110 protein-coding genes and 3 tRNA genes (2 of these 113 only partly in view) are annotated in these 112,143 nt (G+C 62.5%); 62 read left to right on the forward strand and 51 right to left on the reverse strand.

Annotated elements, in window-relative coordinates:
* From ACGYK2_RS00810 to ACGYK2_RS00825, 4 genes are all read right to left on the reverse strand, one after another.
* On the reverse strand, positions 1-549 hold the beginning of the coding sequence (locus ACGYK2_RS00810) for an NADP-dependent isocitrate dehydrogenase (RefSeq protein WP_271687340.1). 666 nt of this gene lie to the left of the window's left edge; the window shows 549 of its 1,215 coding nt (coding positions 1-549); its start codon is at positions 547-549; its stop codon lies off the left edge, out of view.
* 96 nt (positions 550-645) lie between these two features.
* Complete coding sequence (locus tag ACGYK2_RS00815; protein WP_271687339.1) at positions 646-1,230, reverse strand: HD family hydrolase; 585 nt, start codon at positions 1,228-1,230, stop codon at positions 646-648.
* On the reverse strand, positions 1,227-1,463 hold the full coding sequence (locus ACGYK2_RS00820; protein ID WP_209218794.1) for a hypothetical protein: 237 nt from the start codon (positions 1,461-1,463) through the stop codon (positions 1,227-1,229). The genes ACGYK2_RS00815 and ACGYK2_RS00820 overlap by 4 nt, the downstream gene beginning before the upstream one ends.
* A complete protein-coding gene (locus tag ACGYK2_RS00825; RefSeq protein WP_067262961.1) occupies positions 1,463-2,116 on the reverse strand; it encodes an alpha/beta hydrolase in 654 nt (217 codons plus the stop codon). The genes ACGYK2_RS00820 and ACGYK2_RS00825 overlap by 1 nt, the downstream gene beginning before the upstream one ends.
* Positions 2,117-2,288: 172 nt before the next feature.
* Here ACGYK2_RS00825 and ACGYK2_RS00830 point away from each other — a divergent pair, with 172 nt between their 5' ends.
* From ACGYK2_RS00830 to ACGYK2_RS00885, 12 genes are all read left to right on the forward strand, one after another.
* Positions 2,289-2,750 (forward strand): Rrf2 family transcriptional regulator, encoded by a 462-nt coding sequence (locus tag ACGYK2_RS00830; RefSeq protein WP_067262959.1) that lies wholly within the window; start codon positions 2,289-2,291, stop codon positions 2,748-2,750.
* Between the two features lie 113 nt (positions 2,751-2,863).
* A complete protein-coding gene (locus tag ACGYK2_RS00835; protein ID WP_276154840.1) occupies positions 2,864-3,964 on the forward strand; it encodes a cysteine desulfurase family protein in 1,101 nt (366 codons plus the stop codon).
* Positions 3,965-4,000: 36 nt separating this feature from the next.
* Positions 4,001-5,524, forward strand: coding sequence for a Fe-S cluster assembly protein SufB (gene sufB, locus ACGYK2_RS00840; RefSeq protein WP_209218955.1), 1,524 nt, complete (start codon positions 4,001-4,003; stop codon positions 5,522-5,524).
* On the forward strand, positions 5,524-6,330 hold the full coding sequence (locus ACGYK2_RS00845; RefSeq protein ID WP_271687337.1) for a polysaccharide pyruvyl transferase family protein: 807 nt from the start codon (positions 5,524-5,526) through the stop codon (positions 6,328-6,330). The genes sufB and ACGYK2_RS00845 overlap by 1 nt, the downstream gene beginning before the upstream one ends.
* An 83-nt stretch (positions 6,331-6,413) precedes the next feature.
* Positions 6,414-7,169: a Fe-S cluster assembly ATPase SufC gene (gene sufC / locus ACGYK2_RS00850; RefSeq protein ID WP_067262950.1), complete on the forward strand. Its 756-nt coding sequence runs from the start codon at positions 6,414-6,416 to the stop codon at positions 7,167-7,169.
* Positions 7,169-8,449: a Fe-S cluster assembly protein SufD gene (gene sufD / locus ACGYK2_RS00855; RefSeq protein ID WP_394374182.1), complete on the forward strand. Its 1,281-nt coding sequence runs from the start codon at positions 7,169-7,171 to the stop codon at positions 8,447-8,449. The genes sufC and sufD overlap by 1 nt, the downstream gene beginning before the upstream one ends.
* Positions 8,449-8,931 carry a YIP1 family protein gene (locus ACGYK2_RS00860; RefSeq protein ID WP_271687334.1) on the forward strand — a complete coding sequence of 161 codons (483 nt, stop codon included), beginning with the start codon at positions 8,449-8,451 and terminating at the stop codon, positions 8,929-8,931. Before sufD ends, ACGYK2_RS00860 begins: the two co-directional genes overlap by 1 nt.
* Position 8,932: 1 nt before the next feature.
* Complete coding sequence (locus ACGYK2_RS00865; protein ID WP_271687333.1) at positions 8,933-9,508, forward strand: YIP1 family protein; 576 nt, start codon at positions 8,933-8,935, stop codon at positions 9,506-9,508.
* A 3-nt stretch (positions 9,509-9,511) separates the two neighbouring features.
* On the forward strand, positions 9,512-10,732 hold the full coding sequence (locus ACGYK2_RS00870) for a cysteine desulfurase (RefSeq protein ID WP_271687332.1): 1,221 nt from the start codon (positions 9,512-9,514) through the stop codon (positions 10,730-10,732).
* A 74-nt stretch (positions 10,733-10,806) separates the two neighbouring features.
* A tRNA-Arg gene (locus ACGYK2_RS00875) sits at positions 10,807-10,883 on the forward strand.
* Between the two features lie 197 nt (positions 10,884-11,080).
* Positions 11,081-12,076 carry a zinc-binding alcohol dehydrogenase family protein gene (locus tag ACGYK2_RS00880; RefSeq protein ID WP_394374183.1) on the forward strand — a complete coding sequence of 332 codons (996 nt, stop codon included), beginning with the start codon at positions 11,081-11,083 and terminating at the stop codon, positions 12,074-12,076.
* 51 nt (positions 12,077-12,127) lie between these two features.
* On the forward strand, positions 12,128-12,922 hold the full coding sequence (locus ACGYK2_RS00885; protein ID WP_271687329.1) for an SDR family NAD(P)-dependent oxidoreductase: 795 nt from the start codon (positions 12,128-12,130) through the stop codon (positions 12,920-12,922).
* Between the two features lie 95 nt (positions 12,923-13,017).
* Here the strand turns inward: ACGYK2_RS00885 and ACGYK2_RS00890 are convergent, their stop codons facing one another.
* The 3 genes from ACGYK2_RS00890 to ACGYK2_RS00900 are packed head-to-tail and all read right to left on the reverse strand — an operon-like array spanning position 13,018 to position 15,364.
* Positions 13,018-14,097: a methyltetrahydrofolate cobalamin methyltransferase gene (locus tag ACGYK2_RS00890; RefSeq protein WP_271687328.1), complete on the reverse strand. Its 1,080-nt coding sequence runs from the start codon at positions 14,095-14,097 to the stop codon at positions 13,018-13,020.
* Between the two features lie 10 nt (positions 14,098-14,107).
* Complete coding sequence (locus ACGYK2_RS00895; protein WP_271687327.1) at positions 14,108-15,037, reverse strand: methylenetetrahydrofolate reductase; 930 nt, start codon at positions 15,035-15,037, stop codon at positions 14,108-14,110.
* 30 nt (positions 15,038-15,067) lie between these two features.
* The gene (locus tag ACGYK2_RS00900) at positions 15,068-15,364 is read right to left on the reverse strand and encodes a virulence factor (protein ID WP_168613014.1); all 297 of its coding nucleotides are present in this window, start codon (positions 15,362-15,364) and stop codon (positions 15,068-15,070) included.
* Between the two features lie 292 nt (positions 15,365-15,656).
* Here ACGYK2_RS00900 and ACGYK2_RS00905 point away from each other — a divergent pair, with 292 nt between their 5' ends.
* From ACGYK2_RS00905 to ACGYK2_RS00920, 4 genes are all read left to right on the forward strand, one after another.
* Positions 15,657-16,775, forward strand: coding sequence for a Ppx/GppA phosphatase family protein (locus tag ACGYK2_RS00905; protein WP_067266266.1), 1,119 nt, complete (start codon positions 15,657-15,659; stop codon positions 16,773-16,775).
* Positions 16,775-17,500, forward strand: a complete 726-nt coding sequence (locus ACGYK2_RS00910) for an RlmE family RNA methyltransferase (protein WP_276154325.1) — start codon at positions 16,775-16,777, stop codon at positions 17,498-17,500. Before ACGYK2_RS00905 ends, ACGYK2_RS00910 begins: the two co-directional genes overlap by 1 nt.
* A 94-nt stretch (positions 17,501-17,594) precedes the next feature.
* A complete protein-coding gene (locus ACGYK2_RS00915) occupies positions 17,595-18,152 on the forward strand; it encodes a hypothetical protein (RefSeq protein WP_271687325.1) in 558 nt (185 codons plus the stop codon).
* A gap of 166 nt (positions 18,153-18,318) precedes the next feature.
* Complete coding sequence (locus tag ACGYK2_RS00920) at positions 18,319-19,140, forward strand: bifunctional allantoicase/(S)-ureidoglycine aminohydrolase (protein ID WP_271687323.1); 822 nt, start codon at positions 18,319-18,321, stop codon at positions 19,138-19,140.
* A 380-nt stretch (positions 19,141-19,520) separates the two neighbouring features.
* Here the strand turns inward: ACGYK2_RS00920 and ACGYK2_RS00925 are convergent, their stop codons facing one another.
* From ACGYK2_RS00925 to puuE, 3 genes are read right to left on the reverse strand one after another with little or no spacing between them, the layout of a single operon-like run.
* Positions 19,521-20,957, reverse strand: coding sequence for a nucleobase:cation symporter-2 family protein (locus tag ACGYK2_RS00925; RefSeq protein WP_271687322.1), 1,437 nt, complete (start codon positions 20,955-20,957; stop codon positions 19,521-19,523).
* A gap of 54 nt (positions 20,958-21,011) precedes the next feature.
* Positions 21,012-21,506, reverse strand: a complete 495-nt coding sequence (locus ACGYK2_RS00930) for an ureidoglycolate lyase (protein WP_271687321.1) — start codon at positions 21,504-21,506, stop codon at positions 21,012-21,014.
* Positions 21,503-22,912, reverse strand: a complete 1,410-nt coding sequence (gene puuE / locus ACGYK2_RS00935; protein WP_271687320.1) for an allantoinase PuuE — start codon at positions 22,910-22,912, stop codon at positions 21,503-21,505. Before puuE ends, ACGYK2_RS00930 begins: the two co-directional genes overlap by 4 nt.
* A gap of 139 nt (positions 22,913-23,051) precedes the next feature.
* On the opposite strand from puuE, the gene uraH reads away from it, so the two are divergent.
* The gene (gene uraH, locus ACGYK2_RS00940; RefSeq protein ID WP_271687318.1) at positions 23,052-23,405 is read left to right on the forward strand and encodes a hydroxyisourate hydrolase; all 354 of its coding nucleotides are present in this window, start codon (positions 23,052-23,054) and stop codon (positions 23,403-23,405) included.
* On the opposite strand, the gene ACGYK2_RS00945 is transcribed toward uraH, so the two are convergent.
* Positions 23,402-24,307 (reverse strand): LysR family transcriptional regulator, encoded by a 906-nt coding sequence (locus ACGYK2_RS00945; protein WP_271687317.1) that lies wholly within the window; start codon positions 24,305-24,307, stop codon positions 23,402-23,404. The two genes, uraH and ACGYK2_RS00945, sit on opposite strands and share 4 nt — an antisense overlap.
* Positions 24,308-24,403: 96 nt before the next feature.
* Here ACGYK2_RS00945 and ACGYK2_RS00950 point away from each other — a divergent pair, with 96 nt between their 5' ends.
* Positions 24,404-25,663 (forward strand): urate hydroxylase PuuD, encoded by a 1,260-nt coding sequence (locus tag ACGYK2_RS00950; RefSeq protein WP_168613207.1) that lies wholly within the window; start codon positions 24,404-24,406, stop codon positions 25,661-25,663.
* A gap of 9 nt (positions 25,664-25,672) precedes the next feature.
* On the opposite strand, the gene ACGYK2_RS00955 is transcribed toward ACGYK2_RS00950, so the two are convergent.
* Together ACGYK2_RS00955 and ACGYK2_RS00960 are read right to left on the reverse strand one after the other, a co-directional pair.
* Entirely contained in the window at positions 25,673-26,620 is a 948-nt protein-coding gene (locus tag ACGYK2_RS00955) for an MBL fold metallo-hydrolase (protein ID WP_271687315.1), read from the reverse strand.
* Entirely contained in the window at positions 26,617-27,534 is a 918-nt protein-coding gene (locus tag ACGYK2_RS00960; protein ID WP_271687313.1) for an MBL fold metallo-hydrolase, read from the reverse strand. The genes ACGYK2_RS00955 and ACGYK2_RS00960 overlap by 4 nt, the downstream gene beginning before the upstream one ends.
* A gap of 193 nt (positions 27,535-27,727) precedes the next feature.
* Here ACGYK2_RS00960 and ACGYK2_RS00965 point away from each other — a divergent pair, with 193 nt between their 5' ends.
* The 17 genes from ACGYK2_RS00965 (at position 27,728) to ccoS (ending at position 47,650) form a co-directional block, all read left to right on the forward strand.
* Positions 27,728-28,789 (forward strand): methionine ABC transporter ATP-binding protein, encoded by a 1,062-nt coding sequence (locus tag ACGYK2_RS00965; protein ID WP_271687312.1) that lies wholly within the window; start codon positions 27,728-27,730, stop codon positions 28,787-28,789.
* Complete coding sequence (locus tag ACGYK2_RS00970) at positions 28,779-29,453, forward strand: methionine ABC transporter permease (protein ID WP_271687311.1); 675 nt, start codon at positions 28,779-28,781, stop codon at positions 29,451-29,453. The genes ACGYK2_RS00965 and ACGYK2_RS00970 overlap by 11 nt, the downstream gene beginning before the upstream one ends.
* A 41-nt stretch (positions 29,454-29,494) precedes the next feature.
* Entirely contained in the window at positions 29,495-30,271 is a 777-nt protein-coding gene (locus tag ACGYK2_RS00975; protein ID WP_271687310.1) for a MetQ/NlpA family ABC transporter substrate-binding protein, read from the forward strand.
* Positions 30,272-30,683: 412 nt separating this feature from the next.
* Entirely contained in the window at positions 30,684-31,676 is a 993-nt protein-coding gene (locus ACGYK2_RS00980; RefSeq protein ID WP_168613496.1) for an ABC transporter substrate-binding protein, read from the forward strand.
* Positions 31,677-31,778: 102 nt separating this feature from the next.
* On the forward strand, positions 31,779-32,582 hold the full coding sequence (locus tag ACGYK2_RS00985; protein WP_067266249.1) for a taurine ABC transporter ATP-binding protein: 804 nt from the start codon (positions 31,779-31,781) through the stop codon (positions 32,580-32,582).
* Positions 32,582-33,847, forward strand: coding sequence for an ABC transporter permease (locus tag ACGYK2_RS00990; protein WP_271687307.1), 1,266 nt, complete (start codon positions 32,582-32,584; stop codon positions 33,845-33,847). The genes ACGYK2_RS00985 and ACGYK2_RS00990 overlap by 1 nt, the downstream gene beginning before the upstream one ends.
* Before the next feature lie 91 nt (positions 33,848-33,938).
* Positions 33,939-34,526, forward strand: a complete 588-nt coding sequence (locus ACGYK2_RS00995; protein WP_276154326.1) for a helix-turn-helix domain-containing protein — start codon at positions 33,939-33,941, stop codon at positions 34,524-34,526.
* A gap of 89 nt (positions 34,527-34,615) precedes the next feature.
* Positions 34,616-37,078, forward strand: coding sequence for an FAD-dependent oxidoreductase (locus tag ACGYK2_RS01000; protein ID WP_271687303.1), 2,463 nt, complete (start codon positions 34,616-34,618; stop codon positions 37,076-37,078).
* Position 37,079: 1 nt separating this feature from the next.
* Positions 37,080-39,527: an FAD-dependent oxidoreductase gene (locus ACGYK2_RS01005; RefSeq protein WP_271687302.1), complete on the forward strand. Its 2,448-nt coding sequence runs from the start codon at positions 37,080-37,082 to the stop codon at positions 39,525-39,527.
* 117 nt (positions 39,528-39,644) lie between these two features.
* Entirely contained in the window at positions 39,645-41,255 is a 1,611-nt protein-coding gene (gene ccoN / locus ACGYK2_RS01010) for a cytochrome-c oxidase, cbb3-type subunit I (protein ID WP_271687301.1), read from the forward strand.
* A 5-nt stretch (positions 41,256-41,260) separates the two neighbouring features.
* Complete coding sequence (ccoO, locus tag ACGYK2_RS01015) at positions 41,261-42,097, forward strand: cytochrome-c oxidase, cbb3-type subunit II (RefSeq protein WP_271687300.1); 837 nt, start codon at positions 41,261-41,263, stop codon at positions 42,095-42,097.
* Positions 42,098-42,107: 10 nt separating this feature from the next.
* The gene (locus tag ACGYK2_RS01020) at positions 42,108-42,296 is read left to right on the forward strand and encodes a cbb3-type cytochrome c oxidase subunit 3 (protein ID WP_136720504.1); all 189 of its coding nucleotides are present in this window, start codon (positions 42,108-42,110) and stop codon (positions 42,294-42,296) included.
* Complete coding sequence (gene ccoP, locus ACGYK2_RS01025) at positions 42,293-43,195, forward strand: cytochrome-c oxidase, cbb3-type subunit III (RefSeq protein ID WP_067262874.1); 903 nt, start codon at positions 42,293-42,295, stop codon at positions 43,193-43,195. Before ACGYK2_RS01020 ends, ccoP begins: the two co-directional genes overlap by 4 nt.
* A 96-nt stretch (positions 43,196-43,291) precedes the next feature.
* Positions 43,292-44,881, forward strand: a complete 1,590-nt coding sequence (ccoG, locus tag ACGYK2_RS01030) for a cytochrome c oxidase accessory protein CcoG (protein WP_271687299.1) — start codon at positions 43,292-43,294, stop codon at positions 44,879-44,881.
* Positions 44,878-45,351 carry a FixH family protein gene (locus ACGYK2_RS01035; protein ID WP_271687298.1) on the forward strand — a complete coding sequence of 158 codons (474 nt, stop codon included), beginning with the start codon at positions 44,878-44,880 and terminating at the stop codon, positions 45,349-45,351. The genes ccoG and ACGYK2_RS01035 overlap by 4 nt, the downstream gene beginning before the upstream one ends.
* Positions 45,348-47,468 carry a heavy metal translocating P-type ATPase gene (locus ACGYK2_RS01040; RefSeq protein ID WP_271687297.1) on the forward strand — a complete coding sequence of 707 codons (2,121 nt, stop codon included), beginning with the start codon at positions 45,348-45,350 and terminating at the stop codon, positions 47,466-47,468. Before ACGYK2_RS01035 ends, ACGYK2_RS01040 begins: the two co-directional genes overlap by 4 nt.
* Complete coding sequence (gene ccoS / locus ACGYK2_RS01045) at positions 47,465-47,650, forward strand: cbb3-type cytochrome oxidase assembly protein CcoS (RefSeq protein ID WP_271687296.1); 186 nt, start codon at positions 47,465-47,467, stop codon at positions 47,648-47,650. The genes ACGYK2_RS01040 and ccoS overlap by 4 nt, the downstream gene beginning before the upstream one ends.
* A 55-nt stretch (positions 47,651-47,705) precedes the next feature.
* Here ccoS and ACGYK2_RS01050 read toward each other — a convergent pair whose 3' ends face one another.
* A complete protein-coding gene (locus ACGYK2_RS01050) occupies positions 47,706-48,389 on the reverse strand; it encodes a helix-turn-helix domain-containing protein (protein WP_271687295.1) in 684 nt (227 codons plus the stop codon).
* Between the two features lie 155 nt (positions 48,390-48,544).
* On the opposite strand from ACGYK2_RS01050, the gene ACGYK2_RS01055 reads away from it, so the two are divergent.
* Entirely contained in the window at positions 48,545-49,279 is a 735-nt protein-coding gene (locus ACGYK2_RS01055) for a response regulator (RefSeq protein WP_271689972.1), read from the forward strand.
* On the opposite strand, the gene ACGYK2_RS01060 is transcribed toward ACGYK2_RS01055, so the two are convergent.
* The 5 genes from ACGYK2_RS01060 to ACGYK2_RS01080 form a co-directional block, all read right to left on the reverse strand.
* The gene (locus tag ACGYK2_RS01060; RefSeq protein ID WP_271687294.1) at positions 49,276-50,805 is read right to left on the reverse strand and encodes a PAS domain S-box protein; all 1,530 of its coding nucleotides are present in this window, start codon (positions 50,803-50,805) and stop codon (positions 49,276-49,278) included. The genes ACGYK2_RS01055 and ACGYK2_RS01060 overlap by 4 nt on opposite strands.
* A gap of 120 nt (positions 50,806-50,925) precedes the next feature.
* Positions 50,926-51,339: a cytochrome c gene (locus tag ACGYK2_RS01065; RefSeq protein WP_271687293.1), complete on the reverse strand. Its 414-nt coding sequence runs from the start codon at positions 51,337-51,339 to the stop codon at positions 50,926-50,928.
* Between the two features lie 21 nt (positions 51,340-51,360).
* Positions 51,361-52,215 carry a universal stress protein gene (locus tag ACGYK2_RS01070; protein WP_271687291.1) on the reverse strand — a complete coding sequence of 285 codons (855 nt, stop codon included), beginning with the start codon at positions 52,213-52,215 and terminating at the stop codon, positions 51,361-51,363.
* 157 nt (positions 52,216-52,372) lie between these two features.
* Positions 52,373-54,313 carry a TonB-dependent receptor domain-containing protein gene (locus tag ACGYK2_RS01075; protein ID WP_271687290.1) on the reverse strand — a complete coding sequence of 647 codons (1,941 nt, stop codon included), beginning with the start codon at positions 54,311-54,313 and terminating at the stop codon, positions 52,373-52,375.
* Positions 54,314-54,578: 265 nt separating this feature from the next.
* A tRNA-Ser gene (locus tag ACGYK2_RS01080) sits at positions 54,579-54,668 on the reverse strand.
* Positions 54,669-54,813: 145 nt separating this feature from the next.
* Here ACGYK2_RS01080 and ACGYK2_RS01085 point away from each other — a divergent pair.
* From ACGYK2_RS01085 to ACGYK2_RS01120, 8 genes are all read left to right on the forward strand, one after another.
* Positions 54,814-55,656 (forward strand): DUF2059 domain-containing protein, encoded by an 843-nt coding sequence (locus ACGYK2_RS01085; protein WP_394374184.1) that lies wholly within the window; start codon positions 54,814-54,816, stop codon positions 55,654-55,656.
* Positions 55,656-56,465, forward strand: a complete 810-nt coding sequence (locus ACGYK2_RS01090; RefSeq protein WP_271687289.1) for a DUF2059 domain-containing protein — start codon at positions 55,656-55,658, stop codon at positions 56,463-56,465. The genes ACGYK2_RS01085 and ACGYK2_RS01090 overlap by 1 nt, the downstream gene beginning before the upstream one ends.
* 205 nt (positions 56,466-56,670) lie before the next feature.
* Complete coding sequence (locus ACGYK2_RS01095; protein ID WP_067262097.1) at positions 56,671-57,357, forward strand: 50S ribosomal protein L21; 687 nt, start codon at positions 56,671-56,673, stop codon at positions 57,355-57,357.
* A gap of 12 nt (positions 57,358-57,369) precedes the next feature.
* The gene (gene rpmA, locus ACGYK2_RS01100; RefSeq protein WP_067262095.1) at positions 57,370-57,639 is read left to right on the forward strand and encodes a 50S ribosomal protein L27; all 270 of its coding nucleotides are present in this window, start codon (positions 57,370-57,372) and stop codon (positions 57,637-57,639) included.
* A 296-nt stretch (positions 57,640-57,935) separates the two neighbouring features.
* Entirely contained in the window at positions 57,936-58,472 is a 537-nt protein-coding gene (locus ACGYK2_RS01105) for a GNAT family N-acetyltransferase (RefSeq protein WP_067262104.1), read from the forward strand.
* A gap of 30 nt (positions 58,473-58,502) precedes the next feature.
* Positions 58,503-59,537, forward strand: a complete 1,035-nt coding sequence (obgE, locus tag ACGYK2_RS01110; RefSeq protein WP_271687287.1) for a GTPase ObgE — start codon at positions 58,503-58,505, stop codon at positions 59,535-59,537.
* The gene (proB, locus tag ACGYK2_RS01115) at positions 59,525-60,631 is read left to right on the forward strand and encodes a glutamate 5-kinase (protein WP_271687286.1); all 1,107 of its coding nucleotides are present in this window, start codon (positions 59,525-59,527) and stop codon (positions 60,629-60,631) included. The genes obgE and proB overlap by 13 nt, the downstream gene beginning before the upstream one ends.
* A 28-nt stretch (positions 60,632-60,659) precedes the next feature.
* A complete protein-coding gene (locus ACGYK2_RS01120) occupies positions 60,660-61,925 on the forward strand; it encodes a glutamate-5-semialdehyde dehydrogenase (protein ID WP_271687285.1) in 1,266 nt (421 codons plus the stop codon).
* Between the two features lie 3 nt (positions 61,926-61,928).
* Here ACGYK2_RS01120 and ACGYK2_RS01125 read toward each other — a convergent pair whose 3' ends face one another.
* The gene (locus ACGYK2_RS01125) at positions 61,929-62,531 is read right to left on the reverse strand and encodes a histidine phosphotransferase family protein (protein WP_271687284.1); all 603 of its coding nucleotides are present in this window, start codon (positions 62,529-62,531) and stop codon (positions 61,929-61,931) included.
* 29 nt (positions 62,532-62,560) lie between these two features.
* Here ACGYK2_RS01125 and ACGYK2_RS01130 point away from each other — a divergent pair, with 29 nt between their 5' ends.
* The 5 genes from ACGYK2_RS01130 (at position 62,561) to tsf (ending at position 66,503) form a co-directional block, all read left to right on the forward strand.
* Complete coding sequence (locus ACGYK2_RS01130; protein WP_067262087.1) at positions 62,561-62,746, forward strand: DUF3553 domain-containing protein; 186 nt, start codon at positions 62,561-62,563, stop codon at positions 62,744-62,746.
* A 148-nt stretch (positions 62,747-62,894) separates the two neighbouring features.
* Complete coding sequence (locus ACGYK2_RS01135) at positions 62,895-63,653, forward strand: GNAT family N-acetyltransferase (RefSeq protein ID WP_271687283.1); 759 nt, start codon at positions 62,895-62,897, stop codon at positions 63,651-63,653.
* The gene (locus ACGYK2_RS01140; RefSeq protein WP_271687282.1) at positions 63,650-64,498 is read left to right on the forward strand and encodes a 1-acyl-sn-glycerol-3-phosphate acyltransferase; all 849 of its coding nucleotides are present in this window, start codon (positions 63,650-63,652) and stop codon (positions 64,496-64,498) included. Before ACGYK2_RS01135 ends, ACGYK2_RS01140 begins: the two co-directional genes overlap by 4 nt.
* A gap of 155 nt (positions 64,499-64,653) precedes the next feature.
* Positions 64,654-65,529 (forward strand): 30S ribosomal protein S2, encoded by an 876-nt coding sequence (rpsB, locus tag ACGYK2_RS01145; protein WP_067262080.1) that lies wholly within the window; start codon positions 64,654-64,656, stop codon positions 65,527-65,529.
* A 98-nt stretch (positions 65,530-65,627) separates the two neighbouring features.
* On the forward strand, positions 65,628-66,503 hold the full coding sequence (gene tsf / locus ACGYK2_RS01150; RefSeq protein WP_067262078.1) for a translation elongation factor Ts: 876 nt from the start codon (positions 65,628-65,630) through the stop codon (positions 66,501-66,503).
* A 308-nt stretch (positions 66,504-66,811) separates the two neighbouring features.
* Here the strand turns inward: tsf and ACGYK2_RS01155 are convergent, their stop codons facing one another.
* The 12 genes from ACGYK2_RS01155 to ACGYK2_RS01210 all read right to left on the reverse strand — a co-directional run bounded on the left by ACGYK2_RS01155 (position 66,812) and on the right by ACGYK2_RS01210 (position 77,618).
* A complete protein-coding gene (locus ACGYK2_RS01155) occupies positions 66,812-67,567 on the reverse strand; it encodes a LuxR family transcriptional regulator (protein ID WP_271687281.1) in 756 nt (251 codons plus the stop codon).
* Entirely contained in the window at positions 67,567-68,004 is a 438-nt protein-coding gene (aroQ, locus tag ACGYK2_RS01160; RefSeq protein ID WP_271687280.1) for a type II 3-dehydroquinate dehydratase, read from the reverse strand. The genes ACGYK2_RS01155 and aroQ overlap by 1 nt, the downstream gene beginning before the upstream one ends.
* Positions 68,005-68,187: 183 nt before the next feature.
* Positions 68,188-68,877 (reverse strand): phosphate regulon transcriptional regulator PhoB, encoded by a 690-nt coding sequence (phoB, locus tag ACGYK2_RS01165; protein WP_067266767.1) that lies wholly within the window; start codon positions 68,875-68,877, stop codon positions 68,188-68,190.
* Positions 68,878-68,881: 4 nt separating this feature from the next.
* Positions 68,882-69,589, reverse strand: coding sequence for a phosphate signaling complex protein PhoU (gene phoU, locus ACGYK2_RS01170; RefSeq protein ID WP_209217798.1), 708 nt, complete (start codon positions 69,587-69,589; stop codon positions 68,882-68,884).
* Between the two features lie 4 nt (positions 69,590-69,593).
* Positions 69,594-70,391 carry a phosphate ABC transporter ATP-binding protein PstB gene (gene pstB / locus ACGYK2_RS01175; RefSeq protein ID WP_067266771.1) on the reverse strand — a complete coding sequence of 266 codons (798 nt, stop codon included), beginning with the start codon at positions 70,389-70,391 and terminating at the stop codon, positions 69,594-69,596.
* Positions 70,392-70,406: 15 nt separating this feature from the next.
* Entirely contained in the window at positions 70,407-71,762 is a 1,356-nt protein-coding gene (gene pstA, locus ACGYK2_RS01180) for a phosphate ABC transporter permease PstA (RefSeq protein ID WP_271687279.1), read from the reverse strand.
* A complete protein-coding gene (gene pstC, locus ACGYK2_RS01185; RefSeq protein WP_394374185.1) occupies positions 71,759-73,255 on the reverse strand; it encodes a phosphate ABC transporter permease subunit PstC in 1,497 nt (498 codons plus the stop codon). The genes pstA and pstC overlap by 4 nt, the downstream gene beginning before the upstream one ends.
* 70 nt (positions 73,256-73,325) lie before the next feature.
* Entirely contained in the window at positions 73,326-74,366 is a 1,041-nt protein-coding gene (locus ACGYK2_RS01190; protein ID WP_271687278.1) for a substrate-binding domain-containing protein, read from the reverse strand.
* Positions 74,367-74,504: 138 nt separating this feature from the next.
* Positions 74,505-75,557, reverse strand: a complete 1,053-nt coding sequence (locus ACGYK2_RS01195; RefSeq protein ID WP_271689969.1) for an ATP-binding protein — start codon at positions 75,555-75,557, stop codon at positions 74,505-74,507.
* Position 75,558: 1 nt separating this feature from the next.
* Positions 75,559-76,080: a gamma carbonic anhydrase family protein gene (locus tag ACGYK2_RS01200; RefSeq protein ID WP_271687277.1), complete on the reverse strand. Its 522-nt coding sequence runs from the start codon at positions 76,078-76,080 to the stop codon at positions 75,559-75,561.
* Positions 76,077-76,724, reverse strand: a complete 648-nt coding sequence (gene gmk, locus ACGYK2_RS01205; RefSeq protein WP_276154400.1) for a guanylate kinase — start codon at positions 76,722-76,724, stop codon at positions 76,077-76,079. The genes ACGYK2_RS01200 and gmk overlap by 4 nt, the downstream gene beginning before the upstream one ends.
* A 3-nt stretch (positions 76,725-76,727) precedes the next feature.
* A complete protein-coding gene (locus tag ACGYK2_RS01210) occupies positions 76,728-77,618 on the reverse strand; it encodes a YicC/YloC family endoribonuclease (RefSeq protein ID WP_271687276.1) in 891 nt (296 codons plus the stop codon).
* Positions 77,619-77,899: 281 nt separating this feature from the next.
* Between ACGYK2_RS01210 and ACGYK2_RS01215 the strand changes: the two genes are divergently transcribed.
* The gene (locus tag ACGYK2_RS01215; RefSeq protein ID WP_271687275.1) at positions 77,900-78,559 is read left to right on the forward strand and encodes a PAS domain-containing protein; all 660 of its coding nucleotides are present in this window, start codon (positions 77,900-77,902) and stop codon (positions 78,557-78,559) included.
* Positions 78,560-78,647: 88 nt separating this feature from the next.
* Here ACGYK2_RS01215 and ACGYK2_RS01220 read toward each other — a convergent pair whose 3' ends face one another.
* Positions 78,648-80,018 (reverse strand): class II 3-deoxy-7-phosphoheptulonate synthase, encoded by a 1,371-nt coding sequence (locus tag ACGYK2_RS01220; RefSeq protein ID WP_271687274.1) that lies wholly within the window; start codon positions 80,016-80,018, stop codon positions 78,648-78,650.
* Between the two features lie 191 nt (positions 80,019-80,209).
* Between ACGYK2_RS01220 and ACGYK2_RS01225 the strand changes: the two genes are divergently transcribed.
* Positions 80,210-81,214 carry a GlxA family transcriptional regulator gene (locus ACGYK2_RS01225; RefSeq protein WP_271687273.1) on the forward strand — a complete coding sequence of 335 codons (1,005 nt, stop codon included), beginning with the start codon at positions 80,210-80,212 and terminating at the stop codon, positions 81,212-81,214.
* A 3-nt stretch (positions 81,215-81,217) separates the two neighbouring features.
* Here the strand turns inward: ACGYK2_RS01225 and ACGYK2_RS01230 are convergent, their stop codons facing one another.
* Complete coding sequence (locus tag ACGYK2_RS01230) at positions 81,218-82,315, reverse strand: PQQ-dependent sugar dehydrogenase (RefSeq protein WP_271687272.1); 1,098 nt, start codon at positions 82,313-82,315, stop codon at positions 81,218-81,220.
* Between the two features lie 186 nt (positions 82,316-82,501).
* Here ACGYK2_RS01230 and ACGYK2_RS01235 point away from each other — a divergent pair, with 186 nt between their 5' ends.
* The 6 genes from ACGYK2_RS01235 (at position 82,502) to ACGYK2_RS01260 (ending at position 87,998) form a co-directional block, all read left to right on the forward strand.
* On the forward strand, positions 82,502-83,686 hold the full coding sequence (locus ACGYK2_RS01235; RefSeq protein WP_271687271.1) for an ABC transporter substrate-binding protein: 1,185 nt from the start codon (positions 82,502-82,504) through the stop codon (positions 83,684-83,686).
* 147 nt (positions 83,687-83,833) lie between these two features.
* Entirely contained in the window at positions 83,834-83,995 is a 162-nt protein-coding gene (locus ACGYK2_RS01240; RefSeq protein ID WP_271687270.1) for a hypothetical protein, read from the forward strand.
* Positions 83,996-84,083: 88 nt separating this feature from the next.
* Positions 84,084-84,866 (forward strand): ABC transporter ATP-binding protein, encoded by a 783-nt coding sequence (locus ACGYK2_RS01245; RefSeq protein WP_067266791.1) that lies wholly within the window; start codon positions 84,084-84,086, stop codon positions 84,864-84,866.
* Entirely contained in the window at positions 84,863-85,684 is an 822-nt protein-coding gene (locus tag ACGYK2_RS01250; RefSeq protein WP_271687269.1) for an ABC transporter ATP-binding protein, read from the forward strand. The genes ACGYK2_RS01245 and ACGYK2_RS01250 overlap by 4 nt, the downstream gene beginning before the upstream one ends.
* 2 nt (positions 85,685-85,686) lie before the next feature.
* Entirely contained in the window at positions 85,687-86,697 is a 1,011-nt protein-coding gene (locus tag ACGYK2_RS01255; RefSeq protein WP_271687268.1) for a branched-chain amino acid ABC transporter permease, read from the forward strand.
* On the forward strand, positions 86,694-87,998 hold the full coding sequence (locus ACGYK2_RS01260; RefSeq protein WP_271687267.1) for a branched-chain amino acid ABC transporter permease: 1,305 nt from the start codon (positions 86,694-86,696) through the stop codon (positions 87,996-87,998). The genes ACGYK2_RS01255 and ACGYK2_RS01260 overlap by 4 nt, the downstream gene beginning before the upstream one ends.
* 74 nt (positions 87,999-88,072) lie before the next feature.
* Here ACGYK2_RS01260 and ACGYK2_RS01265 read toward each other — a convergent pair whose 3' ends face one another.
* Positions 88,073-89,611: a helicase HerA-like domain-containing protein gene (locus ACGYK2_RS01265; RefSeq protein WP_271687266.1), complete on the reverse strand. Its 1,539-nt coding sequence runs from the start codon at positions 89,609-89,611 to the stop codon at positions 88,073-88,075.
* 467 nt (positions 89,612-90,078) lie between these two features.
* Between ACGYK2_RS01265 and ACGYK2_RS01270 the strand changes: the two genes are divergently transcribed.
* Positions 90,079-90,729: an invasion associated locus B family protein gene (locus tag ACGYK2_RS01270; RefSeq protein ID WP_271687265.1), complete on the forward strand. Its 651-nt coding sequence runs from the start codon at positions 90,079-90,081 to the stop codon at positions 90,727-90,729.
* A gap of 69 nt (positions 90,730-90,798) precedes the next feature.
* Here the strand turns inward: ACGYK2_RS01270 and ACGYK2_RS01275 are convergent, their stop codons facing one another.
* The 4 genes from ACGYK2_RS01275 to ACGYK2_RS01290 are packed head-to-tail and all read right to left on the reverse strand — an operon-like array spanning position 90,799 to position 95,043.
* Complete coding sequence (locus ACGYK2_RS01275; RefSeq protein ID WP_271687264.1) at positions 90,799-92,007, reverse strand: beta-ketoacyl synthase; 1,209 nt, start codon at positions 92,005-92,007, stop codon at positions 90,799-90,801.
* A gap of 3 nt (positions 92,008-92,010) precedes the next feature.
* Positions 92,011-92,268, reverse strand: a complete 258-nt coding sequence (locus tag ACGYK2_RS01280) for an acyl carrier protein (RefSeq protein WP_209217782.1) — start codon at positions 92,266-92,268, stop codon at positions 92,011-92,013.
* A gap of 32 nt (positions 92,269-92,300) precedes the next feature.
* Positions 92,301-93,392: a UDP-3-O-(3-hydroxymyristoyl)glucosamine N-acyltransferase gene (gene lpxD / locus ACGYK2_RS01285; RefSeq protein ID WP_276154401.1), complete on the reverse strand. Its 1,092-nt coding sequence runs from the start codon at positions 93,390-93,392 to the stop codon at positions 92,301-92,303.
* Positions 93,393-93,426: 34 nt separating this feature from the next.
* Positions 93,427-95,043, reverse strand: coding sequence for a murein L,D-transpeptidase (locus ACGYK2_RS01290; protein ID WP_271687262.1), 1,617 nt, complete (start codon positions 95,041-95,043; stop codon positions 93,427-93,429).
* 331 nt (positions 95,044-95,374) lie between these two features.
* Here ACGYK2_RS01290 and ACGYK2_RS01295 point away from each other — a divergent pair, with 331 nt between their 5' ends.
* The 4 genes from ACGYK2_RS01295 to ACGYK2_RS01310 all read left to right on the forward strand — a co-directional run bounded on the left by ACGYK2_RS01295 (position 95,375) and on the right by ACGYK2_RS01310 (position 99,154).
* Entirely contained in the window at positions 95,375-95,944 is a 570-nt protein-coding gene (locus ACGYK2_RS01295; protein ID WP_067267369.1) for a DUF882 domain-containing protein, read from the forward strand.
* A 47-nt stretch (positions 95,945-95,991) separates the two neighbouring features.
* A complete protein-coding gene (locus ACGYK2_RS01300; RefSeq protein ID WP_271687261.1) occupies positions 95,992-97,719 on the forward strand; it encodes an FAD/NAD(P)-binding protein in 1,728 nt (575 codons plus the stop codon).
* 111 nt (positions 97,720-97,830) lie between these two features.
* Positions 97,831-98,427: a L,D-transpeptidase gene (locus tag ACGYK2_RS01305; RefSeq protein WP_271687260.1), complete on the forward strand. Its 597-nt coding sequence runs from the start codon at positions 97,831-97,833 to the stop codon at positions 98,425-98,427.
* A gap of 436 nt (positions 98,428-98,863) precedes the next feature.
* Positions 98,864-99,154 carry a hypothetical protein gene (locus ACGYK2_RS01310; protein ID WP_271687259.1) on the forward strand — a complete coding sequence of 97 codons (291 nt, stop codon included), beginning with the start codon at positions 98,864-98,866 and terminating at the stop codon, positions 99,152-99,154.
* Positions 99,155-99,265: 111 nt separating this feature from the next.
* Here ACGYK2_RS01310 and ACGYK2_RS01315 read toward each other — a convergent pair.
* The 12 genes from ACGYK2_RS01315 to acuI form a co-directional block, all read right to left on the reverse strand.
* Positions 99,266-99,355 (reverse strand) — tRNA-Ser (locus ACGYK2_RS01315).
* A gap of 72 nt (positions 99,356-99,427) precedes the next feature.
* The gene (locus ACGYK2_RS01320) at positions 99,428-100,150 is read right to left on the reverse strand and encodes an alanyl-tRNA editing protein (protein ID WP_271687258.1); all 723 of its coding nucleotides are present in this window, start codon (positions 100,148-100,150) and stop codon (positions 99,428-99,430) included.
* The gene (locus tag ACGYK2_RS01325; RefSeq protein ID WP_271687257.1) at positions 100,147-102,507 is read right to left on the reverse strand and encodes a DUF3772 domain-containing protein; all 2,361 of its coding nucleotides are present in this window, start codon (positions 102,505-102,507) and stop codon (positions 100,147-100,149) included. The genes ACGYK2_RS01320 and ACGYK2_RS01325 overlap by 4 nt, the downstream gene beginning before the upstream one ends.
* Positions 102,504-103,538 carry a cysteine synthase A gene (locus ACGYK2_RS01330; protein ID WP_271687256.1) on the reverse strand — a complete coding sequence of 345 codons (1,035 nt, stop codon included), beginning with the start codon at positions 103,536-103,538 and terminating at the stop codon, positions 102,504-102,506. The genes ACGYK2_RS01325 and ACGYK2_RS01330 overlap by 4 nt, the downstream gene beginning before the upstream one ends.
* Positions 103,539-103,551: 13 nt before the next feature.
* Positions 103,552-104,685 carry an NUDIX domain-containing protein gene (locus ACGYK2_RS01335; RefSeq protein ID WP_271687255.1) on the reverse strand — a complete coding sequence of 378 codons (1,134 nt, stop codon included), beginning with the start codon at positions 104,683-104,685 and terminating at the stop codon, positions 103,552-103,554.
* Between the two features lie 5 nt (positions 104,686-104,690).
* The gene (locus ACGYK2_RS01340; protein ID WP_394374186.1) at positions 104,691-105,131 is read right to left on the reverse strand and encodes a TrgA family protein; all 441 of its coding nucleotides are present in this window, start codon (positions 105,129-105,131) and stop codon (positions 104,691-104,693) included.
* A 36-nt stretch (positions 105,132-105,167) separates the two neighbouring features.
* Complete coding sequence (locus ACGYK2_RS01345) at positions 105,168-106,379, reverse strand: cyclopropane-fatty-acyl-phospholipid synthase family protein (protein WP_271687253.1); 1,212 nt, start codon at positions 106,377-106,379, stop codon at positions 105,168-105,170.
* Positions 106,380-106,441: 62 nt separating this feature from the next.
* Positions 106,442-107,863 carry a deoxyribodipyrimidine photo-lyase gene (locus tag ACGYK2_RS01350; protein WP_271687252.1) on the reverse strand — a complete coding sequence of 474 codons (1,422 nt, stop codon included), beginning with the start codon at positions 107,861-107,863 and terminating at the stop codon, positions 106,442-106,444.
* A 61-nt stretch (positions 107,864-107,924) separates the two neighbouring features.
* Positions 107,925-109,148, reverse strand: a complete 1,224-nt coding sequence (locus ACGYK2_RS01355; protein ID WP_271687251.1) for an aminotransferase class V-fold PLP-dependent enzyme — start codon at positions 109,146-109,148, stop codon at positions 107,925-107,927.
* Positions 109,149-109,246: 98 nt separating this feature from the next.
* Complete coding sequence (locus ACGYK2_RS01360) at positions 109,247-110,884, reverse strand: BCCT family transporter (RefSeq protein ID WP_276154402.1); 1,638 nt, start codon at positions 110,882-110,884, stop codon at positions 109,247-109,249.
* A gap of 177 nt (positions 110,885-111,061) precedes the next feature.
* Complete coding sequence (locus tag ACGYK2_RS01365; protein WP_067266693.1) at positions 111,062-111,487, reverse strand: HIT family protein; 426 nt, start codon at positions 111,485-111,487, stop codon at positions 111,062-111,064.
* A 67-nt stretch (positions 111,488-111,554) separates the two neighbouring features.
* Positions 111,555-112,143, reverse strand: the 3' portion of a protein-coding gene (acuI, locus tag ACGYK2_RS01370; protein ID WP_271687249.1) for an acryloyl-CoA reductase. 398 nt of this gene lie beyond the right edge of the window; only the last 589 of its 987 coding nucleotides appear in the window; its start codon lies beyond the right edge, outside the window — the gene reads right to left on this strand; the stop codon is at positions 111,555-111,557.

Below are 112,143 nucleotides of genomic sequence, written 5' to 3' on the forward strand. Positions count from 1 at the left end.
GAGGTTGTACATCGCCATGGTGACACCGGCGGAGGGCGCGTCAAAAACCTCCTTCTCGATGGTCTCGCCATCCTCGCCGACGAATTTGATCGTCAGCTTGCCCTTGCCGGGGAAGCGGAAGTCGGTGGCGCGGTACTGGTCGCCGAAGGCATGACGGCCAACGACGATCGGCTGCGTCCAGCCCGGCACAAGACGCGGCACGTTGCGGCAGATGATCGGTTCGCGGAAGATCACGCCGCCGAGGATGTTACGGATGGTGCCGTTGGGGCTGCGGTACATGCGCTTGAGGCCGAACTCCTCGACCCGCGCCTCGTCAGGCGTGATGGTGGCGCATTTCACGCCGACGCCATGTTCGCGGATCGCATGGGCCGCGTCGACGGTGATCTGGTCGTCAGTCTCGTCCCGTACTTCGATGCCGAGGTCGTAATACTTTAGGTCAACGTCAAGATAGGGCGTGATTAGCTTCTTTTTAATGAAATCCCAGATGATCCGGGTCATCTCATCGCCGTCGAGTTCGACGATGGGGTTTTCTACCTTGATCTTCGACATGACGAATTCCTCTGTTTCAGGGTGCGTTTGGCCGTGCTTTAGCCTATTCGGGGCCAAAGAGAAAGATCGTATACAATGGTATGCCGAAGGCTGCGGTTAGGCGCCGACCCCGGCGAAAAAGCTGCTGATGCGGGCGCGGGCATAGGACCAAAGGGCAGGGGCGCCGATGGCGATCTTGCGGCCCACCTTTTCTTCGATTTGCGCTTCCGAGACGTTATAGTCAGTCCAACTGCCGCCGCCGGAGGCGAGGTTCTGCATCGGCGGCTGGAACCGGTCGAGCGATTTGGCAAAGCGAGCTGTAGGGCTTTCGGCGGCCTCGAACTCTTCCCAGATGCTGCGCAGATCGTCCCGCAGATCGTCCGGCAATAGGCCAAAGATGCGGTTGGCGGCGATTTGTTCCTGCGCTTCCATCTCGGCGGCGTCGTAATCGCCAAAGATTGGATTGTCGCCCGCGTCAATCTCGACAAGGTCGTGCAGGATCAGCATCTTGATGACGCGGTTGATGTCGACCTCAGGCCCGGCTTGATCGGCGAGCACCAACGCATAGAGCGTCAGATGCCACGAATGTTCGGCAGAGTTTTCCGCACGGCTGGCATCGCATAGGGTGGTGCCGCGCAGCACGGTTTTCAGCTTGTCGGCCTCGTTCAGAAAGGCAATCTGCTTGTCCAGCCGCTCTGTCATGCGCCGCCCTTACCGCGATGGTCGCGCAGCTTGCGCGCCAGAAAGGCGCGGGCCTTGTCATTGGCCATCCGGGTGCGAACGGCGGTGAGGAAGGCTTCTTCCAGCGTTTGCGACGAGGCGCCCAGCACCTCGCCGACTTCCATGAACAAGCGGTCTTCGCCTGTCTCGGCCTGTACGGCGAGACATTCCTCGGCCAATTTATTGGCCAGTTGGGTGACGACCGCGTCCGCCATCAGCGTGTGGATTCCGTCAGGCGGCGTTTGACATAGTCGCTGGTCGAGGTGATCAGCGTGTCCATATGCGGCTCTTCAAAGAAGTGCCCGGCGCCTTCGATCTCCTGATGGGTGATCGTGATGCCCTTTTGCTCGTGCAGCTTGCTGACGAGGTTCGTGGTATCCGCGGGCGGCGCCACGCGGTCGGCGGTGCCGTTGATCACCAGACCCGAGGCCGGGCAGGGTGCAAGGAAGGAAAAGTCGTACATATTCGCAGGCGGAGAGACCGAGATGAAGCCCGTGATCTCAGGCCGGCGCATCAGCAGTTGCATCCCGATCCATGCGCCAAAGGAGAAACCCGCAACCCAGCAGTGCTTGGAGTTGTTGTTCATCGATTGCAGGTAATCGAGCGCCGAGGCCGCATCGGACAATTCGCCAATGCCCTGATCGTATTCGCCCTGGCTGCGGCCCACGCCACGGAAGTTGAAGCGCAACACGGTGAAACCCATGTTGTAGAACGCATAGTGCAGGTTATAGACGACCTTGTGATTCATCGTCCCGCCGAACTGCGGATGCGGATGCAGCACGATGGCAATCGGGGCGTCACGTTCTTTTTGGGGGTGGTAGCGGCCTTCAAGGCGGCCTTCGGGTCCGGGAAAAATAACCTCGGGCATGGGTATCCCTGTCTAGGGGTTCAAAGATCGCTGCGAATAGTTGACGAATTCGCTAGGCCACCTTAGAACGGTTCTAATCTGGTTCCGCGCAGTGTCGCGTGGATCAGTCTTTGGACTTAGGCATTTAAGCCGCCCACGTCAATCAAATGGCGCGGCGGGTGAGGGTGAGACGATGAAGCTATCTACCAAAGGGCGCTACGCGATGGTCGCTTTGGCCGATATTGCCCTGCAACCCGAGGGCACCTTGGTGTCTCTGGGCGACATTGCCGAGCGGCAGTCGGTCTCTTTGCCCTATCTGGAGCAGTTGTTCGTCAAGCTGCGCCGGGCCGAATTGGTGACCTCTGTCCGGGGGCCGGGCGGCGGGTATCGTTTGGCGCGTCCGGCGGCGGATATTCGTGTGGTCGATGTGCTCGCGGCGGTGGATGAGACGGTGGATGCGATGCACAAGGGGGCGGGCGCCTCGGGCGGTCTGTCGGGCAGCCGGGCGCAATCGCTGACCAACCGGCTGTGGCAGGGGCTGAGCGCGCATGTCTATGTATTCCTGCACCAGACGCGCCTTTCGGATGTGGTTGAGAATGAGCTGGCCCCCTGTCCGGCGGTGCCGACCCTCTTTGCCGTGGTGGATGAGTCGTGAGGGTGGTTTTGGGCAGCGGGCGCGCCTTGGCGGCTGTGGTCTGCGCGGGTGGTGATGTGGAATTTCGGGGGCGCTGCCCCCGGACCCCCGCGGTATTTGGAAAAGGATGAAGGATGCGGGTCTATCTTGACCATAACGCGACCACGCCGCTGCGGGCGGAGGCGCGCGCGGCGATGATTGCGGCGATGGACCTGCCCGGCAACCCGTCCTCGGTCCATGCCGAGGGGCGTGCGGCCAAGGCCGTGGTCGAGCGGGCGCGGGCGCAGGTGGCGGGGCTTGTGGGCTGTGATCCGGTCGATGTGATTTTTACCTCCGGGGCGACCGAGGCGGCGGCGCTTGCGGCTGCGATGGGGGCGCGTGTGGTGACCTCAGCGGTGGAACATGACGCGGTTCTGTCTTGGGGGCAGGCGGCGCGTTTGGGCGTCGACGCACAGGGTGTTTGGGACGGCGACCTGACCGCCGCGGCGGGGGGCGATGTGGTGGCCCTACAGGCCGCGAACAGCGAGACGGGTGTGTTGCAGCAGACCATGCCTTTGGCCCAGCAGTGTTGGGCGATGGAGAGCTCGCCCTATGTGTTGGTCGATGCGGTGCAGGCGCTTGGCAAGACCCGGTTCAAGATGGCCACCTCGGGCGCGGATTTCATCCTTGTCTCGGCGCATAAGCTGGGCGGGCCCAAGGGGATCGGTGCACTGATCGTCAAACGCGGCATTGATCTGGCAGAACATGCGCTGCTGCGCGGCGGCGGGCAGGAGATGGGCCGCCGTTCGGGGACCGAGAATATCCCGGCCATCGCAGGATTCGGCGCGGCGGCTGAGGCGGCGGCGGCGGATCTGAGCGCGGGGCGTTGGGAAGAGGTGGCAGAACAGCGCGATTTGCTGGAAGCGACCCTTGCGGATGCCGCAAGTCTGACTACTTTTGTAGGGAAAGGCGCTCAGCGCCTGCCCAACACTTCTTGTATCATCACGCCCGGCTGGAAGGGCGAGACCCAAGTGATGCAGATGGACCTTGCGGGCTTTGCCATTTCGGCGGGGTCGGCCTGTTCCAGCGGCAAGGTGCGTGCCAGTGCCGTATTGCGCGCCATGGGCTTTGATGAAACACAGGCCGCCAGCGCGATCCGGGTGTCGCTGGGCCTCGACACCACCCGGGAAGATATCCTGCGGTTCGCCACAAGCTGGACCGCGAAACTGAAAAAGCACGAAACGCGGGCCGCCTGAGCGCCGCCACGGAAAGGAACTGAAACCTTGGAAAATATGACCCTGAAAGAGAATGATGGCGTCAAGGAAGGCGTTGACCAGGAAACCGTGGATGCCGTGCGCGAAGTCGGCGGCAAGTATAAATACGGCTGGTCCACCGACATTGAGATGGAATACGCTCCCAAAGGGCTGACGCCGGAGATCGTGAAGCTGATCTCGGAAAAGAACGGCGAGCCTGAGTGGATGACCGAATGGCGGCTTGAGGCTTACAACCGTTGGCTTAGCAAGGAAGAGCCGGATTGGGCGATGGTGGATTATCCTGAGATCGACTTTCAGGAGCAGTATTATTACGCTCGCCCCAAAAGCATGGCCGAGAAACCCAAATCGCTCGACGAGGTCGATCCGAAGCTGCTGGCGACCTATGAGAAGCTCGGCATCCCGCTGAAGGAGCAAATGATCCTTGCCGGTGTCGAAGGCGCCGAGGATGCGCCTGCCGAAGGCCGCAAGGTGGCGGTGGACGCGGTGTTCGATTCCGTCTCCGTCGGCACCACCTTTCAAGAAGAGCTGAAGAAGGCCGGCGTGATCTTCTGCTCGATCTCCGAGGCGATCCGCGAATACCCTGATCTGGTGAAAAAGTACCTCGGCTCGGTCGTGCCAGTGTCGGACAACTTCTACGCGACACTGAACTCCGCGGTCTTCTCTGACGGGTCCTTCGTCTATGTCCCGCCGGGCGTGCGCTGCCCGATGGAGCTGTCGACCTATTTCCGCATCAACGCCGAGAACACTGGCCAGTTCGAGCGCACGCTGATCATCGCCGACAAGGGCTCCTACGTCAGCTACCTCGAAGGCTGCACCGCGCCGCAGCGCGACGAGAGCCAGCTGCACGCCGCCGTGGTCGAGATCATCGTCGAGGAAGACGCGGAAGTGAAATACTCCACCGTCCAGAACTGGTACCCCGGTGACGAGGACGGCAAGGGCGGTATCTACAACTTCGTGACCAAGCGCGCCGATTGCCGCGGCGACCGCGCGAAGGTGATGTGGACGCAGGTCGAAACCGGCTCCGCCGTGACCTGGAAATACCCCTCCTGCATCCTGCGCGGCGACGACAGCCAAGGCGAGTTCTACTCCATCGCCATCGCCAACAACATGCAGCAGGCCGATACCGGCACCAAGATGGTGCACCTCGGCAAGCGCACCAAGTCGCGCATCGTGTCCAAGGGCATCTCGGCCGGCAAGGCGCAGAACACCTATCGTGGTCTCGTCTCGATGCACCCCAAGGCCAAGGAATCGCGCAATTATACCCAGTGCGACAGCCTGTTGATCGGTTCGGAATGCGGGGCGCATACGGTGCCGTATATTGAGGTGAAGAACAACTCGAGCCGCGTTGAGCACGAGGCGACCACCTCCAAGGTGGACGACGACCAGATGTTCTATTGCCGCTCGCGCGGCATGGACGAGGAAGAGGCCGTGGCGCTGGTGGTGAACGGCTTCTGCAAGGACGTGCTGCAGGCGCTGCCGATGGAGTTCGCCATGGAAGCGCAGGCGCTGGTGGCAATCTCGCTGGAAGGTTCCGTCGGCTAATGAGCCTTGATGCGGCGCATACTCCCCTCCGCCTGCATTGGTGGAAGGCGCAGCCGAATTTCGGCGATGCGCTGAGCCCGCTGGTCCTGAGCCATGTCTCGGGGCGGCGGGTGGAGCATGCGTCGGTGGATGAGGCGGATGTCTTTGGTCTCGGCTCGCTCTTGCAGATCGTGCGGCGGAAGTACGACACGCCGCGTGCGGGAGCCAAGCCGGTGATCTGGGGCAGCGGGTTGCTGCGCCCCGCCGGGGGCCGCGCGTTCTTGAAGAACATCGAGATTGCCCTGCTGCGGGGGCCGGTGACGGCGGCGCTTCTGGGCATCGAAACAAATGCTTTTGGCGATCCGGGGCTTTTGGTAAACGAGGTTCTGCCCGGCGAGGGATCACTCGGCGACAAGATCGGCATCGTGCCGCATCACACGCTGGCGGACGATCCTGACCTGCTGGAGCTCGTGGCCTCCGACAGCGCCTATGTGCTGATCGACCCGCGCGATCCGGTGGAGCAGGTCTGTGCCGGCATCGCCGCCTGTGCCCATGTCTTTGCCTCGTCGCTGCACGGGTTGATCACGGCGGATGCTTACGGCGTGGCCAACACTTGGGTGACGCCCGAGGGGCAGGGGCGGTTGAAGTTTCACGACTACGCCGCCTCCGTGGGGCGCGACATGCGCGCGCCGATTGCCTTGGCCGATATTCCGGCGGCACCCAAACCAGACGCGCCGCTGACCTACCAAGACGGCATCACTGCCTGCCGCGCCGCGCTGAAAGACAGCTTTCCCGCCGCACTCTGCGCCCGTCAGGGGGCGGCATGAACTTTAACACGCAGGGGCAAGCCCCTGAAACAAAACTGAAATAGCATGAATTGCGGCGCAAGGCGCGCCAGAAGGAGACCGAAATGCTGAGCATCAAGAACCTGCAGGTGAAACTGGAAGAAGAGGACAAGCAGATCCTCAAGGGCGTCGATCTGGAAGTCGAGGCCGGCAAGGTCCACGCCATCATGGGGCCGAACGGCTCGGGCAAGTCCACGCTGAGCTACGTGCTCTCGGGCAAGGACGGCTACGAGGTCACCGAAGGCTCCGCCACGCTCGAAGGCGAAGACATCCTCGAACTGGAACCCGAAGAGCGCGCCGCGGCGGGCCTCTTCCTTGCCTTCCAGTACCCGGTGGAAATCCCCGGCGTTGGCAACATGACCTTCCTGCGCACCGCCGTGAACGCACAGCGCAAGGCGCGGGGCGAAGAGGAAATCTCGGCCGCCGACTTCCTCAAGGAAATCCGCGCCAAGGCGAAGGACCTGAAGATCGACGCCGAGATGCTGAAGCGTCCCGTGAACATGGGCTTCTCCGGCGGTGAGAAAAAGCGCAACGAAATCCTGCAGATGGCCATGCTCGAGCCCAAGATGTGCATCCTCGACGAGACCGACTCGGGCCTCGACGTTGACGCGATGAAACTGGTGGCCGAAGGCGTGAACGCCCTGCGCACCGAGGGCCGTGGTTTCCTCGTCATCACGCACTACCAGCGTCTTCTGGACCACATCAAACCCGACGTCGTGCACATCATGCATGATGGCCGCATCATCAAGACCGGTGGGCCTGAGCTCGCGCTCGAAGTCGAGAACAACGGTTACGCAGACATCCTCGCCGAGGTGGCATAATGGCCGAAGCACAACTGAAAGAAACCCCGACCGAGGCGATGATCGCAGCGCTCGACATGCCGCAGGGTGGCTGGAGCCATGCGGCGCGCGAAGATGCGCTGGCGCGGGTGCGCGCCATGGGCCTGCCGCAGCGCAGGGATGAATACTGGAAGTTCACGCGCCCCGACACGCTGACCCAGGCCGGGGCGCAGCCCGCTGCGATCTTCGATCACGGTGACGCGCCGCTGTTCGACGGCACCGAGCGCCTGCGCATCGTCTTCGCCGATGGCGTGTTCGATGCCGAAGCCTCGGATGACCTCACGCTCGAAGGCGTCAGCATCGAACGGCTGGCCGCTGCAGACAGCGATCTGCATTGGGCGCGTGACCTCTACGGGACGCTGGAAAAGAACGGTCAGGCCCCGGTGCAGCGCCCGCTCGCGGCCCTGAACACCGCCTTTGCAACGGATGGCGTTTTGATCCATGTCACCGGCACGCCGAGCAAGCTAATCAATCTAGTTTATCATCACAAATCAGAGACTTCTGATGCGATGTTGCACCATGTTGTGAAGCTCGACAAAGGTGCCGAAGTCACGCTTTTGGAGAACGGCCCCGCCGCGGCGCGCTTCAACACCGTGATGGAGGTTGAGGTGGCCGACACTGCGCGCTTCCACCATGTGCGCGCACAGGGTCGGGACCATGAGCGCCGGGCGGCAACCCATGTCTTCACCCGTTTGGGCACCGGGTCGCTGTTCAAGAGCTTCACCGTCACCGTGAACGGCGCGCTGACGCGCAACGAATGCGTGATCGAACTCACTGGCGACGATGCCTCGGCTCATGTCGCGGGCGCCTGCGTCGGCGATGGTGATTTCCACCATGACGACACGGTCTTCATCACCCATGATGCCGAGAACTGCGAAAGCCGTCAGGTGTTCAAAAAGGTGCTGCGCAACGGTGCCACCGGCGTGTTCCAGGGCAAGATCCTCGTCAAGGAAGGCGCGCAGAAGACCGATGGCTACCAGATCAGCCAGTCGCTGCTGCTGGACGGCGACAGCCAGTTCCTCGCCAAGCCCGAGCTTGAAATCTACGCCGACGATGTGGCCTGTTCGCATGGCTCGACCTCCGGCGCGATCGACGAGGAGGCCCTGTTTTACCTCCGCGCCCGCGGGGTGTCCCATGCCGAGGCGACCGACCTGCTGACGCTCGCCTTCCTCGCCGAAGCAGTGGAGGAGATCGAGGCCGAGGAACTGCGCGAAGAAATCACCGGGCGCCTCAGCTCGTGGTTGGAGCGTCGTAGCGCCTGATGGCTGTTACCAGCGATATCGTTGCGACCTACCGCGGCCCCGGCAATGTGATGTCGGGGCTGCTTGCACAGGGCCGCAACGAGGTGCGCGTGCTGATGTTCGCGCTGATGGCGGGGCTGCTGATCTTCGTGGCCCTGTCGCCGTATCAAGCCCGCGCCGCGCATCTCGATCCGGACGGGCCGCTCGCGGTGCGCCAGTATTGGAGCGCGTTTTTCTGGATCTTCGTGATGCCCTTGCTGCTCTATGGCTTGGCCGCGATGGTCTGGGGGATTAGCCGTGTCGCGGGGCAACGGCTCAGCGGTTATGCGGTGCGGCTGACCTTGGTTTGGTCGCTCCTTGCCTCTGCGCCAATCCTTCTGTTGCTGGGCCTCGCGCTTGGGTTCATCGGGCCGGGCCTACAGGCGCAGATCGTCGGGGTGATCTGGTTGGCCGTGTTCTTTTGGTTCTGGATCGCGGGCCTTGTCGCCGCGCAGCGGGGCTGAGATGAGCGGCGCCTTGATCCAGCTTGCGCAGACCACCCTGCGCAGCCCCCGTGCGGCAGCGCGCCAGATTGCGGAGCTGCCCTTGGGCAATGATGTCATCTGGACGTCGCTTGCTTTGGTGGCCGCGCTGAACGCGCTCGTCATCTCGGCCACCTTCGTGATCGCGCCGCCCGCCATGGCGCTGCCGAGCTATTTCCAATCGCCGCTGGTGCTCTTCGCGCTGCTGGCCGGGTTGATGGTGCTCTATGTGCATGCGCTGACGTGGGTTGGCCGGGCACTGGGCGGGCAGGGCGCGGTGATGCCGCTTCTGGCTGCCGTCGTATGGCTTCAGGCGCTTCGCCTCTGCGCGCAGCTTGGCATCTTGCTGCTGACCTTGGCGCTGCCGCCGTTGGCGCTGCTGGCCTCTTTCGTCGTTACCTTCTGGGGTCTTTGGATCCTGCTGAATTTCGTGACCGAACTCTTGCATCTGCCGGGGCTGTTCCACGCCGCCGCAGCGCTCGCGGGCGCCGCGCTTGGGGTCTTGCTGGGGTTGGGCCTTCTGCTGTCTTTGATCGGGCTGACCGCCCAGGGAGTTTAAGTCATGTTCGACGTTGAAGCCGTCCGGGCGCAGTTTCCGATCCTTGGCCGCGAGGTGAACGGCAAGCCGCTGGTCTACCTCGACAATGGCGCTTCGGCCCAGAAGCCGCAGGTGGTGATCGACGCGATCACCCAAGCTTATGAGAGTGAATACTCCAACGTTCACAGGGGCTTGCACTATCTTTCTAACCTTGCGACCGACAAATACGAAAGCGTGCGCGGCACCGTGGCGCGCTTCCTCAACGCCGGGTCGGAAGATGAGATCGTGCTCAACACCGGGGCGACCATGGGGATCAACACCGTGGCCTATGGCTGGGCCATGCCGCGCATGCAGGTGGGCGATGAGATCGTCCTTTCGGTGATGGAGCATCACGCCAATATCGTGCCGTGGCATTTCCTGCGCGAACGGCAGGGCGTGGTGCTGAAATGGGTCGATGTGGACGCCACCGGCGCGCTTGACCCACAGGCGGTGATCGACGCCATCGGGCCGAAGACCAAGCTGGTTGCAATATCGCACCTTTCCAACGTCTTGGGCACGAAAGTTGATGTGAAAACCATCGCTGAAGCCGCCCATGAGAAGGGCGTTCCGGTCTTGGTCGATGGCTCGCAGGCGGCGGTGCATATGCCGGTCGATGTGCAGGACCTCGACTGTGATTTCTATGCCGTCACGGGGCATAAACTCTATGGCCCCTCCGGTTCGGGCGCGATCTATATCAAGTCCGAGCGCATGGCCGAAATGCGCCCCTTCATCGGCGGCGGTGACATGATCCGCGAAGTCAGCAAGGACGCGGTGAGCTACAACGACCCGCCTATGATGTTCGAAGCCGGGACCCCCGGGATCGTCGGCACCATTGGCTTGGGCGTGGCGCTGGAGTTCATGATGGATCTGGGGATGGAAAATATCGCCGCCCATGAGGACGATCTGCGCGACTACGCGGTCTCGCGGCTCGGCGGTTTGAATTGGCTCAACCTGCAAGGCACGACGCCGGACAAAGCGGCGATCTTTAGCTTCACACTGGACGGCGCCGCCCATGCGCATGACATCTCGACCGTGCTCGACAAGAAAGGCGTGGCCGTGAGGGCCGGGCATCATTGCGCGGCGCCTTTGATGACGCATCTCGGCGTTTCGGCGACCTGCCGCGCGTCCTTTGGCATGTATAACACCCGGGCCGAGGTCGACACATTGGTCGACGCCCTCGAATTGGCGCATGATCTTTTCGCCTAAGGTGAATTTCGCCGCCCTTGCCCCCGGATTTCCCATTGCAGGGGCGGCGCGCTCTGGCTATACCGCCCCTCAGTGGACCCTTAGCTCAGCTGGATAGAGCGCTGCCCTCCGAAGGCAGAGGCCAGAGGTTCGAATCCTCTAGGGTCCGCCATTTTTCCCATATGAATGTCGTTTGTCGCGTTGGGGGCTGTGCCTTTGCTTGCGGGGGGGGGGGGTGCCGTAGGCCCGCCAAGCGTTTGGATTATACTCCGTATCTAAAAACTCTCTCCGCCTCCGTCCCGGTTTATATAGCCCGGCAAGCTGATACCTTCTGCCCAACAGTAATATCCCTGCGGAAGGACAGACAAAATGAAAGCTATCGGCTATAACACCACCGGCCCGGCAGAGGTTTTGGAGATGCTCGAAATTGAGCGTCCCGCCCCCGGACCGCGTGACCTTTTGGTGGAGGTGAAGGGCATCTCGGTCAATCCGGTGGATGTGAAGCTGCGCGCGCTTTCGGGGCCTGAGGGTGGTCCAAAGGTCTTGGGCTTTGATGCCGCGGGCGTGGTCGTGGAACTGGGCGCAGAGGTTAGCGATTTTGCGTTGGGGGATGAGGCGTTCTATGCCGGGGACGTGACCCGCGCGGGGACCAATGCCGCCTTCCACACGGTCGATTCCCGCATCGTCGGACGAAAGCCTGAAACCCTCGATTTCGTTGAGGCCGCCGGTCTGCCGCTGACCGCAATCACGGCTTGGGAGATGCTGTTCGACTCCTTCCGGCTGGCCGAGGGCTCAGGCGAAGGGGAGGCGATTTTGGTCATCGGCGGGGCCGGGGGCGTGGGGTCGATCCTCATTCAACTGGCCAAGGCCCTGACCGGTCTGACCGTGATCGTGACCGCCTCGCGGCCAGAGACCCAAGATTGGGTGCGCAAGATGGGCGCGGATCATGCGGTGGATCACCGGGGCGATCTGGTGGTGCAGCTTGCCGAGCTCGACCTCACGCCAAGCTATGTCGCTGCGCTGACGGCCACCGATACGCATTGGCCCGCCATCATCGAAGCCATTGCGCCGCGCGGGCAGATCGCGCTGATCGACGACCCTGAGACGCTGGATATGAAAGCGGCGAAACCGAAAGCCCTAAGCGTGCATTGGGAGTTCATGTTCACACGCTCGATGTTCCAGACCAAGGACATGACTGCGCAGCGCGACCTGTTGAACCGGGTGTCGCAGATGATCGACGCAGGCATTTTACGCTCCACCGTGACGGAACATGCGGGCGTGATAAATGTGGAAAACCTTCGCGCGGCCCATGAGCGTCAGGAAAGCGGGCGGGTGATCGGCAAGCAGGCTCTGAGCGGTTGGTGATCGCGCAGAGCCACTCCCATCCCCGCGCAGAGACCCAGTAAGGAGAGACAGATGACCAAGACGATCCTCATCACCGGCGCGACCGACGGTATCGGTCTGTTGACCGCCAAGAAGCTTAGCGCGCAGGGGCATAGCGTTTTGTTGCACGGGCGCAGTGCCGAGAAACTCAGCGCCGCCGCGGCGGAGGTGGGCGGCAATCCCCAGACCTACCGCGCGGACCTGTCGCGGCTGGAAGAGGTCGTGACGCTGGCAGAGGCGCTGCGCATCGATCACAGCCAGATCGACGTGGTGATCAACAATGCCGGTGTCCTGAAACTGCCCGAGCCGCGCACCGACGCCGGGTTGGACGCGCGTTTCGTGGTCAACACGCTGGCGCCCTATCTGCTGGTTCAGCTGTTGCTGCCGGTGCTTCCCAAAGCGGGCAGGGTGGTGAACCTCTCCTCCGCCGCGCAGGCGCCGGTGGAGGTCGCCGCGCTTAGGGGCGAGGTGACGCTTGACGATATGGCGGCCTATGCGCAGAGCAAATTGGCGATCACGATCTGGACCCGAGAGATGGCCCGCGCGCACCAAGACGGGCCGCTCTTTATCGCGGTGAACCCCGGCTCTCTCTTGGCGTCGAAGATGGTGAAGGAAGGCTTTGGCGTCGCCGGGAACGACCTGAGCATCGGGGCCGACATCCTTGCCCGAGCAGCCCTTTCGGATGAGTTTGCAGGGGCCTCCGGCGCCTATTTCGACAATGATATGGGCGGGTTCAATGAGCCGCATAGCGCGGTAAAAGATCCCGATCATGTAGCCGCCGTCATGGCTGCGATCCAAGAATTGGTGAGTGGAAACCGGCCGGAGTAGCGCCGGAAAGCGTCGTTTCAGACTTCCACCTGCCCGTATAGAAAAGAGCCCCGCCGAGCGATGCTGGCGGGGCTTTTCGATCTTGTCAGGCGGTCTTAGCGGCGGCGGCGTCCACCTGAACGGCCCGCGCGGCCGCGGCCCTCTTGACCCGCTTTGGGCGCGCTTTTGTTGAACTCGATCCAAGCGCTGCCGTGAGGGTCACGGTCAAAGAGGAAGTTGGCGGCGCGAATGGCCTCCATCTCCTTGCCCGGGCGGGGTTTGGTCGAGCCTAGGTTGAAGAGCGTCGCAAAGGTCTCATCATCCATGTCTTCGGGCAGGATGATCCCCGCGGCGGTAATCTCGGCCCGCTTTTCGGCGATTTTGGTGGCGTTCAGTGGCACAGCCACCGGGTTCATGATCGCACTCGTCATGCCCGCACCCATCGCCATGGGGAGGAAGGCATTGTTGATGCCGTGGCGGTTGGGCAGCCCGAAGGAGATGTTAGAGGCGCCACAGGTGGTGTTCACGCCCAACTCCTCGCGCAAACGGCGAACAAGGGTAAAGACCTGATGGCCCGCCGTCGCCATGGCGCCAATCGGCATGACCAGCGGGTCGACGACGATGTCATGGGCGGGAATGCCGAAATCGGCGGCGCGTTCGACGATCTTTTTCGCCACGGCAAAGCGGACATCCGGGTCCTCGGAGATCCCTGTGTCGTCATTGGAGATCGCCACGACGGGCACGTTGTATTTCTTGACCAGCGGCAGCACGACTTCAAGCCGCTCTTCCTCTCCGGTGACGGAGTTCAGCAGCGGGCGGCCTTCGCAGGCCTCAAGCCCCGCCTCAAGCGCGCCGGGGACCGAACTGTCGATGCAGATCGGCACGTCGACGGCATTTTGCACGACCTTGATCAGCTCCGGCATCAGCATCGGCTCGACAAAGTTGTTGTCGGCATAGCGCGGGTCTTCGGCCATTTTGTTGGAGAAGACCGCGCCCGAGTTCACGTCGAGCACCGTGGCGCCTGCGGCGACCTGCGCGATGGCATCCGCCTCGACCCGCGAAAAATCGCCTTGCTCCAGCTCTTGGCTGAGGATCTTGCGGCCCGTGGGGTTGATCCGCTCTCCGATCACGCAAAACGGCTCGTCAAAGCCGATGACGGCGGTCTTGGTCTTGGATTCGATGACGGTTCTGGTCATGTAACTTCCTTCAGGCTGCGTCGGCGGGCACCCCAGAGGCGCCGCCATTCTCTTGAACCCATGTGGCGCTGGTCTTGATCCCGCCCAGCGGGAAAAGATGCACATGGGTGATGTTGAAATCCGGGTGGGCCGCTTTGTGGGCGGCCAAGTCGCTGATCACATCTGTCGGCTCATAGGGCAACAGCAGCTTGGTGACATCCATCGCCCGCTTTTGCAGCACCTTGAGCGAGGGGCCAACACCGCAGGCGATGGCGAATTTGATCAGCGTTTGCAGTTTGGCGGGGCCGGCGATGCCGATGTGGATCGGCAGGGTGATACCAGCGGCCTTCAGACTGTCGGCCCATTCGATGATCGGCTGCGCGTCAAAGGCGAATTGCGTGGCAATGGCCATTTCGGCGTCGGTGCGGGTCTGGAAATCATTCTTCCATTTCAGCGCCGCATCGACGTTGAGGCGGCCCCCGTCAGCGTCGATATCGCGGTTGCCCTCGGGGTGGCCGGCGACATGCAGGCGGGTAAAGCCTGCCTTGTCGAACAGCCCCGTTTCCATCAACTGCATCGAGTCGCTGAAATCCCCCGCCGGGGTGGTGACACCGCCCGCCAGGAGCAGCGCTTGGCGCACATCGGCCTCGCCCTGATAACGGGCGATCCAATCGGCCAGCGTGGCGCGGTCTTTGATGATGCGGGCCGGGAAATGCGGCATGACCTTGAACCCATCCGCGTTCAACCGCGCGGCGGTGGCGACCATATCCTCGATCGGGGTGCCGTCGATATGGGCGATATAGACACGGGTGCCCTCTGGCAGCAGGGCGCGGAAATCCTCAACCTTTTCGGCGGTGCGGGGCATCACCTCGATCGAATAATCTTTCAACAGCGCCTCGACTTCGGCCACCGGCGCCTGCGGGGCCGGTGTTTCCTTTTTGCGGAAGTTCAACAGTGCCATGAGCGTGTCCTTGATCATAGGGCTGGCAGGCTATGCCCAGCCGTCGTTGTCAATCAGTTGCTTAATCCGGTCGCGGTCGTATTCCGCGTCGATGCGGGCGGCTTCGGCATCGGCGATGCTGTCGGGATCACCCTCGACCTCAAAAGGCTCTGCCTTGCGCCATTCCGCGAGATAGGCATCGGTATTGGCGGCCCCCACCTTCATCGCCGCGCGGTCGATCGCCTGTTCAAAGCGTTCGGGCAGGGGGCGTTTTGACCCGCGACGGCCCTTGCCGACGATCACCTGAGCGGGAATGTCGCGCCAGTAAACGATGGTGACTGCGGGCATGGGACGATTCCTCCGGTTTAAACCTGTCTAACGAGCGTCGCGGTCAGGACAGGGACGTTTTTCGACAAAACACGACCCATCCGCGACTTGGGAGAGGTGATAGCGCATTGACCCTGCCATCACGAGGGGGCGGCGCCCCCATTATTCTCAAGATGATTGTGAGGTGGCCCTGATGGCGGGGCGAGGGCGCCCCGCGGACGCCGCGGAAATTGGCCCAAGGCACTGCGACCACTTGCACCGGCTGGGCGCAGGGAATACCTTGGGGGCAACTCGATATGAAAGGCGCGTAACCATGGCGCCACAGCGTCCCAAAGGTGCGGGTGCGCTCGACAAAGACATTCCGGCTCTGAGCCCCGCGCCAGTTCCGCCCAGATCTAATGAGCTATATGCGGCCCTAGATCTGGGTACAAATAGCTGCCGCATGTTGATCGCACAGCCTCGGGGCAGCGGTTTCCATGTGGTGGACAGTTTTTCGAAATCGGTGCAATTGGGTGCCGGTTTGGAAAAGACCGGGCGGCTTTCGCGCGGATCAATGGCGCGCACCATTCAGGCATTGCGCATCTGTCAGCAAAAGTTGCGGCGCAACAAGGTGCAGAACATGCGTCTTGTCGCGACCGAAGCCTGCCGCCGCGCGCAGAACGGGGCGGAGTTCATGCGCCGTATCCAGCGCGAGACCGGTCTCAAGCTCGACATTATCCGCCCCGAAGAAGAAGCCCAGCTTGCCGTGATCTCCTGCGCGCCGCTGGTCAGCCGCAAGACGGAAAACCTGCTGGTGGTGGACATCGGCGGCGGCTCGACCGAGTTGGTCTGGATCGACATTTCCAAAGTGCCGCGGGCCGACCGCGCACGCTCGATCATGCGGCTTCAGGGCGGGTTCTATCAGGCGAAATCCGATGTCCCCGCCGCCCGGGTGGTGGATTGGATCAGCGTGCCTTTGGGGGTGGCCACCCTGCGCGATCAATTTTCGGATGTCGAAGACGATGCCGCGCGCTTTGCGCTGATGAGTTGGTTTTTCGAAGAGAACCTCACCGATTTTACGCCCTATCAGACGATCCAGTCGCAAAAGCGGTTCCAGATCGTCGGCACCTCGGGCACCGTGACCACCGTGGCGGCAAGCCACCTGAACCTGAAGCGCTATGACCGGACAAAGGTCGATGGCCTCAGCATGACCAGCGCCCAGATCGACAAGGTGATTCATTCCTATATCGCCATGGGGCCGGGCGGGCGGCGCGCCGATCCGCGCATCGGGCAAGACCGGGCGGCGCTGATCATGTCGGGGGCGGCGATCTTGCAAGCCTTGATGCGCTGCTGGCCGACCGACAGGCTGTCAGTTGCGGATCGCGGTCTACGCGAAGGCCTGCTATATGCACAGATGAGCGCCGATGGCGTATTAGAAGAAGGGGTCTTTTAATGGCCAAGACACCGGACGGAAAGAACACCTCGGGGCGCGGTCAGCGTGATCTCAAGGTCAAGGTGAAATCCGCACGCGGGCGCAAGCTTAGCTCGACCCGCTGGCTGCAGCGGCAGTTGAACGATCCTTATGTCAAGCGCGCGCAGGCCGAAGGCTATCGCGGGCGGGCGGCTTATAAGATCATGGAATTGGACGATAAATATCGGTTCCTCGTCCCCGGCGCGCGGGTGGTGGACCTTGGCGCCGCGCCGGGCGGTTGGTGTCAGGTCGCCGTCAAGCGCTGCAACGTATTGGGCGAAAAGAAGGGCAAGGCGCAGGGCACCATTCTGGGCGTTGACCTACAAGAGATGGAGCCGATTGCGGGCTGCGAGTTGCACCAGCTCGACTTCATGGAGGATGAAGCCGACCTCAAGGTCAAGGAATGGCTCGGCGGCAAGGCAGATGTGGTGATGTCGGACATGGCCGCGGCCTCATCCGGGCATAAACAGACCGACCATTTGCGCATCATCGCGCTTTGCGAGGCGGCGGCCTATTTCGCTTTCGATGTGTTGGAAGAGGGCGGCACATTCGTGGCCAAGGTGCTGGCAGGCGGCGCGGAAGGTGAGTTGCAAAAGCTGCTCAAGCGCCGTTTTGCCAAGGTCGCCAATATCAAACCACCTGCCAGCCGCCCCGATTCATCGGAGAAATTCGTGGTGGCGACAGGGTTTAAGGGCGAAGAGGGTTAAGCCGCCATCGCCGTTCACGGGGCGTAAACCAGTCAAACGTTAGGGTGTAGCTCTCCCGCGGTATTTGTGCCGCCTACCTCATGAGGGCTCCCCGATGCTACGACACCTGCCACTTGTATCGCTCATCTTCATCCTGTGTTCCGGGCTCAAGGTTTCCGCCTCCGAAGTGCCTTGGGCAGTGAACGATTACATCGACCGCGAATTGCTGTCTTGGGTCAATGATGCCCGCATCGTCGATGCGATCGCACAGCAGAATGAGCGGCACCGCGAAATGAATGCGCTGGCGGTCACGCCGGCGGCAGTCACCGGGCCGGGCGCCGGGGTGCCCCAGCTGAAAGCTCCGATTGCTGCCGCCTTTCTCCAAACGCAGATCGCCCGCGCCGAGGGTCAGATCGCCGGGGTGACTTTGCTGGATGCCTATGGGCTGACCGTGGTCTCCAGCGGCAGCGCCTCGGTCTATTTCAAGGGCGGCAAGCCCAAGAACAGCATTCGTTTTTCGCCGCCGTCGGGGATTTTCGTGATTGATCAGGTGGCCGTTGACGAGAGGTCGAAGGCCCATCAAAGCCGCGTCTTGATGCCGATCACGGAGCCGTCGAACGGCGCAATCATCGGGGTGATTACAGTTGAGCTGGAAGCGGCGGCTTTCTTCTGAGGCTGCTCTCTGCGCAGACCGGCCGCGGCAGGCGGGGCCGGTTTGTTTCTCAGCCCTAAGCGGGGTCGGGACTATCAAATATCACCGAACAATCCTTCAGCGATAAAACCCTTGGCCTCGGCCTGGGAAGCGGCAATTCTGCAGTCCATTCCGACGGAGAGAGTTGATGACCCCCCCAAGCTATTTCGCACCCACCGGCGGCCACCCGGATCAAAAAACGCTTTTGTCAGATCGCGCGGTCTTTACAGAGGCCTATGCCGTTCTCCCGCGCGGTACGATGCGCGATATCGTGACCTCATTCCTGCCGTTCTGGGAAGGCACGCGGCTTTGGGTCATCGCCCGCCCGATGACCGGCTTTGCCGAGACGTTTTCGCAATATATTATGGAAGTGCAGCCCGGTGGCGGCTCGGACCGGCCCGAGCTTGATGCGCAGGCGGAGGGGGTGCTTTTCGTGGTCGAGGGAGGCTTTACCCTGACCGTTGAGGGCCAGCAGCACGCGATGCGCGAGGGCAGCTATGCCTATATCCCAGCGGGGGCCGATTGGACGCTGAAAAACGACAGCGGCGCCGTGACGCGCTTTCACTGGATCCGCAAAGCCTATGAGGCGGTGGAGGGGCTGGACCGCCCCGATCCGCTGGTGCTGAACGAGCAGGACATCGAGCCGAATGTGATGCCCGATACCAATGGGGTCTGGGCGACGACACGGTTCGTGGATCCGCAGGATCTGCGCCATGACATGCATGTGACCATCGTCACGCTACAGCCCGGTGGAGTGATCCCCTTTTGCGAGACTCATGTGATGGAACACGGGCTCTATGTGCTGGAAGGCAAGGCGGTCTACCGGCTCAACAAGGATTGGGTCGAGGTCGAAGCGGGTGATTTCATGTGGCTCCGCGCCTTTTGCCCGCAGGCCTGCTATGCGGGTGGACCGGGGCCGTTCCGGTATCTGCTCTATAAGGACGTGAACCGGCATATGAAGCTGCGGTGAAGCGGTGAGGGCCAGCGCCTGCGACTTGGTCTCTCGGTGGGGTGGTTGCCGTCTGCGGTGAGAACAGGCAGGTTTGCTTCTTCGGACCGAATTTAGCTCTGAGGGCCAGCGCCTGCCCGCGGGTGGGCGAACATACCTTGGTTCGTGCCACTTTATGGTTCAGTCATGATGTGTGCTCGCTAGGTTACGCCCAGCCTCGCCAAATCGCCTACCCGGTGGGGCGGGCAGGCGATGGCCCGGCGCCTTCGGCTTGATTCCGGACCAAGGTGGTTTCCAAAATCGGTGGTCTTAAGCGACATGCGCTAGCCGGTTGCCTATCTCATTGTATCGAGCCGAGTTGGTCACAACAAAGGGGCGCCGCATCGGGCGCCCCTTCATCATCAAACCCGCTTCTCCAACGACCCCGAACCATGCCCCGAAAGCCCGCCGGAAACCTCCTCCGTCGCCTCATCCGACAATTGCTCGGGCAACACCAAGTTCAGCACAATCGCGATCAGCGCGGCAGGCAGCAGCCCGCTGGTCATCAGCACCCGCAGCGTGTCGGGCAGGTATTGCACTGCCTTGGGGTCGAGTTGCAGCCCCAGCCCGATCGAAAGCGAGATCGCGAAGATCACCATGTTGCGGCGGTTCCAGTTCACGTCCGACAGCATCGAGATGCCCGCCGCGACCACCATGCCGAACATCACGATCACCCCGCCGCCCAGCACTTCGATGGGAATTGTGCGGATCACCGCGCCGACCTTGGGCACCAGTCCGCAAAGGATCAGAAACAGCGCGCCCACGGTCACCACATGGCGGCTCATCACGCCGGTCATCGCGATGAGGCCGACGTTCTGGCTGAAAGAGGTATTGGGAAACCCACCAAAGACCCCGGCCACCGCGCTGCCCAAACCGTCAGCATAGGTGGCACCCGTGATCTCGGCATCCGTCGCCTCACGCCCCGCGCCGCCCTTGGTGATGCCCGAGACATCGCCGACGGTCTCAACCGCCGAGACGAAGGCCATCAGGCAGAAACCGACGATGGCGGCGAAGCTGAACTCGAACCCATAGGCAAAGGGCACGGGCAGCGCCACGGCGGCGGCGCGATTCCAACTAGTGGTGATGCCCTCAAAGGTGACCATCCCCATCGCCAGCGCATAAAGATAGCCCACCCCAATGCCGATCACCACGGCGGAGACCGATAGCATGCCCCGGGCGAAGAACTTCAGCCCCAGCGTCGCCACGATCACCACCAGCGCCGCCGACCAGTTCAATAGGCTGCCGTATTCGGGGCTGTTGATCGCAGGCACACCCCCGGCGGCATATTGGATGCCCACCTTGACCAGCGCGAGGCCGATCATCGTCACCACCAGCCCAGTTACCAGCGGGGGCAGGGCAAAGCGAATGCGCCCAATGAAAGTACCCAGCAGCACATGAAACAGCCCGCCGACCAGCACGCCGCCAAAGAGCGCGGGCAGCGCCTCGACCCCTTTGCCCGCGACCAGCGGGATCATGATGGGCAGGAAGGCGAAACTCGTACCCTGCACGATAGGCAGCCGTGCGCCCACCGGCCCCATGCCAATGGTCTGAAACAGCGTGGCGATGCCCGCGAAGAGCATCGACATCTGGATCAGATAGGTCATGTCGGGAAACCCCTGCGCCCCGGCGTCCGAGCCAAAGCCAAAGCCCGCAGCCCCCGCCACGATGATCGCGGGGGTCACGTTGGAGACGAACATCGCCAAGACATGCTGAATGCCCAAGGGCACGGCCTTGGACAGCGCGGGGGTATAATTCGGGTCGCGCAGTTGCGCCGGCGTGCCCAGTGAAGCGTCAGTCATGTCATTCTCCCTATTGACCGATCCCGTCTGCCGCTTCTGATGAGGGCATGACGGTTATTCCTTGGCTGCGACCACCTCCCACGGCTGATCGAACCAATGTTCTTCCAAATTGTCGCCTTCGCCGATCCGGTCGACCACGGCGAAAAGACCGGGGGCGCTCAGCGGGCAGCAAACCGCGTGCCATGTATTGCGGCGGTAGTTCACGCCCTGACCGGGGCCTGCGAGAAACGCCTGCAAGGGGCCGGGGCGGCCTGCGTCATCGGGGGCGACGACCACCAGATAGGGGTTTTGGTGCATCGGCAGAAAGGCCTGCACGCCAAGCGGATGCCGCTCGACCATCTCAAGGGTGAAGGGCAGGGCGCGCGGCTCTGCGTTAAAGACGCTGATGCCCGCGCGGCCCCCGCCAAAGTCGAGATCGGCCAGATCGTGATGCCGCCCGCAAAGCCCTTGGTTGATGATCTTGTCGGGCGCCCCGCGCACTTCCAGCACCTCGCCGAAGGGGGCGAAAGCCTCGGCGGTGAGGGGCTGGAGCAGGATCTGTCTGCTCATGGCAGCAGGTCTTTCAGGCGCAGCTGCGCGATTCGTTCGACCTGGCGGCAGGCCTCGGCAAACTCGGTGTCGCGGTCATTGTCGATGCGGCGCTTGAAAGCGGCGAGGATGCCCGCCTTGTCGTGGTCGCGCACGGCGATGATGAAGGGGAAACCGTGTTTTTCGACATAGCGGTCGTTCAACTGGGTAAAGGTTCCCCGCTCCTCATCCGTCAGCGCATCCAGCCCCGCGGCGGCCTGTTCCGAGGTGCTCTCAGCCGTCAGCCGCTTGGCCTGCGCCAGTTTGCCCGCCAGATCGGGGTGGGCCTGCAGCACGCCGAGGCGCTGCGAATCTGAGGCGGAGCGGAAGATCCGTGCCAGAGCGTTGTGGAGACCGACGGCGGTGTCATGACCCGCGCCCAGTTCCAGCGCATGGGCGCCCTCGGCGATCCACGGAGAGTGCTCAAAGATGCTGCCGTATTCGGCGACGAAGGTCTCGCGGTCCATCTGGCTGGGACGCGCGCGGCGCTGGTGCGGATGGGTGGCGGCCCAGTGATCCGCAATCTGCTCACGGGTGGCGAACCAAACGCCCTCGTGGCTTTGGGCGTATTCGATGAACTGGCGCAGCGCCTCGACCCGACCGGGGCGGCCGATTAGGCGGCAGTGCAACCCGACCGAGAGCATCTTCGGCGCGCCCTCGACCCCTTCGCGGTAAAGCGCGTCGAAACTGGCTTTGAGGTAGTCGAAGAACTGCGCGCCCGCGTTGAACCCCTGCGGCGTCGCGAAACGCATGTCGTTTGCGTCGAGCGTATAGGGCACAATCAACTGGTCGCGGTCACCGGCCTCCATCCAATAGGGCAGATCATCGGCATAGGCGTCGGCCACATAGGCGAACTGCCCGGTCTCTGCCGCAAGGCGCAACGTGTTCTCGGACGAGCGCCCACAATAAAAACCGCGCGGCGCTTGGCCGGTTACTTCGGTATGCAGGCGGATTGCCTCGGCGATGGCCGCGCGCTCTGCGTCTTCTGCCATGTCCTTGTGTTCGATCCATTTCAGACCGTGGGTCGCCATCTCCCAGCCTGCGTCGATCATCGCGGCGACCTGTACGGGCGAGCGCGCCAGCGCCGTGGCGACGCCATAGACCGTGACGGGCAGGTCTTTCATCAGACGGTGTAGCCGCCAGAACCCTGCGCGCGCGCCGTATTCATAGATCGATTCCATATTGGCATGACGCTGGCCCGGCCATTGCGCGGCGCCGACGATCTCGGACAGGAACGCTTCTGACGCCGCATCCCCATGCAGGATGTTGTTCTCACCGCCTTCTTCGTAGTTCAGCACCAGCTGCACGGCGATCTTCGCGCCACCGGGCCATTGTGCATCTGGGGGGGTGGGGCCGTAACCCTGCATGTCGCGGGGGTAGCGAGTCATGTCGTTCTCCTTCTGTCGTTCTCTGTCTAGACCGGAAGGTCTTGGATTGCTTTCAATTAATTCCTGAAAGACTATCGTGAAAAGGGCACTTTCGCTCGGGCGCGGCGCGGGCGATCAAGGGTTAGGCACGGAGGGTATGATGACAGGCTATCTGACAACACATGTATTGGACACCGCGCGCGGCTGCCCGGCGGCGGGGCTGAAGATCGACCTCTATCGTCTGGAGGGCGAGACGCGCACCCATCTGCGCAGCCTCACCACCAATGCCGATGGCCGCACCGATGAGCAGATCCTGCCCGCGGCGGAGTTCGAAACCGGCACCTATGAGCTGCTGTTCCACTGCGGCGATTACCTCGACGCGCAGGGCGCCCCGGCGGAAGAGCCGCGTTTTCTGGATGTCGTCCCGTTGCGTTTCGGCATGTCTGAGGCCGCGCATTACCACGTGCCGCTGCTGCTCTCGCCCTTCGGCTATTCCACCTACCGGGGCAGCTAGACCTTTAGCGCGTCTTCCATCCGCGCGATCATGAAGTCCATGAAGAGCCGTGTTTTCGGGTCTTGGTGGCGGCGATGGGTGTAGAGGCAGGCCATTTGAACGGGCAGGGGCGGCGTGTCTTCCACGACCCGCACCAAAGCGCCGCTTTGCAAATGTTCGGCGATCTCAAAGATCGGCTTCATGGCGATGCCCGCGCCGGCCAGCGCCCAATCGGTCAGCACGTCGCCATCGTCACTCTCAAACCGCCCGCGCACATCGTATTTCACCGCGCCTTCAGGTCCTTGTAGCTGCCATTGAAATTCGGTCGCGCCGGGAAAGCGCAGGTTGAGGCAATTGTGCTGGCCGCGGTCGATCTCGGCCCCCGAGCGGGGATGCCCATGCGCCGCGACATAGGCCGGGCTGGCGCAGAGCACGCGCTCGCAATCGGCCACTTTGCGGATCCGTAGTGTAGAATCCTGCGGGCGACCCAGAAAAAAGGCCACGTCCAACCCTTCGGCGGTGAGATCGAGCTTGCGGTCGCTGAGGCGCAGCCGCACGTCAACCAGCGGATAAGTCTCGGAAAACGCAGGCACATGCGGCGCGATCAGCCGCCGCCCCACGCCCAGAGGCGCTGCCACATGCAGCGTGCCACGGGGGTTCTCGGTAACGTCCTCGATGCCCGCCTCGGCCTCGGCCACGGAGGCGAGGATCTTGCAAGCGCCATCGTAGAAAATGCGCCCCTGTTCGGTGGCCGACAGGCTGCGTGTGGTGCGCTGGAACAATCGCACGCCCAGATGCCCCTCAAGCTGGGTGATCCGCGCCGAGGCCACGGCAGGCGAGACCCGCTGGTCGCGTGCCGCCGCCGACATGCTGCCAAGCTCGTAGACACGCACGAAGGTGCGGATGTTGTCGAAATAGGACATTTATCGGGAACTTTTGATAGAGTTTAGGGAATGCCAAATCTAGCGGTAAAATCCGCGATTGAATAGTCTGCCCGGTGAATCATCCGGAGAGACCTCATGCACGACTTAGCCATCATCTGGGATTGGATCGGCTTTGCCATCCGCTGGGTGCATGTCATCACCGCCATGGCATGGATCGGCGCGTCCTTCTACTTCATCGCGCTCGACCTAGGCCTGCGCAAGGTGCCGCATCTGCCCGCGGGCGCTTTTGGCGAGGAATGGCAGGTCCATGGCGGCGGCTTCTATCACATTCAGAAGTATCTCGTGGCACCCGAAAACATGCCCGAGCACCTGATCTGGCACAAATGGCAGAGCTATTCGACGTGGCTGTCAGGGGCCGCGCTCTTGATGGTGGTCTATTGGGCGGGCGCGGAGCTTTACCTCATAGACCCGGCCAAGGCGGACCTCTCGGTCTTCCAAGGCATCCTGATCTCGGCGGGGTCGCTGACACTGGGCTGGCTGATCTACGATTTCCTGTGCAAATCGCAGCTCGGCAACCGGCCCACGGTGCTGATGCTGCTTTTGTTCGTGCTGCTGGTGGCCATGGCCTGGGGCTACAACCAAGTCTTTACGGGCCGCGCGGCGCTGCTGCATCTGGGGGCATTTACAGCGACGATCATGACGGCGAACGTGTTTTTCATCATCATGCCGAACCAACGCATCGTGGTGAAGGACCTCCAAGAAGGGCGCACGCCGGACGCGAAATACGGCAAGATCGCCAAGCTGCGCTCGACCCACAACAACTACCTGACGCTGCCGGTCATCTTCCTGATGCTTAGCAACCACTATCCACTGGCGTTTGCGACCGAGTACAACTGGCTGATCGCCGCGCTGGTCTTCTTGATGGGGGTGACGATCCGGCATTACTTCAACACGATGCACGCGACCGGAAAGGGCCCGCATTGGACATGGGGCGTGACCGCGCTTTTGTTCGTGGCGATCATGTGGCTCTCAACCGCGCCCCTGATGCAAGACGATATCGAAGCAGCAGAGGCCCGTGCGCTGACAGAAACAGAGCAGCTTTTCGCCAGCGCCGAGGGGTTTGACGAGGTGGCCAATATCGTGCCGGGGCGTTGCGCCATGTGCCATGCGCGCGAGCCGTTCTACGACGGTATCCACCGCGCGCCCAAAGGGCTGCTGCTTGAAACACCCGCCGACATCGCCCGCGCCGCGCGGCAGATCTATCTGCAAGCGGGGGTGACCAATGCCATGCCCCCCGCCAATGTGTCCTTCATGGAGGAAGAAGAGCGCCGCAAGATCATGCGCTGGTATCGCGACGGGGCCGCATCACAGCCCTTCAGCCTTGCGGGGAAGTAGCGGGGCGCACTACTCGAACTCCATCTGCTCAAAAACGCGGCCTGCGTTTTTCGTCGCCAATTCCTCGAAAGTATCAAGCCCCGCATAGGGCGATTGATCTACATAGTAAGCCTCGGCCAGACCGCCGCCCGCCTCCAGATGGGCGGCGATCTGCGCGCGGAGGTAGAACAGATAATCCCGGGTGAAGCGACGGACCTGCGCCATATTGGTCGGATGCCCGTGACCGGGGATCACATAACGCGCCCCAAGCGGCTCAAATGCGGTTTCCCAAGTCTCGATCCATTCGGCGGTCATCGTGTCGGGAAAGATCGGCAGCATGCGCTCGTGAAAGGCCATGTCGCCCGAGATTACGAGGCTCTGCTTCGGCAGCCAGATCACGATATCGCCGGGGCTGTGCGCGGGGCCGAGGTGGCGGGCCTCGATGCGGAAACCGCCCATCTCGACGATATATTCATCCTCGAAAGTCTCGGTCGGCAGCTGCACCTCCGTCCCCTCGGCCCGGTCGCGGTTGTAGCGCTGCATGGCCTCCAGAATGCTGCCGCCAAAGCGCTCCACTTCATGCGCGGCGTCTGCATGCGCGACGATCGGCACGCCTTGCTCAGCCCAGTAACCGTTGCCCAGAACCGCGTGGCCCTGACCGTTCTCGTTAAAGACCAATTTCACCGGCTCGTCGGTCACGGCCTTGATCTCATCATGCAGCGCCGCGGCCAGCCCATAGGCCGCGCCGCCGTTGATTACGACAACGCCTTCGCCGGTCACGATGAAGCTTAGGTTGTTGTTATGGCCTGCGTTTTCATAGGTGGGCGGGGCCGTCGCACCGATGGCCGAAAAGACGCCGGGAATGACTTCATAGGGTTTGTCGTAGAGCAGGGAGCCGGGGTATTTATCGGCGATATCCCCGCTGGCCATGGCGTTCGAGCCGAGCAGGAGGGCGGCGGCGTAAATCAGGTGCTTCATTGCGCGGCCCCCAGAAAACGATAGCCTTCGCCACTCCGTTCGACGCGGCCCAATCCGCCCTGCGGCAAGTGGAAGCCCATCAGCCAGATTTGCTCCTGCGCCAGCCGATCGAGCAAACGCTGCCGGGTCCTCGCGCCTCGCTCGGGGTCTTGGTCCGATCCGCTGGCCCAGCCCGGGCGGGCGAAGGCAAGATGGTGGTTGCCAATGGCATCGCCGCCGATCAACAGCGCATCACCGCCCGTACCCAGAAGGAAGGACATATGCCCGGGCGTATGGCCGAAACTGGCCTGCGCCGTGATGCCGGGCAGCACTTCGTCCCCGTCGGCGAAATGGCTCACCCGATCCTCGATCGCTTCCAACCGCCGCGCGGCCCCCACGGCAAAGGCGGCGCGGGCCGCACCAATCCGGTCCACCGTCGCCGGATCGCGCCAATAGTCCCATTCAACTTGGCCCATATGGTAGCGCGCATTGGGAAAGACCAGATCGTCGAAATCGTCCAGCACGCCCCACAGGTGGTCGGGATGGCCATGGGTAAAGACCACATCGGTCACCGCCTCCGGCGCGATGCCTGCGGCATCAAGGCTGCCAAGCAGCGCCCCGGCGGAGGGCATGAAGGCAGGGCCCGCGCCCGCGTCAAAGAGGATCACACGCTCGTCATTGCGCAAAAGCGTCAGGTTGCAAGGCGGCTCCAACTGGTCTTGCGGCAGGTCGAAGGGCGCCAAAGCCTCCGCCAGCGCGTCTTGCGGCAGACCTTCGAAGAAAAAGCTGCGCGGCAGCACCAGATTGCCGTCGCTCACGCTGATGAACGCATAGCCGCCGATCTGGGCCGAGGTCATCGCGAAGGCGCGCAGCGGCGTTTGGGCGAGGGCGGCCGCCCCCATTCCGGCAAGCACCATCCGTCTGTTAATCTTCACCTGATCCCCTCCCATCATTCATTCCGATTCGTGAATATAATCATCCCCATCGGTTTGCGGCACAAGGGGCGAATGCGGCGGCGAGAGATAGGCCCGAGAAACAAGGCAGCTATGCATGATCATGCCTTGCATCGCCCGCAGGGGTTCTATCTACGGGGGCACCACTCGAAACCCACCCCGATCCGGACGGAAAATGACTGATATCACGACAGAAGGCGCCTCGATCGCCTTTGACAAGGTCGGCAAGGCCTTTACCAAAGCGGGCGGTGCGACCGTGAACGCGCTCGAAGGGATTTCCCTTGACGTGGCGCCCGGCTCCATCACCGGGATCATCGGGCGTTCAGGGGCGGGCAAGTCGACCCTGTTGCGGATGGTCAACGGGTTGGAGCGTCCGACGACCGGCAAAGTGCTGGTCGGGGGTGAGGATGTAGGCAGCGCCAAGGGCGGCAAGCTGCGCGCGATCCGTCGTGACGTTGGCATGATTTTTCAACACTTTAACCTGCTGTCTTCACGCACCGTGGCGGGCAATATCGCGCTGCCGCTCGAAGTGGCGGGAATGCCGAGCGCGCAGATCAAGCCGCGCGTGGCCGACCTGATCGACCGTGTCGGTCTGAGCGCGCAGGCGGGGCGCTATCCGGCGGAGCTTTCGGGCGGGCAGAAACAGCGTATCGGCATCGCGCGGGCCTTGGCCACCGGGCCGAAGGTGCTGCTTTCGGATGAGGCGACATCGGCGCTCGACCCCGAAACCACGCAAACTGTTCTGGCGCTCTTGAAAGATATTAACCGCGATCTGGGGCTGACGATCCTGCTGATCACCCATGAGATGGCCGTGGTGCGCGACATCGCGAGCCATGTGGCGGTGATCGACGCGGGCCGCATCGTGGAGCATGGGGAGACCTATGACATCTTCACCGCGTCGCAACATGCGACGACGCGGTCCTTCCTGTCGGGCGTGACGGGCGTCACCCTGCCTGCCTTCGTCAAAGACCGCCTGACCCAAACCCCGCCCGCCGCAGGGGGCGAAGAGGTCATCCGCGTCACATTTGCGGGTACCCATGCCACCGATCCGATGCTGGCGCGATTGACGCAAGAAATGGGCATTCCGGTCAATATCCTTGCCGGTGCGGTGGAAGAGATCGGCACGCGGCCCTTCGGCAACCTGCTGGTGTCGATGCCCGTGGCACAGGCCGCCCAAGCGCGGGCCTTTTTGGAACAACACGGGCTTCTGACGGAGGTGCTGGGCTATGTCGGCTAACCTGATTAACCTATTGATCGAAGCCACCGGTCAAACGCTTTATATGGTGGCGATTTCGGCCATCCTCGGCACGCTCTTCGGCCTGCCGCTGGGGCTGTTTTTGGCCACCTCGCAGCGCGGGGAGCTACTGTCGTCGCCATGGGTGAACAAGGTGCTGGGGCTGGTGGTGAACGCCACGCGCTCCGTGCCGTTCATCATTCTGGTCGTGGCCATCATTCCCTTCACCCGCATGATCGCAGGCACCTCGATTGGCACCACGGCGGCGATCGTGCCGCTGACCATCGCCACGGTGCCTTTCATCGCCCGGCTGGTGGAAAACGCCATTCGCGAGGTCGATTCCGGCCTGATCGAAGCCGCCCGTGCCATGGGTGCGACGCCGCTGCAAATCATCCGCAAGGTGCTGCTGCCCGAGGCGCTGCCCAGCATCACTTTGGGCCTCACCCTCGCCATCGTGAGCCTCATCGGTTACTCCGCCATGGTCGGCGCCGTGGGCGGCGAAGGTCTGGGCGATCTGGGTATCCGCTATGGATATCAGCGGTTTATGCCCGACGTCATGGCGATTGTCGTGATCATCCTCATCGTTCTGGTGCAGCTTGTGCAGTCCATTGGCGAGCGTATTGCCAGCGCCGTGGACAAACGGGCCACCAAAAGTGGCGGTCAATAGGCCGCGCCTTACATCCGTTCTCTCAATCTAAGGAGACTACTATGCTTCGTCTTACAACACTCACCTCCGTTCTGGCGCTGATGGCCACTGGCCTTGCCGCCGAGGAGATTAAAGTCGGCGTTTCGCCCGGCGAACATGCCGAAATCATGGAAGAAGTCGCCCGCATCGCGGAGCCTATGGGCCTCGAAATCGACGTGGTCGAATTCTCTGACTATGTGGTGCCGAACCAAGCGCTCGCCGATGGCGACATTCAGGCGAACTCTTTCCAGCACGTGCCCTATCTCGAAGCGCAGATGAAAGACCGCGGCTTTGAGCTGAGCGTGGTCGGCAACACGATCACCACCCCGATGGGCGTCTATTCCGACAAGATCACCGATCTTGCTGATCTCGAAGAAGGCTCAACATTCGGCATCCCGAACGACCCCACGAACGGTGGCCGCGCGCTGTTGGTTCTGCAAGAACTCGGCTTGATCAAGGTCGATGAGACCGCAGGTCTGGTGCCGACCGTCCTCGACATCACCGAGAACCCCAAGGATCTGTCTTTCAAAGAACTCGACGCCGCGCAACTGCCGCGTTCGCTGGCCGATCTGGATGCGGCTTTGATCAACACCAACTACGCGATCGCCTCGGGCCTGAGCCCCAAGGAAGATTCCATCGCGATGGAAAGCGCCGAGAACCCCTATGTGAACGTCATCGCTGTCCGTAAAGGCGACGAAGAAGCGGCATGGGTTGAGACATTGCTCAAGGCCTATCACTCTGATGAGATCAAAACCTTCATCGATGAAAGCTATCAGGGCACGGTCATCACCTCCTGGTAAGCGCTTGCTCTAGAAGCGTATTGATAGACTTGACCCGCGCCTCCGCGGGTCAAGAGCGCCCCGGCGAGGGCCGGGGCATTTTAACTGGTTAAGGCTCCCCTAATCATTGGGTCGAGGCTGACGGTCAGCTAAAACCATTAAATTTCTGTTTAGGAATTCCGCGTAGTTTTCGCAGACAACGCGCGCTCTGACGTATTTCTACGCATACTTCTTAACATTGAAATTATGTTGCGCTGCGGCGCAAGAAAATTGTTGAAAAGTTCAAATCCGCCCGTATCGTGAAATCGTGAGGGATTTTTTCACATGACCCGGGGCTTGCCCTTCCTGATGTCTGACAGGGCCGATGGTCGCGATCCATGTGAACGGGAGTTCGACTGTAAGACGCGACCATAACAAACCAAGGGAGACTATCATGAAGACCGTGAAACTGATGGGCACCGCCGCCAGCCTGCTTGTGTTGGGGGTCAGCCAATCCGCCGCGCAGGATCTGACCGTTGGGTATTTCCTCGAATGGCCGATGCCGTTCCAATACGCCAAGGCGGAGGGGATGTATGACGAAGCGCTCGGCACGACGGTGAATTGGGTGAGCTTCGATTCCGGCACCGCCATGTCGGCGGCGATGGCCTCGGGGGATGTGCAGTTGTCGCTCAGCCAAGGCGTGCCGCCCTTCGTGGTCGCCACTTCGGCGGGGCAAGACCTGCAAATTCTCGATGTCGCGGTTAGCTATTCCGAGAATGACAATTGCGTCGTGCGCGAGGCGCTGGAGATCGACAAATCCTCTGCCGAGGAACTGACGGGCAAGAAGGTCGCGGTGCCGCTTGGCACGGCTGCGCATTACGGTTTTCTCAAACAAATGAACCACTTCGACGTCGATGTAGGATCGCTCGACGTGGTGGATATGGCGCCGCCAGATGGGGCCGCGGCCATCGCACAGGGATCGGTCGATATGGCCTGCGGCTGGGGTGGGTCGCTGCGCCGGATGATGGAACATGGCAATATCCTTCTGACCGGCGCGGAGAAGGAAGAGCTGGGCATTCTCGTCTTCGACGTCACCTCCGGCCCGGCCTCTTGGGTGGCCGAGAACTCTGACACGGTCGCCGCCTTTCTCAGCGTGACGGCTGAGGCAAACGCGATGTGGGCGGATGAGGCCAACCGCGACAAGATGCTGCCCGTCATCGCCAAGGACGCCGGTATGGACGAAGACGCCACGATGGAAACCATCGCGACCTTCTCCTTCCCTTCGGTCGATGAGCAAATGGGTGAGAAATGGCTCGGCGGGGGCGCGCAGGAGTTTATGAAAGGCGTGGCCGATGTCTTTGTCGAAGCAGGCGCGATCGACGGTGCGCTCGACAGCTATGAAGACGCGGTGAATACCGGCCCGCTGCAAGCCGCGAGCGATATGTAAGCCAAGCGGCGCAAAAATAGGCCGCCCCGTTGCAGACCGGTACCTGATTGCGAGGGACCGGGCAGATGGGGCGCGCCGATAAACGAAAAGCAGCGGGGCGGCATGTCGGGATTGAAAATCGAAAACCTGTCGATGCGGTTTGATCTGCCCAATGGCAGTCATGTGCAGGCGCTTGAGGACGTATCGCTTGACCTTGCGGAGGGGGAATTGATGTCGGTCCTTGGCCCCTCGGGCTGTGGCAAGACGACGCTGCTCAATATCGTGGCGGGTTTCCTTGCCCCGAGTTCGGGCGAGATCGTGATGAACGGCCATAGCGTCACCGGGCCGGATGCCGAGCGTGGCATGGTCTTTCAACAGGGCGCGCTGTTTGAGTGGATGTCAGTGCGTGAAAACGTGAGTTTTGGTCCGCGCATGAAGGGGCAGGGCGAAAAGCAATACGGGGCCGAGGTTGACCATTTGCTCGATATCGTCGGGCTGGGCGATTTCAAGGAAAAGGCGATCTATGAGCTCTCGGGCGGGATGCAGCAGCGGGTGGCGCTGGCGCGCTGTCTGGCGAATGACCCCGATGTGATCTTGATGGACGAACCCTTGGGCGCGCTGGATGCGCTGACCCGCGAAAAAATGCAAAGCCTCGTGCTGAAACTGTGGAAAGAGACCGGCAAGACCATCATCTTGATCACCCATTCGGTCGAAGAGGCGCTGCTGCTTGGCGAGCGGCTTTTGGTCATGGCGCCGCGCCCGGGGCGCATTCACCGCGAATACCGTCTGCCCTTTGCCGATCTGGGGGTGGGGCAAGACCTGCGTGAGGTCAAGAAACACCCGGAATTCGCCGAAAGGCGCGAGGAGATCCTCGGCATGATCTGGGACATGGAGGAAGAGATCATGGGCCGGACGGAGGAGGCATGATGTTGATCCTGCTTATTTATATCGTCATCTTCGCGCTTTCCTTTTTCCTTGTCCGTCTGGTTGTCGATCAGACCGCCAGCGGTTTCGCGGCGCGTAAAACGGTAACCTTTGGCGACGAAAGCGCGGTGACGTCGAACCGCACCGCCAGCGTGATTTCGATCCTGACGATCTTCTTGCTGTGGGGCGCCTTCACCGGCTCATCCCTGTTGCCCCGGTTTTTACATGCGCCCGGCCCGTTTGAGGGGCTGGCCGAGCTGACCTATACTGCCGAGGCCGATGACGGCTCCCGCGATGACGGCACGATCACGGTGCTGGTGCATCCGGTGGGCGAAGACGCCGAGACGCCGCAGGTCGATCCCGGCGAAGGCTGGGCCAAGAATGACGCTTTCACCATCGGCGCTTGGCGCTCGGGGCTGTTGCGTGTTGATAAGAATGACGAGAAGGGCCGCGATCTCGGGCACCGGGTCGTCGCCGTGAACGGGCAGAAGATCGCGCCCGGTGGCGAGGTGCAGACCGAGTTTGGCCGTGTGGGCATGTCGCCCAAGGGCACGCTGAATTTCGAGCCCGCCAAGGGTTGGCAGATGGAGCCGATCTGGCTGCCGCCCCCCGAAGCCGTGGTCTCCCGCCTTGCTGAAATCTCAAGCCAAGGCTACCGCGACAGCACCCTGTGGGAGCATCTGGGCTATTCGCTGTTTCGCGTGGTGGTGGGGTTCGCTCTTGGGGCGCTGGTGGGCATTCCGCTGGGCTATGCCATGGGGCTGTCGGGCTGGTTTCGGGGCTGGTTCGATCCGATTGTCGAATTCATGCGCCCGGTGCCGCCGCTCGCGCTGATCCCGCTGGTGATCATCTGGGCGGGGATCGGGGAGGTGGGCAAGATCATCCTGCTGTTCCTCGCGGCGCTGTGGATCATGGCCATTGCTGCGCGGTCGGGCGTGTCGGGGGTGAATATCACCAAGGTCCATGCGGCTTATTCGCTGGGCGCGTCCAAGGCGCAGATCATGCGCCATGTCATCGTGCCAAACTCGCTGCCCGAGATTTTCACCGGCGCGCGGGTGGCGATGGGGGTCTGCTGGGGCACGGTGGTCGCCGCCGAACTGGTCGCGGCAGAGAAGGGGGCGGGGATGATGATCATGGTCGCCTCCAAATTCCAGCTGACCGACATCGTGCTTATGGGGATCATCCTGATCGGCATCATCGGGTTCGGCATCGACATGCTGATGCGCAGGGCTGAGCGGTTGCTGGTGCCTTGGAAAGGGCGGTCTTAACCCCGCCCGTCATCCCCTTCTGTTTGAAAGGAGCCCCCCTTGCCAGACGCCGAATTCCGCGCCACAGTGAAAAAATGGAGGAAAATTTCATATGACCCGAGCGAAAAGGCCCGGGGCGGAGGCCGTGGGGGCGCGCTCTCTGGGTGCCGACCTACGGGCGATCCGAAAGGGGCGCAAACTGACTCTCACGGATATGGCCGAGGCTTTGGGCCGGTCGGTCGGCTGGGTCAGTCAGATCGAACGCGACATCTCGACCCCCTCCATCGCCGACCTGCGCCGCATCGCCGAGATCTTGGACGTGCCGATCTCGCTCCTTTTTGGCGAAGCGACGGTAAGCCCCGAAGAACGCGGCTATGTCGTGCGGGCCGGGGCGCGGCGTGCCATGGGGAGTGCGGCCAATGGGTTGACGGAAGAACTGCTCTCACCCGATCTCACCGACAGTTTCGAGTTGATCCACTCGACCTTTGCCGCCTATTCGGGGCTGGAAGCGCCCGTCAGGCGCGAAACGCAGGAGGTCGGTTTCGTCATCTCGGGCCGGTTGAACCTCACGATTGCGGAACGCCGCTTTACCGTCGGCCCCGGCGACAGCTTTCGCATTCGGGGCGAATATTACACTTGGGACAACCCCTACGACACGCCCGCCGTGGTGGTCTGGGTGATCTCTCCCCCGGTTTACTGAACCGGATTTTCATCAATTCGAACAATTTCAAACTGTCCGGGGGCGCCTCTGGCCAGCTCCTTGGCGGTGCATGGCGATAGGAGGGGCATGTGGCTGATTTTCCGACAACCGCACGGGTGGTGATCATCGGGGGCGGGGTGGTTGGGGTCTCGACCCTATACCACCTTGCCCGCGCGGGCTGGACCGATTGCGTCCTGCTGGAAAAGAATGAACTCACCGCAGGCTCCACTTGGCATGCGGCGGGCAACTGTCCGAACTTCTCGAACTCTTGGGCGGTGATGAACATGCAGCGCTACGGGCTTGAGATGTACCGCGGTTTGGGGGAGGCGGTCGGCTATCCGATCAATTACCATGTGACCGGGGCCCTGCGTCTGGCTCATAGCCGCGAGCGGATGCAGGAGTTCGAACACGTCGCCTCCATGGCCCGCGCGCAGGGGCTGGGGATGGAGATGTGCACCCCTGCCGAATTGAAAGAACACAACCCGTTCATAGAGCTACATGACCTTGCGGGCGGGTTGTGGGACCCCTTGGATGGGGACATCGACCCGGCACAACTGACCCAAGCCCTTGCCAAAGGCGCGCGGGAGGCAGGGGGGCAAATTCACCGCTTTACCCCCGCCACCGGCATAGATCGCGATGGGGGCGAATGGATCGTCCATACCGAAAAGGGCGATATCCGCTGCGAGAAGGTGGTCAACGCTGCCGGCTATTACGCGCAGCGGGTCGGCGAATGGTTCCGCCCCCATGGGGGCCGCCGCGTGCCTGCGGTGGTGATGAGCCATCAGTATTTCCTGACCGAAGACATCCCCGAACTCGCCGCTTGGACCGCCGAGAAGGGCCATAAGATGCCGATGGTCCGCGATGTGGACAGCTCCTATTACTTGCGGCAGGACAAGAACGGTCTGAACCTTGGCCCCTATGAGCGCAACTGCAAAGCGCATTGGATCACCCCCGAGGATCCGATGCCCGAAGATTTCAGCTTTCAGCTCTACCCCGACGATCTGGACCGGTTGGAATGGTATATCGAAGACGCGATGGGGCGGATGCCGCTCTTGGGCCAAAGCGGCGTCGGACGGGTCATCAACGGGCCGATCCCCTATGCGCCCGATGGCCTGCCGATGCTCGGCCCGATGCCGGGCGTCCCGAACGCCTTTGAGGCGCATAGTTTTACCTTCGGGATCGCGCAGGGGGGCGGTGCGGGCAAAGTGATGGCCGAATGGATCACGCAAGGCGAAACGGAGTGGGACATGTGGGATGTCGACCCGCGCCGCTACACCGCCTATGCCGATCACGACTTTACCCTCGCCAAGGCGCTTGAGACCTATGGCCATGAATATGCGATGCATTTCCCGCATTACGCATGGCCCGCCGGGCGCGACAAGAAGCTGTCGCCGCTGCACGACCGGCTGTGCGACGCGGGCGGTCAGATGGGGGCCTACAACGGGTGGGAGCGGGCGAATTGGTTTGCCAAACCCGGTGATGACACCGCCGAGGCCGCGACCCAGACATGGGACCGGGATGGCCCGTGGGCGGCGCGGGTTCGTGAGGAGGTCGCGGCGGTGCGCGACCATGTGGGCGTGCTCGATCTGCCGGGGTTCTCGCGTTTCGCGCTTGCGGGGCCGAGGGCCGCGGAATGGCTGCGGGGGCGGATCGCGGGCGCGCTTCCCAAGGTCGGGCGGATGACGCTGGGCTATTTCCCCGACAGCCGGGGCCGGGTGCTGACCGAGATGTCGATCCTGCGCCATGCAGAGGATGACTTCACCCTGATCACCGCCGCTCCCGCGCAATGGCATGACTATGAATTGCTGCGCGACGCGTTGCCCCAAGACGGGGCGATCAGCCTGACGGATCGAACCGATGCCGTCTCGACCCTGATCCTATGCGGCCCGAAATCCCGCGCCCTGCTGGCGCCGCTGGCCCCGGAGGCCGATCTGGCGCTGCCGTGGCTCAGCCATCAAGAGGCGTCGGTAAAGGGCAAGCCAGCGCTGCTCGCCCGGGTCTGTTTCGCGGGCGAGTTGGGCTGGGAAATCCACGCGGCCCCCGAAGACATGCCGGCGATCTATGATGCGGTCATCGCGGGCGGGGCCACGCCCTTTGGGATGTTCGCGCTCAATTCCATGCGGCTGGAAAAAGGCTACCGGACGTGGAAGGGCGATCTGTCGCAGGAGTATACCTTGCTGGAGGCCGGGTTGGACCGTTTCCTGCGTCTCGACAAGCCGGAGGCATTTCCAGGAAAGGAGGCGCTGATCGCCGAACGGGACGCAGGGCCGCAGCGCCGCTTCGTGACGTTGGTGGTCGGAGGTAACCCGCAAGATGCGCCGCCGATGGCCACGCTGCGCCTGAACGGAGATGCCGTGGGTGAGGTGACCAGCGGCGGCTATGGCTACCGGGTTGATGCCTCCATCGCGCTCGGCGTCGTGCGGGCCGAGGCTGCCGTGCCGGGTACCGAACTTACGGTCGAAATCTATGGTCAGAGCTACCGTGCCACGGTGCAGCCCGACACCCCGCTTTGGGACCGCGAAAACGCACGCATCCGCGCGCAGGAGGTTTGAGATGGGACAGCTGCCTTCCAAGGCCCGCGCGGTGATCATCGGCGGTGGCGTGATCGGCTGTTCGGTCGCCTATCATCTGACGAAACTGGGCTGGACCGATGTGGTTCTGCTGGAGCGCAAACAACTGACCTCGGGCACCACATGGCACGCGGCGGGGCTGATCGCGCAGCTGCGCGCGACGCAGAACATGACGCGGCTGGCGAAATACTCCCAAGAACTCTACGGCGCGCTGGAGGGGGAAACCGGGGTCGCCACCGGGTTCAAGCGCGTGGGCTCGATCACCGCCGCCCTGACGCCTGCGCGGCGTGAGGAGATCTTGCGGCAGGCCGCCATGGCCCGCGCCTTTGGCGTCGAGGTCGAAGAGATCACGCCTGAAGAGGTGCGCGCGAAATACCCCCATGTGGAGACCAAAGGCATGACCGACGCGGTCTATCTGCCGAAAGACGGGCAGGGCGATCCTGCAAATATCGCGCTGGCCTTGGCCAAGGGCGCCCGGGCGCGCGGTGCGGTGGTGGCCGAGCGGGTCAAGGCGACGGGGGTCACCCGCGCGGGGCGTCGGATCACGGCGGTGGACTGGGCCGGGGAGGATGGCAGCACGGGCCGGATCGAGGCCGAACATGTCATCAATTGCGCGGGCATGTGGGGGCGCGAGCTGGGCCGGATGCTGGGCAGCAACGTGCCCCTGCAAGCTTGTGAGCATTTCTATATCGTCACCGAGGCCGTCCCGGGCTTGCACGAGTTGCCGGTGCTGCGCATCCCCGATGAATACGCCTATTACAAAGAGGATGCAGGGAAGATCCTGCTTGGCGCCTTCGAACCCATCGCCAAACCTTGGGCGCTGGACGGCATCCCCGAGAGCTTCGAGTTCGATCAATTGCCCGAAGATTTCGACCATTTCGAGCCGATTCTCGAGATGGCGGTCAAACGGCTGCCGCTGCTGGCGGAGGCGGGGATTCATACCTTTTTCAACGGCCCCGAAAGCTTCACCCCCGACGATGCCTATCACCTCGGCCAAGCGCCCGAGATGGACAATGTCTGGGTCGCCGCCGGGTTCAACTCCATCGGCATCCAATCGGCAGGCGGCGCGGGGATGGCGCTGGCGCAGTGGATGGAGGACGGGCAGAAACCCTTTGATCTGGGTGACGTGGACATTGCGCGGATGCAGCCCTTTCAGGGCAACAAGACCTATCTGGCAACACGCTCGACCGAGACGCTGGGGCTGCTCTATGCGGATCACTTCCCCTACCGTCAAAAGGCCACCGCGCGGGGCATTAGGCGCAGCCCGCTCCATGCGCATCTGCTGGAGCATGGCGCGGTCATGGGCGAATTCGCAGGCTGGGAGCGGGCCAATTGGTTTGCCGATCCCGGGCAAACGCGCGAGTATCGCTATAGCTGGGGCCGGCAGAATTGGTTCGGCAATCAAGCCGCCGAACATGCCGCCATCCGCGCGGGCGTGGGGCTTTACGATATGTCGTCTTTCGGCAAAATCCGCGTCGAGGGGCCAGAGGCCGAGGCTTTCATGAACCACGTCTGCGGCGCGCAGATGGCGGTGCCGGTGGGCAAGATCGTCTATACCCAGTTCCTCAACCCTCGGGGCGGGATCGAGGCGGATGTCACCGTAACCCGGCTGAGCGAGACCGCCTATCTCGTCGTCACTCCGGTGGCGACGCGGCTGGCGGATGAGACATGGCTGCGCCGCCATGCTGGCGACCGGATGGTGGTGATCACCGATGTGACGGCGGGTGAGGCGGTGCTCGCGATTATGGGGCCGAAGGCGCGGGACGTGTTGCAGGCCGTTTCCCCCATTGACTTCTCAAATGACACCCATCCTTTTGGCATGGCGCGCGAAATCGAGATCGGCATGGGCCTCGCCCGGGCGCATCGGGTGTCCTATGTGGGCGAACTGGGCTGGGAGCTTTACGTCAGCGCCGAGATGGCAGGTCATGTTTTTGAGGCGCTGATGGAAGCGGGCGCGGCCTTTGGCCTGAAACTTTGCGGTCTGCACGCGATGGACAGTTGCCGGATCGAAAAGGGCTTTCGCCACTTCGGCCATGACATCACTTGCGAAGACCATGTGCTGGAGGCGGGCTTGGGCTTTGCGGTGAAGACCGACAAGCCCGATTTCATCGGTCGCGACGCGGTGCTGCGCAAAAAGGAAGAGGGGCTGAAGCTGCGGATGCTGCAATTCCGTCTGACGGACCCCGAGCCATTGCTCTACCACGCTGAACCGATCCTACGGGAGGGGGCCATCGTGGGCTATCTCACCTCCGGCACCTATGGCCACCACTTGGGCGGAGCGATCGGGCTGGGCTATGTGCCCTGCGCGGGCGAAAGCCCCGCCGATCTGCTGGCCTCGACCTATGAGATCGACGTGGCGGGCCGCCGGATCAAGGCCGAGGCCAGTTTGAAACCGATGTATGACCCCAGCGGGGCGCGGTCCAAAAGCTAGGCCGTCGCCTTAGAAAAAACGCGCCCTTCGCAGGCTTATCGCCCGGCTTTGACATAGATCAAAGCGGCGGCTTGGGGCCCATGCGATCCGTCTCCCAAAGATGAAGGGATTCGGAATATGTTCGATACGCTCAAGTTGATCGTGCTTGCGCTTATAGTGTTCTTTGCAGCACTCGGGGCGGATTGGGCGCGCGATCCGGCTTATATGGTTCACGCCCTGCTGGTCATGTTGGTGGCCGCAGGGTTGTTTTTTTGGCAGTTGCGCCGGATGCCTGTCGAGGACGCGGCGCCGGTCGCGCCTGCGCCGCCGCAGGGCTATATGGATGGCCCCATTCGCTATGGCGTCATCGCCACCGCCTTTTGGGGTGTGGTTGGGTTTCTGGTGGGCACCTTCATCGCCTTCCAACTGGCCTTTCCTGCGCTGAACATCGACTGGGCGCAGCCCTATGCGAACTTTGGCCGCCTGCGCCCGCTGCACACCAGCGCGGTGATCTTCGCCTTTGGCGGCAACGCCCTGATCGCCACGTCTTTCTACATCGTGCAGCGCACCTCTTCGGCGCGGCTCTGGGGTGGGAACGCAGCTTGGTTCGTCTTTTGGGGCTATCAGCTTTTCATCGTTCTGGCGGCCACGGGCTATCTGCTCGGCGCGACCCAGTCCAAGGAATATGCTGAGCCGGAATGGTACGTCGACATCTGGCTCACCATCGTCTGGCTGGTCTACCTCGCCGTATTCTTTGGCACGATCTTGAAGCGGCGTGAGCGGCATATCTATGTCGCCAACTGGTTCTTTCTGGCCTTCATCATCACCGTGGCCATGCTGCATGTGGTCAATAACCTCGCCATCCCGGTGTCGATCTGGGGCTCCAAATCAGTGCAGGTCTTTGCGGGCGTGCAGGATGCGATGACGCAATGGTGGTACGGCCACAACGCGGTGGGCTTCTTCCTGACGGCGGGTTTCCTTGGCATGATGTATTACTTCGTGCCGAAACAGGCGGGCCGCCCGGTCTATAGCTACAAGCTGTCGATCATCCACTTCTGGGCGCTGATCTTTCTGTATATCTGGGCCGGTCCGCACCACTTGCATTACACCGCCTTGCCCGATTGGGCGGCGACGCTGGGGATGGTGTTCTCGATCATCCTGTGGATGCCAAGCTGGGGCGGCATGATCAACGGGCTGATGACGCTCGAAGGGGCGTGGGACAAGATCCGCACCGATCCGATTATCCGCATGTTCGTGGCCTCGCTCGCCTTCTACGGGATGTCGACCTTCGAGGGGCCAATGATGTCGATCCGCGCGGTGAACAGCCTTAGCCACTACACCGATTGGACCATCGGGCACGTGCATTCCGGCGCGCTTGGCTGGAACGGGCTTATCACCTTTGGCGCGCTCTACTTCCTGACCCCGCGGCTCTGGGGCCGGGCGCAGATGCACTCCATGGCGGCGATCAACCTGCATTTCTGGCTCGCGACCCTTGGGATCGTGCTCTACGCCGCGTCGATGTGGGTCTCGGGCATTATGGAGGGGCTGATGTGGCGCGAGGTCGATGCCAATGGCTTCCTTGTCAACAGCTTTGCCGACACCGTCGAAGCGAAATTCCTGATGTATGTGGTCCGTGGTCTGGGCGGGGTTCTCTACCTCGCGGGCGGTGCGGTGATGGTCTGGAACATGTGGATGACCATCCGCGCCCCGCAAGCCCGCCCCGTCACCGTCGCCCTGCCAGCGGAGTAAGATCAATGGCCAAGAACCCCCACAGCCCTAATTATGACCCCGCTGACGACCCCAAGGTGGTCACCGCCAGCGAAGGCTTGAAGAAGGGCAAAATTCCCAACGAACTGCCGCCCGAGACGGAGGCGATCACCTTTCACCAGCGGTTCGAGCGCAACGCGACACTGCTGTTGATCGCCTCGCTCGGGGTGGTGAGCATCGGCGGGATCGTCGAAATCGCGCCGCTCTTTTGGTTGGAGAACACCATCGAAGAGGTCGAGGGCATGCGCCCCTATTCGCCGCTGGAATTGGCGGGGCGCGAGATCTATGTGCGCGAGGGCTGCTATGTCTGCCATAGCCAGATGATCCGTCCGATGCGCGACGAGACGGAGCGTTATGGCCACTACAGCCTCGCCGCCGAATCCATGTACGACCACCCGTTTCAATGGGGCTCCAAACGCACCGGGCCGGATCTGGCGCGCGTGGGCGGGCGCTATTCGGATGAGTGGCATGTCGATCACCTGATGGACCCGCAATCGGTGGTGCCGGAAAGCGTCATGCCGAAATACGCGTTTCTGATGGACGCCAAACTTGAGCCTGAGGATGTGACCGATCTGGTCGCCACCCACCGCACGGTCGGCGTGCCCTATAGCGATGAGATGATCGCGAATGTCCGTGGCGACTTCCGGGTGCAGGTTGACCCTTTTGGCGATTACGACGGGCTGCTGGAACGCTACCCCGGTGCGCAGGTGCGCAACTTCGACGGCCGGCCGGGCGTGAGCGAGATGGATGCCCTGATCGCCTATTTGCAAATGCTCGGAACGCTGGTCGATTTCTCGACCTTCGTGCCTGACGCCAGCCGCTAAGGAGGCCGCAATGGACACCTATTCTTTCCTGCGTGAACTGGCTGATAGCTGGGCGCTCTTGATCCTGACGCTGATCTTTCTGGGCGTTATTGCTTGGGCCTTTCGCCCCGGCTCGCGCGCCCTGCACGACGATGCCGCCGCCGTCCCGTTTCGCAACGACGACCCCGATCAAGCCCGCAATGACGGAGCCCGCACATGACCGATAAACGCAAGATCGACCCCGCCACCGGGACCGAGACCACAGGTCACAGTTGGGACGGGATCGAAGAGCTGAACACGCCGCTGCCGCGTTGGTGGCTCTGGACCTTCTATGCCACCGTCGTCTGGGGCGTGATCTATACCATCCTTTATCCCGCCTGGCCCATGGTCTCTGGCGCGACGGCGGGGCTGCTCGGCTATTCCACCCGTGGCGAGGTCGCTGCCGAGATTGCGCGTGTGGACCTGTCGAATGCCGACTTGACCGAAAGTCTCGTCAACGTCGATCTGGCGGTGCTGAAGGACAACGAAGAGCTGCACCGTTTCGCGACACAGGCCGGGCGCTCGGTCTTTGCGGCAAATTGCTCGCAATGCCACGGCGCGGGGGCAGGGGGTGTGGTGGCCTCGGGCTATCCCAACCTTCTGGACGATGACTGGCTCTGGGGCGGCACGATGGAGGATATCGCCTATACCGTGCGCCACGGCATCCGCAACGAGGATGACCCCGACGCGCGTTTCTCGGAAATGCCGCCGTTTGATTGGATGGAGGAGGCCGAGCTCGACGCCACCGTGCATTTCGTGCGCAGCCTTTCGGGGCTTGAGCATGACGCAGGCGCAGCGCTAGCGGGGGCAGAGGTCTATGCTGACAACTGTAGCGCCTGCCATGGGGAGCGTGGCCTTGGTGACCGTGAGATGGGCGCGCCCAACCTTGCCGATGCGATCTGGCTGCGCGGCGGCAGCCATGAGGCGATCCTGCGGCAGCTCAAAGCGCCGCGCATGGGGGTGATGCCGCCGTGGCAGGCCCGTCTGGGCGAGGCCGAGGTGCGCGCCGTGACCGCCTATGTCCACGGTCTGGGCGGCGGCGAGGCTGCAGTCGATGCCGAGGGCGCTGCCGCCGACTAAACCGGTACGACAAATAATCTGCGGATTGATGCAGATCAAAGCGGCCTGCGCCCTAGGGGTGTAGGCCGCAAGACGTAACACCGGAGCCTACTGCCCATGTCCAACGCCGCCCCCCCGCTTTTCGCCGCCCGCGAGCCGATTTTCCCCCGCCGGGTCAGCGGATTCTTTCGGCGGTTGAAATGGGTGATCCTGATCCTCACGCTGGGGGTCTATTACATCACCCCGTGGATCCGCTGGGACCGGGGGCCGAACCTGCCGGACCAAGCGGTTCTGGTCGATCTCGCAAACCGGCGTTTCCATTTCTTCTGGATCGAGATTTGGCCGCATGAATTCTACTTCGTGGCCGGGCTGCTGATCATGGCGGGGCTGGGGCTGTTCCTGTTTACCTCCGCTCTGGGGCGGGTCTGGTGTGGCTATGCCTGCCCGCAGACCGTCTGGTCCGATCTTTTCATGACTGTGGAGCGCTGGATCGAAGGCGACCGCAACGCGCGCATCCGCCTGCACAACGCAGCTTGGAGCCTGCGCAAGGCGCGGCTGCGGGGGGCAAAATGGCTGGTCTGGCTGCTGATCGCGGTGGCGACGGGCGGGGCTTGGGTCTTTTACTTTGCCGATGCGCCCAGTCTGGCGCGCGACCTCGTGACCCTGCAGGCCGCCCCCGTGGCCTATGCCACCATCGCCGTGCTGACGGCCACGACCTTCATCTTTGGCGGTTTCATGCGCGAACAGGTCTGCATCTACATGTGCCCTTGGCCCCGTATCCAAGGCGCGATGATGGACCCCGGCACGCTGACCGTTGGCTACCGCAAATGGCGGGGCGAGCCGCGCGGCAAGGGCGGGGTAAAGCGCCAGAAAGCGGCGGCAGAGGCGATCGGCAGCGGTGATGCGGTGGCCCGCTATGGTGCGGCGCTCGACAAAAACACCGCGGGCGACCGCCAGTCGCGCGACGGCGAGGTTTTGGGCGATTGCATTGATTGCAACGCCTGTGTCGCGGTCTGCCCGATGGGGATCGACATTCGCGAAGGCCAGCAGATGGAATGTATCACCTGCGCGCTCTGTATCGATGCCTGCGACGATGTGATGGCCAAGATTGGCCGCCCGCGCGGGCTGATCGACTATCTCGCGCTGGATGATGAGCCGCCCACCGCGCCCAAGGAAAGCGCCGCCGTGGCGGGCTTTGCGGAAGCGCCTGCCGGTGACGTCGCCGGGGCCACTGCGCCGCCCTGGCAGCCCAAGCCGCTTTGGCAGCATGTCTTCCGCCCGCGCACCCTGATCTATACCGCCGCTTGGGCCGCCATCGGTGTGGCGCTTGTCGTGGCGCTCTTCATCCGGCCCGAGATCGACATGACCGTGGCGCCGGTGCGCAATCCGACCTTCGTCACCCTCTCGGACGGGTCGATCCGCAACGCCTATGACATCCGTCTGCGCAACAAACATGGTGAGGCACGGGATTTCCGGCTGTCTCTCGCCGGAGACCGTGGTTTGGACCTCAGCGTCGAGGGGGCTGCGGGTCCGGTGGTCTCCGTGCCCGCCGACACCACCCGCCTGCAACGGGTCTATGTGATCGCCCCGCCGCAGAGTGACGCCGCCATCGCGCCGCGCAGCGATCTGCGGTTCTGGGTCGAAGACGTCCGCTCGGGCGAGCGGGCCTTTGGTGACACGATTTTCAATGGAAAGGACAGCCAATGACCGCAGCGCAATTGCAACGGGGGCGCCCCCTGACAGGCTGGCATGTGCTGGCGATCTTTGTGGGCGGGTTTTCGATCATCATCGCGGTGAACCTCGCGCTCGCTTTCAATGCGGTGCGCACTTTCCCGGGCAAGGAAACCGAATCGAGCTACGTCGCCTCGCAGAATTTTGACAGCGACCGCGCGGCGCAGGAAGCGCTCGGCTGGGCGGTGCAGACCGAGTTGTCGGGGGAGGCGCTCCGCTTGGCGGTGCAGGATGCCAATGGCGTGGTGCAGCCCGAGATCATCGCGGCGACATTGGGCCGGGCGACCACCGTGGCGGATGACATGACGCCCGACTTCGCCTGGGATGGCCGCGCGTGGACCGCACCGGTCACCGCAGGCCCCGGCAACTGGAACCTGCGGATCGAGATGCGCGCCGCCGATGGCACGCTCTTTCGCCGCCGCATTCCCTTGCGGGTGACACGATGACCGTGGCCGCCTGTCCGGGCTGTGTCGCAGGCGCCCCCTCGGCCGAGGCCGCGGCGCGGCGCATCGCGGAGAACGACAAGGCCATCCATCTCGCCCTGCCGCAGATCCGCTGCGCGGCCTGTATCGCGGGGGTCGAGGGGGTTTTGGCCCGCTTGCCCTCGGTCAAAGCCGCGCGGGTGAACCTCGGGGCCAAACGGGTGCGGATCGTGCTGAGCCCCGGGTATGACGCCAGCGCCGCGCTTCAGGCGTTGAACGACGCGGGCTTCGAGGCGCATGAGCTGGACGCGACCGCCCTGCGGCCTGCGGGGGATGACACGGGCCGCCGTCTGCTGGCCCGCGCCGCCGTGGCGGGCTTTGCCATGATGAACGTGATGGCAGTCTCCGTCGCGGTCTGGTCCGGGGCGGGCGATATCACGCGCGAGATGTTTCACTGGGTCTCTGCGGCCATCGCGCTGCCTGCCTTGGCCTTTTCGGCGGTGCCCTTCTTTGCCTCGGCATCGGTCGCCCTGCGGGCTGGGCGGATGAATATGGATGTGCCGATTGCGCTGGCGATCCTGCTGGCGGCGGCGACCTCGCTTTATGAAACTTTCGCCGCCACCGGGGCGCATACTTGGTTCGATGCGGCGCTCTCGCTGACCTTTTTCCTGCTGGTGGGCCGCTATCTTGAGCATCGCGCGCGGGCCACGGCACGTTCCGCCGCGGCGGAGTTGACGGCGCTGGAACTGCCCCGCGCGACGCGCCTGACCGCCACGGGGCGTGAGACGGTGGACGTCAGCGCCTTGGTGCCCGATGACCGCATCGCCCTTGCCGCCGGGGCGCGCGCGCCGGTGGATGGCATCGCCTTGGGCGCGGTGATGGTGGACCGCTCCGCCCTGACCGGAGAGGCCGACCCCGTCCCGGTGGCGGCGGGCGGGCCGATCTGCGCGGGCGAGGTGATCCTTGGCACGCCGCTGACTCTAAGGGTCACCCGCCGGGCAGAGGACAGCACCCTGCGCCGCATCGCGGCTTTGGTCGAGGTCGCCGAGACCGGCAAACACCGCTACAGCGGGATCGCCGACCGCGCGGCGCGGCTCTATGCGCCGGTGGTGCATGGGCTGGCGGCGCTGGCTTTTGTGGTCTGGTGGGCGCTGACCGGGGACCTTTATCACGCGATTGCCGTGGCCACGGCGACGCTGATCATCACATGCCCCTGCGCGTTGGCGCTGGCCATTCCGGCGGTGACGGCGGCGATGACCGGGCGTTTGTTCCGCGCGGGTGTGTTGCTGAAATCCCCCACGGCGTTGGAGCGTTTGGCCGAGATCGACACGGTTCTCTTCGACAAGACCGGCACGTTGACCGAAGGCGTTGCGCGGCTGTCCGCGCTTGATGCAGAGGTGGCATCGGTCGCGCTTGCCCTCGCGCAGGCGTCTGACCACCCCGCCTCGCGCGCCTTGGCGGCGGCGTTGCAGGGGCAGATGCCCGCCGATCTGCACGACCTGCAAGAGGTGCCGGGCGAGGGCGTCTGCGGCCTGTGGCACGGGGCGCGGGTCTCATTGCGTCGCGGGCTGGAGGGACCGGAACTGCATCTGGCGGACCGCTCTATTCCCTTGCCTCTGTCCGAGACCCCCCGCGCCGGGGCGGCGGAAGTCGTCAGCGCCCTGCGCGGGCGTGGGATGGAGGTGGCGATGGTCACCGGCGATACCGCGCAGCGTGCAGAAGCGTTGGCCGAAACCCTCGGGATCGCCAAGGTTCATGCCGCCGTTCGGCCCGAGGATAAGGCCGGTCTGGTCCGCGACATGGCTGCGCGGGGCAGGCGGGTGCTCATGGTGGGCGACGGGCTGAATGACACGGCGGCGCTTGCCGGGGCGCATGCCTCTCTCGCGCCCGCCACGGCGCTGGATGCCGCGCGGGTCGCCTCGGACGGGGTGATGCTGGGCGGTGATCTTTCGGCGGTCGCCGATACCCTGCGGCTGGCCCGTCGGGCCCGCAGCCGCATTCGCCAGAACCTCGGGCTGGCCGCCGCCTATAACGCGGTCGCGATCCCGGTGGCGGTCATGGGCTTCGCCACCCCGCTGATGGCGGCGGCGGTGATGTCTTCCTCATCCATCCTCGTGGTTTTGAATGCGGTGCGCCGATGAATATCCTGATCGTTCTCATCCCCGTCTCCGTCTGTCTTGGCGCGGCAGGGCTTGCGGCCTGTCTCTGGACGCTGCGCAACGGGCAATATGATGACCTTGAAGGAGACGCGGCGCGGATTTTGCTGGAGAATGGCGCGCCTAATGGTGACACCCAACAGCGCGATACCGAAGAGCCGACCTAGAAACGCAAAACGCGGGCCGTGGCCCGCGCTTTCTTAGCTCAATGAAAGCCTGCCGTCAGTCGGCGGCCTGAGAGGCCGAGATCAGCGCGTCCATATCCTTGATCAGCACGGTCTGAGAGGTCTCAAGCGCAATGATATCCTGCTTGCGCAGGCGGGTCAGGGTGCGGCTCACCGTCTCAATCGTCAGGCCGAGGAAATCCGCGATGTCGCTGCGGGTCATCGGCAGGGCGCAGGTGGTGTAGCTGCCGATCGGCCTGCCGGTGCGCTCCGCCAGCGTGATGAGGAAGGAGGCAACCTTTTCCAGCGCGGATTTGCGGGCCAGCATCATGAAGTGATCCTGCATCGCCGAAATCTCACGCAGGGCGGCGTTCAACAGCCGTTTATGCGTCTCGTGATCCCCCTCGAAATCGTCGAGCGCATGGCGGCGGTGGGCGATTACCTCTGCCGTCTGGATCGCCTCGCAATCGCTGTGATGCAGCGCGCCATTGGGAAAGCCGATGATGTCGCCCGGCAGGCCAAAGGCGATGACCTGCCGCCGCCCGTTGTCGAGCACGCGGGTCAGGCGAAAGACGCCCGAGGTGATCTCATAGATATGGTTGGCGATATCGCCCTCGCGAAACAGATGGCTGCCGACCGCCTGCCGCTTGCGCGGCGATTGCGCGGCGGGGGTGCGAGAGCAAAGCTGCGCCTCGGGCACTTTGGTTGCGGGGGTGAACTCATTGGATAGCGTCACGTACATGCGATCGTCCTTTCTGCGGCGCGGTCACATTCTCAAGCGCATGTCGCAGAACGACCTGTGGTCTTGTATCCGTTTGTAACGCTTTGTCGCAGGGGATGGCGTGGCGGGTGGTGCTCGCTTGGGTTGCGGACTATACAAACGCAACTTTTGGGGTGATGGGCGTGGCCGCGAAGAAGATCCTTGTTGTTGATGACGATGCCAAGATCCGGACGCTTCTGAGGCGCTGTCTTGAAAGCGACGGCTACCTTGTGACCGAGGCTCATGACGCGCAGAGCGTGCGCGCGGCCTTCGCGGCGGAGGCTTTCGATCTGGTGACTTTGGATCTGAACCTTGGCGCGGAGGACGGGCTGGACATCGCGCGCGACCTTCGCCGCGATCATGACGTGCCGATCTTCATGGTGACGGGCAAGGACGATGTGATTGACCGTGTTGTCGGGTTGGAACTGGGCGCGGATGACTATCTGACCAAACCCTTCCATGTACGAGAGGTCTTGGCCCGTGTGAAATCCGTCCTGCGGCGCAGCGGCAAGCGCGAGGCAGAGGCGCCCGCACCGCGAAGCGCCGACCCGTGGCTTGCGCTTGATGGGCTGAAGATCAACCTCGACCGGATGCTGCTGGTGGGCCGTGACGGGCAGGAGGGGGATCTGACCACGGCTGATTTCAAACTCTTGGCCGCCTTCGTGAACCACGCGAAAAAGCCCTTGTCGCGCGACCGGTTGATGGATCTGATCGACGGGCAGAATTGGGCGCCTCTGGACCGCACCATCGACAACCAAGTGGCGCGGCTGCGCAAGAAGGTCGAGCGTGATCCGGCGCGTCCGCTGTTGATCAAAACGGTGCGCGGGGTGGGTTATGTGCTGACCGAAAGCCCCACCGCCACCTCGGGTTAGTCCCGTAACAAGGCGCGAAACGCTTCGGCCAGATCCGCTTGCCTGTAGGGTTTGCGCAGGAGGGCGAAGGCGTGGCTCTCTTCCTCGCCGCGCAGGACGTTTTCGGAAAAGCCCGAGGTGATCAATATCCGCAGATCGGGCATTTCCGCCGCGACCCGTTTGGCCAGCGCATGGCCCGACAACTCCCCCGGCATCACCAGATCAGTAAAGACCACATCGATGTCGTCGCGGTCTTGCAGGATGTCCCATGCCGCATCGCCGGTGGTTGCCGTGACGCAGTCGAACCCGAGCGACTCCAGCCGTCGCTCCGACAGGCGCAGGACCATAGGGTCATCCTCAACCAGCAGCACGCGCAGGCCGGTGCCGATCCCGGCGTGCGGCTCTGGCGCGTCGCTGGAGGCCGTCCGCGTGCTGGTGCCGTCCACGAGGGCGGGGAAATAGAGGCTGATCGTCGTGCCCTTGCCCAATTCGCTGTAGATCGCGATATGCCCGCCGGATTGCTTGATGAAACCGTATACCATCGACAGGCCCAGCCCCGTGCCTTGGCCGACCGGTTTGGTCGAAAAGAACGGCTCCATCGCGCGGGTGCGGGTCTCAGCAGACATGCCTTCGCCCGTGTCCGCGATCGACAGGCGGATGTAGTTGCCCATGTCGATGCCGATTTCTTGTGCGACATAGGTGTCGTCGAGCTGCATGTTGCGCGTTTCCAGCGTGATTTTCCCGCCGGAGGGCATGGCGTCTTGGGCATTGAGCGCGATGTTCAAAACGGCAGTCTGAAGCTGGGTGGCATCCACCTTGGTCTGCCAAAGGTCCTCGGCAAAGCCCGTCTCGACCGCGATATGCGCGCCGATGGTGCGTTTGAGCATCGCCACGGCTTTTGAGACTTCGGCGTTGAGGTCGATCTCCGCCGCGTTCAACGTGGTCTTGCGGGCAAAGACCATCAGGCGTGAGGTGAGATCGGCGCCGATCTCTGCCGCCTCCAACGCGTCCGAGATCAGCGCGCCGCTTTTGGCCGAGGTTTCCGACATCTCCAGCAGTTCCAGATTGCCGATCACGACCGTCAGAAGGTTGTTAAAATCATGCGCGATGCCGCCGGTCATCTGGCCGATGGCGTCCATCCGTTGCGAGCGGGCGGTGGCCTCCTCGGCGGCTTTTCGACGCGACAGATCGTGCATGATGCCGACAAAGGCGACCTCGCCCGAGATATCGGCGCGGCCCACGGAAAGATGCAGCGGGAAGATACTGCCATCGGCGCGCAGCCCTTCCACGTCGCGGCCCACGCCGATGATGCGTTTCTCTCCGGTCTCGAGATGGTGGCGCAGAAAACCGTCATGTTGAACGGCCATATCCCCGGGCATCAGCATGCGCACGTTCTGCCCTACCAAATCCTCGACCGGATGGCCGAAGAGCGTGGCCGCCGCTTTGTTCACCCGCAGGATATTGCCCGCGTGATCCGCCACCACCATGGCATCGACGGCGGCGTCCAGAAGGGCCAGCAGAACGGGGCTTTCGTCGTTGATCTTCATGCGAGGGTTCCGTCTGTAGGGGCTGCGGGGCAGGGCATCCGATAGCGTGAGAGGGGGCGGGGGCGCAATGTAGTGCGATGCGTCACGTGTCCGAGGACTGCGTCCTCGACCACGCCGGTCCTACCACTGGATCGCTTCCAAATAGTCGAGCAGATTGGCGAAATCGGTTTCCAGCACCTCCCCATCCGCGCCACCATTGGGATAGACGTGGCGCAGACCCACCGCGGAAAAGTCCGGCATGGGTGAGGCGGGGTCGTCTTTTGCAAGCTGTCCCATGACGAAGCGGCTGACAAACTCGCGCGGGAAGTAGCCGTCGTTGCGCTGTTTCAGCCCGGCCAAATCCGGCGGCACCACATCCAGATGCAAGGACATCGGACCGCCGCCTTCGCCCTGCGCCCCGTGGCAGGCGGCGCATTCCTTGGCATAGACCCGCTGCCCCGCGCGCACCCGGTCGGTGTCGTCAGAGGACCCCTCCGAACAGGCGGAGAGGAGGGCGCAGGATAGCCCGGCGAGGGCAGCGAGGTGAGGGCGCATAGGGGGTCCTTTCGATGGGCGTTAGTGCGACAGAAGCACAGGAAAGGCGCTTTGTTCAATCAGGCTGCGGGTCGTGCCGCCAAAAACCATCTCGCGCAGGCGGGAGTGGTCATAGGCGCCCATGACAATCAGATCGGCCCCGGTTTCTTTGGCGCGTTTCAGGATGGCGGTGCCAATGTCCGCGCCTCCGCTGGCATATTGCTGCACCGCAACGTTGCAGCCTTGGTGGGTCAGCCAAGCGGCGACATCGGTGCCGGGGTTTTCCCCATCATAGGCCGAGATCGAGATTGGATCGAAAAGCGCCACCGTTACCTCCCGCGCATTGCGCAGGATTGGCAGAGCGGCGCGGATCGCCCGCGTGGCGGGAATGCCCGCTTTCCATGCGACGAAGACCGATTGTGGGGTCAAAGCCACCTTAGCTTGCGCGGTGTTGAGCAAAACGGGCGCGGCGGACTCAAAAAGGGCGGCATGGACGATGTCCTCAAGCAGGCGTTTGTCCTCGCGCAGGTCCGTGCCGATAAGCACCGCGTCACAGGTCAGCCCCGCCCGCGCCACCGTGTTGCGCAGGGCGGAGGCATCGCCGCAGACCGCGCGCACATCCGCGCTGGCGCCTTGATCGGTGAGATACTGGGAAAATTCCGCGCGCTGTTTTTCGACCGCCTCGCGGGCCGCGTCCACATCCGCCTGCCAGCCTGCCGGGAGGGAATAGGTGCTGAGTTCGCCCACCCCCATCGAATAGACCGGGACGGCAGGGGTTTCGCTGAGCAGAAGAACGATCAGATGGGTGCCCTGGGTCTGCGCCTCGCGGGCGAGGGCCTCAAGCTGATTGGGCCGGGCATCGACCCCCAGAACGGCTGTGATGGTTGCATTTTGCATGGCGACGCTCCTCATGTGACCACGGCCATTATGGGGCGGGCCGGAGCGGCTGCATTGATCTGGATCAAGCGGGAGGAGGACTGCGGAAAGAACCGTAGGCGGCATGCGCCGGAAAAGGGTATCGCCCCCGCGCAAAGGGGGGCGATACCTGCGTCAGTTAAAAGCTGATCGACGCGGTCAGGCTGACAGTGCGGCCCGGTTCGGTCAAGGGCACCACATTGGCAAGCCCAAGCCCATCGGAACTGCGGCTTGCATAGGTCGCGTCGAACAGGTTCTGCACGTCCATGCGCACGTTCAGGTTCTCCATCCGCCGCGGTTTGTATTCCGCGTAGAGATTGACCACCTCATAGCCGTCGAGCGACACATCGGTATCGTCGTTCTCCAAGGCGATCTGCGCGGTCGCGCCAATGCGCCATTCCTCGGTCACGTCATAGCCCGCTTCGAAGCCAAAGATATGGCCGACCGGACGGCCAAGGTAATAGGCGGTCGTGGCGGTTGTCGCGTCGTTGGTTTGCACATCGGCATAGGTGTAGTTCAAGGTCGCGAAGCCGCGTGCGCCGGTATAGGTGACCGACCCGTCGAAGCCGCGCGATGTCAGATCGTCCACAGCACCGCGTGCACCGCTCGAGGGCAGAACGGCGTTGATGTCTTCGATCTCAGTGTCGAAGAGCGCGCCTTTGACCGCCCAAGGGCCGCTGTCGTAACGCAGGCCCAAACGCACAGCATTGGCGCGCGAGGTGGTGAAGCCGTCATAATTCCACGGGGTGCGGAAGTTGACCAATGCGGCCTCGCCCAACTCATAACCGCCCCAGCTGGAGGCGGCCCCTGCGTTGAGGGTCCATTGATCGTTCAAGACGTAATCGACCGAGCCGTTGACGCTGGCGCCGCTGGCGTCGAAATCGCTCCCATCGGCGCCTTCGAAGGACGCCCAGTCGTAGCGCCCGCCGTAGGATACGGAGATGCGGTCCGACAGATCCTGCCGCGCTTGGGCGAAGATACCGATGTTGCTAAGCTCTTCGCGGCCGCTCGAGCTGCGCGGGCTGACCGTGTTGTCATAGCCTTCGGCGCTTTCGTCAAAGAAATCGACACCGACATTGACGCTGCCGTTGCGGAGCGTGAAGTCGTTGCTGAGCACACCGCTGAGGCTTTTGTTCACACCATAAAGCGAGCCTACGTCCATCGCCTGCTCGTTGTAGCTGAGCTGCGCATAGGGCGCCCAGATGCCCGAGGGATTCTCATCCTCATAGGTCAGCGTATAGGAGGTGCGCTGCGACAGCGCTTCATAAAGCACCGTGTCGCGCCCGATCACATCGGCAAAGTCGGGGCGGATGAAGCCACCCTGAGACGCGCGCAGGCCATTGTCGGTTGTCTCAGAAGCAGAGAAGCTCAGACGTTTCCCGCTTTGCGAGGTATAGGCGAATTTCGCGATATAGTCGGTTAGGTCCGCCCGCGTGCCCGTGATGGTGCTGCCCGAGCCGTCATCATAATCGTCGCCCGTCGCCCGGGTGCCGCTCAGCAAATATTCGAAACCGTCGTTCTGCCCGAAGAGGGTCAGGTTGTTGCGGAACCCTTGGCCATTGCTGCCATAGGACAGCGTGTAGCGGCCCCCAAAGGGATCATCCCCGTCCAACAGGTCGCGGGCGTCTTTGGTGGTATAGGCGATAGAGCCCGCCAGCGCGTTTGGCCCCTGATCCGCGGGGGCAAGCCCCGCGCTGACCTCAACGGATTTCAGCAAGGCCGGATCCAGCAGAACGTTGCCGGTATGGTGGAAGGCCGATTTGTTCTGACGCGCGCCATCGATGGTGACGGAAAGCAGGCTTTCCTCGATCCCGTTCACATAGACCTTCTGCGCGATCGGCGCGCCGCCGCTGGCGGTGATCGCGGATTCGCCGGCAAAGACATCAGCCACGGTCGCCGGGTTGCGCTGTTCGATTTCGGTTTCGGTGATCTCGTCATTGCCCAAAACAGCCTGAGCGGCTGAGGTCTGAATGCGCAGCACACCGAGATCGAAGGCGGTGTCGTCTTGCGCGTAAGCGAGAGTGGCGGTCGAGCACATCAGCCAAGAGAGCGCGACGCGCTTGGCGGTAGTGGTTTTCATTTTATTGTCCCTTGTAGAAATCCTTGGCTGGCTGGGACTCATGAAACCGCTTGCTTGCTCTGCGCGGATAGTTGCGACAATCCGCCGAAATGTTCAAGGCGCGGATTTGGTTAAAGCGGGAGAGGGGCGGCTGCGGCGTTGGATTTCTACGCGGGTGCCTGATCTTTAAGCAGATCGGTTTGGAGGACGGCGACGTCGCCCCTTGCGCGGCGACTAACCTGGGTCTTTGTATCGGGGGAAATAAGCACCACGATCAAGGCGTTAGTGGCGGAGAGACAGGGATTCGAACCCTGGGAACCCGTGAAGGCTCAACGGTTTTCGAGACCGCCCCGTTCGACCACTCCGGCACCTCTCCGCGGGGGTCTGGGGGGTCCGTTTAGTCGCCTTTTCCAGCAGTGGCAAGAGGGGTTTTGCGCATCAATTGAAAGTTTGGGGATTTTCATTGCGCCGAGGCTGGTAGAGCCTAAGTTTACAGGCAGAATTCTGCGAAAGGACCGCCCATGTTTCGCCAAAACCGAATGATTGCAGCCCCCTTTGTCATGGCGTTGATGCTGCTCGTCGCGCTTGCCCTGCCGCTGCGGGCGGCGGATCGCGGCGCGTTGGAGCGGTTTTTGGAAGTGACCGGCTTTGACGTGGCGTTGGAGAGCATTCGCCTGTCCGCCGATTCCGCGCCTGAGATGTTGGGGCTGCAAAGCGAGGATTTCGGCTCAGAGTGGTCGCGGCTGGTGCGCGATGTCTTTGACACCGAGTTGATGCACGACATGGCGATGGATATCCTTGCCGAGACGCTCAGCGATGACCTGTTGGATCATGCCGCCGGATTCTATGCCTCCGATCTGGGCCAGCGTTTGGTGGCGGTCGAGAACAAAGCGCATATGGCTGAGGATGACGGGCTGAAGGCCGAGAGCGGTGCCGCCATCATCGCGGGGCTTGAGCGGATCGGCTCCCCCCGGTTGGAGACCCTGCGGCGCTTGAACGTGGCCAGCGATGTCGAGGAAATCTCGGTCCGGGCCATTCAAGAAGTGCAGATTCGCTTCCTTCTGGCCGCTGCGGGCGCCGGGGTGATCGAATTGCAGATGGAAGAGCCGGACCTGCGCGAGGCGATGCGGGCGCAGGCGGATGAGCTGGGCGCGCAGATCGCCGCCAATGCATTGGCCAATGCTGCCTATACCTATCAATCCTTCTCGGACGAAGACCTTGCCGCCTATGCCGAGGCGTTGGAACATCCCAAGATGCAGCAGGTCTATACACTGATGAACGCCGTCCAATATGAGATCATGGCCAACCGGTTCGAGGCCGTGGCGGCACGGCTTGCGGCCATGCAGCCCAGTCAGGACATCTGATGCGGGCTTGGGTTTTTGCGCCGCTTTTGTGGCTTCTGGCGTTGCCCGCTTGGGCCGATGCGCGGATGACCGTGCTGGTCGATCTGTTGGAGCTTCGGCAGGCGGCGGTGATCCTCAGCGACGAAGGGCAGGCCCATGCGGAGGTGCTGAACCAAGACATGCTGGGCGGGCAGGGCGGCCCAGCCTGGCAGATGCAGGTCGAAAGCATCCACGATTCTGAACGTATGGTCGAAATGGTTCGCCGCGCCTTAGAAGAGACGATGACGGCGGAGGAGGTCGAAAAGGCCATCGCCTTCTATTCCACCGAACTGGGACGTCGGATTGTGGGGCTGGAGAATGCCGCCCGCGCCGCCATCGCCGAGCCTGAGATCGAGCAGATCGCGCGGGCCAACTATGGGGTGCTGGCGGGGGACGGTGATACCCGGGTGGCTTTGATCCGCCAGTTGATCGACGCTTCCGATATGATCGACCGCAATGTTGGCACGGCGCTCAACAGCAATTTCCAATTCCTACGCGGCATGCGCGATGGCGGCGCGCTGGAGGACAGTGACGAAGACCTCTTGGCCGATGTTGGCGCCGATCTGGATGCGGTGACCGAAGACACCTCCGTCTGGTTGCACGCCTATATGCTGCTGGCCTATCACCCCTTGAGCAAGGCCGAAATCGCGCAATATGCGGCCTTTGCCGAGACACCGGCGGGCCGGGCGCTCAATCGCGGGCTTTTCGACGGATTCGGTCGGGCCTATGAGGATATCTCCTACGGGCTGGGGCGCGCATTGGCGCTGAACATGGTGGCCGAAAGCCTCTGACAGGCCCAAGGGGCAGGGCCAAGAAAACCTACTTGACTTGCCCCGCCATTCCGAAGATAAGCCCGCATCCCGGCGGGTAATCCGTTTTCGGGATTGTTTTTTAATGACGCCCCATGGGCGCGCTGTTCGAGGCGGATCGGCCGGAAAGCCATCCACAAACTCCCAAGCGGGGCCACAGAACGCGGATGACAGAAAAGGAAGACGCATGTTTGCGGTCATCAAGACAGGCGGCAAGCAATACAAGGTTCAAGCAGGCGATATGCTGCGCGTTGAACGTATTGCGGCCAATGCTGGCGAAACGGTCCAGTTCAACGAAGTTCTGATGCTGGGCGGCGACAGCCCCGTGCTCGGCGCGCCCACGGTCAAAGACGCAGGCGTTCAGGCCGAAGTCGTCGATCAGATCAAAGGCGAAAAGGTCATCAACTTCGTCAAGCGCCGCCGGAAGCACTCTTCCAAGCGCACCAAGGGTCACCGTCAGAAGCTGACGCTGGTCAAGATTACCGACATCCTCGCCTCCGGCGCAGAGAAGTCGGGCGTGTCCGAAGCTGTCGGCACCGGTTCCGTAAGCGCCGCCGCCGTGGCTGCCATCACCGGCAAGACCGATGAGGCTGCTCAGATCAAGAAGGCCAAGAAGGCGAAAGCCACCAAGGCCGCTCCGAAAGCCGAGAAAGCCGACCAGATGTCGGAAGCCGGCGCGGACGACCTGAAGGCGCTGAGCGGCGTTGGCCCCGCACTTGAGAAAAAGCTGCACGAAGCGGGCATCACCTCCTTCGCTCAAATCGCAGCATGGACCGAAGCGGATATCGCTGAAGTTGACGAGAAACTGTCTTTCAAAGGCCGTATCCAGCGTGAAGGCTGGGTCGAACAGGCCAAAGAAAAGACCAAAGGCTAAGGAGAGACCGAGATGGCACATAAAAAAGCAGGCGGTTCATCCCGTAACGGGCGCGACTCAGCTGGTCGTCGCCTTGGCGTGAAAAAATACGGCGGCGAAGCCGTCATCCCCGGCAACATCATCGTGCGTCAGCGCGGCACCAAGTTTTGGCCTGCCGAAGGCGTTGGCATGGGCAAGGATCACACGATCTTTGCAACCGTCGACGGCGCTGTGACCTTCCACAAAGGTCTGAAAAACCGCACGTTCATTTCGGTTCTGCCACGCGCGGAGGCCGCTGAATAAGCCGTACCCCAAAGGGTTTGAAAAAATCAGGGATCGGCGATACCGCCGGTCCCTTTTTCTTTTTCGGAAAGACCCCCGATGTTTTTATTTTCCAGTTCAGGGCCCATTGGCCTGGCGGGCCGTTTCTCCGCTCTTTGCGGACCGCGGCTGAATTTTGATAAAGTCGTTACATTCGGCAGGGAGGAATATGTCGAATGTGTCAACGCCTCGGCGCGCGGGTTACGCGCGATCGGGGCAGGGGCGGCCCGTCTGGCCAAAGGCCCCCAATCCAGTCTGTTCGGAGGAGGAACATGACGATGCAGTTGGAAGCGATTGTGAACCAACCCCTTATTGAGACAGAGCGGTTTGACCTGCGCCCGGTGCGCCGGTCCGACATGGGCATGATTGAGATGTATGCCAGCGACCCGCGGGTCGCCAACGCGACATCCTCGATCCCGCATCCACTGCCGCCCGGCAGTGTCGAGGCCTATGTCACCCGCGCCATGTCCGATGACCGTGAAGAAGACGTCTGGGTCATGGATGGCACCCGCGCGGACAGTTCCGAAGTGATGGGCGTGATCTCCCTCACCCGGCTGGATCGCAACCAATCCGAAATCGGCTATTGGGTGGCACCGGCGTTCTGGAACACGCATCTTGCCTCTGACGCGGTGCAGGCTTTGGTAAACGCCAACCCCTTGGGCAATGACGCGCTTTTTGCCTCTGTTTTCCATGACAACCCGGCGTCGGCCAAGGTGCTGACCAATGCGGGTTTTGTCTATCTCGGCGACGCGGAAACCTATTGCTTGGCCCGCGATGCTGCCGTACCCACATGGACCTATAGCCGCAAGCTGTAGCTCCGTTTCCCGTGCCTGAAAGGCAAGACCATGAAGTTTCTCGACCTGTGCAAAGTCTACATCCGATCCGGCGCCGGGGGCGGCGGCTGTGTGTCGTTCCGGCGTGAGAAATATATCGAATATGGCGGCCCGGATGGCGGCGATGGCGGCACCGGCGGCTCGGTCTGGGCCGAGGCGGTCGATGGGCTGAACACGCTGATCGACTTTCGCTATCAGCAACACTTCTTTGCCAAGAACGGCCAGCCCGGCATGGGCAAACAGCGCACCGGTAAGGACGGTGAGGATATCATCCTGCGGGTGCCCGTGGGCACGGAGATCCTCGACGAGGATCAGGAGACCGTCATCGCCGATCTGACCGAGCTTGGCCAGCGCGTGCAGCTTGCGCGCGGCGGCAATGGCGGCTGGGGCAACCTGCACTTCAAATCCGCGACCAACCAAGCCCCCCGCCGCTCGAACCCCGGGCAGGAAGGGGTTGAGCGGACGCTTTGGCTGCGGCTCAAGCTGATCGCCGACGTCGGCTTGCTGGGCCTGCCCAACGCGGGCAAGTCGACCTTCCTTGCAAGCACGTCGAACGCGCGGCCTAAGATTGCCGATTACCCGTTCACCACGTTGCACCCAAACCTTGGCGTGGTCGGTGTCGATAACACTGAATTCGTGGTGGCGGATATTCCCGGCCTCATCGAAGGCGCCTCCGAGGGGCGGGGTCTGGGCGATCTTTTCCTTGGCCACGTCGAGCGTTGTGCGGTGTTGTTGCACCTCATCGATGGCACCTCCGAAACCGTGGCGGAGGATTACCACACCATCATCGGAGAGCTGGAAGCCTATGGTGGCGATCTGGCTGAAAAGCCGCGTGTCACTGTGTTGAACAAAGTTGATGCACTGGATGAGGAAGAGCGCGCAAGCCGTTTGACAGAATTGGAAAAAGCTTCCGGCGGCAGCGTGATGATGATGTCCAGTGTGGCTGGCGAAGGCGTGACGGAAGTATTGCGCACCCTGCGCCAGAACATCGACGAAGACCGCCTGCGTTTCCGCAGCACCGAGGAAGAGACACCTTGGCAACCCTAAGCACCGCCCGCCGCGTCGTCATCAAGATCGGCTCCGCCCTTCTGGTGGACCGCGATAGCGGCAATCTGCGCCGAGACTGGCTGACCGGATTGGCGCAAGATGTCTTATGGCTCAAGGGCTTGGGCTGCGATGTTGTGCTGGTATCGTCTGGCTCCATCGCGCTTGGCCGGGGTGTTCTGGGCCTCCCGCCGACCGTCTTGGCGCTGGAACAGGCGCAGGCCGCCGCGGCGGTGGGGCAAATCCGCCTGGCCCGGGCTTATGAAGAGGTGCTGGCCCCCCATGGCATCACCACGGCGCAGGTTCTGGTAACGTTGGAGGACAGCGCCAACCGCCGGCGCTACCTCAACAGCCGCGCGACCTTGGAGCAGCTGCTCTCGCTCGGCGTCGTGCCCATCGTAAATGAGAATGACACGATCGCGACTGATGAAATCCGCTTTGGCGACAATGACCGTCTCGCCGCGCAGATTGCGGTGACGGTGGGCGCGGATCAGTTGATTTTGCTCTCCGATGTGGATGGTTTCTACAGTGCCAACCCCTCACAGGACCCGACCGCGAAACGTTACGATGTGATCGAGAGCATCACGCCCGAGATCGAGGCGATGGCCGGTGATGCCGGGTCGGGCCTGTCCAAAGGTGGCATGAAAACCAAGCTGATGGCCGCGCGGACGGCGACAACGGCGGGCTGTGCGATGGCGATCACCGATGGGTTCGTCATGCGCCCGCTCACCGCGCTCGAAGGTGGGGCAAATGCCACTTGGTTCAGCGCGCAGAGCGATCCACAGGCCGCGCGCAAGCGCTGGATTGCCGCGATGAAGCCGCGCGGGGCGGTGACCTTGGACGCCGGAGCCGTGGCGGCTTTGGCGCGGGGCACGTCCCTCTTGCCGGCCGGGGTGACCGCCGTTGAGGGGCGTTTTGAGCGGGGCGATAGCATCGCCATGTATGACCCCGCCGGTCACGCGGTGGGCCATGGTCTCAGCCGCTATTCGGCGGAGGAGATCGGGCAAATCAAGGGCCACAAGAGCGCTGAGATCGAGGCGCTTTTGGGCTATCCCGGGCGGGCGGCTTTGATCCATCGGGACGATATGGCGCTTTAGGCGAAGGTGAAGATAGGGGCATAAGGCTATGAACGACATCGAGAATATCTCTGAACTGATGGCCCATATCGGCGCCCGCGCCCGTGCTGCGGCGACGCAACTGGCAACCGCCACGGCCGAGCGTAAACATGCCGCCCTTATCAGCGCCGCCGACGCCGTTTGGAAACACCGGGCCGAGATCATCGCCGCCAATGAAAAAGACCTCGCCTTTGGCCGCGACAAAGGGCTCTCGGATGCGATGATGGACCGGCTGATGCTGAACGAAGAGCGCATTCGCGGCATGGTCGACGGGCTGCGGTCGGTCGCGGAACAGGTTGATCCGGTGGGTGAGGTGATCGCTGAATGGGACCAGCCCTCGGGGCTTAACATTCAGCGCGTGCGCACCCCGCTCGGCGTGATCGGCGTGATCTATGAATCGCGCCCCAATGTGACGGCGGATGCGGGCGCGCTTTGTCTCAAAGCGGGCAATGCCGTGATCCTGCGCGGCGGGTCGGAAAGCTTTCATTCATCGCGTGCCATTCACGCCTGTCTGCAACAGGGGCTGCGGGATGCAGGCATGCCCGAAGACGCAGTGCAATTGGTCCCGACGCGCGACCGGGCGGCGGTGCGTGAGATGCTGACGATGACGGATACCATCGACGTGATCGTACCGCGCGGCGGCAAGGGGCTTGTCGGCTTGGTCCAGCGTGAGGCCCGGGTGCCGGTCTTTGCCCATCTGGAAGGCATCGTGCACATCTATATCGACGCCGAGGCGGATCCCGAAAAAGCGTTGAAGGTCGTGCTGAACGCCAAGACACGACGGACGGGCATTTGCGGCGCGGCGGAATGTCTTTTGATCCATGAGGATGTCGCCAAGACCATTGGCAATGGCGTGATCCGGGCGCTGATCGACGCAGGCGTCGAAGTGCGCGCCGATACGGCCTTGCAGGATGTCTCCGGCACGGTCCCGGCCAGCGATGCGGATTGGGGGCAAGAATACCTCGATATGATCGTCGCGGCGCGGGTCGTCCCCGATCTGGACGCTGCGATGGCGCATATTCGCCAGTATGGATCGGGGCATACCGATTGCATCCTGACCGAGAATGCCGAGACCGCCGCGGCGTTCTTCAGTGGGCTGGATTCCGCGATCCTGATGCATAACGCCTCGACCCAATTCGCGGATGGGGGAGAGTTCGGCATGGGCGCAGAGATCGGCATCGCCACGGGAAAGCTTCATGCCCGCGGCCCTGTTGGTGCGGCGCAACTGACGAGCTTTAAATACCTAGTGCGTGGCGAGGGGACGGTGCGCGGCTGACCTTTAGAACGAGAGGGTCAGTGCCGTTTCGCCGCTGTCGAGCGTGATTTCTCTCCCCTGTGCTTCGGCCAGCATTGGCAAAAGCGCGAATTGAACCTGCGCGGGCTGTAGCCGCCTGTCCGCGCCGGTCTGCGTCAGCAGCGCCCAAAGTTCAGGGTCTATCGCGATCTTGTCAGCCTCGGCCTTTAGGGACCAGCGGCCCGCCTCTTCACCGATGGTGATCCGCCCGCCGTGGTGCAGGGCCGTTTCGATACAGAGCAGCGCGAGGAAGGCCATCCGCACGCCATTGCGTGATTGCGGGCTTGTAACCTGCCAATCAATCTCAACCCTTGAGGCGGCATAGAGATCACGTAGGATCGAAGTCACCTCGTTCTGGCCCATGGTCTGATCGCCCGCGGCCCCAAAGGCGATGCGGAAAAAGCGGATCCGGGCCGAGGCGCTTTCGACGCTTTGACCGATCAAGGCAAGCTCAGGCCCCGGGGTGGCCCCGGTGCCCGCCATCTGAAGCAATTCAAGCCCGTTGTTGATGGCCCCGATTGGCGATATCAAGTCGTGGCAAATGCGGCTGCCGATCAGGGCGGGCAGGTCAATGTTAAGCTGGCCCATGGTGGCCCCTCGGAATGATTGGAAACGGCATGGATGATCTGAACGCGCTGCTGACCCCTGGCATGTTGGTGATGCATCCGCAGCATCCCGAATGGGGCACTGGACAGGTGCAAAGCAATATCGGCGGCAAGGTGACGGTCAACTTTCGTGACCAAGGCAAAGTGGTCATAGACAGCTTTCGTTTGGAATTAATGCCGGTCTTTGATGAGGGATGACCCTTTCCAAATCCTTAATGGTGGAAGAAAATTCTCTTAAAGCAACCATAGGGAGAGTAACCGATTTCCGCTTTCCCCGCAACTGTTGCGCCCGCGCAGCCGATTGCCTATCAGGCGGAGACTTTCATTTCGGGCATAGGATTGGCCGATGCCGCGGGGCGTAGCAGCAGATTTTCAGGTCAGATTAGCGCAGACGGAGGCCGATGTGCAGGCGGCACAGCGGCTGCGGTACGACGTTTTCGTGCGCGAGTTGGGCGGCGGCGGCCCGATGGTGGATCATGCCGCCGGGTTGGAGCGGGACCGGTTCGATCCCTACTTTGACCATCTGCTTTTGACCGACCGGCGCAGCGGTAAATTGGCGGGCGTCTACCGAGTGATGCGGAGCGATATGGCCGCACGGGCAGGGGGCTTCTATTCGGCGGCGGAATATGATCTGGCGCCGCTTGTCCAGTCGGGGCGTAAGCTGTTGGAATTGGGGCGCTCTTGCCTTGACCCCGCCTATCGCGGTGGCACGGCGATGCACCACCTTTGGGCCGCGCTAGCAGGCTATGTTGCCGAATATGAGATCGAGGTTCTCTTTGGCGTGGCGAGCTTTCATGGCACCGACACCGCGGCTCTGGCCGAGCCGCTTTCGCTTTTGCATCACCGGCATTTGGCGCCGCCCGAACTGCGGGTCCGCGCGCGTGATTACGCGCCCATGGACCTGATCCCCGAGCCCGAGTTGGACCGGCGCAAGGCCATGCTGGCGGTGCCGAGCCTGATCAAAGCCTACCTACGGCTGGGCGGGACCGTGGGCGAGGGGGCCTATATCGACCGGGCCTTCAACACCACGGACGTTTGCCTGATCCTTGATACGAAACAGATGAGCGCGCGGCAGATGCGGTTCTATAACGGGAGTGCTGCATGAGCACGACTTGGGGCAGCGACCAGCCGCCGCCAGAGCGGCGTTTGACGCTTGCAGGGATGCTGCGCGTCATGCTCCGCGGCGCGGTCTTGGCGTTTTTGGTTTTCGGCGGGTTACTGGTCTTGCTGCTGCTGCGCTTGGTCGAGCGGCCAATTTTTGGCCTGCATCGGCCCATCACCCCCCATATCACGCAGATGGTATGCCGCGCGGCGTTCTGGGTGCTGGGCATGCGCTTTATCCGCCGCGGCACCCCGATGGAACGGCGCGGCGCGGTGGTGGCCAACCATACCTCATGGCTCGATATTTTCGCGCTGAACGCGGCCAAACGGATCTATTTCGTCTCCAAATCCGAGGTCGCGGGCTGGCCCGGCATCGGCTGGCTGGCGCGGGCGACGGGCACCGTCTTTATCCGCCGCGACCGGGCCGAGGCGCGCAACCAGACGGAGGTGTTTCGGACCCGTCTTTTGGCCGGGCATAAGCTGCTGTTTTTCCCCGAGGGCACCAGCACCGACGGGCTGCAAGTGCTTCCCTTCAAGACTACGCTATTCGAGGCCTTCTTTGATCCGGCCTTGCGGGACGAGATCGCGGTGCAGCCCGTCAGCGTGATCTACCACGCGCCGCAGGGTGAAGATCCGCGGTTTTATGGCTGGTGGGGGGATATGTCCTTTGGCGCGCATCTGCTGACGACGCTGGCCGCGGCTCGGCAAGGCGCGGTCGAGGTGGTCTATCACCCGCCGTTGCAGGTGGCGGAATACACCGGGCGCAAGGCGCTGGCGCAACGCTGCGAAGCGATCGTGCGCGCGGGCCATGCTCAGGCAGGAGCCGATGGCGGGCCGCGCCTGCAATAAGCCCCTTGCGCTGCGCCGCGCGCTGGCCTATATGCGCCCCACTTGAACCCGCAGTCGGGGTTGGGCCTTTTGGGGAGAAATCCCAGATCGTCCGCCGGTTGGCAGCATGAGGCTGTCATACCCCCGATGAGGCTAAACCGGAAAGGTATAAAGACATGGCTCTTCCTGAGTTCTCCATGCGCCAACTGCTTGAAGCAGGCGTACACTTTGGTCACCAGACACAGCGCTGGAACCCCCGCATGGGCCCGTATATCTACGGCGCGCGCAACGGCATCCACATCATGGACCTCACACAGACCGTCCCCATGCTGGACGAAGCGCTGAAAGTGATCCGTGACACCGTCGCCAAAGGCGGCAGCGTTCTCTTCGTCGGCACCAAGCGTCAGGCCGCCCAGCCGATCGCTGACGCCGCAGAGAAATGCGCACAGTATTACATGAACCACCGTTGGCTCGGCGGTACGCTGACCAACTGGCAGACCGTTTCGCAGTCGATCAACCGTCTGAAAAACATCGACGAACAGTCCGAGCGCGGCTTCGAAGGCCTGACCAAGAAAGAGCGTCTTGGCATGGAACGCGACCAAGCGAAGCTTGAAGCGTCGCTGGGTGGTATCCGCGAAATGGGCGGCCGTCCTGACCTGCTCTTCGTCATCGACGTGAAGAAAGAGTCGCTGGCCATTGCAGAAGCCAACAAGCTGGGCATCCCGGTTGTGGCCGTGGTTGACACCAACTGCTCGCCCGACGGTGTTGACTACATCATCCCCGGCAACGACGACGCGGCCCGCGCCATCGCGCTCTACTGCGATCTGGCATCGCGCGCTGCTCTCGACGGCATGTCGGCTCAGCTGGGTGCAGCAGGCGTTGATCTGGGCGCCATGGAAGAAGCCCCCGAAGAAGAAGCCGTGAGCGAAGAAAGCACCGGCGTCGAAATCGGCAACGCGTCCGAAGAGACTCTGCATGACGATGCCATGGGCAAAGACGCGCCGCTGGACATCGAATCCAAGAAAGAGACCGTCGCCAAAGCCGAAGGCTAAGCGTCACGGACCTGAAACACGGGGCAGGGTAACCTGCCCCGATTTCCACCAGATGCGGGCCTTGGGCCTGCACCCGATTTCCAAAGGAGAACCAAGAGATGGCAATCACAGCATCCATGGTCAAGGAACTGCGCGACAGCACCGGCGCAGGCATGATGGACGCCAAGAAGGCACTGACAGAAAACGACGGCGACATGGAAGCCGCTGTCGACTGGCTGCGCACCAAAGGTCTGGCCAAAGCGGCGAAGAAATCCGGCCGTACCGCTGCCGAAGGTCTCGTGGCTGTTAAGGTCGAAGGCGGTCACGGTGTCGCGGTTGAGGTGAACTCCGAAACCGACTTCGTCGGCAAGAACGCTGAATTCCAATCCATGGTCAGCAACATCGCCGATGCCGCGCTGAAAGTGGACGATGTCGAAGCGCTGAAAGCGGCTGAGATCGACGGCAAATCCGTCGAAACCACCCTGACAGACGCCATCGCCAAAATCGGCGAGAACATGTCCCTGCGCCGCATGCAGAGCATCGAAGGCGAGACCGTCGTCTCTTACGTCCACAACGCCGCCGCACCCGGCATGGGCAAAATCGGCGTTCTGGTCGCCATGACCGGTGGCAACGAGGAACTGGGCAAGCAGATCGCGATGCACATCGCCGCTGTGAACCCCGCGTCGCTCTCCGAAGCTGATCTGGACCCGGCCGTGGTCGAGAAGGAAAAGCAGGTTCAGATGGACATCGCCCGCGAAAGCGGCAAGCCCGAAGCCGTGATCGAGAAAATGATCACCGGCCGCATGCAGAAGTACATGTCCGAAGTGACACTGGTGAACCAGTCCTTCGTCGTGAACCCTGACCTGACCGTCGGCAAGGCCGCTGAAGAAGCGGGTGCGACCATCACTGGTTTCGTGCGTCTGGAAGTTGGCGAAGGCATCGAAGTCGTCAAAGAAGACTTCGCAGCAGAAGTGGCGAAAGCCGCGAAAGGCTAAGCCTTCTCGACATGATGAATATGGGGCGGTGCATTCCGATGCGCCGCCCTTTTTCGTGGCCAATCACCGATAGGGACGCCGATAGAAACGACGGCTCAAAGCATCAGGGCGGGTTCTGGATGGGGCAGGGGAAGGATCCGGTCAGCCAGGCGAAAAATAAACCTGACTGAGACCGGCGAGCCAAAAAGCGCCCTGGTATTACAAGGATTTAGGGCCCGTCGTACCACAGGCGCGAACACCCGCGATACTGGCGGACCATGGCCATCTACTACCTGAGGTGCCAGTAAGGTATTCCATACCCTAATATATTACGGATCCATCACAAACATCTGGTTGGCAAAGGCCGCTTTCAGCACCGCCTGAGCCGTCGTCTCGACCGACAAAGCCTCCCGCGCGAGGCGCAGGTGTTTTTCGACCGTAGGCGCCGTCAGACCCATCAGCAGGGCGATATCCTGCGTGGTCTTGCCATCTCCGACCCATTGCAGCACCTCCAGTTGGCGCCGGGTGAGGCTGCGGTTGGGGCTTCTGTAGGGCAGGGAGAGGATTTTCAGATGCGCAATTTCATTCATCAGCTGAATGTCCGCGCCATGCTTTTTCCAAATCGCATCCACCTCATCCTGAGATAGCCCGCGGCGCGCCGTTAGCGCAATCGCCCCCTTGGACCGGGCCGAGATCGAGCGGAAACTGATCGTATAGCCCGCCGTCACATCCATGCTGGCGTTGAAGTCGATCACCCGTTTTTCGGTCTCCGACAAGCCCTCGCGCTGCGTGATCTCCGCCAAGGTGCCCCAGCTACAAGCGCCTTCGTTGTTGAGCGCCCAACGCAGCATCGGCGCATTGAAGTAGAGCCCACTGTGCAGATAGCCGTTGAGGTATTCCGCGCTTTGATTGCTTAAAATCACGAAATCCGCCGGGTCGCCCAAAGAGGTCGGTGTGCGGTAGCGCGTAAACCCGTAGATCAGCCGGTCGAATCCATAGTCAGCCATCTGTCGCGTATGGGCATCCCAGAGTGCTTCGATTGTCGGGCTATGCGCGATCTGATGCAAATAGTCGCGCAAGATCATCAGCTTCCGATATGACGTTGAAGGGCTTGGATTGCCAGAACATAGCCATGAACGCCAAAGCCGCAGATTTGTCCAAGGGCCACAGGTGCGATATAGGACGTGTGGCGGAAACTCTCACGCGCGTGGATATTGCTCAGATGCACTTCGACCACCGGCAGTTCGACAGAGGCGATGGCGTCCATCAGCGCGATGGAGGTATGGGTATAGGCGCCGGCATTCAGAATGATACCAGCATGTTGGCCGCGGGCCGCATGGATCAAATCGATCAGGCTGCCTTCGTGGTTCGACTGCGCAAACTCCATCTCCAGACCCAGCCGTGCGGTTTCCTCGGCACAGAGTGCCTCAACATCCGCCAAGGTGGTCTTGCCATAGACCTCAGGCTGCCGCGTGCCCAAAAGGTTCAGGTTCGGGCCGTTCAAAATAAGTACAGACGCCATAATCACTCACATTAAATCATCTAGATAGTGTTAACGGAGCAAAACTGGCGCTGTCCAGCGTCAGGTGGCATTGCGGTGCTACTGTGGCGAGAAAATCGCAACAACAGGGCTGGCGTTGTGATATGCGAAACTGATAATCAGTATTATGTAAAAAAGACGGGTCCTAAGAAGAGCTAGAAGAGTTTAACCCAAGGCGTAACCCGCACCGCGCACGGTTCGGATCGGGTCTCCGCCACCTTCGCGCGTCAATGCTTTGCGCAGTCGCGCGATATGAACGTCCACCGTGCGCGTATCGACATAGATGTCGCGGCCCCAGACGTGGTCGAGCAATTGATCGCGGCTGAACACGCGCCCGGGTTTTTCCAGCAGCGTCGTCAGCAGCCGATACTCCGTCGGCCCCAGTTTCAGCTCGTTGCCCGCGCGGCTCACGCGGTGACGCTCCGGGTCGAGCTGGATGTCGTCAAAGCTCAGCAGCGCGCCTGCGGCTGCGGGACGTGTGCGGCGCAGCTGCGTGCGCACACGGGCCATGAGTTCGCGCAGGTTGTACGGCTTGATCACATAGTCGTCCGCGCCGGTTTCCAGCCCCCGCACGGTATCCACTTCCTCAGAGCGCGCGGAGAGCATGATGACCGGAATATGCCGCGTCGCCTCGCGCGATTTGAGTTGGCGGCAGACTTCGATGCCGCTCATCAATGGCATCATCCAATCGAGGATCACCAAATCCGGCGCGGCCTCTGAGACCAGAAGCATGGCTTCTTCGCCGTCTTCGGCCCGGCGCACCTCAAAGCCTTCGGCTTCGAGGTTATAGGCCAGTACCTCACGTTGCGCGGGTTCATCTTCTACCAGCAGAACCTGGGGGCGTGTGACGTCCATCGTCTCAGTCCTTCGTGGTGATCGAAGTGCGGTCGGCCTTGGGCCGGTCGTCCTCGGGCGTCTCACCGGTCACCAGATAGACAACCTGTTCGGCGATGGCCGTCACATGGTCACCCATACGTTCGACGTTTTTGGCGATGAAATGCAGATGCATACAGGCGGTGATGCTGCGCGGGTCTTCCATCATGAAGGTGAGGAATTCGCGGAAGAGCGCATTATACATCTGGTCGACATCTTCGTCTCGGGTGATCACATCGCGCGCAAGATCCGCGTCGCGCTGGATATAGGCGTCGAGCGCATCTTTCAGCATCGCCTCAACCGCGCCAGCCATCCGGCGGATCGCGCCGGTGCTGTCGCTGACAGGCTCCATCTGGTTCAGGACGCTGGTGCGCTTGGCCATGTTTTTTGCATAGTCGCCAATACGTTCGAGGTTGGCGCTAATCTTGATGACGCTCAGCGTTAGACGCAGGTCGATCGCCGTGGGCGCGCGCAGCGCGATGACGCGGGCGGCGCTTTCGTTGATCTGTTCTTCCAGCCCGTCGATGGCCTTGTCCCCTGCCCGCACCTCATTGGCGAGCTCTTCGTCGCGGGTTTCCAGCGATTGCGCGCCGCGGCGGATGGCGTCTTCGACCAGACCGCCCATTTTGAGGATCTGCGCCTGAACGGCTTCCAGATCGCGGTCGAATGCTGATGCAATGTGTTGATCTGACATGATATTATCCAATACGGCCGGTGATGTAGCTTTCGGTGCGCGGGTCTTGGGGCCGCGTAAAGATGTCGTCGGTGTCGCCAAATTCCACGAGGTTGCCGAGGTGGAAAAAGGCGGTTTTCTGGCTCACCCGCGCGGCCTGTTGCATGGAGTGCGTGACGATCACGACGGAGTAGTTCTGCCGCAATTCGTCAATCAATTCCTCGACTTGCGCGGTGGCGATGGGGTCAAGGGCCGAGCATGGTTCGTCCATCAAAAGCACTTCGGGCTCTGTTGCCACGGCGCGGGCGATGCATAGACGCTGCTGTTGACCACCCGAAAGGCCGGTGCCCGGTGCGTGCAGACGGTCCTTCACCTCGTTCCAGATCGCGCCCCGGCGCAGGGCCTGTTCGACGATATCGTCGAGGTCGGCCTTATTGCGGGCCAGCCCGTGGATGCGTGGGCCGTAGGCCACGTTGTCGTAGATCGACTTTGGGAAGGGGTTTGGCTTTTGAAACACCATGCCAACCTTGGCGCGCAGCTGCACCGGGTCGACCCGTTTGTCATAGATGTCTTCGCCATCGATGCGGATGTCGCCGGTCACGCGGGCCACATCAATTGTGTCGTTCATCCTGTTGATACAGCGCAGAAAAGTCGATTTGCCGCAGCCCGATGGGCCGATAAAGGCGGTCACGGTCTTGTCGTTGATGTCGATGTCCACGTCGCGAATGGCGTGGCTGTCACCGTAGTAGACCTGCACGTTGCGGGCCGCGATCTTGACGGGTTGGGTTGTCACGTCACTCTCCGAATATCTGTTGTCTTTCATGGTCCCGTCCTTGGTTTACCAGCGACGCTCAAAGCGGCGGCGCAGCAGCACGGCGATGGCATTCATCGTGATCAGGAACACCAGCAAGATGATGATACCGCCCCAAGCACGTTCGTAGAAGGCCGGGTCGGCGCGTTTGGCCCATTCATAGATCTGGGCCGGCATGGCGGAGTTCGGGGCCATCAGCCCTTCGGCGATGCTGTCGGGCGGGTTGGAGGCGATGAAGCCCACCATGCCGATAAGCAGCAAAGGTGCCGTTTCGCCAAGGGCTTGGGCAAGCCCGATGATCGTCCCCGTCAGGATGCCCGGTGCGGCGAGGGGCAGCACATGGTGGAACACCGATTGCATTTTCGAGGCCCCTACCCCAAGCGCCGCGTCGCGGATCGAGGGCGGCACCGATTTGAGCGAGGCGCGGGTCGAGATGATGATCGTCGGCAGGGTCATCAGCGTCAGCACCAGACCGCCCACCAGCGGAGCCGAGTTCGGCAGGTGCATGTAGTTGATGAACACCGCAAGGCCAAGGATACCAAAGACGATCGAGGGCACCGCGGCGAGGTTCGAGATGTTCACTTCGATGATGTCGGTGATCCAGTTCTTCGGCGCGAATTCTTCGAGGTAGATCGACGCGGCGACCCCGATGGGCAGCGCCAGCACCAGCACCACCAGCATCATCGCGAAAGAGCCGATCATCGACACCCCCATGCCCGCCGCTTCGGGCCGCGCGTCAGAGGCATCGGCGCCTGTGATAAAGTCGAGGTTGAACCGCTTTTCGATGCTGCCGTCGGCGATCAACGCATCGACCAGATCAAGCTGCTCGGCGCTGATGTTCTTGTCATTGGCGATGCTTTCGCGGGTCACGCGGCCCTTGAGGTAGCCATCGACACGGCTGTTGGTCAGGAACTCGAACTCGGCATTCGTGCCGATCAGCTCCGGGTTGGCCAAGACGTAGTTGCGCAATTGAGCGGCGGCGTCTTTCGACAGGATATCTGCCATCGCCTTGGGCTTGAGATCGGTCTCAACCTCGCCCGCTTCGACCTTGTTTTCAAAGGCAGCTTTTAGCAGCGGCGAATATCCGAAGGTCGAGACCTTCTTGATGTCTTCCAAATCGCGGTTGCCGTTCTTGTCGAGCTTGTCTTCCAGCAGCGGCACGGAAAGCGTCACATAGGTCTGCTGAAACGCGCCGGTCCCGCGGGAGATGATGGTGAAGAGCAGCGTCAGCAGCATCAAGAGGCCGATCACGATGGCAATGATGCCATAGAGCTTGAAACGGCCCTCGGAAGCGTTGCGGCGTTTGGTGCGCCCGTCTTGTACCAGCAGGGACGCACCGCGCGGGTCTGCGATGGGGGCTGCGGGGTTGGGGATATCGCTCATTCGTACTGCTCCCGGTATTTGCGCACGATGTAGAGGGCCAGCACGTTCAGGCCCAAGGTCAGGACGAAGAGGGTCAGGCCAAGCGCAAAGGCGACCAGCGTCTCGGGGCTGGCGAAATCGCTGTCCCCCGTCAACTGGCTGACGATGCGGGTGGTGATGGTGGTCATGGCTTCCAACGGATTTGCCGAGATGCGGGCGATGGCCCCTGCCCCCAGCACCACGATCATCGTCTCACCGATGGCGCGGCTGGCGGCGAGCAAGACGGCGCCGACGATGCCCGGCAGCGCCGCAGGCATGACCACTTGGCGGATCGTCTCGGACTGGGTCGCGCCCAAGCCGAAAGAACCGTCGCGCAGCGACTGCGGCACCGCGTTGATGATGTCGTCCGACAGGGAGGAAACGAAGGGGATCAACATGATGCCCATGACCAGCCCGGCGGTCAGGACCGAGGTCGCCCCCGACATCCAATCGACGCCCAGAAGCCCTTCTTCCCCGCGCCCGAAGACTTGGACGAGGAATGGCCCCACCGTCAGCAGCGCGAAAAGGCCGTAAACGATTGTCGGGATGCCTGCGAGGATTTCGAGCAGCGGCTTGGCCGTGGCGCGCACCTTGGGGCCTGCATATTCGCTCAGGTAAATCGCGGCGAAAAGCCCGATGGGCACGGCCACCAGCAGCGCGATGAGCGAGATATATAGCGTCCCCCAAAGCAGCGGCAGGATCGACAGGTCACTGTCGCCGCGGAAGTTCGGTGCCCAGGAAGAGCCGAAGAAGAAGTCGGTCCAAGGATGCAGGTTGAAGAAATTGATCGTCTCGAACAGCATCGACAACACAATGCCGACGGTGGTCAGGATCGCCAAAGAGGCCGCGAGGATCAGCAGCGCCTTCACGCCCCCTTCGACCCGGTTGCGGGCGCGGAAGGTGGCATTGGTTTCGCGGTAGACCATGGCCAGCCCGGCCAAGGCGATCAGCGCCACGATGATGTTGCGCCAGAAATTGCCCGTCGCCGTCATCTCGCGGTAAGCCTGCGCGGCTTGCAGCACCTCGGGGCTAATCTCGGCCCCCAAGGCAACGCCCTGTTCGCCCAGCCATGCGCGCAGGTCATCGGCAGCGGAAAGATCGGTCGCATCTGCCGCGCTGAGCGCGCCGGAGGAGACGGCCGCGTCCAGCCCATCGGCCAGACGGCGCACATCGCTCATGATCAGATTGACGGAGGAGCCTTCGGGCACAGCCTCGGCGGGGATCATATCAACCACCGAAGATTGCACCAGCATCGGCTGAACCAGCAGCCAGATGCCCAAAACCAAAAGCGCGGGCACCGCCACGCTCATCACCGCATTGTAGCCGTAGTAGCTTGGCAGCGAATGCAGCTTGCGGCTGTCACCTTGGGCAGAGGCCAAAGCCCGACGCCGCGCAAGGAAATACCCGCCCAGTGCCAGTGCCGCGATCAGGATGACCAGCGGCAGCACCGCGCCTGATGTCAGTATTTGTCCCACATGTCCCCCGGTGGATCAAAAAGCGAAAAACCGGGGGCAGTCACCCGCCCCCGGCGATAACGGTTAAGGCTTAGGAGCCGCTGCCCATCACGGTTTCATCGGCAACCACGGACTGGGTGTCGGCCAGTTCAGGGTCGGAGACCAGACCGTATTCGGCCAGCGGGCCGTCGGGGCCGGCAACTTCGTCGGCGACGAAGAATTCAGCGTATTCCTTCAGGCCGGGGATCACGCCGATGTGGGCTTTCTTGACGTAGAAGAACAGCGGGCGCGACACGGGGTAGTCACCCGAGGCGATGCTCTCGGTGGTTGGCTCGACGCCGCCCATGGTCGCAACCTGCAGCTTGTCGGTGTTGTTCTCGTAGAAGGCCAGACCGAAGACGCCGATGCCGTCTTGGTTGCTCTCGATGCGCGCCAGCGTCTCGGTGTAGTCGCCGTCGATGTCCACGGACTTGCCGTCGGTGCGCAGGCTGATGCACTCTTTCTCGGCGGCTTTCTTGTCGCCATCCGCGGCTTCGAGGAAGGCTTCGTAATCACCGGTCTCTTCGCAGCCTGCGAGGATCACCTTGTCTTCAAACACTTCGCGCGTGCCGTGCTTGGTGCCGGGGATGAAGGCTTGGATCGGCTGGGCGGGGAAGTCGGGGTTGACCTGATCCCATGTGGTATAGGGGTTCTCGGTCACTTCGCCATCTACGACAACTTTGGCGGAGAGGGCTTTGTACCAATCGACCGGCGTGAACTCGAAGGTCTCGCCATTGATGTCGGAGGCGAAGACGATGCCGTCATAGCCGATGCGCACTTCGATGATGTCGGTCACGCCGTTCTCGGCACAGGCCGCTACTTCGGCGTCCTTGATCTGGCGCGAGGCATTGGCCACGTCGATGGTGTTCTCGCCCACGCCTTCGCAGAAACGCTTGAGGCCAGCCGAGGAGCCGCCCGATTCCACGACCGGTGTCGGGAAGTCAAAGTTTTCGCCAAAGGCTTCGGCGACGATGGAGGCATAGGGCAGCACGGTCGAGGAACCGGCAACCTGTACTTGGTCACGCGCGGCAGCAGCGGTTGCAGATACGGCGGCAATCGCCAGGGCGGAAGTGGTGAGTTTTGCGAGTGACATGATATCTCCTGTCAGATGCGAATTGGTGACCACCCCATGGTGATCTGCGCCCCGTCTATGAAGGCGGTGCTGTGCTTTTGTGACAGCAACGTTACAGTTTCATGACAGTCGGCCTGAATCACCAAATTTCTGCAAAAATCAGTCAGAACCCGGTTTCATCGGCAGAATCACGCGGAATTCGGCCCCTTCGCCGGGGGTGCTGGTGATCTTGAGCCGCCCGCGGTGACGATTCATGATGTGTTTGACGATGGCCAGACCCAGTCCCGTTCCGCCAAGCGCACGGCTGCGGTGGCTGTCGACCCGGTAGAACCGTTCGGTCAGCCGCGGCAGATGGATGGCGTCGATGCCGGGGCCGTGGTCCCGTACGCTGACATGGACCGCCGGGCCGCGCATCGCGGGATCATGGCCCGTGCGTTTAAGAGAAATCTCGACCCGGTTGTCGCGCCCGCCGTATTTGATCGCGTTCTCGATGAGGTTCGTGAAGACCTGCACCAACTGATCCGCATCGCCTAGCACGAGGGCGGGCACATCCCCCAAGGTCGGTGCCAGTGTCACATTGCTGTCGACCGCCAGCGGCGCGAGGTTGCGCAGGGTGCCGCGTAGCACGTCGCGCACATCGATCGGCGCTTCGGGGCGCACGCGCTCTTCGGCCTCGACCCGGCTGAGGGACAAAAGCTCTCCCACCAGCCGATTCATCCGCTCGGCCTCTTGCGCCATAATCCCCAGAAACCGCTCGCGCGCCGCCGTGTCATCGCGCGCCGGACCTTGCAGCGTCTCAATGAAGCCGATCAGCGCGGTGAGCGGGGTGCGCAACTCGTGGCTCACATTGGCCACGAAATCGCGGCGCATCTGGCCTGCCTGCGCCATCTCCGTCACGTCGTTAAAACTAAGCAGGACAATCCCGTGGTCGCCCACCGGGCGCAGGCTTACGTCGTAGGTGGTGCCATGTTCGCCGCCGGTGCTGGTAAAGCGCGCTTGGCACGGCCCCGCACCCGCGAGACAGCGCTCGACCGCTTCGACCAGCCCCGGCTGGCGCAGCGCGGTGACGAAATGGCGGCCCAGCAGCCCCTTGCCCAGCAGATCTTCGGCGGGCGCGTTCAGAACGGTGATCCGCTCTTCGGCATTGATGGCCACGCTTGGCAGCGGCAGCGCCTCCACCACATCGGAAAGGGTTACGGCGGTGCTGCCCATGTCAGAGCGGTTCAAGATCGCGGCGGAAGCGCGCGGCGTTCTCGGCATAGTGTTTGGCGCTCGCGGTCAACTGTTGGATCGCCTGCGCGTCAAGCTCACGGACCACTTTGCCCGGCACACCCATGACGAGCGACCCATCGGGGATCACCTTGTTCTCTGTGATCAGCGCCCCTGCCCCGATGAGGCAGTTCTTGCCGATCTTCGCCCCGTTCAGCACCGTGGCCCCCATGCCGATCAGGCTGTTGTCGCCGATGGTGCAGCCGTGCAGCATGACCTTATGACCGATGGTGCAATCCTCGCCCACGGTCAGCGGATAGCTCATATCAGTGTGGAAAACGCAGTTCTCTTGCACATTGCTGCCGCGGCCCACGGTGATCATCTCATTATCGCCGCGCAGGGTGCTGCCGAACCAGACCGAGGCCTCGGGCCCAAGCGTCACCTTGCCGATGACATTGGCATCAGGCGCGACCCATGCTTCGGGGGCGACTTCGGGGCGCGCATCGGCGAGGGCGTAGAGGGTCATTTCAATTCCTCGAATTCGGATTGCAGACGGCGAACGTGATCCTTGATGGCGGGCTGTTGGCTCAGCCGCAGCCGGGCGGCGGTGATGATGGATTTCAGCCGCGCCTCGGTCTGGTCGAGATCGTCGTTCACCAGCACGAAGTCGTAGCCGTCCCAATGGCTGATCTCATCCCAGCTTTTGCCCATGCGCTTGGCAATCGTCTCGGCATCGTCTTGGCCCCGGCTTTCCAAACGGCGCTTCAACTCGGTGATCGAGGGCGGCAGCAGGAAGATCGACAGCGTGTGTGTGTTCAGGTCGGAGTTGCGGATCTGCTGTGCGCCCTGCCAGTCGATGTCGAAAAGGATGTCCTGCCCCTCGTCAATCGCTGCCTGCACGGGGGCCTTGGGGGATCCGTAGAAGTTGCCGAAAACATGGGCGTGTTCCAGCATTTCGCCCTCAGCCACGGCCTGCCGGAACTCCTCTTCGCCGACAAAGCGGTAATCCTTGCCGTCCTCTTCGCCCGGGCGGGGGGCGCGGGTGGTGGCCGAGACCGAGAAGTTGATCGTCGGATCCCATGCGCGCATGGCGCGGGCCATGGTCGATTTGCCCGCCCCGGAGGGGGAACTGAGGATGATCAGAAGGCCGCGTCGGCTTGGGTTTGTCACGTCTTACTCCACATTTTGCACTTGCTCGCGCATTTGGTCGATCACCGCCTTCAGGGCCAGACCGACAGTCGTCAATTCGGTGCTCTGCGCCTTGGAGCAGAGCGTGTTGGCTTCGCGGTTGAACTCCTGCATCAGGAAATCCAGCTTGCGCCCCACCGGCCCGCCTTGCCCGATCAGCGCACGCGCGGCGGCGACATGGGCGGCAAGGCGGTCGATCTCTTCGGTGACATCGGCCTTGACCGCGATCAAGGCCAGCTCCTGCGCCACCCGGTCTGCATCCGCGCCCTCGCTGTTGTCGAGCACGCGCGCAAGGTTGCGGCGCAACTGGGCAGCGGTCTCTTCCTTCCGGGCCTCGGCCAAAGCGGCGGCTTCGGCAGCGCGGTTTTCGACCTCGGTCAACTGCTCTTGCAATACACCGGCCAGCGCCGCGCCTTCCTGCGCGCGCATTTCGTTAAAATCACGCAGCAGGGTCGGCACTTCCGCCAGCAAAGCGGCGCGCAGTGCGTCGATGTCCTGTGCCTGATCGGCCTGTTCCAACACACCGCGCATGGAAAGAATGTCGCTCGCCCGCGAGGGCGCCAGCGATACACCGGCATCCATCGCACGGGCCTCAATCTCATGCAGGGCGGTCAGCAGTGTGTCGACATGCGCCTCGTTGATCTGCAAGCTGCCGTCACTCTCAGCCGAGGAGATGCGCAGGTTGCAGGTGATATTGCCCCGCGCCACCTCCGCCGAAATTTGCTTGCGCAAGGCGGCCTCAAGCCCCTCGACCCAATCGGGCACGCGCAGCCGCAGATCGAGCCCTTTGCCATTGACCGCGCGCAGCTCCCAAGACCAGCTCCAACCCTCCAAAGCGCCGGAGGCAGAGGCGAAACCTGTCATGGACCTGATCATCGGCGCGTTCCTTGCAAGGGCGGTCATGTCCTGCCTTACGGCGAAACCCCCGCGAGGGGCAAGCCCCCGCCCCCTCGGCCCGGCGGATCCCTTGGCTCACGCGTTAACCACTTCAGCGAAAGCGTAACGAAATCCTTAACCGCCTGCGGTATTAATGATTTGGTAATCATTTCGGCCGCATTGTGCCGCTGTCGTTTCAAAAACGGCTGCTGTATTGGCCAAGACCTTATGGGTGAGTTTCAATGGGCAATACAGGCCACACCGCGCAGAATGTTGTCGCCATGTCAGATCATCGGACGCATGTTGGCTATGGCCCGCTCGCGCAGGTCGAAGCCTATTGGGAGGCCCTGCGCGGCAACAGGTTGATGCCGCGGCGGTCGGATATCGACCCGCGCGGGATCGAGCAGGCATTGGAATATGCCTTTATCCTCGAACGTGTCGCGGTAGGTGTCGGCCGGTTGCGGATCGCAGGCGGCCACCTGCGCGACCTCATGGGGATGGAGGTGCGCGGCATGCCGATCACCGCCTTTTTCGGAACGCAGTCACGCCCCCGCGTCAGCGAAGCGCTGGAAGAAGTGTTTCAGATGCCCGGCCAGATCACGCTGCACTTGGGCGCGGCGGCGAGCTATGGGCGGCCTGCCTTGACGGGGCGGATGCTGCTCTTGCCGCTGAAAAGCGATCTGGGCGATGTCAGTCGGGTGCTGGGCTGTCTCGTCGTGCTGGGGGAGATCGGCCAAACCCCGCGGCGCTTCGATCTGGCGCAGGCCACGCGGCATAGCGCCTTTGGCGGGGTGGCCAAACCTGTGCGCCATGCCGATCCCCTGCAGCAGCCGCTTTTGCCACGCGAAACCGGATTCGCAGAGCCGAAAGCAAGCTTCACCGCCGCCCCATCGGGTGACATCCCGCCCTATCTGCGTCTGGTGAAGTCAGAGCAAGAATAGCCCGTCCGCCGCCCTCGGAACGCGAAAACGCCGCCCCGGAAAACGGGACGGCGTTTCTTTCGTCAAATACAAGTGCAGGTCGAGGATGTTACCCCGCCGCCCGCGCCGTCTGTGCCACGCGGCGGTTCGACAGTTCCTCGGCCACGAGGAAGGCCAGTTCCAGCGACTGGCTGGCGTTGAGCCGTGGGTCGCAGGCCGTGTGGTAACGGTCCGACAGGTCTTCGTCGCTGACCGCCCGCACACCGCCGGTGCATTCGGTCACGTCTTGGCCGGTCATCTCGAAATGCACACCGCCGGGGACGGAGCCTTCGGCGTTATGCACGGCAAAGAACTCATGCACTTCGCGCAGCACGGAATCGAAGGGCCGGGTCTTGTAGCCCGTCGAGGATTTGATCGTGTTGCCGTGCATCGCGTCACAGGTCCAGACAACATTAGCGCCCTCTTCCTGAACGGTCTTGATCAGACGCGGCAAGTGATCGCCCACCTGCCCCGCACCAAAGCGCGAGATCAGGGTGAGACGGCCCTCTTCATTCTCGGGGTTCAACTTAGCCATCAACTGTTTGAGGTCATCGCTGGTCATCGAGGGACCACACTTCAGGCCAATCGGGTTTTGCACGCCGCTGGCAAACTCCACATGCGCCCCGTCGGGCTGCCGCGTGCGGTCACCGATCCAGATCATGTGACCCGAGCCTGCAAGCCACTTGCCGGTCTGGCTGTCACGGCGGCAAAGCGCCTCTTCATACTCCAGCAGCAGCGCCTCGTGGCTGGTGTAGAATTCCACCGATTGCAGCGTATGCGCGGTTTCGGCGGTCACCCCAGCGGCCGCCATGAAATCAAGCGTGTCGGAGATGCGGTTGGCGATCTCGCGGTATTTCTCGGCCTTTTCGTCATCGGTGAAGCCCAGCGTCCAGCCGTGGACCTGATGCACATCGGCATAGCCCCCGGTTGAGAAGGCGCGCAGCAGGTTCAACGTGGCGGCGGCCTGCGTATAGGCGCGCAGCATCTTTTGCGGGTCGGGGATACGCGCCGCTTCGTTGAAGGCCAGATCGTTGATGATATCGCCGCGGTAGCTGGGCAGTTCCACGCCATCCACCACTTCGGTCGGGGCCGAGCGCGGCTTGGCGAATTGACCGGCCATGCGGCCCAGTTTGATCACCGGCACCTTGGCCCCATGGGTCAGCACGATGGCCATCTGCAACATCACCTTGAAGGTGTCGCGAATGGCGTCCGAGCTGAACTGCTCAAAGCTTTCGGCGCAATCACCGCCCTGCAATAGAAAGGCTTCGCCACGGCCTGCGGCGGCCAGATGTTTCTTCAATCGGCGTGCTTCGCCCGCAAAAACGAGGACCGGATAGCGTGCCAGCTGTGCCTCAACCGCTTCCAATGCGGCTTGGTCAGGGTAATCGGGCATCTGGACGCGCGGTTTGCTGCGCCAGCTCGAGGTGCTCCAGTCTGTCATCTTTCTACTCCGCTCCACAGCGCCGAGTGTCGGCACTTCGTGATCTTTCTCTATACAAAGGCGCGGGGAAAGTGACCAGAACCGAAATGCGCCCTATTGACGTGGCGTGAGGCCCGTGGGCAATGTTTCCGGCAAGTTCTGACGGCCATGGCACATGTCGGCAGAGACGACCTGAATAGAAAGACGCCGTGATGTCCCAACCGCGCCCGGCCACCCGCATGCCCCCCCAGACCGACAAGCCGCGGCGCTTCGTCTTTGTGTTGTTGGAGAATTTTACCCTTCTGAGCTTTGCCTCGGCGGTGGAATGCCTGCGGATCACCAACCGCATGCTCGAACGCGAGGTCTATGAATGGCAGGTCGTGGGCGAAAGCGGTGAGACCTGTGTAAGCTCATCCGGCGCGGTGTTCGCACTGGACGGCGGGCTTGAGGAGTTGGGCCGCGACGATACCATCATGATCTGCGGCGGCATCGGCGTGCAGGCCGCGACCACGAAAAAGCTGCTGGCATGGCTGCGCCGCGAGGCGCGCAAGGGGCTGGTTGTCGGCGGGCTGTGCACCGCGGCGCATACGCTGGCCAAGGCGGGGCTGCTCGACGGCAAACGCGCGACGATCCACTGGGAGAATCAGGACAGTTTCGGCGAGGAATTCGAAGAGGTTATTCTGACGAAATCGGTCTTCGTGGTCGACGGCAACCGGCTGACCACGGCGGGCGGCACGTCTTCTTTGGACATGATGCTGAAACTCATCGCCGATGACCACGGTGAGGAGACTGCCAATGCCGTGGCGGATCAGCTCATTTATTCCTCGATCCGCACCGACCAAGACACGCAGCGCCTGTCGGTGCCCACGCGAATCGGCGTGCGCCATCCGAAGCTTTCCCAAGTAATTCAGCAGATGGAGCGCAACATCGAAGAGCCGATCAGCCCCTCCATCCTCGCCCGTGACGTGGGCATGTCGACCCGCCAGCTAGAGCGTCTGTTTCGGCGCTACCTGAACCGCAGCCCAAAACGTTACTATATGGAATTGCGGCTGCAAAAGGCGCGCAACCTGTTGATGCAGACGGATATGAGCGTGATCAACGTGGCGCTGGCCTGCGGCTTTGCCTCGCCCTCGCATTTCTCGAAATGCTACCGGGCGCATTACCAGACCACGCCTTATCGTGAGCGCGGCAGCCAATCCACCCGGCAGCCCGCCTGAGCGTCAAGGCGTGATCCGGTAGACGGTGCCGTTGACCTCTGAGATGAACCAGATCCCACCCTCGGGCCCTTCGACGACATCGCGCACGCGGGCGGTCTCGGCGGTCTTGATCTGCGCCACCTCTTCCAGCGGCGTGCCGCTCAGCCGGGCGATATAGTCGAACTTGAGCGAGCCGACGAAGATGTCACCTTCCCATTCAGGGAAAAGCGCGCCGGAGTAGACCATCAGCCCCGCAGGCGCGATGGACGGGTCCCAGTAGAATTCGGGCTGCGCCATCCCCTCTTTCGCCGTGCCCTCGCCGATCTTCGCGCCGGAATAATGCTCACCGTAGGAAATCACGGGCCAGCCGTAATTCGTGCCTTTGGTGATGCGGTTCACCTCATCCCCGCCCTTGGCCCCGTGTTCCGACACCCAAAGCCGCCCATCCAGATCCAGCCCCGCCCCTTGCGGGTTGCGATGGCCGTAGGACCAGATTTCAGGCAGCACGTCGGGCGTGTCGACAAAGGGGTTGTCATCGGGGACCGAGCCGTCGCGGTTCACACGGATGATGCTGCCGTTATGGGTGCTGCGGTCCTGCGCCGCCGGACGATCGCCGCGTTCGCCGATGGTCACCAGCAGCGTGCCATCCGGCGCTTCGACCACGCGCGAGCCGAAGTGCTGGCCGCCGCTGCTGCCCGGCTTCATGGCGAAAAGCTCGGTTAGGTTTTCAAGACTGCGGGTATCCTCTGACAGATGCGCGCTGGCCAAAGCGGTCCCCGCGCCGCCGCCCTCTTGGGGTTTGGCATAGGTCAGGAACAGCAGGTGGCTTTGCGCGAAATCCCCGGCCAAGGTGATGTCCAACAGACCGCCCTGCCCGATCACGGCCACCTCCGGTAGGCCCGAGACCTCATGCCGTGTGTTGTCTTTTTGGTAGATCAAACGCCCGGCCTTCTCTGTCACCAACAGACCGCCACCCGGCAAGGGGGCAACGCCCCACGGGGCTTCGAGATCCTCGGCCATGGGGGTGATCGTGAGACCGCTCTGCGCTGTGGCGAAGCCCGCGGCGCAGAGGCTGCCGAGGCTGATGAAGGCGGCGGTGGCGAGGTGTTTTGCGCGGGTCATGGGCAGGCTCCTTTGGGCATGGGGGCTTGGTTCAAGACATAGCCAGCCCACCGCCCATTTCCACCATCGTTCCCGGTCCACGCGAAAACCTGCCCGCGAAAAACACTTTATAAATCGCCTTTTCTTTTTCGAAACCACGACCTAACGTTCGATCAGAACGAGAGTTCAACTAAGGGAGAGTACCAAATGAAAAAAATTCTGATGGCCACAACGGCCGTTGCCCTGCTCGCCACTGGCGCGCATGCTGAAGACACCAAGATCGGCATTCTGCTGGGCTTCACCGGCCCGCTGGAATCGCTGGCCAATGACATGGCCGCAGGCGCCGAACTGGCGATTTCCGAGGTTAACGAGAGCGGCCTGTTCCTCGACGGCGCCACCGTTTCGTCCGAGCGTGGCGACACCGGCTGCATCGATGCCGGCCTTGCTGTGGCATCGGCTGAGCGTCTGATCACCTCCGACCGTGTGAGCGGCATCGTGGGCGGCATGTGCTCGGGTGAAACCACCGCCTCGCTGCAAAACGTCGCCATTCCGAACGGCATCGTGATGATCTCGCCCTCCGCGACATCGCCCGCCCTGTCGACGGTCGAAGACAACGGTCTGTTCTTCCGCACATCGCCGTCGGACGCACGTCAGGGTCAGGTCATGGCCGACATCCTGAACGACCGTGGCATCAAGGAAGTCGCCGTCACCTATACCAACAACGACTATGGTAAAGGTTTGGCCGACAGCTTTGAGACCGCTTACAAAGAATCCGGCGGCACCGTGACCATCAACACCTCGCATGAAGACGGCAAAGCGGACTACTCCGCCGAAGTCGGCGCGCTGGCCTCTGCCGGTGGTGAGGTTCTGGTCGTGGCAGGCTATGTCGACCAAGGTGGCGCGGGCATCGTGAATGGTGCGCTGGACGCCGGTGCATTCGACGTCTTCATGTTCCCCGACGGCATGGTCTCCGACACGCTGGAAGAGAAATTCGCCGAGATTGCGGATGGCTCCTTTGGTCAGAACCCGAGTGCTGCTGGCGAAGGCCCCGACAACTACAAGAAGATGGGCAAAGAAGCCGGTTTCGAGCCGACCAACGCCTTCTCGCCTGAATCCTACGACGCGGCGGCGCTGATGCTGCTGGCGATGCAGGCCGCAGGCTCCAACGATCCGGCGGCGTACAAGGAAAAGGTGATGGAAGTCGCCAACGCACCGGGTGAGAAAATCCTGCCGGGTGAATTGGGCAAAGCGCTTCAGATCATCAAAGACGGCGGCGACGTGGACTATGTCGGTGCTTCGGCGGTCGAATTGATCGGACCGGGCGAGAGCGCGGGCAACTACCGCGAGATCGAGATGAAGGACGGCAAGATGGTCACGGTCGGCTACCGCTGATCCGCGCCACCATCTAACCGCTAAGAGAGGCCCGGTCGCAGTGCGATCGGGCCTTTTGCTTAGGAAATCGGCTTTTCTTCCGGGGATGCAGCCAGTACAAATCCCCTATTGAGGACGTGGAAAACACGTCCCGTCTGGGAGGACAGGATGAAAAAGCAACGTATGGCCGTCTCGGTCAGGGCTTTGGGCCAGTATTTTGCTGAACGCGATTTCGGCAATACGGCGCAATCTGCCTCTGACAAGGCAGCGCAGGGCTTTCTTCAGATCAGGATCGCAGCGGTCCCTTCCAAGAATCTCAGCTCATTGTAAACAGGTATGGCGGCGCGCATCTGCCTGCGCGGCCCATATGACGACCAATAAAAACCAGCCACAAGGTGGCGGACACGGGGATGGACATATGATCGTCGTAGACGACGTACACAAACACTTCGGCGGGTTTCACGCCGTCGACGGGGCGAGCCTGTCGATCGAGAAAGGATCGATCACCGGTTTGATCGGCCCAAATGGCGCGGGGAAAACCACGCTGTTCAACGTAATTGCCGGCGTGCTTCAGCCCACCTCGGGCCGCGTCACCATGGACGGGGAGGACATCACCGGCCTGCCCCCGCATGAGCTGTTCCACAAGGGGCTTCTGCGCACTTTCCAGATCGCGCATGAGTTTTCTTCGATGTCCTGTCGCGAGAACCTGATGATGGTGCCGGGCAACCAGTCGGGCGAGACGCTGTGGAACACATGGTTCGGCACCAAGCGCATCGCCAATGAGGAACGCGCGCTGAAGGCCAAGGCCGACGAGGTGCTGGAGTTTCTGACCATCGAACATCTGGCCGAGCAGAAGGCGGGCCAGATCTCGGGCGGGCAGAAAAAGCTGCTGGAACTTGGCCGCACCATGATGGTCGACGCCAAGATCGTCTTTCTGGACGAGGTCGGCGCGGGCGTGAACCGCACGCTGCTAAACACCATCGGCGACGCGATCATTCGCCTCAACCAAGAGCGCAACTACACCTTCGTTGTGATCGAGCATGACATGGATTTCATTGGCCGCCTTTGCGACCCGGTGATCTGCATGGCCGAGGGCCACGTTCTGGCCGAAGGCACGCTGGATGAGATCAAGGCGAACGAACAGGTGATCGAGGCCTATCTCGGCACCGGGCTGAAGAACAAGGACAAGGTAGGCGCATGAGCAATGATCCCTACGGCGACCGCGGCAACAAAGATTGGTCGGTCGGCAACGCAAAGGGCCAAGGCAGTATCATGCCCAAGGCCAGCGGCAAAACCCACCCCGCCCCCGGCGGCCCCTTCCTGATCGGTGACGGCATGACGGCGGGCTACGGCAACGGCCCCGACATCCTGCATGATTGCACCATCGCGGTGGACCGCGGCGAGATCGCGGTGATCGTTGGCCCCAACGGGGCGGGCAAATCCACCGGCATGAAGGCGGTTTTCGGCATGCTCGATATGCGCAAGGGCCATGTGCGGCTGGATGGTGAAGACATCACCGAACTCAGCCCGCAGGACCGTGTGGCCAAGGGCATGGGTTTCGTGCCCCAGACCTCGAACATCTTCACCTCCATGTCGGTCGAAGAGAACCTTGAGATGGGCGCTTTCATCCGCCGCGATGACTTTCGCGATACGATGGCGCAGGTCTATGACCTTTTCCCGATCCTCAAGGAAAAGCGCCATCAGGCGGCGGGCGAGCTTTCTGGCGGGCAACGCCAGCAGGTGGCCGTGGGCCGCGCGCTGATGACCCAGCCCAAGGTGCTGATGCTGGATGAGCCGACGGCGGGTGTCTCGCCCATCGTCATGGACGAGCTTTTCGACCGCATCATCGAGGTCGCCCGCACCGGCATCCCGATCCTGATGGTCGAACAAAACGCCCGGCAGGCGCTTGAGATCGCGGACAAAGGCTATGTGCTTGTGCAGGGGGCGAATGCCTTTACCGGCACCGGCAAAGAGCTTTTGGCCGATCCTGAAGTCCGCAAATCGTTTCTGGGGGGCTGAACATGGATCTGCTCAACGCTTTCATTGCACTTTCGAACTATGTGATCATACCGGGCATCGCCTATGGCTCGCAGCTGGCGCTCGGCGCGCTTGGCGTGACGCTGGTCTACGGCATCTTGCGGTTTTCCAACTTCGCCCATGGCGACACGATGGCCATGGGCACCATGGCGACGATCCTGATGACATGGCTGTTCCAGTCCATGGGTCTGAGCCTCGGCGTGCTGCCGACAGCGCTTCTGGCCCTGCCCTTCGGCATCGCCTTTACCATGCTTCTGGTGCTCGGCACCGACAAGGTGGTCTACAAGTTCTACCGCGAGCAAAAGGCCAAGCCGGTGATCCTTGTGATCGTGTCGCTCGGCGTGACCTTCATCTACAACGGCATCACCCGTTTCATCATCGGCGCGGACGACCAGAACTTCCTCGACGGCCAGCGCTTCATCATGTCGGCGCGGGATTTCAAGGAAATGACCGGCCTGCGCGAGGGTCTGGCCTTCAAGACCACCCAAGGCATCACCATCGTCACCGCGATCATTGTCGTGGCGCTGCTGTTTTGGTTCCTTAACAAGACGCGGGCGGGCAAATCCATGCGCGCCTATTCCGATAACGAGGATCTGGCGCTCTTGTCGGGCATCAACCCCGAGCGAGTGGTGATGATCACATGGATGATCGTGGCCGCCTTGGCGACCATCGCAGGCACGCTTTATGGCCTTGATAAGTCGTTCAAACCCTTCACCTATTTCCAGCTTCTGCTGCCGATCTTTGCGGCGGCCATCGTCGGCGGGCTCGGCTCTCCGGTGGGGGCCATCGCGGGCGGTTTCGTGATCGCCTTTAGCGAGGTCACGATCACCTACGCATGGAAGAAGGTGCTGGGCTATGTGATGCCCGAAGGTTTGCAGCCGGACGGCTTGGTGCAGCTCATGAGCACGGATTACAAATTTGCGGTCAGCTTCGTCATTCTTCTGATCGTTCTGCTGATCAAGCCCACCGGCCTGTTCAAGGGGAAATCGGTATGACCCAGACTGTGAAAAACACGATCCTTTTCGCGATCATCGCCTTGATGATCATCTACACCGGCTTTGCGCAAAGTTGGAACTCGGCTCTGCTGATCATCGCCATGGGTCTGATCTCTTCGATCATGGCGCTTGGGGTGAACCTGCAATGGGGCTTTGCGGGGCTGTTCAACGTGGGCGTCATGGGGTTTGTGGCGCTTGGCGGTCTGGCGGCTGTGCTGGTCTCCATGCCCCCGACCGAGGGCGCTTGGTCCACCGGTGGTTTCGCCATTCTGGGGGCGCTGGCGCTTGGGGCGGCTACCGTGGTGGCGGCGGTCATGCTGATGAAACGGATGGCGCCGGGCACGCTGCGCACGCTTTCGGTGATCGCGGTCTTGGTCATTGGTTTCTTCATCTTCCGTGCCCTGCTTGACCCCGCCGTTCAAGCGGTCGAGGCGATCAACCCCGCGCAGACCGGCTATCTCGGGGGTCTTGGCCTGCCGGTGCTGATCTCTTGGCCCGTGGGCGGCCTCTTTGCCGCTGGCGCGGCGTGGCTGATCGGCAAGACGGCCCTTGGCCTGCGGTCGGATTATCTGGCGATTGCGACGCTGGGGATTGCCGAGATCATCATCGCGGTCCTAAAGAACGAAGACTGGCTGAGCCGCGGCGTGAAGAATGTGATCGGTCTGCCCCGCCCTGTTCCTTATGAGATCGACCTGCAAAACAACCCCGCCTTCGTGGAGCGTGCGGCGGGCTTCGGCTTTGATCCCGTGGATGCCTCGACGCTCTGGGTCAAACTGCTCTATATCGCGCTTTTTGCCGCCGTTCTGATCGTCCTGTTGTGGATGAGCCAGCGTGCGCTGCACTCGCCATGGGGCCGGATGCTGCGTGCGATCCGTGACAACGAAGTCGCGGCCGAGGCCATGGGCAAGGACGTGACCGCGCGGCATTTGCAGGTCTTCATCCTCGGCTCCGCGATCTGCGGCATCGCGGGGGCGATGATGACGACGATGGACAGCCAGTTGACGCCCGGCACCTACCAGCCGCTGCGCTTTACCTTCCTCATTTGGGTGATGGTGATCGTTGGCGGGTCGGGCAACAACTTCGGCGCGATCCTTGGCGGCTTCCTGATCTGGTTCCTCTGGGTGCAGGTCGAGCCGATGGGCCTGTGGCTGATGAACCTGATCACGGCGGGCATGTCCGAAGGATCGGCGCTGAAGGCCCATCTGATCGAGAGCGCGGCGCATATGCGGCTTCTGACCATGGGCATCGTGCTGCTTCTGGTCCTGCGTTTCAGCCCGCGTGGGTTGATCCCCGAGCGGTAAATCCCGCTGAGCTTCACGATATAAAAAGGGGCGCGGTCGCAATACCGCGCCCCTTTTTCATCTCTCAGGCCGCTTCAACGCCCCTTGAACAATCCGCCCAAGATGCCGCGCACGATCCGGCGCCCGGTGGTGCCTTTCAGCTCTTTGATCACCGCGCTTGCGATGGCATCGCCGAAACCATCCGTCGCCTTGCGGCTTGACCGGCTGCCGCCGCTGCGTGCCCCGCCATAGCGGCGGGCCTTCTGGAACTCACGCGCGGCTGCGTCCTCGGCCTCTGCCGCGGCTTCGATCTTTTCCACCTCCTTGGCCGCCGCCTCCGCGCGGGCCTTCAGCATTTCATAGGCCGACTCGCGGTCCTGCACGGTCTCGTATTTCCCCGCCAGATCGGAGTCCGCCAGCACCGCCGCACGCTCCGCCACGGTGATCGGGCCGAGCCGCGAAGACGGGGGGCGGATCAAGGTACGCTCCACCACGCCCGGCACGCCCTTGCGTTGCAGCATGGAGGTCACGGCCTCCCCAACACCGACCTCGCGGATCGCCTCTTCGGTGTCGAAGCGCGGGTTCTCGCGGTAGGTCTCGGCGGCTTGGCGCAGTTCCTTACGATCCCGCGCGGTAAAGGCGCGTAGCGCGTGTTGGATACGGTTGCCAAGCTGGCCGAGGATATCGTCGGGCACATCGGCGGGGTTCTGGGTGACGAAATAAACCCCGACGCCTTTGGAGCGGATGAGCCGCGCCACCTGTTCCACCTTGTCGACCAGCGCCTTGGGCGCATCGTCGAACAGCAGATGCGCCTCGTCGAAGAAGAACACGAGCTTGGGTTTGTCGCGGTCGCCCACCTCGGGCAGTTCCTCGAACAGTTCGGACATGAGCCACAGCAGGAAAGTCGCATAAAGTTTGGGCGAGGCCATGAGCTTGTCAGCGGCGAGGATGTTGATCCGCCCGCGCCCTTCGGCGTCGCAGCGCATGAGGTCCGAGAGCGCCAGCGCCGGCTCGCCAAACAACTGCGCGCCGCCTTGGTTCTCCAGCACCAGCAGCCGCCGTTGAATGGTGCCGACGGAGGCGGTCGAGACATTGCCATAGCGCAGCGCCAATTCCTTCGCATTCTCGCCGACCCAGACCAGTAGGGATTGCAGGTCTTTCAGATCCAAAAGCGGCATCCCTTCCTCATCGGCCACGCGGAAGGCGATGTTCAGGATGCCCTCCTGCGCCTCGGACAGGCTGAGCAACTGCGCGATGAGCAGCGGCCCCATTTCGGAAACCGTGGTGCGGACGGGGTGGCCCTGCTCACCAAAGAGATCCCAAAAGGTGACCGGGAAGGATTGATAGCTATAGTCGTCAAAACCGATCTTGGCCGCGCGTTCGGTGAAAGCGCCGTGCAGTTTGGCGGCCTCGCTCCCCGCGACGGCAAGGCCGGACAGATCGCCCTTCACATCCGACAGGAACACCGGCACCCCTGCATTGGCAAAGCCCTCAGCAAGGATTTGCAGCGTCACCGTTTTGCCCGTGCCCGTCGCCCCTGCGATCAGCCCATGACGGTTGGCATAGCCAAGATCGAGGAATTGCTTTGTCGCATGGTCGGGACCGCCGCCGCCGATAAAGATGTCACTGCTCACGCTAGGGCCTTTCTGTCAATTTTAGCCATTCGTCCGTTCCACCAGAGCATACAAACTTAACCTTTGCGCGCCATAGTGAAGGCATCCCGCTCGCATGTCCTTTCGTCGGGCGGGTGTACTTCCTCCCTGTTAGACTTGGCCGCGCCTTCGGGTGCGGCCCTTTTTCTGACTGGGGCCGTGCTAAAACCCTGACAGATTGTCGCATTTTTCCTGTTGACCGGCATCACGCGCTTGCCTAACGTGGCATTAATAAGTCGGCCCAGTCCGACGGGGAGAAAGTACACGGAAAGGGGGCGCGCTGCGTCCCCTTTTGCATTTCTGGTCTTTAAGCCTCTGACATCGCGGGAAAACCGCGATTGCGGGGTCGGCATGAAATTGCCCGAACCTTGATCGAAATGCGGCCCTTGGCACTGACAATCCCGGGGCGGCGTGGTAAGGGGCGGTAACGCAACAAATGTGGATATGACATGAGCAAGTTTATGACCGCCCTGCCGCTTTGTGCAGCGCTTGCACTGACGGCCCCAATGACGGCTTTCGCCCAGACCGCCACGGAAGAAGACACCCCCCAGACCGAAGAGCAGCAGCCCCAGCCCGGCACCAGCGGCAATGCTTCGCAGATCGAAGAGCAGCTGAGCCTCGGTGAAGATGCGGACAAAGACCCCGATCTGGGCAAGCCCTACACCAAGAAAGAGATCGGTGCTTGGGAGATGCGCTGCATCAAGACCGAGGAAGAGGTCGACCCCTGCCAGATGTACCAACTCCTCGCCGATGGCGAAGGCGCGCCGGTTGCCGAAGTCTCGCTCTTCCGTCTTCCCGATGGTGGTCAGGCCAAGGCCGGTGCCACGGTTGTCGTCCCGCTTGAGACCGCCCTGCCCGCGCAGTTGACCCTGTCGGTCGACGGTGGCAAGGCCCGCCGCTACCCCTATGCCTTCTGCAACCCCGTGGGCTGCTATGTCCGCATGGGCCTGACCGATGCCGATATCGGTGCGTTCAAGCGTGGCAAAGAAGCGGTGCTGACCATCGTGCCCGCTCTGGCACCGGATCAGGAAGTGAAGCTGACCCTCTCGCTCGACGGGTTCACTGCCAGCTACGACGAAGTCTCGGTGATCGAGCAGTAAGACTGGATTTTACCGATTTGAATGCCGCGCCCGATCTCGGGGGCGGCATTTTTTATGGCCGCGCGTGGATCAGGCGCGGCGCAGCGCCAGCACGGCGTTCATCCCGCCAAAGGCGAAAGCATTGCTGAGCGCCACATCGACCTGTGCCTCGCGTGCCTCATTGGGCACGACGTCGAGCGCGCATTCCGGGTCGGGTTCCTCATAGCCAATGGTCGGCGCGATCACCCCGTCGCGCAGCGCCATGATACAGGCCAGCAGTTCAACCGCGCCGGTGCCGCCGATGACATGCCCGTGCATCGACTTGGTGGAAGAGATCATCAACCGGTCCGCATGGGAGCCAAAGACATCCGCCACCGCCGCACATTCGGTCTTGTCGTTCGCCGCCGTTCCAGTCCCATGAGCATTGATATAGCCGACCTCTTCGCGGCTGATCCCCGCATCGGCCAGCGCCCCTTCCATCGCCCGCGCGGCCCCGGCTTTGGAGGGCATCACGATGTCGCTGGCATCCGAGGTCATGGCGAACCCCGCGACTTCGCAGAGGATCTCGGCTCCCCTCGCGCACGCGTGTTCATAGTCTTCAAAGACAAAGACACCCGCGCCCTCGCCCTGCACCATTCCGTTGCGATTGGCCGAGAACGGGCGGCAGGCATCGCGGCTCATCACGCGCAGCCCTTCCCAAGCCTTCACCCCGCCGAAGCAAAGCATGGATTCGGATCCGCCCGTCACCATCACAGGGCTCATGCCGGAGCGGACTATGGCAAAGGCCTGTGCCATGGCGTGGTTCGACGAAGCACAGGCGGTGGAGACCGTGAAGGACGGCCCGCGCAGGTTCCATTCCATGCTGACATGGCTGGCCGCGGCGTTGTTCATCAGCTTGGGCACCACAAAGGGATGCACCCGATTTTTGCCCTCTTCGTAAACCGCGCGGTAATTGTCGTCCCATGTCGAGACACCGCCCCCCGCCGTGCCCAGCACCACCCCGGCGCGGGCGGCCAAGTCATCGGTGAAGGTCAGGCCCGATTGCTCGATCGCCTCGCGGGCGGCGGTGAGGGTGAATTGCGTGAACCGATCATAAAGCGCGATTTGCTGGCGGTTGTAGCGGCCCTCGGCCTCGAACCCGCGCACCTGACCGCCGATGCGGATGGCCAGCCGCTCCACATCGCGGAACTCCAGCGGACCGATGCCACATTTGCCCTCGCGCATGGCCGCCAGCGTCTCGGGCACCGACAGGCCCAGAGCGTTGATCGTGCCCGCGCCGGTGATGACAACGCGCCGCATCGCTTAGCTCTGTTCGGCTTGCAGCCGTTCCACCCCGGCGACGATGCTGCGCACGGTCGAGATGTCGAAATCGCTTTCGCTGGGGCTGTTGGCGTTGAAAGGCACGTTGATGTCGAATGTCTCTTCAATCGCGAAGATGCATTCCACAACCCCCATGCTGTCGATCCCGAGGTCTTCAAGCGTGCTGTCGAGCGTGACATCCTCCGGCTCTATCATGGCCTGTTCGGCGAGGATGGTAATGACCTGATCCTGAGTGCTCATGCGGCGTCCCCCAACATATGTCCGCGGCAGGTTTAGTCAGCCTTGTCGGCTTTGGAAACCACCTTTTGCAGGGCCGCGACATCACGCAGCAGCTTGGGCAAACGGCGCAGCGCTTTATAGATTTCGGTCTGCTTGCTCATTTGGGTGGCGGGGTAGCCCAACATGGTGCGCCCCTCGGGCACGTTGGAGAGCACAATGGTCCCCCCGCCCGCGATCACCCGGTCGCCGATGGTGATGTTGTCGGCCAGACCGACCTGCCCGCCGAGCACCACATTGTCGCCCACGCGGGTCGAGCCGCCCACGCCTGCCTGTCCGCAGAGCAGGCAGTTTTTGCCGATCACCGCGTTGTGGCCGATATGCACGAGGTTGTCGATTTTCGTGCCGTCGCCGACCTGCGTGTCGCGAATGGTGCCGTTGTCGATGGTGGAACCCATGCCCATTTCGACATCCGCGCCGATGGTCACAGCGCCAAGCGAATGGATACGGGTCCAAGGCTGCGGGGCGGCATCGCCCTGATCGCCGAGCGTTTGCCGCGCGCTTTCCACGGTGGACAGCTCAGCCGTGACGAAAGAGAAACCGTCGCCGCCCAAGCGCACGCCCGACTGCGCGATGAAACCCGATCCGATGGTGACCCGCGCGCCGATGCTGACATGTTCGCGCAGAAAACAGCCATCGCCCAATGTCGCATCCACGCCGACAAAACACAGCGGCCCGATGACGCTGCCCGCGCCGATCCGCGCCCCGGCAGAGATCACCGCCAAGGGGCCGACCGAGACGCCCTCGCCCAGCACGGCCTCGGGGTCGATCACGGCTGTAGGATGGATGCCCGGCTTGAACCCCTGCCCCTTGTCGAGCATCCGCGTCACGCCGGAAAGCGCATAGCGCGGGCGGTTGGGCAGGATCGCAGCCTTGAGGCCCAGAGCGCGCCAGTCGGCTCCCTCCCAAAGCATCGCCACTTCGGCGGCGCCATCGGAAAGGCTGCTGGCATAGCGCGGGTCCATCGCCAGCGCCATTTCGCCATGTTTCGCGCTGGCCGGTTCGGCCACGCCGCTGACCATGAGTTCGATGTCGCCCTCGGCGCTGGCGCCGACGGCTTTGGCGATTTGCTGAACACTATAGGTCATTTCGGGCGGCCCTTACTTGTTGCGCGCCCGAGAGTTACCCCTGAACGCCGCGCAAGGCCACCCCCGCCTTGGAGAGCGCGTTCCAGATCAGTGCATCCCGGCCATAGACGTCATCGCGGTATTCGGTATGGCCGCGGGCGTTGGTCACGGCGGTGCGGTAGATCAGATGCACCGGCACCTGCTCTTCGAGGACGACGCGCGTCTCGCGTCCGCTGCGCAGAATGGCTTGGAACTCGCCTTCGGGATCCGCCGATTGCGGCGCCAGCAGCGCATAGGCGAACTCAAACGGTTCGGCCAGACGCACGCAGCCATGGCTAAAGGCACGCACATCGCGGGCAAACAGGCTCTTGGCCGGGGTGTCATGCAGGTAGATGTTGTATTTGTTGGGGAACATGAACTTCACCAGACCCAAGGCATTGGTCTTGCTGGGCGGTTGGCGCATGGCGAAGGGGAAGCTCCGCGCGGTATAGCGGTTGAAGTTCACCGCGCCGCGGTTCACCTTGCGGCCCCGGCTGTCGGTAATCTCGATATGGCCCACGGCATAGGGGTTGCGCTTGAGCTGCGGCAGGTATTCCCCAGTGACGATTGACCGCGGCACATACCAGCTGGGATTGACCACCATATGCTCCATCACGTCCGAGAATTCGGGCGTCGGGCGGTCCTCGCGAGCGGCCCCCACGACCGAGCGGGTCTGGAAGGTGATCTTGCCATCGTCGATGATCTTGGCCGAGAAATCGGGGATGTTCACAAGGATATGGCGTTTGCCGCGGTCGGTGTTGAACCAACGCTCACGCTCAAGTGCGACCATGACCGATTGCAGCCGCTGCTCGACGCCGATGTTGATCTGCTTCATCGTGGCCGGACCGGCGACGCCATCGGTGTTCAGCCCGTGGGCCTCTTGGAACTGGCGCACGGCTTCGGTCAGGCTGGCGTCATAGCCCACGGCATTGGACCGCTCCAGAAAGCCCATGGCGATCAGGCGGTTGCGCAGGGCAATCACGTCATTTCCGGTATCGCCCGGCTCAAGCTTGCCCGCGGGCACCGAGGGCCCCCAGCCGCCCTGCGACAGCAGTTTTTCCATCGCGATCTTCTCTTTCAGCAGCGCGTTATACTCAAGGCTGCGCGGCGGCAGGGCGCGGAAATAAGCGGCAGGCGTGGATTTGGGCAGGTCTTGCAGATAGCTCTTCCGGTCACGGTACGGAATTTCGCGCACGATCTGGCTGATGATCCGTTTGGGGATCAGCACACCGGTCTGCACGTCGCGGGCATAGCGTAGGAACACGCGGCTCAACTCCACCTCGGCGAATCCCCGATCACGCGGGGTCTTGGCCGTGCGCAGCATCTCCAAGACGGCATCGGGGTTGTAGCGGGTGACCGGCAGGCCATGATCATCCGCCGTGGTGATCGCCCGCATCAGTTCCGACCGGCGCGCGCGGTGCTCTTCGGCGGCCCCTGTCCAGATCGCGGTATAATCGTTCTCACGATAGAAGGCGGCGATGTCATCGTCTTGGGCAGCAGCTTCGGCGACGGCTTGTTTGAAAGCGGTGACCTGCGCCGTGGCAGGCGCGGCAAGGACCAGTGCCGAAATCAACAGGGCAAACCCTGCGATAAATTTGGACAGTTGCCGTGAATAAGTCGCGCTGAAACCCATGTCGTACCCCGTGAATATACCATTGCCGCCGCGCGACCCTATTGCCTGCCCGGTTTGCCAATAATACTACGCGCAAGTCCATTCAAATTTCCGTTCGCAGGAAAAACGCGTGATGGCCTGTGCGGATCGCGCATCGGTTGCCCCTGCAAACATTGGGTTTTTTAATCGCATTGCGCAAAAACTTGCCTAAATTTGAACCACTCGGGAACCATTCCGATTCAGCCCTTGGTCAGGTTTTCCCGCTATGCAATAACAATGTTGCATCTGGGGATGAGATGAATGGCCCATGTAACATCTTGGGTAACTTTGGCAGACGACGGGACAGAGACACATGACAGGCAAAAGCTCCTCGGGGATGACCCGACGCGCCCTTCTCGGCGCATTCGCAGCAACCACCGTTGCAGCAGCTCCCACCTTCTCGAACGCAGCAGGCTTTCTGCGGGGCGCAGGCGACATTCGCCGCATCCGCATGTATTCGGGCCGCACCGGTGAGCGGTTGGACATGATCTATTGGATCGAAGGCCACTATATCAAAGACGCCTTTGCCGAGATCAACCACTTCATGCGCGACTGGCGGACTGACGATGTCATCAACATGGACCTGCGCACCATCGATATCATGGCCGCGTCGCACAATCTGCTGGATGTGAACGAGCCCTATATGCTCCTCTCCGGCTACCGCAGCCCGAAAACCAACGCGATGCTGCGCTCCCGTTCTAGCGGTGTCGCCAAGAATTCGCTGCACCTCAAAGGTCAGGCCGCTGACCTGCGCCTTGCCTCGCGCTCGGTGCATCAGGTGGCCCGCGCGGCGATGGCTTGTCGCGGTGGCGGTGTCGGGCGCTACTCCGGCTCCAACTTCACCCATATGGACTGCGGCACAGTGCGCAGCTGGGGCGGCTGATCGCAGCCTCTCGGGCGGGATGAGTGAATTGTTAAGGGCGCCTTCGGGTGCCTTTTTTGTTGCCCGATTTTGTCGCCGGTGGGCTTTCGCTGGCCGTGGTACGGCTCTACGGTCGCGCCAAACACATGCCGGGGAGAGAGATGCAGATAAAGACGGCGCGCATTGCGGTGATCGGTTTCGGGCCGCGCGGCCTTGGCGCGTTGGAGGCTCTGTCGCAACGGCTTACGGGGACCGAAGGGCGGATACAGATCGACATCTATGAACCCGGCCCCCATCCCGGCACGGGTCCGAACTTCGCCCCCTCCGAGCCCGCCTATTGTCTGCTTAATATCCCTAACCGCGACATCGCGATCCGCCCGCCAAAGGGGTCGCGGGTCGGGCATTTCGCGGAGTGGCAAGACCGCCCAGTCCATCCCGACAGTTTCCCCTCCCGCGCCGAAATAGGCCGCTACCTTATGGCGCGGCGGGACGATCTTTTTGCCCGGGGTTTTACGAAAACTGGCGTGACTTGCAGGGTGATCCCCGCCGCTGTGGCCCGCATCTCGCCCGAGGGGGCAGGCTGGCGTGTGCAATCGGAAAGCGGGTCGGAGGCGCTATATGACGAAGTGCTCCTCACCCTCGGGCAGCCCCCTGTCGAGCCGGACGCGCAGTGGGCCGATTGGGAAGAGCACGCGGCGCAGCGCGAGGCGGAAGTCGCGCAGGCCTATCCGGCTGCAGATCTGCGCCCGAGGGCGGCGGCATGGCGGGGCAAGCACGTCGCGATCCGGGGCTTGGGGCTGTCGACCTATGACGTGTTGCGCGGTCTGACCATGGCGCAGGGCGGGCGCTTCGATGCGGCGGGTTATCATGCCTCGGGCCGGGAGCCCTGCCGCATTCTGCCCTTCTCGCTCAACGGGCAACCCCCCTTCCCCAAGCCACAGGCTGCCGCTTTCAACGCGCTGTTCAATCCCACATCGGAAGAGACCGCAGGTTTCTCAAAAGCCGCCACGGCTGCGGTCAGTGCGGCACGCGAAGCGGCGCCTTCGTTGATCTCTGACGCCCTCCTGCCCGTGGTCGCGCGCATCCTCGCGCCCCAGAATGTGCGGGCGGCGGAAATCGCGAACTGGTTAGAGGTGGAATGGTCAGACCCCGGCGCGCAGGACCAGTTGCCCCCCATGAAGGCGCTGCGTCACGGGATAGAACTGGCCGCCGGAGAGGTCGCGCCGAGTATTGGCTACGCGCTCGGGCAGGTTTGGCGCAAATGGCAAGACACATGGCGTGCGGCATTCAACCCGCGCGGCGCGTCGCCCCAGACAGCCAAGCGGCTGATAGACTTCGATGAGGGATTGAAACGATATTCCTACGGCCCACCCCTCGCCTCCGCACGAGAGCTTTTGGCGCTGATCGACGCGGGGCTGGTCGACCTGTCCTTCGCCACCAATCCAGAGATCACGAATAGCGCGCAAGGCTGGACATTGCAGGTGGAGGGGCACGCGGCGGAGGTGTCGGTCATCGTCGACGCGGTGCTGCCTGCGCCGAACCTCTCGAGCATCGCAGCACCGCCCCTGCCCGATCTCATCTCCCAAGGTTTGCTCTCCCCGCTGTCATCCGATCTGGCCGCAGCGACCGCACCTGACGGGACGCTGCGCGCCGTTGACGGACGCCCCGTGCCGGGCCTTTGCCTGCTGGGGCGGCTGGCGCTCGGCAGCGTGACGGCGGTGGATTCCCTGCACGATTGCTTTGGCCAATCCGCCGACCGTTGGGCGCAGGGCGTGATCGACAGGCTGTCGGTTTGACACGCTGCCGGTTGGCTACAACAGTTTGTGATCCGGCCCGCGCGATGGAACGGCAAGGCGCTGAAACGGTTTCCCTTTCAACACGAGATTGAAGAATAGGGGAACGACGCAATGAAGAGACGACATTTCATCACCGGTGTAGCCGCCAGCGGTGCCGCATTCGGCGGTATCCTTGCCACGCCCGCACTGGCGCACCCGCCCAAGGAAATGCCGAGCTATGACGTGCCGCCAGAGATGATGCCGCGCAAAGTGCCGATCGCGGCGGGCGCGCCGCCCTATGAAATCCACGTCGATCCCGACAATTTCGCGCTCTACTGGACTCTGCCCGACAATATGGCGTGGCGCTATACCGTGGGCGTGGGCCGCCCTGGTCTTTATGAATCCGGTGAGTTCTACGTCGGTGCCAAAAAGGAATGGCCGAGCTGGACCCCAACCCCGGGTATGATCGACCGCGAGCCGGAGAAATACAAGAAATACGCCGATGGTATGGAAGGCGGTTTGGACAATCCGCTGGGGTCGCGTGCCCTCTATCTCTTCACCGAGGAGCGCGGCGATACCTTCTTGCGCATCCATGGCACCAATGACCCCAGCACATTGGGCAAACGCGTCTCGAACGGCTGTGCCCGTCTGGTGAACGATCAGATGGCCGAGCTCTATAACCGCGTGCCGATGAACACCCGCGTGGTGCTTTACGAACCCATCGGCTGAGTTTTCTTTCGGCCACATCAAGCAGCCCGGAGCGGAGAATATCCGCTTCGGGCTTTTTTGTGCCTCTCGGTCGACCAGTAGGATTGAAACATTTCACACGGGCCAAAGAGGTTTGCTTGCGGCGGCGGCACACACGTTTCTGCGACGTCTGTGTAACAGGTCTTGAACGCTCTTCGCGGGGCCGACTAGCGTCATGGGCCCCGGCCCGCGACGCAGGGATAACTTATTAAGAACAGTATCTTATGAGGCTATGGCAATTTGTTACGATCTGATCGCGCCGGGTCTCGCTCTAACACTGGGCCGTGATCCGAGTTGCTTTGTAACCGCCCCTCACTGCGTCTTAATATCATTGTATCGAACGGGCCTCCCGACCTCCCCGCCTCTCCCCAGAGCGAGAAAGCCGACGCCCTTTCCCAAACCTGAAAGGACTAGAACAATGAAACTCTTTATCGCAACCGCCGCCGCCACTTTGATCGCCACCGCAAGCTTCGCAGGCCAATCGACGCGCTACGAAGACCTGCGCTTGGACACGTCTGTCACGGCTGATGTCGTCCATGCCGCGGATGCCGGTGAAACCCGCCCTAATGAGCGCGCCGCTGACCTGCGCTTGGAAACATTCTCGGACGAGAGTGCGCCGGTCGCCACCTTCTCGACCAGCGGCCCCGTGAGCAGCTTGGGCGAAGGTTTCGCCTATGGTGGTTACGGCGCGGGCAACGACTCCCGCTAAACTGTCATAGATAGACCTGAGAGAGCCCGGCCCGAAAGGTGCCGGGCTTTTCTACATACGCCGCCGCATGGCCCCACGGGCAACAGCTTCTTTCTGCAAAAAAAGGGAAAATGGCGGAGCGACAGGGATTCGAACCCTGGAGACGGTCTCCCGCCTACACACTTTCCAGGCGTGCGCCTTCGACCACTCGGCCACCGCTCCGTTGAGGCGGGGTTTAGCTTGGGGGGGCAGTGAGTTGCAAGAGCGAATTCCCCCCAGAGACGATAAATTTATCTAACCGCCCAGATGAACATAGACCCGGCGGTTCAAACGGCCCTTTTTCTCAATCTTTCCAAGGCGAAGCCCGCCGATCTCGCCGGTGCGGGCGACATGGGTGCCGCCGCAGGGCTGTAGATCGATGGGGTCCTGCGCCTCTCCGATGCGGATCAGGCGAATGTCCCCCCGTCCGCGCGGCGGGGCGACGGACATGGTTTTGATGAGCTCAGGCGCGGCGTCCAATTCGGCTTCGGTGATCCAGTCCTCGCTCACCCGCGTATCGAGGGAGACGAAGTGGTTCAGCGCTTCCTCTAGTTCCTCGCGATCCTGCGGCGCATCGGGCATGTTGAAATCGAGCCGCCCATGGGTGGCCGAAATCTGCCCCCCCGTGACCGGATGCGGGATCACGACCGACAGAAGGTGCAGCGCCGTATGGACGCGCATGTGCTTGTGACGGCGGTCCCAATCGAGTTCCTGTTTCACGAAAGCGCCCACCGGCGGCAAAGGACGCGGTTCCGCCGGAACCAGCGCGATGCCGCCGCTGTCGCGGTCGCGCACCGTGGTCGCGATGGTAAGCTCTTGCTTGTCCCACGTCAGCCACCCGCTGTCGCCCGGCTGGCCGCCGCCCGTGGGGTAGAACAGGGAATTGTCCAAGATCACCCCACCTTCGGGCGTATGGGCCGCCACGCGGGCCGGGGCGTCGCGCAGGTAGGTCTCGGTCCGGTACAGCTCGCCCGTCATGCCTGCGGCTCCGGCTTTGCGTCATCTTCTATTTTCGGTGCTTCGGCCTTCAACGTCTCAGGGTTGCGCAGCCATAGGTCGCGTTGGGCAAAAGGAATTTCGATCCCTTCCTCTTTGAAACGCGCGGCGATGGCGTGGTTGATGTCGTTCTTGACCTTCATCATCCAATTCACGTCCCGCAGGTAGCAGCGCACCTCGAACTCCAGCGCATCGGCGCCGAAGTTCAAGAACAAGACCGCGGGCGGCGGGTTGGTCAGGACGATGGGCTGCGCCTCGGCGATCTCTTGCAGGATGCCTTCGATCCGTTTGGTGTCGGTGCCGTAAGCCACGCCCACGGGCACGATGAGGCGGCCCACGGTATTGCCGCGGGTGTAGTTGGTGACCGTGCCGCTGATTAGATCGGCGTTGGGCACGATCACATCGGTGCGGTCGAAGGTCTCGATCCTTGTGGAGCGCACCGAGATGTCGCGCACATAGCCCATCTGGCCACCCACCTCGATCCAATCCCCCTCGGAGATCGGACGTTCGATCAACAGGATGATGCCGGAGACGAAGTTCGACACCACGTTTTGCAGGCCGAAACCGATACCGACCGAGAGTGCCCCGGCAACATAGGCCAGCGCAGAAAGGTCGATTCCCGCCCCGGTGATGGCGAGCAGCGCGGCGAGGAAAATCCCCACATAGCCAATCCCCGAAACGATGGCGTTCTGCCCGCCGATGTCCATCCGCGTCTTGGGCAGGACGTTGCTGCGCAGCGCGCCTTGAATCAGACGGGTGACGGCATAGCCGATCACGAAGATCACCGCGAAGGAGAGGAAATCTGTAGGACGGATCCGCGTCTCGCCAAAGGCGAAGCCACGGCTGAACAGCGCCCAAAGCTCAGTCAGGTCGGTGACCCGCGCGCCCCATGCCAGCGCCATCACGGGCAGCGACAGCAGGAGCAGGATCAGGCCAAAGAACACCGGCATCAGCGCATCGCGCGCCTGCACCCCCTGCCCGGTCATCGCACCGTAAACATCGGCCAAGAAGCGTTGCAGCGTCATGACCAGCCCCAGCAGCACCAGCGTGGTGACATAGGGCGGCAGCAGCGAAACGGCGGCGTTGTAATAGCCACTGATTAGCAAAAGGGGCGCTACCACGGCCACGATCATGGCGCCTAGGCCAAGCCCACGCACGACACGGTTCAGGGTCGAGGTCCGCGGCTCTTCGGCGGCGGAGACGTCTTCCGCCACCGGATCGCTGTAACCGCGCAGGATTTTCCCGATGCGGAACAGGGCAAAAGCGCTCAGCAGCATCACCGGCAGGCGCAGTACGGCCTCGGTGGTTTCCGCCGGTTGCTGGCCGTCGAAAATGGCGGTGATGATGGCGCCAAGGATGACGGTGACGGTGATGATGCTGACGTAGAAACGAACCGCTTTGCGCTCAGCCGCGGGCAGCAGGATCAGCGCCTCGTCCTCATCGCGCGAGAACACCCGTTCGGCGACCCAGCGAACACCCAGCATCGCGCCGCCGATCACCGGGATCAGCTGCACAAGGGTCGAGCCGCGCGGGCCGAGCCAATCGGTTGCCAAGACGGCCATGGCCAGCAAAACCAGACCGACCGTGGGCAGGATGATCCGCAAAAGAGACACGACAAAGCGCCAAATGCCAAAGCCGCGCGCGCCGAATTGCTGAAGCCGACCCACAATCGCGGTCGACCAATGGTGGCCGCGGAAGATCAGCACCAAGCCCAGAATGGTGAGGGCCAGAACCGCAGGGAGAGAGGAACGCAGGCTGCGCCGCGCCGTATCGGCATCGTCTGGGGCTTCGGCGGCAATTTCGCCAGCGGCGGTGGCCAGATCGTCAACCGCGGTGCGCCAATGGACGGGGTTGAGCGGCGTGGGCACTACCTCCATCAACTGCTCGGTCTGGCGTTCGCGCAGGGCCACGTCGATCTGCCCGATCAGCGCATCGGCGCGCAGATATGCCGCTTCGGCCCGCTGAACCGGGGTCAGCAGGGTGTTGAGCTGTCGGTTCAACTCTTCACGGTTGGCGGCGACTTCGGGCGATTCCGGCTCGGCCCCCTCGCCCTCCGGCGGGGTACCAAGCGCGGCCAATTGTTCGCGCAGCGCGCTGATCCGCGCCGCGTTCAGGTTGCGCGCCGCATCGAATTCGGCGCGGTAATCCACCAGCCGGGCGCGCTGCACCTCCAGCATGGTTTCGGTGGTCTCGGGCGCGTCAATCGCCTCTTCAGCCGAAGAGGCGACGGTTTCCCATTGATCGAAATCCGGCAGAGCCGGTTCCTGTGCGACAGCAGCGCCGGTCAGCCAGACCAGCAACGCGGTAAGGCCAAGGGCGAAGCGGAGCATTTGGGTCATGTATCCTCGAAAACACCTGGGATGGATTGCGGCGCGGCATCAAGCCATGCGGGCGTCGGCAGCCCCTTCTCGCGCAGGAACTCCGGGTTGAAGAGTTTGGATTGATAGCGCGTGCCGAAGTCACACAGCACGGTCACGATGGTATGGCCCGGCCCCATCTCTTTCGCCAGACGCATGGCCCCGGCGACATTGACGCCCGAGGAGGCACCAAGGCAGAGCCCCTCATTCTCCAGCAGGTCAAAGACGACCGGCAGCGCCTCTTCGTCGGAGATATTGTAGGAATAATCGGGCTTGAACCCTTCGAGGTTCGCAGTGATCCGCCCCTGCCCGATGCCTTCGGCGATGGAGCTGCCTTCGGACTTCAACTCGCCCTCGGTATAGTAGCTGTGCAGCGCCGCGCCATCAGGATCGGCCAGCGCGATCTTCACGCCTTTGGGTTGTAGCGCCATAGCCACACCAACGAGCGTCCCGCCCGAGCCGACAGCGCAGCAGAAGCCATCGACATTGCCGCCGGTTTGTTCCCAGATCTCGGGGCCAGTGGTTTCGATATGCGCCTGACGGTTGGCGGTATTGTCGAATTGGTTGGCCCAGATCACCCCCTCGGGCGTGGTCTTGGCCAGTTCCTTGGCCAAACGCTCGGAATAGCGGACGAAGTTATTGGGGTTCTTGTAGGGTGCGGCCGGCACCTGCACCAATTCCGCACCGGCCAGCCGCAGCATGTCTTTCTTTTCCTGCGACTGGGTCTCGGGGATGACGATGACGGTTTTGAAACCCATCGACGCGCCGACCAGCGCGAGCCCGATGCCGGTGTTGCCAGCAGTACCTTCGACGATGGTGCCGCCGGGCTTCAATTCACCCCGTGCGATGGCGTCGCGGATGATGAACAGCGCCGCGCGGTCCTTGACCGATTGGCCGGGGTTCATGAACTCCGCCTTGCCCAAGATTTCGCAGCCGGTCTCTTCGCTCGCGCCGCGCAGTCGGATCAGCGGTGTGTTTCCAATGGCCTTGGCCAGATCTTTAGCAACCTGCATGTATGCCCCCAGTTCATGTTCCGTCCGGTTTAGCTGTCGTGTCTTCGGACCTCAAGCGTTCGCGGTGGTGGGCGAGCCAATAGGCGCTTGCCACCAGCGGCGCATTGGCCAGCGCCTGCGCATCCGCCAAGGCCATCAAATTATCGAAGGACATCAGATGGGACCGGATATCCTCACCCTCCGTGGCCAAACCGCCCGTGCCGATGATATGATCCGGCAAATCTGCCAATCCCACGAAAATGTGAAAGAACTCGGTCGCATTGCCGGGAGAGGCATAGACGTTTCCGACCGGCTCCAAGGCGCCCAAGGTGATCCCCGCCTCCTCACGCGCTTCGCGCCGGGCGGCGGCCTGCGGCGTTTCGCCGGGGTCGATATGGCCCGCGATGGGTTCCAACTGCCAGCGGGTATGATCGCCGCGCGCCAGCGGGCCCATGCGGATTTGCTCGACCAGCAGCACGCGGTCGCGCAGCGGGTCATAGGGCAGCACCAAAGCTGCATCCGCGCTGACAAAAACCGCGCGGTCGATCTGCGCCGACATGCTGCCGTCAAATGTCTCATGTCGCAGCGAGATTTCATCAAGGGCGAAGAAGTTCGCGTAAACGCGGCGGCGGTCGGTCACCTCGACCTTGCCATCGAGCGCTAGCGGATCATGCATGCCCTGCGCCGCCAGCACCTGCTGATGGGCTCGGCGGCGGATCATCGGGAACATCGCATCGACCTCGGCCCGCGGGCGCTTGCCCATATAGCTCATCACTTCGCGCGCGGCATGACAGGAAAGCGCGGCCCAATCACGCTCCCACTCAGGCAAGGACCATGGCCCCTGCGCGGTCCAGCGCCCGGGCTGGGGCAGATAGACCTCGGCCCCCTGCCCGTCTGCCAGTGTCACCGGCACCAAATCATAGTCGAACGCGCCTTCATAGAAATCGAGCCGCGCGAAATCATCCGCGCTCAGGCCCCGCACCAGCAAGCCCTCGGCCTGCGCGCCATCGCGCGTCTCAATCGTGGGAAACGGGCCTTCGGCGGCGGCAGAGACTTGGTAGCTGGGAAGATTGGCGAGGCTGAGGTCTATCGCCTCGGCGGAGCGGCCAAGCACAATTTCCAACAGCGGCAGATGCCGCAGGGTGCCGTAAATAAAGAGATGTCGCATGGGGGTCAGGGCCAACGGTTATAAGCAAATTCGGTCAAAAGCCCCGCGATCACGCCGCCGACAACAAGTGCCACGCCGATGGGCACGGTGGCGATCATCAGGCCGAATTCCGCGCCGATCTGAAACACGGCGACGATGGCCTCGAAGGGATCGTCATAGCGGTTGCGCAGCGCCAGCCGGACCATTTCATTCGCCGCCTGCAAAAAGATCGCCCAGAGCATCAGCACAAAGACACCGGCAAAACCGTTGTTGATCGCAGCCACGATGCCCCGGCCCGCGCGCCGACCCATCACGCGCCAGCCCACGATGAGGCCCAACACCACGTTAAGCGGCAGGAAATACCCGAAATCCGTGCGTTCCGGCATCAGTGGCACCACCATGCCCGACAGGACAAAGGCCAGCACGGCGAGTGAGATCGCCGCCATAAGTCGTGCACCAGTCGGCATTTTTCGGCTCCTTGCGGGGGCGGACCGCAGGGGCGGTCACACAGGTCGCCGTACCGTAATCTGCGTCACGTCGCAATTGCCACTGTCAAATGTCGCGGCACAGGAAGTGAGGTAAAAATTCCACATCCGGCGAAAGCGTTCGTCAAAGCCAAGCGCGGTGATCTGATCCCATTTCTCGTTAAAGGTCTCATGCCAACGGCGCAGGGTGATGTCATAGCTTTTGCCAAATTCGATCGACCGGTCGACCACCAGCCCTGCACGCTCCACCTGCTCCCGCAGGATCGTGGGGCTGGGCAACATGCCGCCTGGGAATATGTATTTTTGGATGAAATCCACCCCGCGTTTATAGACCTCCCAACGGCGGTCGGCGACGGTGATGATCTGCAAGGTCGCGGCGCGGCCCGGTTTCAGGCGCTGGTGCAGCGTGTCGAAATAGACCGGCCAGTATTTCTCGCCCACCGCCTCGAACATCTCGATGCTGGCGATGCCGTCATAGCTCTCGGTCTCATCGCGGTAGTCTTGCAGTTTGAAGGTCACGCGGTCTGAGAGGCCCGCCTTGGCAATGCGCTCTTGTGCGTAGTTGAACTGCTCTTGGCTGATGGTCAGCGCGGTCACCTTCAGCCCGCGTTCGGCTGCGGCATATTCCGCAAAACCGCCCCAGCCGCAGCCGATTTCCAAGACATGATCGCCGGGCTGCACACCCATCTGATCGACCATGGACTTGTATTTCGCCCGCTGCGCGGCCTCCAGCGATTGCTGGGCGTCGCCCTCGAAAATGGCCGAAGAATAGGTCATCGTATCATCCAGCCAGAGGCTGTAGAACGCATTGCCCAGATCGTAGTGATAGCTGATGTTGCGTTTGGCCTGTTTGCGGTTGTTGCGCTGGAGCCAGAAGCGGAACTTTTCGAACTGACGCAGCAGCCCTTGGCCGGGGAAACCGTCATAGACCGTCTCATTCCCCGCATGAACCAAATCCATGAAGGCTTGCAGGTCCGGCGTCGACCACCACTCGTCCAGATAGGCGTCGCAAAAGCCCAGGTCGCCCTCGCGGATCAACCGTGCGAAAAGGTCATCGTTATGGATGTGCAGTTCTGCCACCGGGCCGGGCTTGGCCCCTTCGGCGCGGAACACGCGGCCATCAGGCAGGACAAAGTCCACCCGCCCATGCTGCATTTCCTGCGCCATGGCGAAGACCTGCGGGAAATAGCGCGGCAGACCTTTCTGCCCCTCGGTGGTCGTAAGCTTCATACCTCGGTTCCGTTCTTGTTCTTGACGCCTACTGTAACCGCAGGCTGCTGTTTCGCAAAAAGTTAAAAGTCGCGGTTGCGATAGGCATCGAGCGCCCGTTCCCGCCCCTCTGACAGATCGACGATCGGATCGGGGTAATCATCCTCTGGGCTTAGGCCCCAGCGGCGTGGGATCGCGTCGAAATAGGCCAGCGCCTCGTCACGCGGTTTCACGCGCCCCTCGGCGATCCAACGGCGGGTGTAGTCGCGCCCCTTGTCGAACCGATCAAGCTGGGTCTCGGGGTTGAAAATGCGAAAGAACGGCGTCGCATCGGGGCCGGACCCTGCGGCCCACTGCCAGCCCATCGCGTTATTGGCCGGATCCCAGTCGATCAGATGTTCTTCGAACCACTTTTGCCCGATCCGCCAATGACACATCAAATGTTTCGTCAGATAGCTCGCCACGATCATGCGGCCCCGGTTGTGCATGCGCCCCGTGACCTGCAACTCGCGCATGGCCGCATCGACGAAAGGCACCCCGGTGCGCCCCTGTTTCCATGCCAGCACCTCGGCGCGGCGCTCGTCCTCATTCCATGGGAAGGCCTGCCATTCCTCGCGCCAGTTTTGGTCAAGGATGCGCGGCGTGTGATACATGAGGTGATAGGCAAACTCGCGCCAGGCGAGTTCCTTGAGGAAAGTCTCAGCCCCGCGCTTGCCCTCCTGCATCGCCCGCTGGCCCGCGTGCCAACACTGGGCCGGGCTGATCTCACCCAGCGACAGGTTTTCCGACAGGGCCGAGGTGCCATCTTCGCCCGGCATGTCGCGGCTTTCGTCGTAGCCTTCAACGATATGGGCCATGAAAGAACCTAGCCGAGCCTGTGCCGCGGCCTCCCCCAGACGCACATATGGGCGCACCACATCGCGCCCGCGCTGCATCTCGGCGTCCATTTGCCAATCGTCGAGCGCGGCGCTCTCGGGCCAGTTTGGCGGGGCTGGGATGTCGCTCGGAGTGGCCAAGGGGGCCGCCACATCGCGGCCCCGGACCGCCTTCCAATAGGGGGTGAAGACTTTGTAAAAGCCGCCGGTTTTGGTCTCAACCGTCCAAGGCTCGAACATCAGATGCCCGGCAAAGCTACAGGCTTCGACCCCATCGTCCTTCAGCGCCTCTTTGACCTTGGCGTCGCGGTCGATCGCGGCGGGATCGTAAAGGCGGCTCCAACAGACTGCCCCCGCGCCGGTTGTTTCGATCACCTCGCGCAGCACCTCAAGCGCATCGCCGCGACGCAGGATCAGGCGACTGCCCTTCTCGGCCAAAGTCTCCCCAAGGCAGCCCAAGGCCAGCCCGAGGCGGAATTTCGGCGCCGCGCCCAAAGCCTCTGATTGTGCGTCGCGGATGAACAGCGGGATGACCGGGCGGCCCGACTGGCAGGCCGCCGTCAGGGCGGGATGGTCGCTCAGCCGCAGATCGCGGCGGAACCACATGATAATCGGGGAATTGTCGCTCACGTTGGGGGTCTTGCTCCTGCACTTGTCCCGAAACATAGCGCCCCTGCGCCCGGGTCAAGGATCAGAGCAGATCATCCAGCGCGTTCAGCAGCTTGTCCATTTCATCCTGCGTCGTGTAATGGGTGAAACTGAGGCGGAGCACGCCTTTGGCCTCATCTACCCCCATCGCACCAAGCGCCCGGCCTGCGTAGAAGGTGCCACCCCCTGCCATGATGCCGCGCGCGGCTAGTGCCTGCGCCATCTCGCCCCCCGGTCGATCAAGCGCCAATGCCACCGTGGGCGCGCGGGTCGCCGCATCGGTGGGGCCGATGACCCGCACCGAGTTGCGCGCCGCCATGGCATCCAACAGCGGTTGCAGCAAAGCCGTCTCATGGGCGCGCATCGCGTCATGCACAGCAACACCGCGCGCCGTGGCCCCGGCAGTGCCGCCGATATGGTGGGCGTGGAAAGCATCGATATAATCCGCCATGCCCGCGCTGGCTGCGATCTGCGCGTGATCCGGCCCGGCGGGGGTGAAACGTTTGTAAAGCACGTCCCCGTTGAAGTGATGCGCTTGGTTCGGCAGCAGTTCGGTGAGCGCCCGGCGGATGACCATAACACCCTGATGTGGCCCGAAGGTCTTGTAAGCCGAAAAGAGGTAGATATCTGGCCCCAACACCCCGACATCGGCAAAGCCATGCGGCGCATAGGAGACGCCATCGACGCAGACGAAAGCACCGGCGGCATGGGCCAGCGCCGTGATCTCGGTCACCGGGTTGATCTCGCCCACCACGTTTGAGCAATGCGGGAAGCAGACCAGCCGGACATTCTCGTCCAAGAGGTCTTCGAGCTTTGCCGGATCGAGATGCCCGGTGTCAGGGTCGATCTGCCATTCGCGGATCTCGATCCCCCGCTCGGCCAGCCGGCGCCACGGGCCGGTATTGGCCTCATGGTCCTGATTGGTCACGACGATCGCCTCACCGGGCTGCATCATCTGGCCGAAAGCCTGCGCCAGCACATAGGTGTTCTGCGTGGTGGAGGGGCCAAAGCTCAGCTCCTCCGGCGTCACGTCAAGGATCGCGGCCATGCGGGTGCGGGCTTCGTCCATCTCCTCCCCACCAAGGCGGCTGGCCTCATAGGCGCCGTAGGGCTGCACCTTTCGCTGGGTGTAGAAGCGATGCAGCCGGTCGATGACTTGGCGGCAGGTGTAAGACCCACCGGCGTTTTCAAAGAAAGCCTGCCCCTGAAGGCTCGGCTCGGCGAAGGCGGGAAATTGGGCGCGGACCCATTCGGAATCAATATGCATGGCGCGAAGGTTGACCGCAGCGCGGCCAAGGTCAAGCGCCCAAACAAAACGGCGACCCCGAAGGGCCGCCGTCATCCGTTTTACAAAGGCTGTGCAGGTTAGCGGATTTTACGCTCGTCCTGCAGACCGCGGAAGATGCAGAAGCACATGAAGAGCAGCAGCAGCGTGAACAGCAAACCGGTGGAAATCACCATGGATTGCAGCGCCGCGAGGCCCCCGCCGATCAACAGCGCGATGGCCACGGCACCCTCGAAGATGCACCAGAACACCCGCTGCGGCACCGGCGCATCGACCTTGCCGCCTGCGGTGATCGTGTCGATCACAAGCGACCCGGAGTCGGACGAGGTGACGAAGAACACCACCACCAGCACGATGCCGATGAAGGAGGTGATCGAAGCCAGCGGCAGCGCGTCGAGCATTTTGAACAGCTGCAACGGCAGGGCCGCATCTTGGGCCGAGGTGTAGCCGTCGTTCAGCACCTGATGGATCGCGGTGCCACCAAAGATCGACATCCAGAGCACGCAGACCAGCGAGGGGATCAGCAGCACGCAGATCACGAATTCCCGCACGGTACGACCCCGGCTGACGCGGGCGATGAACATGCCGACGAAGGGTGACCAGCTGATCCACCATGCCCAGTAGAAGGCCGTCCAGCCCTGCGAGAAGTTCACGTCTTCACGGCCAAACGGGTTCGCCAGTGCGGGCAGGTATTCGATATAGGCCACCAGCGAGTCCCAGAAGAAGGACAGCAAGAAGATCGTCGGCCCCACAAAGAGCGTGAAGAGCGCCAGCAAGGCGGCCAGCCCCATGTTAATCTCACTCAGCACCTTCACACCGCCATCAAGGCCGCGCAGAACCGAGACCAGCGCCACGGCGGTGATCAAGGAAATCAGCACGACTTCGGAGGTGGTGCCGGTTGGGATGCCGAACAATTCGTTTAGACCCGCGTTCGCCTGCGTGGCCCCCAGACCGAGCGACGTGGCCAGACCAAAGAGCGTGGCGAAAACCGCGATGGTGTCGATGATATGCCCGGGCCAGCCCCAAACACGTTCGCCCAGAACCGGGTAAAAGGCCGAGCGGATCGTCAGCGGCAGACCCTTGTTATAGGTAAACAACGCCAGCGCCAGCGCGACGATGGCGTAGATCGCCCAAGGGTGCAGACCCCAGTGATAGATCGTCGCCGCCATGCCAAGGCGCAGCGAACCAGCCTCGTCACCCGTGGCGGCACCCAAGGGGGCCCAGTCGGTGCGCAAGCCGTTCTCTGTCGTGATCTCGCCCATGGAGGTGGAGAAGTGAGTCAAAGGCTCGGACACGCCGTAGAACATCAGGCCAATGCCCATGCCCGCCGCGAAAAGCATCGCGAACCAGCCCAGATAGGTATAATCCGCTACCGCTTCATTGCCGCCAAGGCGGACACTGCCAAAGGGCGTGACGATCAGCAAAAGTGCAAAGATCACCACCAAGTCGGCAGAGCCGATCAGGAACCAGTCGAAGTTCTTCGTGGTAAAGTTGAACATGGCCGAGAAGATCGCGGCGGCCTGTTCCGGCAATGCGATGGTGTAGAACACGAAGACCACGACCGCGATCCCCGAGATTAGAAAGACCGGGTTGTGAATGTCCAGCCCGAACGGCCCGATCTGCCGTTCGATATTGTCCTGACCGATCTCATAATCGGTATCGATCACATCCGCCTTGCCCTCAGGCTCGGGGATGCCGTGCGAATTGGTATCGCTCATAATCTGTTCCCTCTTTGATGACAGATTACCGCGCAAAACGCGGCGTTCTGTTTTTCTCATCCGTGCGCAACAGGATAGAGGCTTGCGACCATTGGGCAAGCCATTGCGGCCAAGCCCCCTTGGAAACTTGGCTAAAACGACCGTTTCGGTATCTGCTGCGACGTAAGTTTGGGGGGACTACCCTGTCCCGAGCGCGGCTGCAATCGCATCGGCCTGTTCGCGAATCCGGTCCATGTCGCCTTGGACACCGGGCGGGCGCAGCTTGTCGCCCTCATGCCGCGGCAGGATGTGGTAATGGAGGTGAAAGACCTCTTGCCCGCCCGCAGCCTCGTTAAACTGCTGCACCGTGATGCCATCGGCGCCAAAAGCGCGTAGGCAGGCATTGGCGACTTTCTGAACCGTCGCCAGACAATCCGCCAATTGTGCGGGGCTGGCGTCGAGCATGTTGCGGCAGGGCGACTTGGGGATCACCAGACAATGCCCTTCGGCGCGGGGCATGATGTCCATAAAGCAATAGGTCTTGTCGTCCTCATAGACCTTAAAGCTGGGGATCTCTTTGCGCAGAATCTTGGCAAAGATATTGTCGTCGTCGTAGCTGGCCATCATGCTCTCCTTCTGGCGATCGGGGCGGCGCGGACCATTAACCACACCGCCCCGCGCCGAGGCAATATCAAGCGTTTACGTCCACGACCACCCGGCCCTTGACCTGCCCTTTGAGGATGTCGGCCCCGAGTTGGGGCAAATCGCTGAGACCCGCGGGTTGAACCATCGCCTCCAGCTTGTCCATCGGCAGGTCTTTCGCCACCCGCTCCCATGCGCGCAGACGGTTGTCATAGGGCTGCATGACGCTGTCGATGCCCAAGAGGTTCACGCCGCGCAGCAGGAAGGGGATCACCGTGGCAGGCAGGGCCGCACCGCCCGCAAGGCCCACGGCCGCCACGCTCGCCCCGTACTCCATCTGGCCCAGCACGCGGGCCAGCATCGCGCCGCCCACGGCATCGACGCATCCGCCCCATGTCTCGCCCTCAAGGGGGCGTTTGACCGTCTCGTTGATCTCGTCCCGCGCGACGATCCGGGCCGCGCCGAGGCTCTTGAGGTAATCCTCGGTCTCGGGCCGTCCGGTGACCGCCGCCACTTCATAGCCGAGGTTGGCAAGGATCGCCGTGGCGACGGAGCCGACGCCCCCCGCAGCACCCGTGACCAGAACCGGGCCTTTCTTGATGCCGTGATCCTCAAGCGCCATGACGGCCAGCATCGCG

The organism is Sulfitobacter sp. 1A10359 (assembly GCF_043558145.1).
In the GTDB taxonomy this organism is placed as follows: domain Bacteria; phylum Pseudomonadota; class Alphaproteobacteria; order Rhodobacterales; family Rhodobacteraceae; genus Sulfitobacter; species Sulfitobacter faviae.

Coding starts and splice junctions, on each gene's coding strand:
- ACGYK2_RS00815 (WP_271687339.1), bottom strand. CDS start 1,230: ATGACAGAGCGGCTGGACAAGCAGATTGCCTTTCTGAACGAGGCCGAC.
- ACGYK2_RS00820 (WP_209218794.1), bottom strand. CDS start 1,463: ATGGCGGACGCGGTCGTCACCCAACTGGCCAATAAATTGGCCGAGGAA.
- ACGYK2_RS00825 (WP_067262961.1), bottom strand. CDS start 2,116: ATGCCCGAGGTTATTTTTCCCGGACCCGAAGGCCGCCTTGAAGGCCGC.
- ACGYK2_RS00830 (WP_067262959.1), top strand. CDS start 2,289: ATGAAGCTATCTACCAAAGGGCGCTACGCGATGGTCGCTTTGGCCGAT.
- ACGYK2_RS00835 (WP_276154840.1), top strand. CDS start 2,864: ATGCGGGTCTATCTTGACCATAACGCGACCACGCCGCTGCGGGCGGAG.
- sufB (WP_209218955.1), top strand. CDS start 4,001: ATGACCCTGAAAGAGAATGATGGCGTCAAGGAAGGCGTTGACCAGGAA.
- ACGYK2_RS00845 (WP_271687337.1), top strand. CDS start 5,524: ATGAGCCTTGATGCGGCGCATACTCCCCTCCGCCTGCATTGGTGGAAG.
- sufC (WP_067262950.1), top strand. CDS start 6,414: ATGCTGAGCATCAAGAACCTGCAGGTGAAACTGGAAGAAGAGGACAAG.
- sufD (WP_394374182.1), top strand. CDS start 7,169: ATGGCCGAAGCACAACTGAAAGAAACCCCGACCGAGGCGATGATCGCA.
- ACGYK2_RS00860 (WP_271687334.1), top strand. CDS start 8,449: ATGGCTGTTACCAGCGATATCGTTGCGACCTACCGCGGCCCCGGCAAT.
- ACGYK2_RS00865 (WP_271687333.1), top strand. CDS start 8,933: ATGAGCGGCGCCTTGATCCAGCTTGCGCAGACCACCCTGCGCAGCCCC.
- ACGYK2_RS00870 (WP_271687332.1), top strand. CDS start 9,512: ATGTTCGACGTTGAAGCCGTCCGGGCGCAGTTTCCGATCCTTGGCCGC.
- ACGYK2_RS00880 (WP_394374183.1), top strand. CDS start 11,081: ATGAAAGCTATCGGCTATAACACCACCGGCCCGGCAGAGGTTTTGGAG.
- ACGYK2_RS00885 (WP_271687329.1), top strand. CDS start 12,128: ATGACCAAGACGATCCTCATCACCGGCGCGACCGACGGTATCGGTCTG.
- ACGYK2_RS00890 (WP_271687328.1), bottom strand. CDS start 14,097: ATGACCAGAACCGTCATCGAATCCAAGACCAAGACCGCCGTCATCGGC.
- ACGYK2_RS00895 (WP_271687327.1), bottom strand. CDS start 15,037: ATGGCACTGTTGAACTTCCGCAAAAAGGAAACACCGGCCCCGCAGGCG.
- ACGYK2_RS00900 (WP_168613014.1), bottom strand. CDS start 15,364: ATGCCCGCAGTCACCATCGTTTACTGGCGCGACATTCCCGCTCAGGTG.
- ACGYK2_RS00905 (WP_067266266.1), top strand. CDS start 15,657: ATGGCGCCACAGCGTCCCAAAGGTGCGGGTGCGCTCGACAAAGACATT.
- ACGYK2_RS00910 (WP_276154325.1), top strand. CDS start 16,775: ATGGCCAAGACACCGGACGGAAAGAACACCTCGGGGCGCGGTCAGCGT.
- ACGYK2_RS00915 (WP_271687325.1), top strand. CDS start 17,595: ATGCTACGACACCTGCCACTTGTATCGCTCATCTTCATCCTGTGTTCC.
- ACGYK2_RS00920 (WP_271687323.1), top strand. CDS start 18,319: ATGACCCCCCCAAGCTATTTCGCACCCACCGGCGGCCACCCGGATCAA.
- ACGYK2_RS00925 (WP_271687322.1), bottom strand. CDS start 20,957: ATGACTGACGCTTCACTGGGCACGCCGGCGCAACTGCGCGACCCGAAT.
- ACGYK2_RS00930 (WP_271687321.1), bottom strand. CDS start 21,506: ATGAGCAGACAGATCCTGCTCCAGCCCCTCACCGCCGAGGCTTTCGCC.
- puuE (WP_271687320.1), bottom strand. CDS start 22,912: ATGACTCGCTACCCCCGCGACATGCAGGGTTACGGCCCCACCCCCCCA.
- uraH (WP_271687318.1), top strand. CDS start 23,052: ATGACAGGCTATCTGACAACACATGTATTGGACACCGCGCGCGGCTGC.
- ACGYK2_RS00945 (WP_271687317.1), bottom strand. CDS start 24,307: ATGTCCTATTTCGACAACATCCGCACCTTCGTGCGTGTCTACGAGCTT.
- ACGYK2_RS00950 (WP_168613207.1), top strand. CDS start 24,404: ATGCACGACTTAGCCATCATCTGGGATTGGATCGGCTTTGCCATCCGC.
- ACGYK2_RS00955 (WP_271687315.1), bottom strand. CDS start 26,620: ATGAAGCACCTGATTTACGCCGCCGCCCTCCTGCTCGGCTCGAACGCC.
- ACGYK2_RS00965 (WP_271687312.1), top strand. CDS start 27,728: ATGACTGATATCACGACAGAAGGCGCCTCGATCGCCTTTGACAAGGTC.
- ACGYK2_RS00970 (WP_271687311.1), top strand. CDS start 28,779: ATGTCGGCTAACCTGATTAACCTATTGATCGAAGCCACCGGTCAAACG.
- ACGYK2_RS00975 (WP_271687310.1), top strand. CDS start 29,495: ATGCTTCGTCTTACAACACTCACCTCCGTTCTGGCGCTGATGGCCACT.
- ACGYK2_RS00980 (WP_168613496.1), top strand. CDS start 30,684: ATGAAGACCGTGAAACTGATGGGCACCGCCGCCAGCCTGCTTGTGTTG.
- ACGYK2_RS00985 (WP_067266249.1), top strand. CDS start 31,779: ATGTCGGGATTGAAAATCGAAAACCTGTCGATGCGGTTTGATCTGCCC.
- ACGYK2_RS00990 (WP_271687307.1), top strand. CDS start 32,582: ATGTTGATCCTGCTTATTTATATCGTCATCTTCGCGCTTTCCTTTTTC.
- ACGYK2_RS00995 (WP_276154326.1), top strand. CDS start 33,939: ATGACCCGAGCGAAAAGGCCCGGGGCGGAGGCCGTGGGGGCGCGCTCT.
- ACGYK2_RS01005 (WP_271687302.1), top strand. CDS start 37,080: ATGGGACAGCTGCCTTCCAAGGCCCGCGCGGTGATCATCGGCGGTGGC.
- ccoN (WP_271687301.1), top strand. CDS start 39,645: ATGTTCGATACGCTCAAGTTGATCGTGCTTGCGCTTATAGTGTTCTTT.
- ccoO (WP_271687300.1), top strand. CDS start 41,261: ATGGCCAAGAACCCCCACAGCCCTAATTATGACCCCGCTGACGACCCC.
- ACGYK2_RS01020 (WP_136720504.1), top strand. CDS start 42,108: ATGGACACCTATTCTTTCCTGCGTGAACTGGCTGATAGCTGGGCGCTC.
- ccoP (WP_067262874.1), top strand. CDS start 42,293: ATGACCGATAAACGCAAGATCGACCCCGCCACCGGGACCGAGACCACA.
- ccoG (WP_271687299.1), top strand. CDS start 43,292: ATGTCCAACGCCGCCCCCCCGCTTTTCGCCGCCCGCGAGCCGATTTTC.
- ACGYK2_RS01035 (WP_271687298.1), top strand. CDS start 44,878: ATGACCGCAGCGCAATTGCAACGGGGGCGCCCCCTGACAGGCTGGCAT.
- ACGYK2_RS01040 (WP_271687297.1), top strand. CDS start 45,348: ATGACCGTGGCCGCCTGTCCGGGCTGTGTCGCAGGCGCCCCCTCGGCC.
- ccoS (WP_271687296.1), top strand. CDS start 47,465: ATGAATATCCTGATCGTTCTCATCCCCGTCTCCGTCTGTCTTGGCGCG.
- ACGYK2_RS01050 (WP_271687295.1), bottom strand. CDS start 48,389: ATGTACGTGACGCTATCCAATGAGTTCACCCCCGCAACCAAAGTGCCC.
- ACGYK2_RS01055 (WP_271689972.1), top strand. CDS start 48,545: ATGGGCGTGGCCGCGAAGAAGATCCTTGTTGTTGATGACGATGCCAAG.
- ACGYK2_RS01060 (WP_271687294.1), bottom strand. CDS start 50,805: ATGAAGATCAACGACGAAAGCCCCGTTCTGCTGGCCCTTCTGGACGCC.
- ACGYK2_RS01065 (WP_271687293.1), bottom strand. CDS start 51,339: ATGCGCCCTCACCTCGCTGCCCTCGCCGGGCTATCCTGCGCCCTCCTC.
- ACGYK2_RS01070 (WP_271687291.1), bottom strand. CDS start 52,215: ATGCAAAATGCAACCATCACAGCCGTTCTGGGGGTCGATGCCCGGCCC.
- ACGYK2_RS01075 (WP_271687290.1), bottom strand. CDS start 54,313: ATGAAAACCACTACCGCCAAGCGCGTCGCGCTCTCTTGGCTGATGTGC.
- ACGYK2_RS01085 (WP_394374184.1), top strand. CDS start 54,814: ATGTTTCGCCAAAACCGAATGATTGCAGCCCCCTTTGTCATGGCGTTG.
- ACGYK2_RS01090 (WP_271687289.1), top strand. CDS start 55,656: ATGCGGGCTTGGGTTTTTGCGCCGCTTTTGTGGCTTCTGGCGTTGCCC.
- ACGYK2_RS01095 (WP_067262097.1), top strand. CDS start 56,671: ATGTTTGCGGTCATCAAGACAGGCGGCAAGCAATACAAGGTTCAAGCA.
- rpmA (WP_067262095.1), top strand. CDS start 57,370: ATGGCACATAAAAAAGCAGGCGGTTCATCCCGTAACGGGCGCGACTCA.
- ACGYK2_RS01105 (WP_067262104.1), top strand. CDS start 57,936: ATGCAGTTGGAAGCGATTGTGAACCAACCCCTTATTGAGACAGAGCGG.
- obgE (WP_271687287.1), top strand. CDS start 58,503: ATGAAGTTTCTCGACCTGTGCAAAGTCTACATCCGATCCGGCGCCGGG.
- ACGYK2_RS01120 (WP_271687285.1), top strand. CDS start 60,660: ATGAACGACATCGAGAATATCTCTGAACTGATGGCCCATATCGGCGCC.
- ACGYK2_RS01125 (WP_271687284.1), bottom strand. CDS start 62,531: ATGGGCCAGCTTAACATTGACCTGCCCGCCCTGATCGGCAGCCGCATT.
- ACGYK2_RS01130 (WP_067262087.1), top strand. CDS start 62,561: ATGGATGATCTGAACGCGCTGCTGACCCCTGGCATGTTGGTGATGCAT.
- ACGYK2_RS01135 (WP_271687283.1), top strand. CDS start 62,895: ATGCCGCGGGGCGTAGCAGCAGATTTTCAGGTCAGATTAGCGCAGACG.
- ACGYK2_RS01140 (WP_271687282.1), top strand. CDS start 63,650: ATGAGCACGACTTGGGGCAGCGACCAGCCGCCGCCAGAGCGGCGTTTG.
- rpsB (WP_067262080.1), top strand. CDS start 64,654: ATGGCTCTTCCTGAGTTCTCCATGCGCCAACTGCTTGAAGCAGGCGTA.
- tsf (WP_067262078.1), top strand. CDS start 65,628: ATGGCAATCACAGCATCCATGGTCAAGGAACTGCGCGACAGCACCGGC.
- ACGYK2_RS01155 (WP_271687281.1), bottom strand. CDS start 67,567: ATGATCTTGCGCGACTATTTGCATCAGATCGCGCATAGCCCGACAATC.
- aroQ (WP_271687280.1), bottom strand. CDS start 68,004: ATGGCGTCTGTACTTATTTTGAACGGCCCGAACCTGAACCTTTTGGGC.
- phoB (WP_067266767.1), bottom strand. CDS start 68,877: ATGGACGTCACACGCCCCCAGGTTCTGCTGGTAGAAGATGAACCCGCG.
- phoU (WP_209217798.1), bottom strand. CDS start 69,589: ATGTCAGATCAACACATTGCATCAGCATTCGACCGCGATCTGGAAGCC.
- pstB (WP_067266771.1), bottom strand. CDS start 70,391: ATGAAAGACAACAGATATTCGGAGAGTGACGTGACAACCCAACCCGTC.
- pstA (WP_271687279.1), bottom strand. CDS start 71,762: ATGAGCGATATCCCCAACCCCGCAGCCCCCATCGCAGACCCGCGCGGT.
- ACGYK2_RS01190 (WP_271687278.1), bottom strand. CDS start 74,366: ATGTCACTCGCAAAACTCACCACTTCCGCCCTGGCGATTGCCGCCGTA.
- ACGYK2_RS01195 (WP_271689969.1), bottom strand. CDS start 75,557: ATGGGCAGCACCGCCGTAACCCTTTCCGATGTGGTGGAGGCGCTGCCG.
- ACGYK2_RS01200 (WP_271687277.1), bottom strand. CDS start 76,080: ATGACCCTCTACGCCCTCGCCGATGCGCGCCCCGAAGTCGCCCCCGAA.
- ACGYK2_RS01210 (WP_271687276.1), bottom strand. CDS start 77,618: ATGATCAGGTCCATGACAGGTTTCGCCTCTGCCTCCGGCGCTTTGGAG.
- ACGYK2_RS01215 (WP_271687275.1), top strand. CDS start 77,900: ATGTCAGATCATCGGACGCATGTTGGCTATGGCCCGCTCGCGCAGGTC.
- ACGYK2_RS01220 (WP_271687274.1), bottom strand. CDS start 80,018: ATGACAGACTGGAGCACCTCGAGCTGGCGCAGCAAACCGCGCGTCCAG.
- ACGYK2_RS01225 (WP_271687273.1), top strand. CDS start 80,210: ATGTCCCAACCGCGCCCGGCCACCCGCATGCCCCCCCAGACCGACAAG.
- ACGYK2_RS01230 (WP_271687272.1), bottom strand. CDS start 82,315: ATGACCCGCGCAAAACACCTCGCCACCGCCGCCTTCATCAGCCTCGGC.
- ACGYK2_RS01235 (WP_271687271.1), top strand. CDS start 82,502: ATGAAAAAAATTCTGATGGCCACAACGGCCGTTGCCCTGCTCGCCACT.
- ACGYK2_RS01240 (WP_271687270.1), top strand. CDS start 83,834: ATGAAAAAGCAACGTATGGCCGTCTCGGTCAGGGCTTTGGGCCAGTAT.
- ACGYK2_RS01245 (WP_067266791.1), top strand. CDS start 84,084: ATGATCGTCGTAGACGACGTACACAAACACTTCGGCGGGTTTCACGCC.
- ACGYK2_RS01250 (WP_271687269.1), top strand. CDS start 84,863: ATGAGCAATGATCCCTACGGCGACCGCGGCAACAAAGATTGGTCGGTC.
- ACGYK2_RS01255 (WP_271687268.1), top strand. CDS start 85,687: ATGGATCTGCTCAACGCTTTCATTGCACTTTCGAACTATGTGATCATA.
- ACGYK2_RS01260 (WP_271687267.1), top strand. CDS start 86,694: ATGACCCAGACTGTGAAAAACACGATCCTTTTCGCGATCATCGCCTTG.
- ACGYK2_RS01270 (WP_271687265.1), top strand. CDS start 90,079: ATGAGCAAGTTTATGACCGCCCTGCCGCTTTGTGCAGCGCTTGCACTG.
- ACGYK2_RS01275 (WP_271687264.1), bottom strand. CDS start 92,007: ATGCGGCGCGTTGTCATCACCGGCGCGGGCACGATCAACGCTCTGGGC.
- ACGYK2_RS01280 (WP_209217782.1), bottom strand. CDS start 92,268: ATGAGCACTCAGGATCAGGTCATTACCATCCTCGCCGAACAGGCCATG.
- lpxD (WP_276154401.1), bottom strand. CDS start 93,392: ATGACCTATAGTGTTCAGCAAATCGCCAAAGCCGTCGGCGCCAGCGCC.
- ACGYK2_RS01290 (WP_271687262.1), bottom strand. CDS start 95,043: ATGGGTTTCAGCGCGACTTATTCACGGCAACTGTCCAAATTTATCGCA.
- ACGYK2_RS01295 (WP_067267369.1), top strand. CDS start 95,375: ATGACAGGCAAAAGCTCCTCGGGGATGACCCGACGCGCCCTTCTCGGC.
- ACGYK2_RS01305 (WP_271687260.1), top strand. CDS start 97,831: ATGAAGAGACGACATTTCATCACCGGTGTAGCCGCCAGCGGTGCCGCA.
- ACGYK2_RS01310 (WP_271687259.1), top strand. CDS start 98,864: ATGAAACTCTTTATCGCAACCGCCGCCGCCACTTTGATCGCCACCGCA.
- ACGYK2_RS01320 (WP_271687258.1), bottom strand. CDS start 100,150: ATGACGGGCGAGCTGTACCGGACCGAGACCTACCTGCGCGACGCCCCG.
- ACGYK2_RS01325 (WP_271687257.1), bottom strand. CDS start 102,507: ATGACCCAAATGCTCCGCTTCGCCCTTGGCCTTACCGCGTTGCTGGTC.
- ACGYK2_RS01330 (WP_271687256.1), bottom strand. CDS start 103,538: ATGCAGGTTGCTAAAGATCTGGCCAAGGCCATTGGAAACACACCGCTG.
- ACGYK2_RS01335 (WP_271687255.1), bottom strand. CDS start 104,685: ATGCGACATCTCTTTATTTACGGCACCCTGCGGCATCTGCCGCTGTTG.
- ACGYK2_RS01340 (WP_394374186.1), bottom strand. CDS start 105,131: ATGCCGACTGGTGCACGACTTATGGCGGCGATCTCACTCGCCGTGCTG.
- ACGYK2_RS01345 (WP_271687253.1), bottom strand. CDS start 106,379: ATGAAGCTTACGACCACCGAGGGGCAGAAAGGTCTGCCGCGCTATTTC.
- ACGYK2_RS01355 (WP_271687251.1), bottom strand. CDS start 109,148: ATGCATATTGATTCCGAATGGGTCCGCGCCCAATTTCCCGCCTTCGCC.
- ACGYK2_RS01360 (WP_276154402.1), bottom strand. CDS start 110,884: ATGAGCGATACCAATTCGCACGGCATCCCCGAGCCTGAGGGCAAGGCG.
- ACGYK2_RS01365 (WP_067266693.1), bottom strand. CDS start 111,487: ATGGCCAGCTACGACGACGACAATATCTTTGCCAAGATTCTGCGCAAA.